At 61.3% G+C, this 114,583-nt stretch carries 105 protein-coding genes, 7 tRNA genes and 1 riboswitch (2 of these 113 running past the window's edge); of the genes, 31 read left to right on the top strand and 81 right to left on the bottom strand.

Going from position 1 to position 114,583, the window contains the following annotated elements:
• The 13 genes from rpoB to ATY78_RS27720 form a co-directional block, all read right to left on the bottom strand.
• Positions 1–2,243, bottom strand: the 5' portion of a protein-coding gene (gene rpoB / locus ATY78_RS27775; RefSeq protein WP_088685487.1) for a DNA-directed RNA polymerase subunit beta. It extends 1,897 nt beyond the left edge of the window; 2,243 of the gene's 4,140 nt are visible here — the first part of the coding sequence; its start codon is at positions 2,241–2,243; its stop codon lies off the left edge, out of view.
• Between the two features lie 261 nt (positions 2,244–2,504).
• Positions 2,505–2,888, bottom strand: a complete 384-nt coding sequence (gene rplL / locus ATY78_RS27770; protein ID WP_088685486.1) for a 50S ribosomal protein L7/L12 — start codon at positions 2,886–2,888, stop codon at positions 2,505–2,507.
• A gap of 56 nt (positions 2,889–2,944) precedes the next feature.
• Positions 2,945–3,463 (bottom strand): 50S ribosomal protein L10, encoded by a 519-nt coding sequence (gene rplJ / locus ATY78_RS27765; RefSeq protein ID WP_008521410.1) that lies wholly within the window; start codon positions 3,461–3,463, stop codon positions 2,945–2,947.
• Between the two features lie 331 nt (positions 3,464–3,794).
• Entirely contained in the window at positions 3,795–4,496 is a 702-nt protein-coding gene (rplA, locus tag ATY78_RS27760) for a 50S ribosomal protein L1 (protein WP_088685485.1), read from the bottom strand.
• A 4-nt stretch (positions 4,497–4,500) separates the two neighbouring features.
• Entirely contained in the window at positions 4,501–4,932 is a 432-nt protein-coding gene (gene rplK, locus ATY78_RS27755) for a 50S ribosomal protein L11 (protein ID WP_009985507.1), read from the bottom strand.
• 175 nt (positions 4,933–5,107) lie between these two features.
• Positions 5,108–5,638, bottom strand: a complete 531-nt coding sequence (gene nusG / locus ATY78_RS27750; RefSeq protein ID WP_004669067.1) for a transcription termination/antitermination protein NusG — start codon at positions 5,636–5,638, stop codon at positions 5,108–5,110.
• A gap of 17 nt (positions 5,639–5,655) precedes the next feature.
• A complete protein-coding gene (secE, locus tag ATY78_RS27745; RefSeq protein ID WP_088677314.1) occupies positions 5,656–5,856 on the bottom strand; it encodes a preprotein translocase subunit SecE in 201 nt (66 codons plus the stop codon).
• A 194-nt stretch (positions 5,857–6,050) separates the two neighbouring features.
• Positions 6,051–6,126, bottom strand: a tRNA-Trp gene (locus ATY78_RS27740).
• A gap of 168 nt (positions 6,127–6,294) precedes the next feature.
• A complete protein-coding gene (locus ATY78_RS27735; protein ID WP_088685484.1) occupies positions 6,295–7,188 on the bottom strand; it encodes an NAD(P)-dependent oxidoreductase in 894 nt (297 codons plus the stop codon).
• A 175-nt stretch (positions 7,189–7,363) separates the two neighbouring features.
• A complete protein-coding gene (locus ATY78_RS29030) occupies positions 7,364–7,498 on the bottom strand; it encodes a hypothetical protein (RefSeq protein WP_008521422.1) in 135 nt (44 codons plus the stop codon).
• Between the two features lie 203 nt (positions 7,499–7,701).
• Positions 7,702–8,877: an elongation factor Tu gene (tuf, locus tag ATY78_RS27730; protein ID WP_088685483.1), complete on the bottom strand. Its 1,176-nt coding sequence runs from the start codon at positions 8,875–8,877 to the stop codon at positions 7,702–7,704.
• Positions 8,878–9,156: 279 nt separating this feature from the next.
• Positions 9,157–9,230: transfer RNA gene (locus tag ATY78_RS27725), tRNA-Gly, on the bottom strand.
• A gap of 24 nt (positions 9,231–9,254) precedes the next feature.
• Positions 9,255–9,339: transfer RNA gene (locus ATY78_RS27720), tRNA-Tyr, on the bottom strand.
• 202 nt (positions 9,340–9,541) lie between these two features.
• On the opposite strand from ATY78_RS27720, the gene rlmB reads away from it, so the two are divergent.
• Together rlmB and ATY78_RS27710 are read left to right on the top strand one after the other, a co-directional pair.
• The gene (gene rlmB, locus ATY78_RS27715; protein ID WP_088685482.1) at positions 9,542–10,432 is read left to right on the top strand and encodes a 23S rRNA (guanosine(2251)-2'-O)-methyltransferase RlmB; all 891 of its coding nucleotides are present in this window, start codon (positions 9,542–9,544) and stop codon (positions 10,430–10,432) included.
• A 36-nt stretch (positions 10,433–10,468) separates the two neighbouring features.
• On the top strand, positions 10,469–11,161 hold the full coding sequence (locus tag ATY78_RS27710) for an AprI/Inh family metalloprotease inhibitor (protein WP_088685481.1): 693 nt from the start codon (positions 10,469–10,471) through the stop codon (positions 11,159–11,161).
• 6 nt (positions 11,162–11,167) lie between these two features.
• Here ATY78_RS27710 and ATY78_RS27705 read toward each other — a convergent pair whose 3' ends face one another.
• The gene (locus tag ATY78_RS27705; RefSeq protein WP_088685480.1) at positions 11,168–11,908 is read right to left on the bottom strand and encodes a hypothetical protein; all 741 of its coding nucleotides are present in this window, start codon (positions 11,906–11,908) and stop codon (positions 11,168–11,170) included.
• A gap of 209 nt (positions 11,909–12,117) precedes the next feature.
• Here ATY78_RS27705 and ATY78_RS28690 point away from each other — a divergent pair, with 209 nt between their 5' ends.
• Positions 12,118–12,276, top strand: a complete 159-nt coding sequence (locus tag ATY78_RS28690; RefSeq protein WP_190237542.1) for a hypothetical protein — start codon at positions 12,118–12,120, stop codon at positions 12,274–12,276.
• Between the two features lie 183 nt (positions 12,277–12,459).
• Here ATY78_RS28690 and ATY78_RS27700 read toward each other — a convergent pair whose 3' ends face one another.
• Positions 12,460–12,855 (bottom strand): hypothetical protein, encoded by a 396-nt coding sequence (locus ATY78_RS27700; protein WP_190237541.1) that lies wholly within the window; start codon positions 12,853–12,855, stop codon positions 12,460–12,462.
• Between the two features lie 45 nt (positions 12,856–12,900).
• A tRNA-Thr gene (locus ATY78_RS27695) sits at positions 12,901–12,976 on the bottom strand.
• A 211-nt stretch (positions 12,977–13,187) separates the two neighbouring features.
• On the opposite strand from ATY78_RS27695, the gene ATY78_RS27690 reads away from it, so the two are divergent.
• The 3 genes from ATY78_RS27690 to ATY78_RS27680 are packed head-to-tail and all read left to right on the top strand — an operon-like array spanning position 13,188 to position 15,527.
• The gene (locus tag ATY78_RS27690) at positions 13,188–13,961 is read left to right on the top strand and encodes an NAD kinase (protein WP_088685479.1); all 774 of its coding nucleotides are present in this window, start codon (positions 13,188–13,190) and stop codon (positions 13,959–13,961) included.
• 4 nt (positions 13,962–13,965) lie between these two features.
• Positions 13,966–14,475 carry a hypothetical protein gene (locus tag ATY78_RS27685; RefSeq protein WP_088685478.1) on the top strand — a complete coding sequence of 170 codons (510 nt, stop codon included), beginning with the start codon at positions 13,966–13,968 and terminating at the stop codon, positions 14,473–14,475.
• A 32-nt stretch (positions 14,476–14,507) separates the two neighbouring features.
• The gene (locus tag ATY78_RS27680) at positions 14,508–15,527 is read left to right on the top strand and encodes a dienelactone hydrolase (protein WP_088685529.1); all 1,020 of its coding nucleotides are present in this window, start codon (positions 14,508–14,510) and stop codon (positions 15,525–15,527) included.
• Between the two features lie 56 nt (positions 15,528–15,583).
• Here ATY78_RS27680 and prfB read toward each other — a convergent pair.
• From prfB to ATY78_RS27665, 3 genes are all read right to left on the bottom strand, one after another.
• Positions 15,584–16,715, bottom strand: a protein-coding gene (gene prfB / locus ATY78_RS27675) for a peptide chain release factor 2 (protein WP_141105684.1) whose coding sequence is annotated in 2 segments (ribosomal slippage) — positions 15,584–16,645 and positions 16,647–16,715 — 1,131 coding nt in all. Because the reading frame shifts where the segments join, the coding sequence is not laid out codon by codon here.
• 103 nt (positions 16,716–16,818) lie between these two features.
• Positions 16,819–19,278, bottom strand: a complete 2,460-nt coding sequence (locus ATY78_RS27670) for a penicillin-binding protein 1A (protein WP_088685476.1) — start codon at positions 19,276–19,278, stop codon at positions 16,819–16,821.
• Positions 19,279–19,638: 360 nt separating this feature from the next.
• The gene (locus ATY78_RS27665) at positions 19,639–20,898 is read right to left on the bottom strand and encodes an N-acetylmuramoyl-L-alanine amidase (protein WP_088685475.1); all 1,260 of its coding nucleotides are present in this window, start codon (positions 20,896–20,898) and stop codon (positions 19,639–19,641) included.
• Positions 20,899–21,522: 624 nt separating this feature from the next.
• Here ATY78_RS27665 and ATY78_RS27660 point away from each other — a divergent pair.
• Positions 21,523–24,399, top strand: a complete 2,877-nt coding sequence (locus tag ATY78_RS27660; protein WP_088685474.1) for a ribonuclease E/G — start codon at positions 21,523–21,525, stop codon at positions 24,397–24,399.
• A gap of 343 nt (positions 24,400–24,742) precedes the next feature.
• On the opposite strand, the gene ATY78_RS27655 is transcribed toward ATY78_RS27660, so the two are convergent.
• Positions 24,743–26,401: an acyl-CoA dehydrogenase family protein gene (locus tag ATY78_RS27655; RefSeq protein ID WP_088685473.1), complete on the bottom strand. Its 1,659-nt coding sequence runs from the start codon at positions 26,399–26,401 to the stop codon at positions 24,743–24,745.
• Positions 26,402–26,580: 179 nt separating this feature from the next.
• Here ATY78_RS27655 and ATY78_RS27650 point away from each other — a divergent pair, with 179 nt between their 5' ends.
• The 9 genes from ATY78_RS27650 to rpmG all read left to right on the top strand — a co-directional run bounded on the left by ATY78_RS27650 (position 26,581) and on the right by rpmG (position 38,241).
• Positions 26,581–27,537, top strand: a complete 957-nt coding sequence (locus tag ATY78_RS27650; RefSeq protein WP_088685472.1) for an aspartate carbamoyltransferase catalytic subunit — start codon at positions 26,581–26,583, stop codon at positions 27,535–27,537.
• Positions 27,534–28,823, top strand: a complete 1,290-nt coding sequence (locus tag ATY78_RS27645) for a dihydroorotase (protein ID WP_088685471.1) — start codon at positions 27,534–27,536, stop codon at positions 28,821–28,823. Before ATY78_RS27650 ends, ATY78_RS27645 begins: the two co-directional genes overlap by 4 nt.
• Positions 28,824–28,865: 42 nt before the next feature.
• Positions 28,866–29,486 carry a glycerol-3-phosphate 1-O-acyltransferase PlsY gene (gene plsY, locus ATY78_RS27640; protein ID WP_088685470.1) on the top strand — a complete coding sequence of 207 codons (621 nt, stop codon included), beginning with the start codon at positions 28,866–28,868 and terminating at the stop codon, positions 29,484–29,486.
• Positions 29,486–30,628 (top strand): DNA-processing protein DprA, encoded by a 1,143-nt coding sequence (gene dprA, locus ATY78_RS27635; protein ID WP_088685469.1) that lies wholly within the window; start codon positions 29,486–29,488, stop codon positions 30,626–30,628. Before plsY ends, dprA begins: the two co-directional genes overlap by 1 nt.
• A gap of 249 nt (positions 30,629–30,877) precedes the next feature.
• The gene (gene topA, locus ATY78_RS27630) at positions 30,878–33,547 is read left to right on the top strand and encodes a type I DNA topoisomerase (protein WP_088685468.1); all 2,670 of its coding nucleotides are present in this window, start codon (positions 30,878–30,880) and stop codon (positions 33,545–33,547) included.
• A 1-nt stretch (position 33,548) separates the two neighbouring features.
• A complete protein-coding gene (rnr, locus tag ATY78_RS27625) occupies positions 33,549–35,921 on the top strand; it encodes a ribonuclease R (protein WP_088685467.1) in 2,373 nt (790 codons plus the stop codon).
• A gap of 173 nt (positions 35,922–36,094) precedes the next feature.
• On the top strand, positions 36,095–36,547 hold the full coding sequence (locus tag ATY78_RS27620) for a DUF983 domain-containing protein (RefSeq protein WP_088685466.1): 453 nt from the start codon (positions 36,095–36,097) through the stop codon (positions 36,545–36,547).
• Positions 36,548–36,796: 249 nt separating this feature from the next.
• Positions 36,797–37,981, top strand: coding sequence for an MFS transporter (locus ATY78_RS27615; RefSeq protein ID WP_088685465.1), 1,185 nt, complete (start codon positions 36,797–36,799; stop codon positions 37,979–37,981).
• Positions 37,982–38,073: 92 nt separating this feature from the next.
• Positions 38,074–38,241, top strand: coding sequence for a 50S ribosomal protein L33 (gene rpmG / locus ATY78_RS27610; RefSeq protein WP_003587245.1), 168 nt, complete (start codon positions 38,074–38,076; stop codon positions 38,239–38,241).
• 747 nt (positions 38,242–38,988) lie between these two features.
• Here the strand turns inward: rpmG and ATY78_RS27605 are convergent.
• Both ATY78_RS27605 and ATY78_RS27600 read right to left on the bottom strand, forming a co-directional pair.
• Positions 38,989–40,362, bottom strand: coding sequence for a PleD family two-component system response regulator (locus tag ATY78_RS27605; protein WP_088685464.1), 1,374 nt, complete (start codon positions 40,360–40,362; stop codon positions 38,989–38,991).
• A gap of 18 nt (positions 40,363–40,380) precedes the next feature.
• Positions 40,381–40,752: a response regulator gene (locus ATY78_RS27600; RefSeq protein WP_003547430.1), complete on the bottom strand. Its 372-nt coding sequence runs from the start codon at positions 40,750–40,752 to the stop codon at positions 40,381–40,383.
• A 133-nt stretch (positions 40,753–40,885) separates the two neighbouring features.
• Here ATY78_RS27600 and ATY78_RS27595 point away from each other — a divergent pair, with 133 nt between their 5' ends.
• Together ATY78_RS27595 and ATY78_RS27590 are read left to right on the top strand one after the other, a co-directional pair.
• The gene (locus tag ATY78_RS27595) at positions 40,886–41,194 is read left to right on the top strand and encodes a DUF3572 domain-containing protein (RefSeq protein ID WP_088685463.1); all 309 of its coding nucleotides are present in this window, start codon (positions 40,886–40,888) and stop codon (positions 41,192–41,194) included.
• Between the two features lie 2 nt (positions 41,195–41,196).
• Positions 41,197–41,874, top strand: a complete 678-nt coding sequence (locus ATY78_RS27590; protein WP_088685462.1) for a hypothetical protein — start codon at positions 41,197–41,199, stop codon at positions 41,872–41,874.
• Here ATY78_RS27590 and ATY78_RS27585 read toward each other — a convergent pair.
• Positions 41,849–42,436 carry a GNAT family N-acetyltransferase gene (locus ATY78_RS27585; protein ID WP_088685461.1) on the bottom strand — a complete coding sequence of 196 codons (588 nt, stop codon included), beginning with the start codon at positions 42,434–42,436 and terminating at the stop codon, positions 41,849–41,851. The genes ATY78_RS27590 and ATY78_RS27585 overlap by 26 nt on opposite strands.
• A 75-nt stretch (positions 42,437–42,511) precedes the next feature.
• Between ATY78_RS27585 and ATY78_RS27580 the strand changes: the two genes are divergently transcribed.
• Entirely contained in the window at positions 42,512–43,801 is a 1,290-nt protein-coding gene (locus tag ATY78_RS27580) for a DNA polymerase IV (protein ID WP_088685528.1), read from the top strand.
• A 92-nt stretch (positions 43,802–43,893) separates the two neighbouring features.
• Positions 43,894–45,138: a L,D-transpeptidase family protein gene (locus tag ATY78_RS27575; protein WP_088685460.1), complete on the top strand. Its 1,245-nt coding sequence runs from the start codon at positions 43,894–43,896 to the stop codon at positions 45,136–45,138.
• Here ATY78_RS27575 and dnaE read toward each other — a convergent pair whose 3' ends face one another.
• Positions 45,139–48,636, bottom strand: coding sequence for a DNA polymerase III subunit alpha (dnaE, locus tag ATY78_RS27570; RefSeq protein WP_088685459.1), 3,498 nt, complete (start codon positions 48,634–48,636; stop codon positions 45,139–45,141).
• Between the two features lie 514 nt (positions 48,637–49,150).
• On the opposite strand from dnaE, the gene ATY78_RS27565 reads away from it, so the two are divergent.
• Positions 49,151–49,615: a DUF5680 domain-containing protein gene (locus ATY78_RS27565; protein ID WP_088685458.1), complete on the top strand. Its 465-nt coding sequence runs from the start codon at positions 49,151–49,153 to the stop codon at positions 49,613–49,615.
• Between the two features lie 15 nt (positions 49,616–49,630).
• Here ATY78_RS27565 and ATY78_RS27560 read toward each other — a convergent pair whose 3' ends face one another.
• The 26 genes from ATY78_RS27560 to ATY78_RS27435 all read right to left on the bottom strand — a co-directional run bounded on the left by ATY78_RS27560 (position 49,631) and on the right by ATY78_RS27435 (position 73,570).
• A complete protein-coding gene (locus ATY78_RS27560; protein ID WP_088685457.1) occupies positions 49,631–50,314 on the bottom strand; it encodes an ABC transporter ATP-binding protein in 684 nt (227 codons plus the stop codon).
• Positions 50,315–50,328: 14 nt separating this feature from the next.
• The gene (locus ATY78_RS27555) at positions 50,329–51,633 is read right to left on the bottom strand and encodes a lipoprotein-releasing ABC transporter permease subunit (protein WP_088685456.1); all 1,305 of its coding nucleotides are present in this window, start codon (positions 51,631–51,633) and stop codon (positions 50,329–50,331) included.
• 15 nt (positions 51,634–51,648) lie between these two features.
• Complete coding sequence (gene proS, locus ATY78_RS27550; protein WP_088685455.1) at positions 51,649–52,971, bottom strand: proline--tRNA ligase; 1,323 nt, start codon at positions 52,969–52,971, stop codon at positions 51,649–51,651.
• Positions 52,972–53,559: 588 nt separating this feature from the next.
• Positions 53,560–53,835, bottom strand: a complete 276-nt coding sequence (locus ATY78_RS27540; RefSeq protein ID WP_088685527.1) for a DUF1467 family protein — start codon at positions 53,833–53,835, stop codon at positions 53,560–53,562.
• A gap of 201 nt (positions 53,836–54,036) precedes the next feature.
• Positions 54,037–54,441 carry a methylmalonyl-CoA epimerase gene (gene mce / locus ATY78_RS27535; protein WP_088685454.1) on the bottom strand — a complete coding sequence of 135 codons (405 nt, stop codon included), beginning with the start codon at positions 54,439–54,441 and terminating at the stop codon, positions 54,037–54,039.
• 2 nt (positions 54,442–54,443) lie between these two features.
• Positions 54,444–56,114: a ribonuclease J gene (locus tag ATY78_RS27530; RefSeq protein ID WP_088685453.1), complete on the bottom strand. Its 1,671-nt coding sequence runs from the start codon at positions 56,112–56,114 to the stop codon at positions 54,444–54,446.
• Between the two features lie 16 nt (positions 56,115–56,130).
• A complete protein-coding gene (locus ATY78_RS27525; protein WP_088685452.1) occupies positions 56,131–56,895 on the bottom strand; it encodes a biotin--[acetyl-CoA-carboxylase] ligase in 765 nt (254 codons plus the stop codon).
• Positions 56,895–58,340, bottom strand: a complete 1,446-nt coding sequence (gene nuoN / locus ATY78_RS27520; protein ID WP_088685451.1) for an NADH-quinone oxidoreductase subunit NuoN — start codon at positions 58,338–58,340, stop codon at positions 56,895–56,897. Before nuoN ends, ATY78_RS27525 begins: the two co-directional genes overlap by 1 nt.
• A gap of 18 nt (positions 58,341–58,358) precedes the next feature.
• On the bottom strand, positions 58,359–59,870 hold the full coding sequence (locus tag ATY78_RS27515) for an NADH-quinone oxidoreductase subunit M (RefSeq protein ID WP_088685450.1): 1,512 nt from the start codon (positions 59,868–59,870) through the stop codon (positions 58,359–58,361).
• On the bottom strand, positions 59,870–61,867 hold the full coding sequence (gene nuoL / locus ATY78_RS27510; RefSeq protein ID WP_088685449.1) for an NADH-quinone oxidoreductase subunit L: 1,998 nt from the start codon (positions 61,865–61,867) through the stop codon (positions 59,870–59,872). The genes ATY78_RS27515 and nuoL overlap by 1 nt, the downstream gene beginning before the upstream one ends.
• A gap of 7 nt (positions 61,868–61,874) precedes the next feature.
• On the bottom strand, positions 61,875–62,183 hold the full coding sequence (gene nuoK, locus ATY78_RS27505; RefSeq protein WP_010066755.1) for an NADH-quinone oxidoreductase subunit NuoK: 309 nt from the start codon (positions 62,181–62,183) through the stop codon (positions 61,875–61,877).
• Between the two features lie 23 nt (positions 62,184–62,206).
• Complete coding sequence (locus tag ATY78_RS27500; RefSeq protein WP_088685448.1) at positions 62,207–62,821, bottom strand: NADH-quinone oxidoreductase subunit J; 615 nt, start codon at positions 62,819–62,821, stop codon at positions 62,207–62,209.
• Positions 62,822–62,965: 144 nt separating this feature from the next.
• Positions 62,966–63,457: an NADH-quinone oxidoreductase subunit NuoI gene (gene nuoI, locus ATY78_RS27495; RefSeq protein ID WP_017959943.1), complete on the bottom strand. Its 492-nt coding sequence runs from the start codon at positions 63,455–63,457 to the stop codon at positions 62,966–62,968.
• 40 nt (positions 63,458–63,497) lie between these two features.
• Positions 63,498–64,541, bottom strand: a complete 1,044-nt coding sequence (nuoH, locus tag ATY78_RS27490) for an NADH-quinone oxidoreductase subunit NuoH (RefSeq protein ID WP_085736875.1) — start codon at positions 64,539–64,541, stop codon at positions 63,498–63,500.
• A 12-nt stretch (positions 64,542–64,553) separates the two neighbouring features.
• Entirely contained in the window at positions 64,554–66,635 is a 2,082-nt protein-coding gene (gene nuoG, locus ATY78_RS27485) for an NADH-quinone oxidoreductase subunit NuoG (RefSeq protein ID WP_088685447.1), read from the bottom strand.
• Positions 66,616–66,858, bottom strand: a complete 243-nt coding sequence (locus tag ATY78_RS28370) for a hypothetical protein (RefSeq protein ID WP_141105683.1) — start codon at positions 66,856–66,858, stop codon at positions 66,616–66,618. Before ATY78_RS28370 ends, nuoG begins: the two co-directional genes overlap by 20 nt.
• 1 nt (position 66,859) lies before the next feature.
• Positions 66,860–67,528: a 5' DNA nuclease gene (locus ATY78_RS27480; RefSeq protein WP_088685446.1), complete on the bottom strand. Its 669-nt coding sequence runs from the start codon at positions 67,526–67,528 to the stop codon at positions 66,860–66,862.
• Positions 67,529–67,530: 2 nt separating this feature from the next.
• Complete coding sequence (gene nuoF, locus ATY78_RS27475; RefSeq protein WP_003558451.1) at positions 67,531–68,835, bottom strand: NADH-quinone oxidoreductase subunit NuoF; 1,305 nt, start codon at positions 68,833–68,835, stop codon at positions 67,531–67,533.
• Between the two features lie 10 nt (positions 68,836–68,845).
• Positions 68,846–70,012 (bottom strand): NADH-quinone oxidoreductase subunit E, encoded by a 1,167-nt coding sequence (locus tag ATY78_RS27470; RefSeq protein WP_088685445.1) that lies wholly within the window; start codon positions 70,010–70,012, stop codon positions 68,846–68,848.
• A gap of 16 nt (positions 70,013–70,028) precedes the next feature.
• Positions 70,029–70,301: a hypothetical protein gene (locus ATY78_RS27465; protein WP_088685444.1), complete on the bottom strand. Its 273-nt coding sequence runs from the start codon at positions 70,299–70,301 to the stop codon at positions 70,029–70,031.
• Positions 70,301–71,491 carry an NADH-quinone oxidoreductase subunit D gene (locus ATY78_RS27460; RefSeq protein ID WP_088685443.1) on the bottom strand — a complete coding sequence of 397 codons (1,191 nt, stop codon included), beginning with the start codon at positions 71,489–71,491 and terminating at the stop codon, positions 70,301–70,303. The genes ATY78_RS27465 and ATY78_RS27460 overlap by 1 nt, the downstream gene beginning before the upstream one ends.
• Positions 71,492–71,558: 67 nt before the next feature.
• Positions 71,559–72,161, bottom strand: a complete 603-nt coding sequence (locus ATY78_RS27455) for an NADH-quinone oxidoreductase subunit C (RefSeq protein ID WP_088685442.1) — start codon at positions 72,159–72,161, stop codon at positions 71,559–71,561.
• A gap of 18 nt (positions 72,162–72,179) precedes the next feature.
• Entirely contained in the window at positions 72,180–72,764 is a 585-nt protein-coding gene (locus tag ATY78_RS27450) for an NADH-quinone oxidoreductase subunit B (protein WP_008521904.1), read from the bottom strand.
• The gene (locus ATY78_RS27445) at positions 72,755–73,120 is read right to left on the bottom strand and encodes an NADH-quinone oxidoreductase subunit A (protein ID WP_008521906.1); all 366 of its coding nucleotides are present in this window, start codon (positions 73,118–73,120) and stop codon (positions 72,755–72,757) included. Before ATY78_RS27445 ends, ATY78_RS27450 begins: the two co-directional genes overlap by 10 nt.
• Before the next feature lie 246 nt (positions 73,121–73,366).
• Positions 73,367–73,443, bottom strand: a tRNA-Asp gene (locus ATY78_RS27440).
• Between the two features lie 50 nt (positions 73,444–73,493).
• Positions 73,494–73,570, bottom strand: a tRNA-Asp gene (locus ATY78_RS27435).
• Between the two features lie 415 nt (positions 73,571–73,985).
• Between ATY78_RS27435 and ATY78_RS27430 the strand changes: the two genes are divergently transcribed.
• Positions 73,986–74,061 (top strand) — tRNA-Val (locus ATY78_RS27430).
• Between the two features lie 196 nt (positions 74,062–74,257).
• Here ATY78_RS27430 and ATY78_RS27425 read toward each other — a convergent pair.
• From ATY78_RS27425 to ATY78_RS27415, 3 genes are all read right to left on the bottom strand, one after another.
• Positions 74,258–74,482 carry a hypothetical protein gene (locus ATY78_RS27425; RefSeq protein WP_088685441.1) on the bottom strand — a complete coding sequence of 75 codons (225 nt, stop codon included), beginning with the start codon at positions 74,480–74,482 and terminating at the stop codon, positions 74,258–74,260.
• A gap of 89 nt (positions 74,483–74,571) precedes the next feature.
• Positions 74,572–74,988 (bottom strand): hypothetical protein, encoded by a 417-nt coding sequence (locus tag ATY78_RS27420; RefSeq protein WP_245313643.1) that lies wholly within the window; start codon positions 74,986–74,988, stop codon positions 74,572–74,574.
• Between the two features lie 22 nt (positions 74,989–75,010).
• Positions 75,011–75,559, bottom strand: coding sequence for a hypothetical protein (locus ATY78_RS27415; protein WP_088685439.1), 549 nt, complete (start codon positions 75,557–75,559; stop codon positions 75,011–75,013).
• Positions 75,560–75,812: 253 nt separating this feature from the next.
• On the opposite strand from ATY78_RS27415, the gene ATY78_RS28685 reads away from it, so the two are divergent.
• From ATY78_RS28685 to ATY78_RS27400, 4 genes are all read left to right on the top strand, one after another.
• Positions 75,813–75,980 carry a hypothetical protein gene (locus ATY78_RS28685; protein WP_190237540.1) on the top strand — a complete coding sequence of 56 codons (168 nt, stop codon included), beginning with the start codon at positions 75,813–75,815 and terminating at the stop codon, positions 75,978–75,980.
• Positions 75,981–76,069: 89 nt separating this feature from the next.
• Positions 76,070–77,053, top strand: a complete 984-nt coding sequence (locus ATY78_RS27410; RefSeq protein ID WP_088685438.1) for a hypothetical protein — start codon at positions 76,070–76,072, stop codon at positions 77,051–77,053.
• Between the two features lie 23 nt (positions 77,054–77,076).
• A complete protein-coding gene (locus tag ATY78_RS27405) occupies positions 77,077–79,014 on the top strand; it encodes a flagellar biosynthesis protein FlhA (protein WP_088685437.1) in 1,938 nt (645 codons plus the stop codon).
• A 38-nt stretch (positions 79,015–79,052) separates the two neighbouring features.
• Positions 79,053–80,087, top strand: a complete 1,035-nt coding sequence (locus ATY78_RS27400; RefSeq protein WP_088685436.1) for a pectate lyase — start codon at positions 79,053–79,055, stop codon at positions 80,085–80,087.
• Between the two features lie 57 nt (positions 80,088–80,144).
• Here ATY78_RS27400 and ATY78_RS27395 read toward each other — a convergent pair whose 3' ends face one another.
• The 12 genes from ATY78_RS27395 to ATY78_RS27340 all read right to left on the bottom strand — a co-directional run bounded on the left by ATY78_RS27395 (position 80,145) and on the right by ATY78_RS27340 (position 90,711).
• Positions 80,145–80,942, bottom strand: a complete 798-nt coding sequence (locus tag ATY78_RS27395; RefSeq protein WP_088685435.1) for an EscU/YscU/HrcU family type III secretion system export apparatus switch protein — start codon at positions 80,940–80,942, stop codon at positions 80,145–80,147.
• Positions 80,935–81,738, bottom strand: coding sequence for a flagellar biosynthetic protein FliR (locus ATY78_RS27390; RefSeq protein WP_088685434.1), 804 nt, complete (start codon positions 81,736–81,738; stop codon positions 80,935–80,937). The genes ATY78_RS27395 and ATY78_RS27390 overlap by 8 nt, the downstream gene beginning before the upstream one ends.
• Before the next feature lie 10 nt (positions 81,739–81,748).
• Complete coding sequence (locus ATY78_RS27385; protein WP_088685433.1) at positions 81,749–82,018, bottom strand: flagellar biosynthetic protein FliQ; 270 nt, start codon at positions 82,016–82,018, stop codon at positions 81,749–81,751.
• Between the two features lie 62 nt (positions 82,019–82,080).
• Entirely contained in the window at positions 82,081–82,734 is a 654-nt protein-coding gene (sctR, locus tag ATY78_RS27380; protein ID WP_088685432.1) for a type III secretion system export apparatus subunit SctR, read from the bottom strand.
• Positions 82,734–83,753 carry a type III secretion system cytoplasmic ring protein SctQ gene (sctQ, locus tag ATY78_RS27375; RefSeq protein ID WP_088685431.1) on the bottom strand — a complete coding sequence of 340 codons (1,020 nt, stop codon included), beginning with the start codon at positions 83,751–83,753 and terminating at the stop codon, positions 82,734–82,736. The genes sctR and sctQ overlap by 1 nt, the downstream gene beginning before the upstream one ends.
• Positions 83,750–85,069 carry a FliI/YscN family ATPase gene (locus ATY78_RS27370; protein ID WP_088685430.1) on the bottom strand — a complete coding sequence of 440 codons (1,320 nt, stop codon included), beginning with the start codon at positions 85,067–85,069 and terminating at the stop codon, positions 83,750–83,752. The genes sctQ and ATY78_RS27370 overlap by 4 nt, the downstream gene beginning before the upstream one ends.
• A complete protein-coding gene (gene sctL, locus ATY78_RS27365) occupies positions 85,062–85,625 on the bottom strand; it encodes a type III secretion system stator protein SctL (RefSeq protein WP_088685429.1) in 564 nt (187 codons plus the stop codon). The genes ATY78_RS27370 and sctL overlap by 8 nt, the downstream gene beginning before the upstream one ends.
• Entirely contained in the window at positions 85,622–86,251 is a 630-nt protein-coding gene (locus ATY78_RS27360; RefSeq protein WP_088685428.1) for a hypothetical protein, read from the bottom strand. Before ATY78_RS27360 ends, sctL begins: the two co-directional genes overlap by 4 nt.
• Positions 86,252–86,253: 2 nt before the next feature.
• Entirely contained in the window at positions 86,254–87,084 is an 831-nt protein-coding gene (gene sctJ, locus ATY78_RS27355) for a type III secretion inner membrane ring lipoprotein SctJ (protein WP_088685427.1), read from the bottom strand.
• Positions 87,081–87,557, bottom strand: coding sequence for a hypothetical protein (locus ATY78_RS27350; RefSeq protein WP_088685426.1), 477 nt, complete (start codon positions 87,555–87,557; stop codon positions 87,081–87,083). The genes sctJ and ATY78_RS27350 overlap by 4 nt, the downstream gene beginning before the upstream one ends.
• Positions 87,558–87,608: 51 nt before the next feature.
• Entirely contained in the window at positions 87,609–87,866 is a 258-nt protein-coding gene (locus ATY78_RS27345; RefSeq protein WP_088685425.1) for a hypothetical protein, read from the bottom strand.
• Between the two features lie 304 nt (positions 87,867–88,170).
• The gene (locus ATY78_RS27340) at positions 88,171–90,711 is read right to left on the bottom strand and encodes a hypothetical protein (protein ID WP_245313642.1); all 2,541 of its coding nucleotides are present in this window, start codon (positions 90,709–90,711) and stop codon (positions 88,171–88,173) included.
• A 25-nt stretch (positions 90,712–90,736) separates the two neighbouring features.
• On the opposite strand from ATY78_RS27340, the gene ATY78_RS28945 reads away from it, so the two are divergent.
• Positions 90,737–91,183: a hypothetical protein gene (locus ATY78_RS28945; protein ID WP_245313641.1), complete on the top strand. Its 447-nt coding sequence runs from the start codon at positions 90,737–90,739 to the stop codon at positions 91,181–91,183.
• Positions 91,184–91,284: 101 nt separating this feature from the next.
• On the opposite strand, the gene ATY78_RS27335 is transcribed toward ATY78_RS28945, so the two are convergent.
• The 9 genes from ATY78_RS27335 to ATY78_RS27295 all read right to left on the bottom strand — a co-directional run bounded on the left by ATY78_RS27335 (position 91,285) and on the right by ATY78_RS27295 (position 103,565).
• Positions 91,285–93,879, bottom strand: coding sequence for a hypothetical protein (locus tag ATY78_RS27335; protein ID WP_088685423.1), 2,595 nt, complete (start codon positions 93,877–93,879; stop codon positions 91,285–91,287).
• A gap of 203 nt (positions 93,880–94,082) precedes the next feature.
• A complete protein-coding gene (locus ATY78_RS27330; protein ID WP_088685422.1) occupies positions 94,083–95,531 on the bottom strand; it encodes a M20 family metallopeptidase in 1,449 nt (482 codons plus the stop codon).
• Between the two features lie 124 nt (positions 95,532–95,655).
• Positions 95,656–97,197 carry an ABC transporter substrate-binding protein gene (locus ATY78_RS27325; RefSeq protein ID WP_088685421.1) on the bottom strand — a complete coding sequence of 514 codons (1,542 nt, stop codon included), beginning with the start codon at positions 97,195–97,197 and terminating at the stop codon, positions 95,656–95,658.
• A gap of 28 nt (positions 97,198–97,225) precedes the next feature.
• A complete protein-coding gene (locus ATY78_RS27320) occupies positions 97,226–98,089 on the bottom strand; it encodes a serine hydrolase (RefSeq protein WP_190237539.1) in 864 nt (287 codons plus the stop codon).
• A gap of 1 nt (position 98,090) precedes the next feature.
• A complete protein-coding gene (locus tag ATY78_RS27315; RefSeq protein ID WP_088685420.1) occupies positions 98,091–99,719 on the bottom strand; it encodes an ABC transporter ATP-binding protein in 1,629 nt (542 codons plus the stop codon).
• A complete protein-coding gene (locus tag ATY78_RS27310; RefSeq protein ID WP_088685419.1) occupies positions 99,716–100,534 on the bottom strand; it encodes an ABC transporter permease in 819 nt (272 codons plus the stop codon). Before ATY78_RS27310 ends, ATY78_RS27315 begins: the two co-directional genes overlap by 4 nt.
• Positions 100,531–101,475, bottom strand: coding sequence for an ABC transporter permease (locus tag ATY78_RS27305; protein WP_088685418.1), 945 nt, complete (start codon positions 101,473–101,475; stop codon positions 100,531–100,533). The genes ATY78_RS27310 and ATY78_RS27305 overlap by 4 nt, the downstream gene beginning before the upstream one ends.
• Positions 101,476–101,653: 178 nt before the next feature.
• Positions 101,654–102,559 (bottom strand): LysR family transcriptional regulator, encoded by a 906-nt coding sequence (locus ATY78_RS27300; RefSeq protein WP_088685417.1) that lies wholly within the window; start codon positions 102,557–102,559, stop codon positions 101,654–101,656.
• A 28-nt stretch (positions 102,560–102,587) separates the two neighbouring features.
• Positions 102,588–103,565, bottom strand: a complete 978-nt coding sequence (locus ATY78_RS27295; RefSeq protein WP_190237538.1) for a LysR family transcriptional regulator — start codon at positions 103,563–103,565, stop codon at positions 102,588–102,590.
• 40 nt (positions 103,566–103,605) lie between these two features.
• On the opposite strand from ATY78_RS27295, the gene ATY78_RS27290 reads away from it, so the two are divergent.
• The gene (locus tag ATY78_RS27290) at positions 103,606–104,991 is read left to right on the top strand and encodes an MmgE/PrpD family protein (protein WP_088685415.1); all 1,386 of its coding nucleotides are present in this window, start codon (positions 103,606–103,608) and stop codon (positions 104,989–104,991) included.
• Positions 104,992–105,368: 377 nt separating this feature from the next.
• A complete protein-coding gene (locus ATY78_RS29060; protein ID WP_088685414.1) occupies positions 105,369–105,581 on the top strand; it encodes a hypothetical protein in 213 nt (70 codons plus the stop codon).
• A 62-nt stretch (positions 105,582–105,643) separates the two neighbouring features.
• Here the strand turns inward: ATY78_RS29060 and ATY78_RS27280 are convergent, their stop codons facing one another.
• Entirely contained in the window at positions 105,644–106,192 is a 549-nt protein-coding gene (locus ATY78_RS27280) for a glutathione peroxidase (protein WP_088685525.1), read from the bottom strand.
• A 129-nt stretch (positions 106,193–106,321) separates the two neighbouring features.
• Positions 106,322–106,681: a hypothetical protein gene (locus ATY78_RS27275; protein ID WP_088685413.1), complete on the bottom strand. Its 360-nt coding sequence runs from the start codon at positions 106,679–106,681 to the stop codon at positions 106,322–106,324.
• 165 nt (positions 106,682–106,846) lie between these two features.
• On the opposite strand from ATY78_RS27275, the gene ATY78_RS27270 reads away from it, so the two are divergent.
• A complete protein-coding gene (locus tag ATY78_RS27270) occupies positions 106,847–107,452 on the top strand; it encodes a class I SAM-dependent methyltransferase (protein ID WP_088685412.1) in 606 nt (201 codons plus the stop codon).
• 5 nt (positions 107,453–107,457) lie between these two features.
• On the opposite strand, the gene ATY78_RS27265 is transcribed toward ATY78_RS27270, so the two are convergent.
• Positions 107,458–107,880 carry a cupin domain-containing protein gene (locus ATY78_RS27265; protein WP_190237545.1) on the bottom strand — a complete coding sequence of 141 codons (423 nt, stop codon included), beginning with the start codon at positions 107,878–107,880 and terminating at the stop codon, positions 107,458–107,460.
• Positions 107,881–108,004: 124 nt separating this feature from the next.
• Here ATY78_RS27265 and ATY78_RS27260 point away from each other — a divergent pair, with 124 nt between their 5' ends.
• Positions 108,005–108,991, top strand: coding sequence for an aldo/keto reductase (locus ATY78_RS27260; RefSeq protein ID WP_088685411.1), 987 nt, complete (start codon positions 108,005–108,007; stop codon positions 108,989–108,991).
• A 107-nt stretch (positions 108,992–109,098) separates the two neighbouring features.
• Here the strand turns inward: ATY78_RS27260 and ATY78_RS27255 are convergent, their stop codons facing one another.
• The 4 genes from ATY78_RS27255 to lon all read right to left on the bottom strand — a co-directional run.
• Positions 109,099–111,297 carry an esterase-like activity of phytase family protein gene (locus ATY78_RS27255; RefSeq protein ID WP_088685522.1) on the bottom strand — a complete coding sequence of 733 codons (2,199 nt, stop codon included), beginning with the start codon at positions 111,295–111,297 and terminating at the stop codon, positions 109,099–109,101.
• Positions 111,298–111,390: 93 nt separating this feature from the next.
• Positions 111,391–112,290 (bottom strand): DMT family transporter, encoded by a 900-nt coding sequence (locus ATY78_RS27250; protein ID WP_088685523.1) that lies wholly within the window; start codon positions 112,288–112,290, stop codon positions 111,391–111,393.
• A gap of 90 nt (positions 112,291–112,380) precedes the next feature.
• A riboswitch (FMN riboswitch) is annotated at positions 112,381–112,532 on the bottom strand.
• Positions 112,533–112,649: 117 nt separating this feature from the next.
• Complete coding sequence (gene hupB / locus ATY78_RS27245; protein WP_003558438.1) at positions 112,650–112,925, bottom strand: DNA-binding protein HupB; 276 nt, start codon at positions 112,923–112,925, stop codon at positions 112,650–112,652.
• Between the two features lie 206 nt (positions 112,926–113,131).
• Positions 113,132–114,583, bottom strand: the 3' portion of a protein-coding gene (gene lon / locus ATY78_RS27240) for an endopeptidase La (protein ID WP_088685410.1). Its footprint extends 966 nt past the window's final position; only the last 1,452 of its 2,418 coding nucleotides appear in the window; its start codon lies off the right edge, out of view; its stop codon occupies positions 113,132–113,134.

The raw sequence follows: 114,583 nt of genomic DNA, 5'->3' as shown, positions 1-114,583 counted from the left end.
TCCGTGGCACGGATAACGATACGCGTCGCGTCGACCTGGTCGACCACGCCGCCGCGGCGGGCGCCGATGGCGGCGCCGGAGTCACGGGCGACGACCGGCTCCATGCCGGTGCCGACGAACGGAGCTTCGGCGCGCAGCAGCGGCACGGCCTGACGCTGCATGTTCGAGCCCATGAGAGCGCGGTTGGCGTCGTCGTTTTCCAGGAACGGGATGAGCGCGGCTGCGACCGAAACGACCTGCTTCGGCGAAACGTCCATCAGGTTCATGCTGTCGCGGGGCGCAAGCATAACTTCACCGGCATGACGGCAGACGACGAATTCATCGACGAAGGAACCGTCGGGGTTCATCTCGGCGTTGGCCTGAGCGACATAGTACTTCGCCTCTTCCATGGCGGAGAGGTAGAGCACGTCGTTCGTCACCCTGCCGTCGACGATGCGGCGGTACGGGCTTTCGATGAAGCCGTACTTGTTGACGCGTGCGAAGGTCGCCAGCGAGTTGATGAGACCGATGTTCGGGCCTTCCGGCGTTTCGATCGGGCAAATACGGCCGTAGTGCGTCGGATGAACGTCGCGGACTTCGAAGCCGGCGCGCTCGCGGGTCAGACCGCCCGGGCCAAGAGCCGAGAGACGGCGCTTGTGGGTGATTTCCGAGAGCGGGTTCACCTGGTCCATGAACTGCGAGAGCTGCGAGGAACCGAAGAATTCGCGAACGGCAGCAGCAGCCGGCTTGGCGTTGATCAGGTCCTGCGGCATGACCGTGTCGATCTCGATCGAGGACATGCGTTCCTTGATCGCGCGCTCCATGCGGAGCAGGCCGAGACGGTACTGGTTCTCCATCAGCTCGCCGACCGAACGGACGCGGCGGTTGCCGAGGTTATCGATGTCGTCGATCTCGCCCTTGCCGTCGCGCAGTTCGACCAGCATCTTGACCACGGCCAGGATGTCGTCCTTGCGCAGGATGCGGACGGTGTCTTCGACCGTCAGGTCGAGACGCATGTTCATCTTCACGCGGCCGACGGCGGAGAGGTCGTAACGCTCCGCATCGAAGAACAGCGAGTTGAACATGGCTTCGGCCGATTCCATGGTCGGCGGTTCACCCGGACGCATGACGCGGTAGATGTCGAACAGAGCGTCCTGACGGTTCTCGTTCTTGTCAGCCGAAAGCGTGTTGCGGATGTAGGCGCCGACGTTGATGTGGTCGATGCCGAGAACCGGGATCTCGTCGAAACCGTTCGACAGGATGATGCCGAGCGTCTTCTCGTCGATTTCGTCGCCGGCTTCGAGATAGATTTCACCCGTCGAGTAATTGACGATGTCTTCGGCGAGATAGTTGCCGTAAAGGTCGTCGTCGCCGGCCTTCAGTGCCTTCAGGCCCTTGTCGGAGAGCTGGCGCAGCAGGCGCGGGGTCAGCTTCTTGCCGGCTTCCACGACGACTTCGCCGGTATCGGCGTCAACCATCTCGGTGATAGCCTTGGCGCCCTTCAGCGTTTCCGGCTTGAAGGGAATGCGCCAGCCTTCGCCGTCACGCTTGTAGAGCGACTTGGTGTAGAAGGTGTCGAGGATTTCCTCGCCGTCCATGCCGAGCGCCATCAAGAGCGACGTGACCGGAATCTTGCGGCGGCGGTCGATACGGGCGTAGACGATGTCCTTCGCGTCGAATTCGATATCGAGCCAGGAGCCGCGATAAGGAATGACGCGAGCAGCAAAGAGCAGCTTGCCGGAAGAATGGCTCTTGCCCTTGTCATGGTCGAAGAAGACGCCCGGCGAACGGTGCATCTGCGAGACGATGACGCGCTCGGTGCCGTTGACGATGAACGTACCGTTGTTCGTCATGAGCGGCATATCGCCCATGTAGACGGACTGTTCCTTGATGTCCTTGATCGACTTTGCGCCGGTATCCTCGTCGATATCGAACACGATGAGGCGCAGCGTCACCTTCAGCGGCGCGGCATAGGTCAGGTCGCGCTGACGGCATTCGTCGACGTCGAACTTCGGCGGCTCGAACTCATAGGATACGAATTCCAGCATGGAAGCGCCGGAGAAATCGGTGATCGGGAAAACCGACTTGAAGACGGCCTGAAGGCCCTCGTCGGGCCGGCCGCCTTTCGGCTCTTCAACCATCAGAAACTGGTCGTAGGACGCCTTCTGAACCTCGATGAGGTTCGGCATTTCCGCGACTTCGGGGATCTTACCAAAAAACTTGCGTACGCGCCTGCGACCGTTGAACGAAAGGGTCTGAGCCATCGTCGCTCCTTCAAAATCTTGCACCCGGGCCTGCAACGGACGGGAACCGATGGCCAGTCGATCCCGTCAATCAATGGGTCGTTCAATCTCGTCCGACTCCCGAAAACGCTCAGCTCGGATTGCTGTGCTGCCCTCGGCGCGAGACTATCCTTTTGAAGAACCCATTACCCAAAAGCCGTTTTGACGCGGCTTTTGGGTAATTCGTTCAGAAAAACGGCAAATGGGAGGCAGTAGATACCGCCTCCCAAGAGCAGTCGAAGATTACTTGACGTCGGCCTTGGCGCCGGCGTCTTCAAGCTTCTTCTTGATGTCGGCGGCTTCAGCCTTGGAAACGGCTTCCTTGACAGCCTTCGGAGCGCCTTCGACGAGGTCCTTGGCTTCCTTGAGGCCGAGGCCGGTAATGGCGCGGACTTCCTTGATGACGTTGATCTTGTTGGCGCCGGCATCCGTGAGGATGACGTCGAACTCGGTCTTTTCTTCTTCAGCCGGAGCAGCTGCACCGCCTGCTCCACCAGCAACGGCAGCAACAGCTACCGGAGCAGCGGCGGAAACGCCCCACTTTTCTTCGAGCAGCTTGGAAAGCTCAGCGGCTTCCAGGACGGTCAGCGAGGAGAGGTCTTCAACGATCTTTGCGAGATCAGCCATTTTCTAGTTCCTTTTGTTCGGTTCGAACTGTTGAGTATGTACAGCGAAAAACCGCCTTAAGCGGCTTCGTCCTTCTTGGCGTAGGCCGAGAACACGCGAGCAAGCTGACTTGCCGGTGCTGCAACAACGCCTGCAATGCGGGTAGCCGGAGTCTGGATCATGCCCAGCAGCTTCGCACGCAGTTCGTCCAGCGAAGGCAGGGTCGCGAGCGACTTGACACCTTCGGCGTTCAGCGTTGTCGTGCCCATGGCGCCGCCGAGAACCACGATCTTGTCGTTGGTCTTGGCGAAATCCATGACGACCTTCGGAGCGGTGATCGGATCATTGCTGTAAGCAATGAGGGTCTGACCCTTGAAGAGATTGGAAATCCCTTCCGCTTCCGTACCCTGAAGGGCAATTTTGGCCAGGCGGTTCTTCGCGACTTTGACGGTGCCGCCAGCAGCGCGCATCTTCGAACGAAAATCGTTCATCTGTGCGACTGTAGCACCAGCATAGTGGGCCACGACAACCGAGCCCGAAGCCTTGAAGACTTCGTTCAGTTCCGTGACGAATTCGCGCTTTTCCGCTCTTTCCACTGCCTATCTCCAGTTGGCGGGACCGTTTGAACGGACCCACCGGGTTGCCTTTTGCCCCCTGGGATCAAAAGAGATCCCAAGCGACGCTTGAGGATCCTGTCCCCTCGCGCTCCCGCGCCAATCAAGGCTAAAGAGGCACAAGGCATCCAAGGCTCGAACCGAGTTCCTAGAAGCGAACTTCATGCAATTCGGGTCTTACCCGTCTCATGCAGGCCAAGTGATTAAGGGAAAACCACCTGCAATCTCGGACAGGATTCCGGATTTCTCCGGAATATTCCGGCCCCTTGCGAGGCCGGAAATTCATTCACCGGGCCGAAGCCCGGCCATAAACTTATGCAGTCGGAGCTGCGGTGACCGAGCCGACTTCGATCTTGACGCCCGGGCCCATGGTCGAGGAAATCGCCACGCGCTTGACGTAGTTGCCCTTGGCGCCAGCCGGCTTCGCCTTGATGACGGCGTCGGCGAAGGCGCGGATGTTTTCTTCCAGAGCCTTGGCGTCGAAAGAGGCCTTGCCGATGCCGGCATGGACGATACCAGCCTTCTCGACGCGGAACTCGACGGCGCCGCCCTTGGAAGCCTTGACGGCTCCGGCGACATCCATGGTGACGGTGCCGACCTTCGGGTTCGGCATCATGCCGCGCGGGCCGAGAACCTTACCAAGACGGCCGACGAGCGGCATCATGTCGGGGGTGGCGATGCAGCGATCGAATTCGATCTTGCCGCCCTGGACGATTTCGACGAGATCTTCGGCGCCGACGACATCGGCACCGGCTGCCTTGGCTTCATCAGCCTTGGCACCGCGAGCGAAGACGGCGACGCGAACCGTACGGCCCGTGCCGTTCGGCAGGTTGACGACGCCGCGAACCATCTGGTCCGCATGACGCGGGTCAACGCCGAGGTTCATCGAGACTTCGATGGTTTCGTCGAACTTGGCGACAGCCCGTTCCTTGACCATGCCGATGGCGGTCGTCAGAGCGTAGAGCTTGGTCGGATCAACACCCTCGTTGATCTTCTGAGTGCGCTTGCCTGCCATGGTCTTAACCCACCACTTCCAGGCCCATGGCGCGGGCAGAGCCCTCGATCATCGCCATTGCACCTTCGATATCTGCTGCGTTCAGGTCCTTCATCTTGGCTTCGGCGATCGTCTTGATCTGAGCCTTGGTGAGGGTACCAGCCTTTGCGCCCTTGCCAGGCGTCTTGGAACCGGACGTAATCTTCGCTTCCTTCTTCAGCCAGTAGCTGACCGGCGGCTGCTTCATCGCGAAGGTGAAGGACTTGTCCTGGTAATAGGTGATGACGACCGGGATCGGCATACCCTTTTCCATTTCCTGCGTGGCGGCATTGAACGCCTTGCAGAATTCCATGATGTTAATGCCACGCTGACCAAGCGCCGGGCCGATCGGCGGGGACGGGTTTGCCGATCCTGCCTTAACCTGAAGCTTGAGCTGGCCTGCAACTTTCTTAGCCATATCTCTCTGCCTTTCATGAACGGCCGGTTGCCCGGCCCGTGATGCCGGATCACTCCGGCGGCTGCGGTTGCGTGGTGCGGATCATTGGGGTCCGGCTAAGACCCCTCACCTTCCACGCGGATGCGGACAAGGTCCGCGGGAAGCAGGCCGCGAAGGCCAGCTTCCAATTCTGCAATCAGACCTTCTCGACCTGAGCGTATTCCAGCTCGACCGGCGTTGCGCGGCCGAAGATCGACACTTCCACCTTCAGGCGCGAACGCTCTTCGTCCACATCCTGAACCGTGCCGTTGAACGAGGCGAAGGGGCCGTCGGAAACGCGGACCTGCTCGCCGATCTCGAAGGTAATGGATGCCTTCGGCCGCTCGACGCCTTCCTGAACCTGACCGAGAATGCGCTCGGCTTCATAATCCGGAATCGGAACGGGCTTATTATCGGAGCCAAGGAAGCCAGTCACCTTCGGCGTATTCTTGATCAGGTGATAGGCCTCATCCGTCAGATTGGCACGAACGAGAACATAACCCGGGAAAAACTTGCGCTCGCTGTCGACCTTGCGGCCGCGACGCACTTCCACCACCTTTTCGGTCGGCACGAGAATCTTCTCGAACAGATGCTCAAGCCCCTTCTGGCGAGCCTTGTTCTCGATGTCTTCAGCCACCTTCTTTTCAAAATTGGAATACGCGTGGACGATGTACCAACGTGCCGCCATTTTCATCTCCACCCGTATCAGTTGCCGATATTCAGCACGAAGCTGAGAGCCCAGCCGATCAACTGGTCAGCGGCAAAGAAAAACAGCGCGGCGAAAACCACCATCACGAGCACCATGACCGTCGAGATCATCGTCTCGCGGCGCGATGGCCATGTGACCTTGGACGTCTCGGAGCGAACCTGCTGCAGAAACGCGAATGGATTGGATTTGGATGCCATCGACTGCCCACGCAATTACGGCGCGTAAAGCTGAAACTATCAGCCCCACGCACCGCGTGTCTGTTGAACCCTAAATAAACACCGATTTCCGAATACACAAGAGGGAAACCGAAGTTTAACGAAATTAGTTGCCACCGATTATTCCCGCTTCGAAACGCTGCAAGCACGTCCGCGCTGTCCCGCATCAAGGAAAATGGCAGGGGCAGAGGGGCTCGAACCCCCGACCTGCGGTTTTGGAGACCGCCGCTCTACCAACTGAGCTATACCCCTTCATGCCTGTCATTCAGCGCCCGGGCCAAGGCCCGCAAATCGCTGCCGAAAAGCATGGCGACCCTTTAAGACGACGGCGCGGGATTGGCAAGCACGATTTTCGATTTTCAAAGCCATTCTCCTCATATGCGGAGAAATGGCTTTTTCAATCGCGCGGCCGGAAGCTGCTCAGACCTTCACGTATTTCCGCCAATCGTGCTCTTCCCTGAAGCCCAGCACCTCGCGGATCTTGCGGTTGGAAAGAAGCCCTTCATATTCGCCGATCTCGCGGGTGAAAGGCACATTCGGGAAGAATCGCTTCGCAAGTTCCTTCGATGGCGTATTGGCCGAGACGGTGTCGTTGGCCGCATTGAAGACCTGGTAACCGAGACCATCCTTCTCGATGCAGAGATGGCATATCTGGCCGAGGTCGCGGGCGTCGATATAACTCCAGGCGATGCGCTTGCGCATTTCGGGGTTGGCGAAATAGGTGGGGAACTTCTCGTATTCGTGCGGCTCGATGACGTTGCCGATGCGCAGCGCATAGATGTCGAAGCCCGACCGTTCGGCAAAGGCGCGCGCAGTCTTTTCGTTCACCACCTTGGAAAGACCGTAGGAATCCATCGGATTGACGTCGTAGTCCTCTTCCAGCGGGAACTGGTGGAAATCGCGATGCCCCTCGGCGAAGCAGACGCCGTAGGTCGTTTCGCTCGACGCGACGATGATCTTCCGGATGCCGAGCTTCACCGCCGCCTCGATGACATTGTACGTGCCCATCGTGTTGATGCGGAAGGTCTCGTTGTCAGGCTTGATCAGGATGCGCGGGATGGCGGCGAAATGCACGACGGCATCGAAGGGCTGAACGCCCCTGCCCGCGTCGAGATCGGGAAAATCGCGATGCATCGAGAGCGCGTTGAAGACCTGGCCGCTGTCGGTGATGTCGGCGATGAGGTTGGTGACGCCGGGGCTGTCCAGCGGCACGAGATCGAGGTTGTGAACCTCGTAACCGGCATTAATGAGCCACGGCACGGCATGGCGACCTGCCTTGCCCGAACCGCCTGTGAACAGGATACGTTTCTTCATTGGAATATCCTCCGCGTCATGAAGCCGGAGGCATGGTTAGACGCTTCCGCGCAAAGAGCAAGCGAGCGTCCTGCAAGGGGTTTCACCCCGCCTCGCCAGAAGCACCCTATCTGGGAGCACCTGGCCAATTATTGCCCTCTCACCGCAGCCCCCCTGCGATGAACTGGAAAGCGCGTCACTTGACGACGCTTACCTCATTGATCTGCACGCCGGCCGCCTGAACGACCTCTTGCGGAATTGCAGCGATGAAAAACATCGTGAAAACATACATCGCGAATATCGTCGCAACGAATGTGGCCTTTGGAATCATCCGGGCTCTCCTCTTTACAAGGAGGAGTCTGGACTAAAATGAGCCAATCACAACCGGTTTCTGAACGTGAGATGAACAAAATACTGTGACGGGCCAACTTAACGATATTTTTACAACACCTGTTAAACGAACCGGAAGGCATCAAAAACGAAAAACCCCGCTGTTTCCAGCGGGGTTTTCCTGATTGCGGATAACCTAAATGGTTACTCGACGATCGAAGCGACGATACCGGCGCCGACGGTGCGGCCGCCTTCGCGGATGGCGAAGCGCAGCTTTTCTTCCATCGCGATCGGAACGATCAGTTCGACGGCAACCGTGACGTTGTCGCCCGGCATAACCATTTCCGTGCCTTCCGGCAGCGTTACGATGCCGGTAACGTCCGTCGTGCGGAAGTAGAACTGCGGACGGTAGTTGGTGAAGAACGGCGTATGACGGCCGCCTTCTTCCTTCGTCAGGATGTAGGCTTCGGCCATGAACTTCTTGTGCGGCTTGACAGAGCCCGGCTTGCACAGGATCTGGCCACGCTCGACGCCGTCACGGTTCACACCGCGAACCAGCGCGCCGATGTTGTCGCCGGCCTGGCCCTGGTCGAGCAGCTTGCGGAACATTTCAACGCCGGTCACGGTCGTCTTCGACGTCGGGCGGATGCCGACGATCTCGACTTCTTCACCAACCTTGACAATGCCACGCTCGACGCGGCCGGTCACGACAGTGCCGCGGCCAGAGATCGAGAACACGTCTTCGATCGGCATCAGGAACGGCTGGTCAACCGGACGCTCAGGCGTCGGGATGTAGGCGTCGACCGCTGCCATCAGCTCGCGGATCGCGTCTTCGCCGATCTTCTTGTCCGAATCTTCGAGAGCGGCAAGAGCCGAACCCTTGACGACCGGAATGTCGTCGCCCGGGAAGTCGTAGGACGACAGAAGTTCGCGAACTTCAAGCTCGACGAGTTCGAGAAGCTCGGCGTCGTCAACCTGGTCGACCTTGTTCAGGAACACGACGATCGCCGGAACGCCGACCTGGCGGGCGAGCAGGATGTGTTCGCGCGTCTGCGGCATCGGGCCGTCAGCGGCCGAGCAAACCAGGATCGCGCCGTCCATCTGAGCTGCGCCGGTGATCATGTTCTTGACATAGTCGGCGTGGCCGGGGCAGTCGACGTGCGCGTAGTGGCGGTTCGGCGTCTCATACTCGACGTGCGCCGTCGAGATGGTGATGCCGCGCGCCTTCTCTTCCGGAGCCGCGTCGATCTGGTCGTACGCCTTGAACTCACCGAAGTACTTCGTGATCGCTGCCGTCAGAGACGTCTTGCCGTGGTCAACGTGGCCAATCGTGCCAATGTTGACGTGCGGCTTGTTGCGCTCAAACTTACTCTTTGCCATTTGAATGCTTCCTGTGAACGAAATGGTGGCCCCGGCGAACCGGTTTAGTGCCGCCGTTTAAGGCTTTCGGCGAAATTGCGCAAGACTTAATTGCAGACGCCATTCTTGGCGTGAGAGCGCATATGGGGGACAATTCGCCGCCTGCAAGGCGATTCGCCAAAGCCCCCTCGAAATTCGCTGAAATCCCAAGGAAAAATGAGTGGACCACGCGTTCTCGGCAGCGCAGGAGTATCCACGCATATGATGCGACGATCGTATGGACTGGCTTCAAAGGGAAACTGGAGCGGGTAGCGGGAATCGAACCCGCGTATTCAGCTTGGAAGGCTGCTGCTCTACCATTGAGCTATACCCGCGGGATGGTCAGATCCGATGACGAATGGTGGAGAGAGTTGGATTTGAACCAACGTAGGCTGAGCCAACGGATTTACAGTCCGTCCCCTTTAACCACTCGGGCATCTCTCCAGTTTTCGTCCGGATCTTGAAGACCAAGTTCGTCAGACTTCGAAGCATTGCCGCCCGTCGTCTGCGCCGCGTATATGACCGGAGCATTTCAGTCTGTCAACACGATGACTACGGAAAAAACACGAAAAATTTCATTCGCCGCCGAAAGCCGGCATATGAAAGAAGGCCTATGCGACGACGAGCGCCCTGGCTATAAAGCCGCATGAGCAAAGACAAGAAATCCGGCGGCAAGACCGTCACAGACCCATCCGCCAAGGATACGCACTACGCCAATCTTCGGCGAGCCCACCGCGACGCCAAGCGTGAGCGCGGCGAGATCCCGACGCCGCAGCCACAAAAGCGCAAGCGCGGCGCTGAAGACTGGAAGCCACCGGCCCTCGCCCCCGACCAGGTTCATCTCTATGGCCTGCATACGGTGCGCGCGGCGCTCGACAATCCCGAGCGCAAAAAGATCAAGCTGTTTACGACGCAGAATGCGCTCGCCCGGCTCGAAATCGATGTCGAGGCGCTCGGCATTCCCGTCGAGATCGTCTCACCGCAGGAGATCGACAAGGTCCTCGGCCCCGACGCGATCCATCAGGGCGTGATGCTGGAAACACGGCCGCTTCCGGTGCGCCGGCTGGAAGCGCTAAAGGACAGCCCTCTCCTGCTCGTCCTCGACCAGGTCACCGATCCGCACAATGTCGGCGCGATCATGCGCTCGGCCGTCGCCTTCAATGCCGGCGCGGTCATCACTACCCAGAGACATAGCCCGACCGAGTCCGGTGTGCTCGCCAAATCCGCCTCCGGCGCGCTGGAACTGATACCTTATATACAGATCACCAATCTCGCCGATGTGCTCGGTGAATTGCACAAGCTCGGCTTCTCCACCATCGGCCTCGATTCGGAAGGACCGGCGCCGCTCGAAGGCACCTTCTCCGGCGAGAAGGTGGCTCTGGTGCTCGGTTCCGAGGGCAAGGGGCTGCGGCAGAAGACGCGCGAGACCGTCGGTGCGCTTGCCCGCCTCGACATGCCCGGCGCGATCAAGTCGCTGAACGTCTCGAACGCAGCGGCGATCGCGCTTTACGCGGCGCGGCTATACTTGAAAGCATAAGCGGTCCAGAGGCGGACCGGACAAAGGGGAATTGTCATGATCCGTTTCGTTCTTCGGCTCGCGGCTTCGGCGGCGACGCTCCTTGTCTGTGGCGCGGCATGCGGACAGGAGATCGATCCCGATATTATCAAGGCGCAGGCGGGAACCTATCTCGTTGCCCCAGAGGATGGCGCAGCCGGATGCCGGATAACATTGGAAACCGACATGGCGATCAGCGGCCATTCGCTTTCCGGCCAGGATTCCTGCGCCAAGCCGTTGCCGGCGCTTGCCGAAGCCGCTGCCTGGAATTTCGACGGCAATGGCGGCCTCATCCTGATCGATGCGACGCGCAAGGTGCTCGCCCGCTTCGTCGAGAACGAGGGTTCGCCGATGAAGACGGAAGACGGCGCGCCGCTCCTGCTGCTCGCAGCGCCAGAGGGGATCAATCGCCTGCCAACCTTCAGCAACCTTGCCGGGATATGGACGATGCAGAGGCCGGACGGCGAAAAGCTCTGCATCGTCACCCTCAAGGACAATGCCCAGGCAGACGGCAACGCGCCGATGTCACCCTCCAGTGACTGCGCTGCGAATGTCGCCAGGCTGAAGCTCGCGGTCTGGCATATCGACGGTTTCGGTCTCACGCTGATGAGCCATGACGGCTCGTCGCTTGCCTTCGACATGCGTGCCGATGGCAATTTCGACAAGTCGAAGCAGGAGGGCGGCAAGCCGCTTTCGCTGGTGCGTCAGTAATCTCGATCAGCTCGGCGTCCAGCAGGCGGTCGCTCCGCCCGTCGGCCTGCGCGCGGTATCGCCTGCCACGTAGATCAGCTCGACCGGATAGACGATGACGCTCGGCAGCTTTTCGATTTCCTTGGCATAGTCGGGACTGCGCTTCATTTCCGCTTTGTAGGCGACGGCACAATCCGGCAGTTGCTCCGGCGACAGGCCGGTATCGGCGGCGATCGCTTTCGCGCAAACAGTCCCCTCCAGATAGAGAGAGCACGAAGCCGTGTAGACGCGGCGAAAATCGAGGGTCAGCTCTCCCTTGCCGCCCCTGATCGCGGCAAAATCATCGCCATCCAGAGAATCGTTCAGCAGCCGCTCACCCGTTGTCGCATCATAGACGACGAACGGCTGCCCGCCGTTCCACCCATCCGCCGCGCGGAAAAAGACGAAACCGCCGCTGGCGCCCATAAAGTAGCCGGCGGTGTCGTCCTCGACGACTCGTTCGCGCTCATCGGCACGCTCGCAAGGCGCGTCCGCAGCGAGCAGCGCCAGCTTTTCGGCGCCGACGTCACCGAGATCGACTTCCTTGACCATGAAGCCTGGATAACGGCTGCAACTGATCTTCGGCTTCGCACGGGGATTGAGCTCATCCTTCGGCAGCGCCACGACGTCCACTTTCACCGGCTTGTCGAAGAAGGCGGCATCTTCCGATGCGCTGGCAAGGGAAACGAATGCCGCCATGATGACCGATGTCGCAACAGCCCGCTTCATCACAGCTCCCCGCTTCCCCATGTTTCCGGTATCTGTGACATGTTTCGATCCGCCGCGACAGATGGAAATCAAGTGGCGGCTACGACCGCAGGGCGTTCGCTCTATACCGGGAAAATCCATTTTTGCCTTGGAAAGATGCTCCGGCGCACTATGATCGGGCGACGACCGATTGCAGCAACCGACCAGAGGCAAGGAGGAATATCCGCCCCATGGCCATTCGACCACTGATTTTCGGTGTCCTCTTCATCGCGGTCTTCGTCGGGATCATTCTGAGTATCATCTGGGTGGACACAACGCACCCCGTCCACCAGCCCGATCCCCTGTCGCCGACCGCACCCGGCCCCGCGACACCGGGAACAGTGCAATAGAACAGCTGTGAATGCGGGCGACGATCACGCGTTAATCCCGAAACAGAACGAGGATTGAACGCCTATCGCGAGGATGCCGCCTTCCGGTGCCGGCCAGACCGGCAATGGCGACAGGATCGAAGCGAGCGTCAACGAACCTCTCACTCATTAGAAAAATAGCCCGGACAAGCCGGGCTATCATCATCAGCTGCGGTAGAGCCAAAAGGGTATATCGCGATCGCGACGGTGCCACTCGCGGCGCTCTTGCCACCGCTCGGCACGCCACCGCCGCCATTGACGGCGATCATCGCGCCAGTCGGACCGGCGCCAATCGTCCTCATCACGCCACCCGCGCCCGTCACGATCGTCACGGTCGCGATCACGTCGCCAGCCATCACGAATTTGGACGATATCGCCTTGCGTCGTCGCCGCCGGCCGCTCGGCCGGCATGGCGGCGGCCGGTGCGACGGACGCAGCGCCCGCACCCACGGAAATGATTGCGGCGAGAAAGAGATGTGCAAGCTTCATGGCTGTTACCTCGTTGATGATGAGGCGAACATAAGCAGGCGCGGCTGAATCGCCGCTGAAGCGGTCCTTCACGCAAGGTTCATCAGATGAAAGGAAATGCGCATCCCGCGCAAAAGATGGTGCCCCCGCCAGGGTTCGAACCCGGGACCCCCTGATTACAAATCAGGTGCTCTACCAACTGAGCTACAAGGGCAACAGCTGCCCCAACTAGCAGATTCTGCGCTTCTGTAAAGAAAAATCCATCCCTGTGCGGCCGCCGCCCGCGCCAGGCGGAAGGTATCGCCGGACCATCTCACCTGTTGTCATTGACGATCGGTATCGGCCCAAAACAGCTCGCAATGCAAAAGCCCTTGTCGCACCAGCCCTTTATCCTTTAGCTAGAGCAGCTTCACAAAGGGCATTGCATGGGCCGGTCATTTCAGACGCTTTCCTTTATAGCCTCACCGACGATGGAGGCGCTCGCCGCGCGCGAAGAACTGATTCGCATCTATGGCGACGTACCGGCGGAGGAGGCCGACGTCATCGTGGCGCTCGGTGGTGACGGTTTCATGCTGCAGACGCTGCACAGTACCATGAACTCCGGCAAGCTGGTCTACGGCATGAATCGCGGCTCGGTCGGCTTCCTGATGAATGATTATCGCACCGACAGGCTTCAGGAGCGCATCTGCGCCGCCGTTGAAAATGCCTTTCGGCCGCTGAAAATGACGACGGCCAATGCCGACGGCACCAACACGACCGCGCTCGCCATCAACGAAGTCTATCTTTTCCGCCAATCCTATCAGGCCGCCAATCTGAGGGTCGTGGTGGATGGACGGGTGCGCCTGGAGGAACTGATCTGCGACGGGCTGATGGTGGCGACCCCCGCCGGATCGACGGCCTACAATCTTTCCGCCCATGGTCCGATCCTGCCGCTCGAGGCGCCGCTGCTCGCGATGACCCCGGTCAGCGCCTTCAGACCGCGGCGCTGGAGGGGTGCCCTGCTTCCAAACAAGGTGACCGTCGATATCGACGTTCTCGAGCCGATCAAGCGCCCGGTGAATGCGGTGGCCGACAATACCGAGGTCAAATCCGTGCTGCATGTCCGCATCGCCCAGTCGGAGCATATGACGGCGCGCATCCTTTCCGATCCCGACCGCTCGTGGTCCGACCGTATTCTCGCCGAGCAGTTCAAGGATTGAGACGATGGCAATGCGACGCCTCTTGATAACGACGGCTTTCCTGGTCGGGATGTCGGCTGCAGCCGCCCCCGCGCAGGATGCCATCCTGCCGGCTTCGGTGATTTTCGCGACCAGCACCGGCTACTGGGAGGACGACGGCAACTCGCCGGCTATCGAGCGGGCGCCGAGCGGCGGCGAGGCCATTGCCAAACCCGGGGAAAAAGGCGCACAGCGCCACGGCTATTACAAGCTCTTTGCCGTCCGCCAGCCGGACAAAACCTCCAAGATCTATCTGCAGCAGATTGCCCAGGCCGAGAGTGGCCCGGCGATCGTCTCGACCATCGAGCTGCAGGAATTCAGCGACCTGAAGCCTTACGTCACCGACATACGCCCTGAGAATTCGACCGGCATCATCAAGCAACCGGGGCTCTTCGCGACCATCTATCTCAAGACCGACCCTGCGGCAGAGCCGAACGGCTGGACGGTGATGATCGACGAATTCGGCGACATCACCGTGGAAAAGGCGACGAATTGAAGGGGAGCTCCTCCCGGAGAGACGGCCAACAAATGAAACTGGGATTTCGCGACGGCGTCCTCCACGACGAGACAAGGCCGAACTGGGACGCGGACGGCCCCAGACCCATCAGCTGGTCACTATGGTACCCCGCCGCCGACGAGGCGCAGGAAAGTGATTTCCCGGAGAGAAGCTGGTTCCAAAGGGCCGTGGTCACGCGCGACGCACCCATTCGCCCCGGAGCAAGACCCTACCCTCTCGTTCTTCTGTCGCATGGCACCGGCGGCTCGGCCGCCGGGCTGGAATGGCTGGGGCGACGCCTGGTCCATCGCGGATTTGCAGCGCTCGGCGTCAGTCATCACGGCAATACCGGCATCGAGCCCTACCGTGCCGAAGGTTTTGCCTGCCTTTGGGAGCGGGCGCCGGATCTGAGCTTTATGCTTGACCACAGTGGCGACTGGCTGGGTGATCTCTCGGGCCATATCGATATATCACGTGCGTTCGCGGCGGGATTTTCAGCTGGAGCGTACAGCGTAACGCTGCTGCTCGGGGCCATCGCCCAGTTCTCGCAGTTCGAACCGTCAAGGTTGAAGCCTGACGGCCCGCGCGGACCACGGGAATTCCCCGACCTTGCCGATCATATTCCGACATTGCTTCGCACCAGTGAGGTGTTTCGCGAATCATGGTCCCGCATGTCGAACTCCTACCGGGACGACAGAATCAAGGCGGCACTGGTCTGCGCGCCGGGTCGCTCCGTTCTCGGCTTCAGCGAGGAAAGTCTCAAAGCCATCGACGCACCCGCCCTTATTCTCGTCGGCGATGCCGACAGGGCGGCACCAGCCGAAGAATGTTCGTCATGGCTGCATGCACGGCTCCCGCACAGTGCTCTCAAAATCTTCGGCGGCGGCCTTGGACATTACGTCTTTCTCCCCAAAGGCACCGGTCTTGGCTTTGCCTTTGCGGCAGAGCTTTTCACCGATCCCCCGGGCATCGAGCGCGCAGCCATTCATGAGGAGGTCGCCGATCTGTCGGCAGCGTTGTTTCAGAGCGTCGACATCGGTGCGACGACATAGACCAAAAGAAAAGCCCCGTTTCCGGGGCTTTGTCGTCTCGATCCTATCGTAGCCTATCAGTCGACATCATCGACGACCGCGTCAGCGGCGCCGCTGATGCGGTGGGCGAGAGCGGCTTCCATGAACTCGTTCAGCTCGCCGTCGAGCACGTCGTCAGGCGCGGTGCTGGCAACGCCGGTGCGCAGGTCCTTGACCAGCTGGTAGGGCTGCAGCACGTAGGAGCGGATCTGATGGCCCCAGCCGATATCCGTCTTGGAGGCGGCTTCGGCGTTGGCGGCCTCTTCCCGCTTCTTCAGCTCGGCTTCGTACATGCGGGCACGCAGCATTTCCCAGGCTTTGGCGCGGTTCTTGTGCTGCGAGCGCTCCTGCTGGCAGGCCACGACGATGCCGGTCGGAATATGCGTGATACGCACGGCCGAGTCGGTCGTATTGACGTGCTGCCCGCCGGCGCCCGACGAACGATAGGTGTCGATACGGCAATCGCCTTCGTTGATCTCGATGTTGATCGAGTCGTCGACGACGGGATAGACCCAGATCGACGAGAACGACGTGTGGCGACGCGCATTGCTGTCGTAAGGCGAGATGCGCACGAGGCGATGCACGCCCGATTCGGTCTTGAGCCAGCCATAGGCGTTGTGGCCCTTGACGAGCAGGGTCGCGGACTTGATGCCCGCCTCTTCGCCATCGTGGACTTCCAGAAGCTCGACCTTGAAACGCTGGCGCTCGGCCCAGCGGGTGTACATGCGCAGAAGCATGTTCGCCCAGTCTTGGCTTTCCGTGCCGCCGGCGCCGGAATGGACTTCGAGATAGGTGTCGTTGCCGTCAGCCTCGCCGGAGAGCATCGCTTCCACCTGGCGGCGCGCAGCCTCGGCCTTCAACGCCTTCAGCGTATCCTCGGCCTCCTTGACGATGCCTTCGTCGCCCTCTTCCTCGCCGAGCCCGATCAGCTCGATATTATCGTTCAGCTGCTGTTCGAGCTGCCTGACGCCGGTGATGCCGTCATCGAGCTGCTGGCGCTCGCGCATCAGCTTCTGGGCTTCGGCAGCGTCGTTCCAGAGGTTCGGATCCTCTGCCTTGTTGTTCAACCAGTCCAGTCGTCTTACCGCCTGATCCCAGTCAAAGATGCCTCCTCAGCAGGGTGATAGCCTGCTTGGTTTCATCGACCACGTTTTCGATTTCCGCTCGCATTTTCCTGCTTCTCTGTAACGGTCTTCTTCAAGTGCTGGTGACATAGAGACGCCCGCCGCGGATGTAAAGGGCCGCGGCGGGCGTCCAAAAACTCAGACGAGGATTAGAAGAGGCCGGGCGTGCCGGTCTGGACGGCCTGATTGGCCTGCGGCGAGGTCTTCAGGATCTCTTCCGGCGCCATGGTGCTGTCCATGCCGATGACGGAGAAGCTGTCGGCCGGGCCGGTGCCAGGCTTGAAGGCCTCGATGATCGTGTTGGGGTCGCCGTCGACGGCGGCCATGCCGGTCTTGCGGTCGATCGGGATGAGGTTCATGCCTGATGGAATGACGAATTTGGATTCCGGCATGTCCTTGACCGCGGCCTGCATGAATTCGTTGAAGATCGGCGCGGAAAGACCGCCGCCGGTGCCGCCACGGCCGAGCGGAGCCGGCGTATCGAAGCCCATATAGAGGCCGGCGACCAGATCCGGCGTGAAGCCGACGAACCAAGCGTCCTTTTCGTCGTTGGTCGTGCCGGTCTTGCCGGCAACGTCGCGGCCGCCGAGATCGATCTTGCCTGCGGCTGTGCCGCGCTGGATGACGCCCTGCATCATCGAGGTGATCTGGTAGGCGGTCATCGGATCGAGAACGGTCTCGCGGTTGTCGACGACATTAGGCTCTTCCTGGTTCTGCCAGTCGCCGGCATTGCAGCCTTCGCACAGACGCTCTTCATGCTTGAAGATCGTCTTGCCGTAGCGATCCTGGATGCGGTCGATCAATGTCGGCTTGATCTGCTTGCCGCCATTGGCAAGGACCGAATAGGCCGAAACCATGCGCAGCACCGTCGTGTCGCCGGCGCCGAGCGACATGGAGAGGACCGGCAGCATGTGATCGTAGATGCCGAAGCGCTCGGCATATTCGGCAACGATGTTCATGCCGAGATCGTTGGCGAGGCGCACCGTCATCAGGTTGCGCGAATGCTCGATGCCCGAGCGCAGCGTCGAGGGGCCGCCGACTTCGCCGCCGTAATTTTCCGGTTTCCAGACCTGGCCGCCCGAGACGATCTCGATCGGCGCATCCATGATGACGGAGGCGGGCGTATAACCATTGTCCATCGCCGCGGCGTAGACGAAAGGCTTGAAGGAGGAGCCCGGCTGGCGCATCGCCTGGGTGGCGCGGTTGAATTCCGACTGGGCGTAGGAGAAGCCCCCGACCATGGCGAGCACGCGGCCGGTTTTCGGGTCCATGGCGACGAGACCGCCCTGCACCTTCGGCGGCTGACGCAGACGGTAGGAGGTCGACGCATCGTCGCCGAGCTTCTCGACATAGACGACGTCGCCGGGAGCGACGGCGCCCTCCGGCGATTTCGTGGTTTTGCGCGAGCCATCCGCCGAACGGAAGGCCCATTGCATATTCTTGGCGTCGATCGTGCCGCGCTGGCGGTCTGCGGCAACCTTGCCGCTTCCGTCCTTGGCCGGCTGCAGGCCGATGTCGACATTGTCGTCGGACACGGCGAGCACGACGGCGAGCCGCCATTCCGGCACGTCTGTCAGTGCGGGAATATCGGCAAGCGCTTTGCCCCAATCGCCGCTTGCGTCGATCTGCTTGACGGGCCCGTGGAAACCGCGGCGTTCGTCATAGGTCACGAGACCGTCCTGCAGCGCCTTGCGGGCGGCAAGCTGCATCTGCGGATCGAGCGAAGTGCGCACGGAAAGGCCGCCCTCATAGAGGACCTTCTCGCCATATTGATCGATCAGCTGGCGGCGCACGGCTTCGGCGAAATAATCCGAAGCGAAGAGCGAGGGACCGGTGCTGCGGGCGGTGACGCCAAGCGGCTGCTTCTTGGCCTCCTCGCCGTCGCTCTGGCTGACATAGCCGTTCTCGACCATGCGGTCGATCACCCAGTTACGGCGCTCGAGCGCTGCCTCGGGATGGCGGAAAGGATGGTAATTGGCCGGGCCTTTCGGCAGCGATGCCAGATAGGCCGCCTCGGCGACGGTCAACTCCGTGACCGACTTGTTGAAATAGGTGAGTGCCGCGCCGGCGATGCCATAGGAATTCAGGCCGAAGAAGATCTCGTTCAGGTAGAGCTCAAGGATCTTGTCCTTGCTGTAGGCCTGCTCGATACGGAAGGAGAGGATCGCTTCCTTGATCTTGCGGTCGATCGTCTGGTCGGAGCTCAAAAGGAAGTTCTTGGCCACCTGCTGCGTGATTGTGGAGGCGCCGACCGGGCGGCGGCCAGAACCGAAATTCTGCAGGTTGACGAGAATTGCGCGGCCGAGGCCGGTCAGGTCGACGCCCGGGTGGTTGTAGAAATTCTTGTCTTCTGCGGAGAGGAACGCGGCCTTCACGCGATCGGGAATGGCCTGGATCGGCAGGAAGAGACGCTTTTCCTTGGCGTATTCGGCCATCAGAGCGCCGTTGCCTGCGTGGACGCGGGTCGTGACCGGCGGCGCATAGCTGTTCAGAACGGCATAGTCCGGAAGATCCTTCGCGACATTGGCGAGATAGATGGCAATACCCGCCGCCGCGACCAGAAACAGGACGCAGGCCATTCCGAAGAAATATCCAAGAAGTCTAACCATATTTTCAGCTACCGGTCTCTTCGATCTTCAATCGGCGCGGACGCAACGATTGCACAGATCCAGGCAATTTGCACGTTGCGCGCGGCTTACTCCATGAGCGCTACCGCCACAAGCCGATTCCGCGCTTCAAGCTACGAAACATAAGCTGGAGTAACGGCGCGAATGTGAGCAAAATAGGGCTCCTTGCGCCGCATTCACCGGTATATCGGCGTTTCATCGGGAGTGTCACATCCAAGCAACGCCCCTCCCCTGCGCCGGAATGAAGCAGTTTGCTCGCAACTTGATTCAGCCAACACAGATTAGTCTTTGTTTTCAAACGTCTTGCCGCGCCAAAACCGCCGCGCATCCGGATGGCGGAAATCAGCCGCCATTCGCCACGACGGCGGTCCGGTATCGCTTGATTGCTTCGGTCAGGAGATCGGCGATCTTGCCGCGCCAGGTCTCGTCGAGAAGCAGCTTCTCATCCTCGGCATTCGACAGGAACCCGAGCTCGACGAGGATCGACGGCACGTCGGGGGCCTGTAGCACGCGGAAGCCTGCATGGCGGTGCGGATTGTTGATGGTGCCGACCTGATCCCTGAAGGAATTCAGCACGCTTTCGGCGAGCGAGATCGAAAAGGCCTGGGTTTCGCGCCGCGTCAGGTCGAGCAGGATGTCGGCGACCTCAGGCGGCTCGGCAACCGTCTCCTTGCCGGCGATCTGGTCGGAGAGGTTTTCGCGTTCGGCAAGGTCGGCGGCGAGCTTGTCTGAGGCTTTGTCGGAGATCGTATAGACGGTCGCGCCGCGGATATCCTTCTGCCTCAGCGTGTCGGCATGCAGCGAAATGAAGAGGCCGGCATGGTTCTGACGGGCGATCAGCACGCGCTGCGAAAGCGACAGGAACTCGTCATCCTCACGCGTCAGGAAAGCCTTGATGCCCGGCTCCTTGTTCAGCCGCTCGGTCAGAGCCTTGGCGAAAGCAAGCGTCACCTGCTTTTCCTCGGTCTTGGTGTCGACGCCGATCGCGCCGGTATCGATGCCGCCGTGACCGGCATCGACCGCAATGACGAAATCGCCGGGCGCGGCTTTCTCAGGCGCCGGAATGGCGCTCGTCGTCTGGGTCGCCTCGGCCCGATCGTCCCAGGATTGCGTCTTGACCAGCTCGGCAAAGGCCTGCTTGTCGATCATCTCGGCATCGAGCACGAGGCGATGGCCCTTGCCGGTCTCGTCGGCCTGCACCTTGGCGAGCGCCAGCTTCACCGGCCTTGCCGCCGTCAGCACGATGCGGGCGCTCTCCTCGTCCATCTTGCCGTAGCGGATATCCTTGAAGAGGCCGCGGGCGGCCAGATCCTTCGCCGGAAAGCCGAAAGCGGTCGCCGGCAGGTCGATGACGATACGTTCCGGATTGGCGATGTAGTGGACGGAAAAGCGCGGTTCGCGATCGAAATCGATGACGATGCGCGTTCTGGCGTCATCGCCGATGATACGCGCGCCATAGGCGAGCAGCGGATCCTTGGTTTCAGCGGAATCCGCCACCGCCGGCAGGAGACAGCAGGCGACGAGCGCCATCGTCAGAACCCGCCTTGCGAATGTCGATCGCCGCGCTGCGGATTTCGCCGCGATCCGAGCCCTCTTAAACAATAAACCGCCACATCCTATTTATATCGCGATGGACTAGGCACGGCCGGCCGGGATGCCCTCTAACGAAACACCTTTGCCGCCTGCCGAATCGCAACCGCTTGATCCCCAGCTTCTATGCGTTTCGAAATCCATCAATATTATGGCACATTTGGCTTTTCCCTTGCTATTGTGACAGAGAAAACATACAACGAATTTTAGGGTAGAAGTGCTGACGGGATAGAGTCGCCGCAAGGCTGCCAGCCAGATTTGGACCTGGCGCCACATCGGTCATCGTCCGCCGTCTCATGCGCTTCAACCCGAAAACTGGATCCTGATTTTCCGGCTTTTTGTCGGAACTTCATTGGTGGATCAGCCACCACGCTCTCAGGGAGCACCCTCATCGGACCCGAAACGGGTCTTCGTATTTGTCGATCACGCTTGGTTGTTGATGGTTTCGCAGCAGGTTTTATCTGAAGTTTACAGGCCCCGGACCGATACGGTTCCGGCTGCGGTCTGGCTGCTGCTCTCCCCTTCGCGTCAGGCGCGACTTTCATTATCCGGCGCGGCCACGGTGGACCGCATTCTTTCTGTTTCAACAGCAGTCGGGAATGCGCTCTCACGGCCACGCCGAGGAGCACAGCTTACATGGCAGACAAAATGCTTATCGATGCGTCTCACGAGGAAGAGACGCGCGTCGTTGTCGTTCGCGGGAACCGCATAGAAGAATTTGACTTCGAGTCACAGCACAAGAAGCAGATCCGCGGCAACATCTATCTTGCAAAGGTAACGAGGGTCGAACCCTCGCTGCAGGCCGCCTTCGTCGATTACGGCGGCAACCGGCACGGCTTCCTGGCCTTCGCCGAAATCCATCCCGATTATTACCAGATCCCCCTCGCCGACCGTCAGGCGCTGCTTCGCGCCGAGGCCGAGGAACATCGCCGCGACGAGGACGTCGAACACGTCGAAACCGCGCCGATGGTCGATCTTTCGACCCAGGACCAGCCGGATGTCGGCATCGTGCCCGCAGAGGCACCGGCTGCTGCCGTAACGGAAGAGGCCGCGGCGGAAGAGGTTGCCGTAACGGCAGAGGCAGCGGCATCGCCTGAAGCCGCCGAAGAAGCGCCGGCCAAGAAGGCAAGGCCGCGCCGGAGCCGCAAGAAGGTTGCCGAAACGACCGCGACCGAGGATGCCGTTCCCACAGACGTCGAAGCCGAAGGCGCTGCAAGCGTCGACAACGAGGATGACGGCTCGACCGGCGGCACGATGGCCGCGATGGTTGAAACCGATACGATCTCCGAGGACGTCGACACCAGCAAGCGTCGCCACGATGATGACGACGACGACGATGATCACGGTGAAGAGGAAGTCATCGAATCCGTCGGCGCCGAAGACGCGATGGAAGAAGTTCCGGACCGCGTGCAGCGCAAGCCGCGCAAGCAGTACCGCATCCAGGAAGTCATCAAGCGCCGCCAGATCCTGCTGGTGCAGGTCGCCAAGGAAGAGCGCGGCAACAAGGGTGCTGCTCTCACCACCTATCTCTCGCTCGCCGGCCGCTATTCCGTCCTGATGCCGAACACGGCGCGCGGCGGCGGCATTTCCCGCAAGATCACCAATCCGCAGGACCGCAAGCGGCTGAAAGAAATCGCCCGCATGCTCGAAGTGCCGCAGGGCATGGGCGTGATCCTGCGCACGGCTGGCGCCAACCGCACCAAGGTCGAGGTCAAGCGCGACTTCGAATATCTGATGCGCCTGTGGGAGAACGTCCGCACGCTGACGCTCGCTTCCACCGCTCCCTGCCTCGTCTACGAGGAAGGCTCGCTCATCAAGCGCTCGATCCGCGACCTCTACAACAAGGATATCGGCGAGATCATCGTTGCCGGCGAAGAAGGCTATCGTGAAGCGAAAGACTTCATGAAGATGCTGATGCCGAGCCACGCCAAGGTGGTCCAGCCCTATCGCGACATCCATCCGATCTTCTCGCGCTCCGGCATCGAGGCCCAACTCGACCGCATGCTGCAGCCGCAGGTGACGCTGCGTTCCGGCGGCTACCTGATCATGAACCAGACGGAAGCGCTGGTTTCGATCGACGTCAACTCCGGCCGCTCGACGCGCGAACACTCGATCGAGGACACAGCTCTCCAGACGAACCTCGAAGCCGCGGAAGAAATCGCCCGCCAGCTTCGCCTGCGCGACCTTGCCGGCCTGATCGTCATCGACTTCATCGACATGGAAGAGAAGCGCAACAACCGCGCCGTCGAGAAGAAGCTGAAGGAATGCCTGAAGAACGACCGCGCCCGCATCCAGGTCGGCCGGATCTCGCATTTCGGCCTGCTCGAAATGTCACGCCAGCGCATCCGCGCTTCCGTTCTCGAATCGACCACCCAGGTCTGCTCGCATTGCGGCGGCACCGGCCACGTCCGTTCGCAGTCCTCCGTCGCCCTGCATGTGCTGCGCGGCATCGAGGAATATCTGCTCAAGAACACGACGCACAACATCACCGTGCGCACCACGCCCGACATCGCTCTCTACCTGCTCAACCACAAGCGCCAGACGATCGTCGATTACGAAGCCCGCTTCGGCGTCGCGATCATCATCGACGCGGACGGTTCGGTCGGTGCGCAGCACTTCGCGATCGATCGCGGCGAAGCCGTGGAAAACCCGGTCAAGATCGAAAGCCTCTTCAACTTCGCAGCCATTCCCGAGGATGACGACGACGATATCGTCATCGAGGCGGATGAGGACGAAGACGAAGAACTCGAGGAAAAGCCGGCCGCTGCCGAACGCGCCGCGACGGCACGCTCGGAAGGCGAAGGTGACGGCAACCGCAAGCGCAAGCGCCGCAGGCGCCGTCGCGGCCGCAACGGCAATGCCGAGCAGCCGGCTTCGGCTGCGGGCGAAGCCGGCGACGAAGAGGAAGATGGCGAGGACGAAGGCGGCGAAGGCGATGAAAACGCCACCGCCACGACCGAGGCCCGTGCCGAGAGCGAAGAATCGCAGCGCCGTAAGCGCCGCCGTCGCGGCAAGCGCGGCGGTCGCCGCAATCGCGCCGAGGATGGCTCCGAGCTGACGGCCGATGAAGCCGGCGAAAGCAATGGCAGCGACGAGGACGAAGACGACAGCGCTTCGGATGACGTCGCTCCCGCTGAAGCCGCAATCGTCGAGACGGTTGCCGAACAGGCCAGCGAGAGCCAAGCTGTGACGGCTGCCGTCGAGGACGTGGCTGTCGTCGCCGAAGAGGTGAAGCCTGCCCGTGGCCGCGGCCGCCGCAAGCCCGCCGCAACGCCGGTCGAAGAACCGGTAGCGGAAGCGGCGCCCGCCGCCGAAGCCGAACCGGAGGTAGTCGAAGCCTCCGCCGATCTCGCCGCACCCGTCCAGGAAGAGGCAAAGCCGGTTCGCGCCAACCGCGAATCCAACATCTCCTCCTCCGAGCCGACGGTGAAATCCACCCGCAGCGAAGCCGCCGAAAGCGATGACGGCAAGCCGAAGAAAGCCGGCTGGTGGCAGCGCCGCGGCTTCTTCTGAAAGCTGATTTTCGGACGTAAATGATAGATCCGGCCGCGGCGACGCGGCCGGATTTTTGTTTATGGCCAGGGTATCGTTATTGGTCGATCATCCAGCGTTTTTCGCACGTCTGAAACGATGTGCAGAAGGGGACATGCCGCGACCTCGCGATTCCCTCTTCTCCCCGGCGGGGAGAAGGTGCCCGTAGGGCGGATGAGGGGGCCTCGCGGCACAGCATTGATTGCCCTGCCCGCTCAGCATAACAATAACAAATGTTCTGCCGTGTGGCCCCCTCATCCGACCCTGCGGGCCACCTTCTCCCCGCTGGGGAGAAGAGGGTTGTGGCAGCCTCTCCCGCGTGCGATCAGGCCGCCGGCGGATAGAGCAGATCGACGATGTAGCTGGCGTCGAAGCGGGAATCGAGCATGCCGTAGGTGGAGCGCCAGCCGCCGGCAAGGCGTGTCTCGATGAAGGCATCGGCGATGCGTCCTGCTCCGAGCCGATAGAGTTCCGCCGCGCCGGCGGCAAGCGCCAGCTGCTCGACGAGCAGGCGTGCCGCACCCTCGTCCTGTTCGCAGAGCGCGATTGCGGCGCGCAGCACGTCGATCGTCTTCTTGCCGGCGGGACCGAGATCGCGGGCGAGGCCAGCAAAAACCGTCTCGAACAGATCCTTGCCGCGGTTGAGCACGCGCAGCACATCCAGCGCCATGACGTTGCCGGAACCTTCCCAGATGGCGTTGACGGGCGCCTCGCGGTAATGGCGGGCGATCGGGCGCTCCTCGATGTAACCGTTGCCGCCGATGCATTCCATCGCCTCGTAGATCAGCGCCGGGGCGATCTTGCAGCACCAGTATTTGGCGACCGGCGTCATGACGCGGGCATAGGCCGCTTGTTCGGCGTTGCCGCGCGCCTTGTCGAAAGCATCGGCAAGGCGGAAGGACAGCGCGGTGGCGGCAGCGACATCGAGCGCCATATCGGCGAGCACGCGCGTCATGATCGGCTGGTTGACGAGCATCTTGCCAAAGACGCTGCGGCCGCGCGTGTGGTGCACGGCCTCGGCGAGCGAGGCGCGCATCATGCCTGAGGAGGCCAGCGCGCAGTCGAGCCGCGTCAGCGTCACCATGTCGAGGATGGTGCGGATGCCGGCATCCGGGCCGCCGAGCAGGAAGCCGAAAGTATCTGAGAACTCCACCTCGGAAGAGGCATTGGAGCGGTTGCCGACCTTGTCCTTCAGCCGCTGGAACTGAAGGCCGTTGGCGGAGCCATCCTCCAGAAGGCGCGGCACCAGGAAGCAGCCCATGCCCTCCTTGGTCTGCGCCAGCATGATGAAGGCATCGCTCATCGGAGCGGACATGAACCACTTGTGGCCGGACAGCCGGTATATGCCTTCGCTGACCTTTTCGGCCGCGCTCCGGTTGGCCCTGACATCCGTGCCGCCCTGCTTTTCCGTCATGCCCATACCGATGGTGACGGCAGACTTCTGCATGGCCGGCTTGTTCGACGAATCATATTTGCGCGAGAGGATCTTCGGCGCCCAGTCCTTCTGTACGGCGGGAGACGCCGAAAGCGCGGCAACGGAGGCGCTCGTCATCGTCAGCGGGCAGAGATGGCCGGATTCCAGCTGCGCCATCAGATAGAAGCGCGCGGCGCGAACCTTGTGCGCCTCATCCTTGGCTTCGGTATCGGCCTGCGGGTCCCAGACGGAGGAATGCAGGCCGACCGACATCGAGCGGCGCATCAGCGCGTGCCAGGCGGGATGGAATTCGACCACGTCGAGTCGCTCGCCGCGCGGGCCATGGGTGCGCAGCTGCGGCGCGCCCTGGTTAGCCATGCGCGCCAGCTCCTGCGCCTCCGGCGAGGTGACGTAGCGGCCGATATTTTCCAGGTCTTCGCGGATGCCACGCGGCAAAGCAGCCGTCAGATCGACGATCAGCGGATCGGACCGATAGGCATTGATGCCGGACCACAGGCTCGGCTGGTTGAGTTCTGCGAGTTTGTCGTCAGTCCGGTTGGCGGAGGTCATTATTCGCTTCTAGTGCAAGAGCCCGGCAAAAGGAAACCGGAAGTTATGATTCGCGTCATCCTGCTCTATCGGAATTCAGGCGAAAATGCATGGGGACATAAGCCTTTGCCCACAGCGCATGCTTGCCCCGGCGGGCCGCACTCTTTATAGACCCGCCAGAGACAGCAAGAGGCAGGGTCATGGTCTTTTTCCCCCACCGCCACCTCATCGGCATCAAGGGCCTCACCGAGCAGGATATCACCTATCTTCTCGACAAGGCCGACGAAGCCGTCAAGATCAGCCGCCAGCGAGAGAAGAAGACGTCGACGCTGCGCGGACTGACGCAGATCAACCTCTTCTTCGAGGCATCGACCCGCACGCAGGCTTCCTTCGAGCTTGCCGGCAAACGGCTCGGCGCCGACGTCATGAACATGTCGGTCGGCAATTCCTCCGTGAAGAAAGGCGAAACGCTGATCGATACGGCGATGACGCTGAATGCGATGCGCCCCGATGTGCTGGTGATCCGCCATTCGAGCGCGGGAGCGGCCGCCCTTCTCGCCCAAAAGGTCTCCTGCTCAGTCGTCAATGCCGGTGACGGACAGCACGAACATCCGACCCAGGCGCTGCTCGACGCGCTGACGATCCGCCGCGCCAAGGGCAAGCTTTCACGCATCATCGTAGCAATCTGCGGCGACGTGCTGCATTCGCGCGTGGCGCGCTCCAATATCCTGCTGCTGAACGCCATGGGCGCGCGCGTCCGTGTCGTCGCACCCGCCACCCTCCTGCCCGCCGGCATCGCGGATATGGGCGTCGAGGTCTTCCACTCGATGAAGGAAGGGTTGAAGGACGCCGATGTGGTGATGATGCTGCGGCTGCAGCGCGAGCGCATGTCCGGCGCCTTCGTGCCTTCGGTGCGCGAATACTATCACTTCTACGGGCTGGATGCCGAAACGCTGAAGGCGGCAAAGGAAGATGCGCTGGTCATGCATCCCGGCCCGATGAACCGCGGCGTCGAGATCGCCTCCGAGGTGGCAGACGGCCCGCAGAGCGTGATCGCCGAACAGGTGGAGATGGGGGTCGCGGTGCGCATGGCGGTCATGGAGACGCTGCTCGTCTCGCAGAACCAGGGTCCCCGAACCGATGGAATGATGGCATGAGCAACCCGATCGTCCTCAAGAATGTCCGCATCGTCGATCCCTCGCGCAATCTCGACGAGGTGGGCACGATCATCGCCGAAAACGGCGTGATCCTTGCCGCCGGTCACGATGCCCAGAACCAGGGCGCGCCGGAAGGCGCCGTCATCCGCGACTGCACCGGCCTCGTTGCCACGCCCGGCCTCGTCGACGCGCGCGTCCATATCGGCGAACCCGGCGGCGAGCACCGCGAGACCATCGCCTCGGCGAGCCGGGCGGCGGCGGCCGGCGGCGTCACTTCGATCATCATGATGCCGGATACCGATCCGGTCATCGACGACATCGCGCTGGTCGAATTCGTCAAGAAGACGGCGCGGGATACCGCCGCCGTCAACGTCTATCCGGCAGCCGCGATCACCAAGGGCCTTGCCGGCGAGGAGATGACGGAGATCGGCCTTTTGATGCAGGCGGGCGCCGTCGCCTTCACCGATGCCCACTCAAGCGTTCACAACACGCAGGTGCTGCGCCGGATCATGACCTATGCGCGCGAATTCGGCGCCGTCATCTCCTGCGAAACCCGCGACAAATATCTCGGCGTCAACGGCGTCATGCACGAAGGGCTTTTCGCCAGCTGGCTCGGACTGTCAGGCATTCCAAAGGAGGCCGAGCTCATTCCGCTCGAACGTGATCTCAGGATCGCGCAGCTGACGCGCGGCCGTTATCACGCCGCGATGATCTCCGTGCCGGAATCGGTCGAAGCGATCGAACGTGCCCGCAGCCGCGGCGCCAAGGTGACCGCAGGCGTTTCGATCAACAATCTGGCGCTCAACGAAAACGACATCGGCGAATACCGCACCTTCTTCAAGCTCTACCCGCCGCTGCGCCCGGAAGACGACCGGGTGGCGATGGCCGAGGCCGTTGCGAGCGGCGCGATCGACATCATCGTCTCCTCGCACGATCCGCAGGACGTCGATACGAAGCGCCTGCCTTTCGGCGAGGCGGCGGACGGCGCAGTCGGCCTCGAAACCATGCTGGCGGCCGCCCTCAGGCTTCACCATGGCGGCCAGGTAAGCCTGATGCGCCTGATCGATGCCATGTCCACCCGCCCGGCTCAGATTTTCGGCCTCAATGCAGGCACGCTGAAGCCTGGCGCGCCGGCCGATATCACGCTCATCGATCTCGATGAGCCTTGGCTTGTCGCCAAAGACATGCTTCTCTCCCGTTCGAAGAATACGCCGTTCGAGGATGCGCGCTTCAGCGGGCGGGCAATCGCGACATACGTCTCGGGAAAGCTCGTGCACGCACTTTAAGAGACGGTTGGGACGATAAGCCACGGAGGGCTGAGGGGACATATGCTATCCAATCTCATGTCATGGCAGATCACATTGCCGATCGCGCTTGCCGCCGCCGTCATCGGCTATCTCTTCGGCTCCATTCCTTTCGGCCTGATCCTCACCCGCGCCGCCGGCCTCGGTGATGTGCGCAGCATTGGCTCCGGCAATATCGGCGCGACCAACGTGCTCCGAACCGGAAACCGCAAGCTGGCCGCCGCGACGCTGCTGCTCGATGCGCTCAAAGCATCGGCCGCGGCCTGGGTCGTCGGTTATTTCTTCGGTGAGGAGGCTGCGATCATCGCCGGTTTCTTCGCCTTCATCGGCCACCTCTTCCCGGTCTGGATCGGCTTCAAGGGCGGCAAGGGTGTAGCCACCTATATCGGCACCCTGCTCGGCATCGCGCCGATCATGGTCGTGCTCTTCGCCGTCATCTGGCTGACGATCGCCTTCACCACACGCTACTCCTCTCTGTCGGCGCTGGTCGCCATGCTCGTCATCCCGATCGCACTGTGGATCCTCGGCAACGAAAAGGTCGCGGCTGTCATGGCGATCATGACGCTGATCTCCTATTGGAAGCACAAAGCGAATATTTCCCGCCTGATGAGCGGGACGGAAAGCAAGATCGGGGCGAAGGGATAATGGATGCGCTGAGCACGGCGCCAAAGGGCGTTGTACTGACCGAACGACAGCGAATTGCTTGGCTGCGCCTCATCCGTTCCGACAATATCGGCCCTGCGACCTTTCGTGACCTCGTCAATCATTTCGGCTCGGCCGAGGCAGCGCTTGCGGCGCTGCCGGAGCTTTCGGCGCGCGGCGGCGCCACGCGCGCGGTCCGCATTGCCAGCGAGGCCGAGGCGCATCGCGAGCTCGAAGCCGCGCATCGCTTCGGCGCCCGCTTCGTCGGCATCGGCGAACCTGATTATCCGCAAGCGTTGAAGCAGATCGATGGCGCACCACCGCTTCTAGCCGTCAAAGGCGCGCTTGCCGCCGCCAAACGGCCAGCCGTCGGCATCGTCGGCTCCCGCAATGCCTCGATTGCCGGCGCCAAATTCGCAGCGATGGTGGCGCGCGACTGCGGCCGGGCCGGCTATACCGTCGTCTCCGGGCTTGCGCGCGGCATCGACACGGCGGCGCATCGGGCCAGTCTCGAAACAGGCACGATCGCAGCGCTCGCCGGCGGTCTCGACCAGCCCTACCCGCCGGAAAATGTCGGTCTGCTCGATGAGATAACCGGCGGAAACGGCCTCGCGGTGAGCGAGATGCCATTCGGCTGGGAGCCGCGTGCCCGCGACTTCCCGCGCCGCAACCGGCTGATCGCCGGTATCGCGCTCGGCCTCGTGGTCGTCGAAGCGGCAGAACGTTCGGGATCGCTGATCACCGCGCGGCTTGCCGGCGAATTCGGCCGGCTGGTGTTTGCCGTGCCGGGCTCACCGCTCGATCCGCGCTGTCATGGCACCAACGGGTTGCTGAAAGACGGCGCTTCGATCGTTACCGCACCCGCAGATGTCATCGAGTCCCTGGCGCCGGTTGCGCAATTCGATCTCTTCCCATCCTCGATGGCAGAGGAACCGGCGCGTGACGACAAGGCCATGATCGTACCGCCGGGCGATTCCGAGCGGGCGCGGATCATCGATGCGCTCGGACCGACACCGGTCGAGATCGACGACGTCATCCGCCATACCGGCCTTTCCGCATCCGCCGTCTATCTCATCCTTCTGGAACTCGACATATCAGGCAGGCTGCACCGGCATCAGGGTGGCCTCGTCTCCCTTTCCGACTGAGCCCTGCGCGTTTTGAACGAGCGGCTTTGAGAGCTGCAGAAACCGCGTGTTGAAATCGACCTGAAAGCAATTACAAGGTGCATTCGACATGCGATCCCTCTTCGATTGCACCGTACGCAAGAAGTAAAATTGTAGCAAACCCCTTGACCGCAACGATTTCCCTGTCCATGTCGGAGAGCCGGTATCCATGTTGCGCTGAGTGTTGCGCTGGCTTCCACGCCGGCGTGGCTGTTTTTTTAGAGAATCATCATGAATGTTGTAGTGGTGGAATCGCCTGCCAAGGCCAAGACGATCAACAAGTATCTGGGTTCCGGATACAAAGTGCTCGCCTCTTTCGGCCATGTGCGCGATCTGCCTGCCAAGGATGGCTCAGTTCTTCCCGATCAGGATTTCGAAATGCTCTGGGAGGTCGATGGCGCCTCCGCCAAGCGGATGAAGGACATTGCTGACGCAGTGAAATCCTCCGACGGCCTTTTCCTCGCGACCGACCCGGATCGCGAAGGTGAAGCGATTTCCTGGCACGTCCTCGACATGCTGAACAAGAAGCGCGTGCTGAACGGCAAGTCGGTCAAGCGCGTCGTCTTCAACGCGATCACCAAGAAGGCCGTGCTCGACGCGATGGCCGATCCGCGCGATATCGACGTGCCGCTGGTCGACGCCTATCTCGCGCGCCGCGCACTCGACTATCTCGTCGGTTTCAATCTTTCGCCGGTCCTGTGGCGCAAGCTGCCCGGCGCGCGTTCGGCCGGCCGCGTCCAATCGGTCGCGCTTCGCCTGGTCTGCGACCGCGAATCCGAGATCGAGCGCTTCATTTCGGAAGAATACTGGAATCTCTCGGCGCTTCTGAAGACGCCGCGCGGCGACGAGTTCGAGGCAAGGCTGGTCTCGGCGCACGGCAAGCGGCTGCCGCCACGTGCGATCGGCAACGGCGAGGATGCCGGCCGCCTGAAGGCTTTGCTCGAAGGGGCAAGCTATGCCGTCGACACGGTCGAGGCGAAGCCGGTCAAGCGCAATCCGGGACCGCCCTTTACGACTTCGACACTGCAGCAGGCAGCCTCCTCGAATCTCGGCTTCTCCGCCTCGCGCACCATGCAGATCGCCCAGAAGCTCTATGAAGGCGTCGATATCGGCGGCGAGACGGTCGGCCTCATCACCTATATGCGAACCGACGGCGTGCAGATGGCGCCTGAGGCGATCGACGCGGCGCGGCGCGCGATCCTCGACCAGTTCGGCGAACGCTACCTGCCTGAAAAGGCACGCTTCTACTCGACCAAAGCGAAGAATGCCCAGGAGGCGCACGAGGCGATCCGACCGACCGATTTCTACCGCTCTCCTGACCGGGTGCGCAAATTCCTCGACGCCGACCAGATCCGGCTTTACGAGCTGATCTGGAAGCGCGGCATCGCCAGCCAGATGGCGTCGGCCGAGATCGAGCGCACCACGGCTGAGATCACTGCCGACAACAAGGGCGAGAAGGCCGGCCTGCGCGCCGTCGGTTCGGTCATCCGCTTCGACGGTTTCATCGCCGCCTATACCGACCAGAAGGAAGACGGCGAGCAGAGTGACGACGGCGACGAAGATGGCCGCCTGCCGGAGATCAATGCACGCGAGACGCTCGCCAAGCAGAAGATCAATTCGACCCAGCATTTCACCGAGCCGCCGCCGCGCTATTCGGAAGCCTCGCTGATCAAGAAGATGGAAGAGCTCGGCATCGGCCGTCCCTCCACCTATGCTGCGACGCTCGCAACACTGCGCGACCGCGACTATGTGACGATCGACAAGCGCAAGCTGATTCCGCAGGCCAAGGGCCGGCTGGTGACCGCCTTCCTCGAGAGCTTCTTCACCAAATATGTCGAATATGACTTCACTGCCGACCTCGAGGAAAAGCTCGACCGGATTTCCGCAGGCGAGCTGAACTGGAAGCAGGTGCTGCGCGACTTCTGGAAGGATTTCTTCGCGCAGATCGAAGACACCAAGGAACTGCGCGTCACCAACGTGCTCGATTCGCTGAACGAGGCGCTGGCGCCGCTCGTCTTCCCGAAACGGGAGGATGGCGGTGATCCCCGGATCTGCCAGGTCTGCGGCACCGGCAACCTGTCGCTGAAACTCGGCAGATACGGGGCTTTCGTCGGCTGCTCGAACTATCCCGAGTGCAACTACACCCGCCAGCTCTCTTCCGAAAACGGCGGAGAAGCGGAAGGTGTCGCGCTCAACGAACCGAAGAACCTCGGCACCGATCCGACGACCGGCGAGGAACTGACGCTGCGTTCCGGCCGCTTCGGCCCTTATATCCAGCGCGGAGACGGCAAGGAGGCCAAACGTGCTTCACTGCCGAAAGGCTGGAAGCCCGAAGACATCGACTACGAGAAGGCGATGGCTTTGATTTCGCTGCCGCGCGATATCGGCAAACATCCCGAAACCGGCAAGATGATCTCCTCGGGCATCGGCCGCTACGGGCCATTCCTCCTGCATGACGGTTCCTATGCCAATCTGGAAACCGTCGAGGACGTTTTCTCCGTCGGCCTCAACCGCGCCGTGACCGTCATCGCCGAGAAGGCGAACAAGGCGCCAGGCCGCGGTGCGCGCGGCACGCCGGCAGCGCTGAAGACGCTCGGTGATCATCCCGATGGCGGCGCCATTACCGTTCGCGACGGCAAATACGGCCCTTATGTCAATTGGGGCAAGGTCAACGCGACCCTGCCGAAGGGCAAGGATCCGCAGGCGATCACCGTCGAGGAGGCGCTTGCGCTGATCACGGAAAAGGCCGGCAAGGCCCCCGCTGGCAAAACATCGGCAGGCAAGACGGCCAAGGCGAAAGCCAAGCCGAAGGCGGCGGCCGCCGAAGCCAAGACCACCAAGACGGCGGCCAAGCCGAAGACAACGAAGGCGAAAGCGCCCGCAAAATCGAAAAAGAGCTGACGTGAGCAGAATACCGCGCGACAGAACGAACCCTGCGGGCAAGCGCCCCGGCAAGATCGGCCGCGCCGGCAAGGATGCTCCCGCCGTCGAGCCGCTGAACATCGTCCACGGCGCGCTTCCTTCGCGCGAAGTGATCCTGCGCTTCATCGCCGATCATCCGCAGAAGGCTTCGAAGCGCGAACTCGCCAAGGCTTTCGGGCTGAAAGGCGACAGCCGCGTCGAACTCAAGCATATGCTGCAGGAGCTCGAGCAGGAAGGCATGCTGCAGAAGAACCGCAAGTCGCTGATCCGACCCGGTGCCCTTCCGCCCGTCACCGTTCTCGACATCACCACGCGCGATAAGGACGGCGACCTGATCGGCCGGCCGGCGGAATGGCCGGAGGAGCAGGGTGTGGCGCCTGCCGTCGCCATCCGCCAGCAATCGCCGGCAGGCCGCCCGGGCAAGGGCAAGGCGCCCGTCGCCGGCCTCGGCGACCGTATTCTGGCGAAGATCTTCCCGGCCGTCGATCGCGGCGGGCCGGCCTATACGGCGCGTATCATCAAGGTGATCGACAGACGTCGCGGCGCCTCGATGGGCGTCTTCCGCGCCACGCCTGGCGGCGGCGGACGGCTGCTGCCGATCGAGCGGCGCGGCGAGGAGATGGTGATCGATCCCGACTATACCGGCGGCGCCAAGGACGGTGACCTGGTCGAGATCGAAATCGCCCGCCTCGGCCGCTTCGGCCTGCCGCGCGCCAAGGTTCTCTCCGTCGTCGGTTCGGTCGGCTCGGAAAAGGCGATCTCGATGATCGCCATCCATGCGCACGGCATCCCGCATGTCTTCCCGCCAGCCGTCATGGCGGAGGCGGAGGATGCAAAGCCGGCGACGATGTCGCATCGCGAGGATTGGCGCGACGTGCCGCTGATCACCATCGATCCGGCCGACGCCAAGGACCATGACGATGCCGTCTACGCCGAGCTCGACCCCTCGCCCGATAATCCCGGCGGCGTCATCGTCACCGTCGCGATCGCCGATGTCTCCTGGTATGTCCGCCCCAAGTCGCCGCTCGACCGCGAAGCGCTGAAGCGCGGCAACTCGGTCTATTTCCCGGATCGGGTCGTGCCGATGCTGCCGGAGCGCATCTCCAACGATCTCTGCTCGCTGAAGGAAGGCGTCGATCGCCCGGCGCTTGCCGTGCGCATGAGCTTCTCAGGAGAGGGCCGCAAGATCGGCCATACCTTCCATCGCATCATGATGAAGAGTGCTGCCAAGCTTTCCTACCAGCAGGCGCAGGCGGCAATCGACGGAAATCCGGACGACAAGACCGGGCCGATGCTCGAGCCGATCCTGAAGCCGCTCTGGCACGCCTATGGGGTGATGAAGCGCGGACGCGACCGGCGCCAGCCGCTGGAACTCGACATGCCCGAGCGCAAGATCCTGCTGAAATCAGACGGTACCGTCGACCGGGTCTTCGTTCCGCCGCGGCTCGATGCGCACAAGCTGATCGAAGAGATGATGATCCAGGCGAACGTCTGTGCCGCCGAGACGCTGGAAAAGAAGCGCCAGCCGCTGGTCTACCGCATCCATGACGGCCCGACGCTCGCCAAGCAGGAAGTGCTGCGCGAATTCCTGGCCACGCTCGGCATTTCGCTCGCCAAGGGCGGCAACATGCGCGCCAACAGCTTCAACGGCATCCTGGCCAAGGCCGAAGGCACCGCCCACCAGACGATGGTCAATGAGATGGTGCTGCGCTCGCAGAGCCAGGCGATCTACAGCCCTGAGAATATTGGCCACTTCGGCCTCAACCTGATGAAGTACGCCCACTTCACCTCGCCGATCCGCCGCTACGCCGATCTGATCGTGCATCGCGCGCTCGTCGGCTCGCTCGGCTTCGGCGAAGGCGGCATCACGCCCGACGAAGAAGCCACCCTCGACGATATCGCCGCTGAAATCTCGACCTTCGAGCGCCGCGCCATGGCGGCGGAGCGCGAGACCATCGACCGGCTGATCGCCCACCATCTCAGCACCCGCGTCGGCGAGGAATTTTCCGGCCGCGTCTCCGGGGTTACGAAATCGGGCCTCTTTATTGTTTTGCCGGACTATGGCGCGGACGGTTTCGTCCCTATATCTACGCTCGGCACCGATTATTTCATCTATGACGAGGCGCATCAGGCGCTCTCGGGTGAAAAGACGGGGCTCGGCTATCGCCTCGGCGACAGCGTCACCGTGAAGCTTGCCGAAGCAATTCCGCTTGCCGGCGCGCTGCGTTTCGAAATGCTGAGCGAAGGGCGCGAGATGCCGACGGCGGTGCGCTCCTTCCACAAGGCCGGCCGCCGCGACAGGGGCCAGGTTCGCAAGAAACCGGGAACGCGGCCGCCGCGCGGGCGCCGCTAGAGCATGTCGCGCAAAAGTGTGCGGCGGTTTTGCGATAACGACATGCGTCAAAACAAAGAACTAAAGCGCGAGGAGCGAATCTGAAAGATCGCGACGCGCTTTAGGCCGTTGTGCCGAAGCAGCAATAGTCCGCGTCCGGAACTCCATGCTTTTGGCCTGAAAGGAAAGATGCGATGAGCACACCGACCGACCCGGTCGTCCGCTACGGAGATGCGCCGGAAGTCGAGCGTCCGCTCGGGCGTTCCGTCATGCGCGGGCTGATGAACCGCTGCCCGGCCTGCGGCAGCGGCAAACTCTTTCGCGCCTTTCTGAAGCCCGTCGACCATTGCGCCGCCTGCGGCGAGGCGATGCATCACCACCGCTCGGACGACCTGCCGCCCTATATCGTCATCCTCGTCCTCGGCCACGTCGTAGTCGGCGGCTATATGCTGACCGACATGACTTTCATACTGCCGGTATGGGTCCATCTTGCCATCTGGGCGCCGATCACCGTCATCACTGCGCTTGCCTCGATCCAGCCGATCAAGGGCGGCGTCATCGGTCTGCAATGGGCGCTGCGCATGCACGGCTTCGGCGGAGAGAGCGACAGTCCCGATGATTACGACCTTCCCCGCCGGCCGGATTGAGCGCCTTCACCTTCCAGACATATTTAGCGTGTAGTGCCAGCCCTCCACCGACCACCACCGACACGCGGGAGTCAACGATCCTCACCGACTTGACATGGTAAGCTTTTCTTGTCTGAACAGGCTTTACATTCCGCAGATCACATCGGAAATACTGCGAAACGCTGCTCGTCACCTGGATTTGGCACGTCTGTGCCTTTCTATGTGCGGTGAGAGGTCGATTCGCTCGCGTAGCTTTCTAAGGATGGATAAATGTCTCAGCCGAGAAACGGCACACCAGGCGATCTCGAAGAAATCCATTGGCCTTCTCTGGTGGCAGCCATCTCGTCCATTTCAGCCGTCGGCATAGCAATCGGCCTCGGACTCCCGCTTCTCAGCATCATCCTCGAAAAACGCGGCATCTCGTCCACACTGATTGGGCTCAACACGGCGATGGCCGGGATCGCGGCGATGGCAGCGGCCCCCGTTACGACCAAGCTCGCCCATAAATACGGCGTTGCCCCGACGATGCTCTGGGCCGTGCTGATCTCGGCGCTGAGCGCGCTCGGTTTCTACTACGCCCAGGATTTCTGGATGTGGTTTCCGCTGCGTTTCGCCTTCCATGGCGCGACGACGACACTGTTCATCCTTTCCGAATTCTGGATCAACGCCGCCTCGCCGCCTTCCAAACGCGGCTTCGTGCTCGGCATCTACGCGACGGTGCTTTCCCTCGGCTTTGCAGCCGGGCCGCTGCTCTTTTCGCTGCTCGGCAGCGATGGCATCTTTCCCTTCCTGATCGGCGCCGGCGCCATCCTGCTTGCCGCCATTCCGATCTTCATCGCCCGCGACGAAAGCCCGATACTCGAGGAAAAGCCGGAGCTGCATTTCATGCGCTACGTTTTCCTGGTGCCGACGGCAACGGCGGCCGTCTTCATCTTCGGCGCGGTCGAAGCGGGCGGGCTGTCGCTTTTCCCGGTCTTTGCCGTGCGCGCCCATTTCACCGAATCGCAGGCAGCCCTGCTGCTCACCATGATGGGCGTCGGCAACGTCATCTTCCAGATCCCGCTCGGCCTCCTCTCAGACCGCATCGGCGACAAGCGGCCGCTTCTGGCCGGCATGGCGCTGATGGGTTTCATCGGCTCGATGATGTTGCCGGTACTGATCGACAACTGGCTGCTGATGGCCGGGCTCCTGCTCTTCTGGGGCGGCTGTGTCTCCGGCCTCTATACGGTCGGCCTCAGCCATCTCGGCTCGCGGCTGACGGGCTCCGATCTTGCGGCGGCCAATGCCGCATTCGTCTTCTGTTATGCGATGGGAACCGTGGCCGGGCCGCAAGCGATCGGCGCGGCGATCGATGTCGCAGGAAATAACGGTTTTGCCTGGGCAATCGCCGCCTTCTTCGGCTTCTACGCGCTACTTTCCGGCATCAGATTGATGTTCATTCGAAAACGGACTTGACTTTTCGGGCGGGATTCGTAGTTTCGCGCCAGAATTTGCCGTGGAGCCCATCCGGCTTCCACGGCTTTCATTTTCTTAAAGGCAGGACGACCATGGCCAAGGCTACAACAATCAAGATCAAGCTGCTGTCGACAGCCGACACCGGTTTCTTCTACGTCACGACGAAGAACAGCCGTACGATGACGGACAAGATGACGAAGACGAAGTACGACCCGATTGCTAAGAAGCACGTCGAGTTCAAGGAAACCAAGATCAAGTAATCGCTTGATATCTGGGATTTCGAAAAAGCGCGCGCCCACGGGTTGCGCGTTTTTTATTGCCGGAATCGGCCCTCTTTGAGAGATGACAGCGCAAACAGAAAAACGCCGCCCTTCCATCTTCGGGAAGTGACGGCGTTTTCTTGAAAGGGGGTCGGCCAGCATGCAAAACGGCACGAGGAACCGTTATAGCTTGCCTACTAGCCGACCGACCCCACGACCCAGGAGATGCGGCGGACCTGAGCATCATGGGGTATCGACAACTCCTCTACGGGAGCGCTTCTCTTATGAGCCGATAATTTGCGCAAAAATGAAAGAAAATCAACAAATTCTTAATGGTAAAAAATCTGAGTCTGATTCTATGGTTAAAAGTCCAGTTTTGGAACATACAAAGAATCGCCGGCTCTGCTTGATTTCAGAGCGTAACATCCGGGCACCCGAAGAAATTCGATAATATAACCTAATAACTTACGCCTCCCCTCCCCTTACGTGAGGTGACGCCTCGGCGCTCTATTTAGCCTTGTTGGCACCCACTACTTTTTATAGTTTCCAATTCATCACGCGCCACGGCCTGGCTATCTCAAGACTATCCCGCGCCAGCACATCACAGCAACGCGGCTTGTCCATTTTTGGGCTATTAAGTTGCAAAATTTTCGCCTGGCCTTTGCCGGGCCGGGATTAAAAATCGGTAACAATCTGCTTACCGCAGTGGATAACCTGCGAAGGACGCTGCGGACGGCAAATGATTCGTCAAGCGGCTGCGGCGACGACGCGGTTGCGGCCCGTGTTCTTGGCCTCGTAAAGGGCCAGATCCGCCTGCTTCATCAACTGGTCGGGGGTCAATACGGCAGCGATACGGGAAGAAATACCGAAGGAAGCGGTGACGTTCAGCGCCTGACCGGAGTGTTTCAGCAGGAAGGGAGCGCTTTCGACCGCCGCACGCAGGCGCTCGGCGACGGCGGCCGCAATTTCCGGCGAGGTGTCGGGCATCACGACGACGAATTCTTCCCCACCATAGCGGCAGGCGAGATCGGCGCCACGGATGGTCGAGCGAACGCGGTTTGCGAATTCCCGCAGCACTTCGTCACCGCCATCATGGCCGTAGGTGTCGTTCACCTGCTTGAAGCGGTCGATATCGGTGATCAGCACCGAAAGCGGCCGGCCCCGTGCCATCGAACGGTTGAAGAGCACGTTCAGATGATTGTCGAGATAGCGCCTGTTGTAGAGACCGGTCAGCGGATCGGTCACGGCAAGCTCGATCGTCTGCTTGACGCTGTTGCGCAGACGGTCGTTGTAGCGCTTGCGGCGGATCTGCGTCAGGCTGCGGGCAACCAGCTCATTGGGATCGACCGGGCGGATGATGTAGTCGTTGACGCCGAGATCGAGCGCGCGGACGACCATCTCGTCGGCGCCCTGCTCGGTGATGATCAGGATCGGCAGGAAGCGCGTGCGCTCCAACGAACGCAGCTGCGAGCAGAGGCGGAGCGGATCGTAATCGTCGAAGTTGGCGTTGACGATGACGAGATCGAACGCATTTTCGGCCGCTTCGAAGAGGGCTGCCTGCGGATCGGAAAGAGCAAGTACATCCGCCACGGGCTTCAGCGCCTTGACGATGCGCTCCTGCGAATTGGCGCGGCCGTCGACGAGGAGCACCTGACCGGCCTCGTCGGCACGGCCCTCGCCTGCCCGCATCAGGTCGTCCATTCCTATCGTCTGGGCGGTATCGGCGCGGATGCGCAGCTCGTCGCTCAAGGTTTTCAGCCGAAGCAGGCTCTTCACCCGCGAGATTAGCTGCAGGTCGTTGACCGGCTTGGTCAGGAAATCGTCGGCGCCGGCCTTCAGTCCGCGCACACGATCGGCCGGCTGGTCGAGCGCGGTGACCATGACGACGGGAATATGCGCGGTCCTCTGGCTGGCCTTCAGCCGTTCGCAGACTTCGAAACCGTCGATGCCGGGCATCATGATGTCGAGCAGGATCAGGTCGACCTGGTTGCGCTCGCAGATCGCCAGCGCCTCGTAGCCATCGGCTGCCGTCATCACGTCGAAATATTCCGCAAGCAGCCGCGCTTCGAGCAGCTTCACGTTGGCCGGAATATCGTCAACCACCAGTATTCGCGCAGTCATAACGGTCTTTCCGATGCGTCAGGCATCGCCCAGATAGGTCTTGATCGTCTCGATGAATTTCGGAACCGAGATCGGCTTGGAAACATAGGCCTCGCAGCCACCCTGGCGGATCCGCTCCTCGTCGCCCTTCATCGCGAAAGCCGTGACGGCGATCACGGGAATCACATGCAGCTCGTCGTCTTCCTTCAGCCATTTGGTGACTTCGAGGCCTGAGACCTCGGGAAGCTGGATATCCATGAGGATGAGGTCGGGGCGATGTTTGCGCGCCAGATCGAGCGCCTCCATGCCGTTTCTCGTCTGAATCGTGGTATAACCGGACGCCTCGATCAGGTCGCGAAAGAGCTTCATGTTGAGCTCGTTATCTTCTACAATCATTACCTGTTTGGGCATGACAAGCTGTCCCTACGTCCGTTCGCGCAGTCGTTCGTCCCATGAGAAATGCACATGCGGACGAATAGCTCCGTGAAACCGATAGCGCACGCTAGCGGTATTTGGTTGAAGAAAAGGTAACTTACCCCTCGAAATGCAAAGCAACTTCAAGACTTCGAAACAACAGGCCGCCGACCCGCACGAGACGGCGATCGCCGTGCTCGGCTGGCTTGCCGACGATCCCGACATGTTCGGCCGCTTCCTCGCGCTCACCGGTGTGTCGCCCGCCCAGGTGCGCAGCGCCGTCAACGACCCTGCGTTTCTCGCCGGCTTGATGGATTTCCTGATGGGCCACGAACCGACGGCGATGGCTTTCTGCACGGCGAGCGGCATCAGCCCCGAGGTGGTAACCGCCGCCTGGCGGCATTTTTCCTCGCCCGGTCTCGATTCCGGAGAATACTGACCGTGACTGGCGTAACGGAACTCGACATCTCGCACATCCGCCTCGGCGAACGGCCGCTGATCGTCTGCGACGTCGACGATGTCGTGCTGCAGTTCATCGGCCCCTTCCAGCTTTTCCTTCAAAGCCAGGGTCTTGAGTTCCTGCCGCGCTCGTTCCGGCTTCACGGCAACATCGTCTCGAAGGCAGATGGGGTGGAGGTCGAGGAGCAACAGGTCAGCCGGCTGATCGACGCATTTTTCGAAGCGCAGGAGCACTGGCAGACCCCGCTCGACCGCGTCGTCGAGACGCTCGGCCAGCTTTCGGAAGTGGCCGATATCCTTTTTCTGACGGCGATGCAGCCGCGGTTCCAGGATCAACGCCGCCGTCTGCTTGACAGGACGGGTCTTCTCTTTCCGCTGCTTGCCAGCGAACAGCCCAAAGGGCCGATCGTTCACGCATTGCATGCCAGCCGCTCCCTTCCTGTCGTCTTCATCGATGATATGGCGCGCAATCTGCATTCCGTCAGGGATCACGTCGCCGATTGCCTGCTCATTCACCTGATGCCGGACTCGCCTGTCCATCGTTTCGCGCCGGCAGCGGCCGAGGACATCACCCGGGCCACCGACTGGGCTGATGTGGCCGAACTCATCGAGGCACATTTCCTTTCCGGCACGGTCAATCGCGCAGCTCCAGCCGCATGAGCGGACGGCCATCCTTTCGCCTTGCCACCGTCTCGAAGCCGGCGGCATCGAAAATCGCCGTCGAGCCGATGCAGAGCGTCACGGATTTCGACTGTTTCACATGATCGATCGGACAGGCTTCGAGAAGCCGCGCGCCGTGGCGCCGGGCATGATCGATCGCGCCGGCGAGCAGGCGGTGGCTTAATCCCCTGCCGCGCAGTTTCGGCAGTAGGAAGAAGCAACTGACGGCCCAGACGGATGGATCATGCGCATCGCCCTCCTCCAGCGGCCGCGAGACCGTGCGCGGCGAATTGAACTGCGGTACGTCGGAACGCGGCCCCACCTGCACCCAGGCGGCCGGCGCACCATCGGCGTAACAGAGAACTCCCGGCGGCGGACCCGACTCGATCCGTTCCCGCATATGCGTCTTACGCTCCTCGGCCGACATTTCCGTCCTCACCGCATGCGGCAGGCGCAGCGCGACGCACCAGCAATTGCAGAATGCGCCCTGCGGGCCGAAGAGGATTTCGAAATCATCCCAACGTTCCCGCGTCACCGGCTCAAAACGAAGTTCGTTATCCAAAGGCAAAGCTCAGCCCTCTCTTGTGACTCGGAAGCTTAAGGCGTAGTGTCGCCGCGTTCAACCTTTGTTCTCACCATGACGCCCGCGCCCGACAAGACACCCGGCTTCTGTCGCGACTGCCTTGCCGAGCAGAAGGGCGAGACGCGCCGCTGTATTTCCTGCGGCAGCCCCCGCCTCGTGCGACATCGCGAACTCTACGCGTTGACGCTCGCACATATCGATTGCGATGCCTTCTACGCAGCCATCGAAAAACGCGACAATCCGGAGCTTGCCGACAAGCCGGTCATCATCGGCGGCGGCAAACGCGGCGTCGTCTCCACCGCCTGCTATATCGCCCGTATCCATGGCGTGCGTTCGGCCATGCCGATGTTCAAGGCGCTGGAGGCATGCCCTGCGGCGGTCGTCATCCGCCCGGACATGGAGAAATATGTCCGGGTCGGGCGCCAGGTGCGAGCGCTGATGCAGGATCTGACGCCGCTGGTGCAGCCGCTGTCGATCGACGAAGCCTTTCTGGAGCTTGGCGGCACGGAGAGGCTGCATCACGATCCACCGGCGCGCACGCTCGCCAAATTCGCGCGCCGCATCGAAAAGGAAATCGGCATTACCGTTTCGGTCGGGCTTTCCTACTGCAAATTTCTCGCCAAGGTCGCTTCGGACCTGCAGAAACCACGCGGCTTTTCCGTCATCGGCCGCGAGGAAGCGGTGGAATTCCTGGCGCCGCGTCCCGTCACCACGATCTGGGGCGTCGGCAAGGCCTTTGCGGCGACGCTGGAGGCGGACGGCATCCGCACGATCGGCCAGTTGCAGCAGATGGAGGAGAACGACCTGATGCGCCGCTATGGCAGCATCGGCCAGCGGCTCGCCCGGCTGTCGCGCGGCATCGACGACCGTGAGGTGCATCTCAACGATGCGGCAAAGAGCGTTTCGGCCGAGACGACCTTCTTCGACGACATCTCGCGCCATGACGACCTGGTCCCGATCCTGCGCAACCTTTCCGAAAAGGTCTCCTGGCGACTGAAGAAAAGCGATATCGCCGGCCAGACCGTGGTTCTCAAGCTGAAGAGCGCCGACTTCAAGTTACGCACCCGCAATCGCAAGCTCGAAGATCCGACCCAGCTTGCCGACAGGATCTTCCGCATCGGGCTTGAGCTTCTCGAAAAGGAAACGGACGGCACGAAATTCCGGCTGCTCGGCATCGGCGTTACCGATCTCGGCGACGCCGCCCGCGCAGATCCCCCCGATCTCATCGACCGGCAATCGGGCCGGCGGGCGGCTGCCGAAGCGGCGATGGACAAGCTGCGGGACAAGTTCGGCAAGAACACGGTCGAGACCGGCTATACCTTCGGCAGCAAGCGCGATCACTAAACCGTGAGGCGAGCTCACGCTCCCGGCTTTAAAATCTTCCTTAAACTTCGTCCCATAATGTGCCGGACCAGTATTGCGTATGGTTGGGTATCATGTTCTCGCGTCTCGTCTTCGGCCTCGGCTTGCTGTCGGCCACCGCACTCGTGCACCCTGCTCTTGCCGCGGATGTGCGCACGCTGCAGATCTTCGTCTCGAAGAACAAGCAGTCGCTCGCGGTCTATGATGGCACCGAGGTCGTCGCGACCTCGAAGGTCTCGACCGGCAAGGACGGCCACACGACGCCGAGCGGCATCTTTTCAGTGCTCGAAAAGCAGAAATACCACGAATCCAATCTCTATTCGAACGCGCCGATGCCTTTCATGCAGCGGCTGACATGGTCCGGCATTGCGCTGCACGAATCCAATTCGGTGCCGCGCTATCCGGCATCGCATGGCTGCGTGCGCATGCCCGGCGCCTTCGCCAAGATGCTCTACGGAATGACCGAGGCCGGCATCCCCGTCATCATCAGCGATGGCGAATTGGCGCCGCAGCCGATCGACCATCCCAATCTTTTCCGTCCGGACGCGCCGGCGGCAATGCCGCTGCTTTCGGATGTCGAACTGCGGCCCTCCATACCGCACAGCCGCGAGGCACCGGTACAGGTGGCGATGAACGACACGGCTGCAATGCCGATGCCGGTCGCAGCCCCGGAAGCCGAGCCGCCGTCCGAGCCGATCAGCATGCTCATCACACGCCGGACGCTGCGCGAGACGGTGATCGACATCCAGGCCCTTCTCAACCAGCTCGGCTTTTCCGCCGGCGACCCGGACGGGCTGCTCGGCCCGACGACCGTGGAGGCGATCAGGGCTTTCAAGACGCTGCGGCCAGCGGAATTTGCCCGCGACAGGAGCCTGATCTCCGATACACTGCTCAAATCGGTCTATGCGGCGGCCGGCAAGGGTGAACCGCCAAACGGCGTCATCATGGTGCGGCGGGCCTTCAAGCCGATCTTCGAAGCGCCGGTGACGATCGCCGATCCGGGCCTGGCGCTCGGCACGCATTTCCTGACGCTGCATGCGATCGATGAAACGGCCGGCACGGCCGACTGGCTCGGCGTGACGCTTGCGAACAATCTCTCCCGCGAGACGATGAAGCGGCTCGGCATCACCAATCAGGAAAGCTCGATCCTCGCGGGCAAACCGATTGCCCGGTCACTCAGCCGCATTGTGATTCCGGAGGAGACCCGCCGCAAGATCGATGCGTTGATCGCCCCCGGCTCGACCCTGACGATCTCCGATACCGGCGTCGGCCCGGAGACCGGGGAAGGCACGGATTTCATCACGATCACCCGTGGGTAATCAGACGAGCTCGACGTCGATGACGCCTGGGGCGGCGCGAAGAGCGGCGGCGATCTCAGGCGTGATGCGGTATTTCTCCGGCAGCGCCACTTCCACCTCGCGTTTGCCCTCTTCCTTGATGACGATGAAGGAAACGAGGCCGTCGCCCTTGGCGTTGAGATGGCCGGCCACCATTTTCAGCGGCCCGGAATCTCTGACATAGACGCGCAACGCCTTCTGCATCTGCAGTGACTTTTCCTCCAGCGACTGGATCGTCTGGATGCGCAAACCGATACCCTCCGGCCGCTCCTCCCCGGTCGCGGTCAGCAGGAAGGATTTTCCGGACTCGAGCACGTCGCGATACTGGTTCAGCATCTCCGAAAACAGCACCGCCTCGAACTGGCCCGAGGAATCGGAAAAGACGATGATGCCCATCTTGTTGCCGGTGCGGGTCTTGCGCTCCTGCTTCGAGATGACGGTGCCGGCAAGGCGCGCATTGGCGGCGCCCTGTTTGATCGCCTGAGAAAACTCGGCAAAGGTCTGCACGCGCATCTTCTGCAGGATGTTGCTGTAGGAATCGAGCGGGTGGGCGGTGAGATAGAAGCCCAGAACCTGGAATTCCTTGAGCAGCCGCTCCGAAGCCAGCCAGGGCGAATAGGGCGGCAAGGAGATCTTCTCCGGGCCCGAGTTGAGTGCGCTGCCAAAAATGTCCGACTGGCCGCTCAGCTTGTTTTCCTGGGCGCGCTGGGCATAACCGAGAATGCGGTCGAGGCCGGCGGCCAACTGGGCGCGGTCGGTGCCGAAACAATCGAAGGCGCCGGCATAGATCAGGCTTTCGAGCACGCGGCGGTTCACCTGGCGCGGATCGATGCGCAGGCAGAAATCCTCGATGCTGGCAAAAGGCTTGTCGCCGCGCACCTCGACGATGTGGTCGACGGCGGATTCGCCGACGCCTTTGAGGGCGGCCAGCGCGTAATAGATGCGATTGTCGCCGGTCTCGAAATGACGGAAGGAGGTCTGCACCGAGGGCGCGATCACCTCGATGCCGAGACGCTTGGCGTCCTGACGGAAATCATTGACCTTTTCCGTGTTGGACATATCGAGCGTCATCGAGGCGGCGAGGAATTCGACCGGATAATGCGCCTTCATGTAGGCCGTCTGGTAGGAGACGATCGCGTAAGCGGCGGCGTGCGACTTGTTGAAGCCGTAGTTTGCGAACTTCGCCAAAAGTTCGAAGATGTTGTCGGCCTGCGGCTTCGATACGCCATTCTTGACGGCGCCGACGACGAAGCGTTCGCGCTGCTGGTCCATCTCCGCCTTGATCTTCTTACCCATGGCGCGGCGCAGAAGATCGGCTTCGCCAAGCGAGTAGCCCGACAGGACCTGGGCGATCTGCATCACCTGTTCCTGGTAGACGATGACGCCCTGCGTTTCCTTGAGCAGATGGTCGATCATCGGATGGATCGATTCCAGCTCCTCATCGCCGTGCTTGCGGGCATTGTAGGTCGGGATATTCTCCATCGGGCCGGGACGGTAAAGCGCCACCAGCGCGATGATGTCCTCGATGCAGTCCGGCTTCATGCCGATCAGCGCCTTGCGCATGCCGGCACTTTCCACCTGGAACACACCGACTGTCTCGCCGCGTGACAGCATCTCGTAGGTCAGTTTGTCGTCGAGAGGAATGGCGGCGAGATCGACATTGATGCCGCGCTTGGCAACGAAATCGACGGCGACCTTCAATACCGTCAGCGTCTTCAGGCCGAGGAAGTCGAATTTGACGAGGCCGGCCTGCTCCACCCACTTCATGTTGAACTGGGTGACAGGCATGTCGGAGCGCGGATCGCGATACATCGGCACCAGCTTGGAAAGCGGCCGGTCGCCGATGACGATGCCGGCGGCATGCGTCGAGGCGTGGCGATAAAGCCCCTCGATCTTCTGGGCGATATCGAGCAGGCGCGCGACCACCGGCTCTTTCGCCGCCTCCTCCTGCAGCTTCGGCTCCTCCTCGATCGCCTTGGAGAGCGGCGTCGGATTGGCCGGATTGTTCGGCACGAGTTTGCAGATCTTGTCGACCTGGCCGTAGGGCATTTCCAGCACGCGGCCGACATCGCGAAGGGCGGCGCGCGCCTGCAGCGAACCGAAGGTGATGATCTGCGCCACCTGCTCACGGCCATACTTGGCCTGAACGTAGCGGATCACCTCTTCGCGGCGATCCTGGCAGAAGTCGATATCGAAGTCCGGCATCGAGACGCGTTCCGGATTGAGGAAGCGTTCGAAGAGCAGCGAGAAACGCAACGGATCGACGTCGGTGATCGTCAGCGCATAAGCGACCAGCGAGCCCGCGCCGGACCCACGGCCCGGACCGACCGGAATATCATGCTGCTTGGCCCATTTGATGAAGTCGGAAACGATCAGGAAGTAGCCGGGAAAGCGCATACGCTCGATGACGCTGAGCTCGAATTCCAGCCGCTCGCGATAATCCTTTTCTTCGTAGCCCGGCGACATGCCGAGCGTGGCAAGCCGCATATCGAGCCCCTCGACCGCCTGGCGGCGCAATTCGCCGGCCTCGGCGCGCTCGGCCTCCTCGGCATCGTCGGTGGCACCGGTGAAGCGCGGCAGGATCGGCTTTCGCGTCTTCAGCACGAAGGAGCAGCGCCTGGCGATCTCGATCGTATTCTCCAGCGCTTCCGGCAGGTCGGCAAAAAGCTTGGCCATCTCGGCGCGGCTTTTCAGATAATGATCCGGGGTCAAGCGAAAGCGGCTGTCATCGGAAACGATGGCGTTGTGCGCAACCGCCATCAGCGCATCATGGGCGTCGTAGTCGTCGCGCGCAGGGAAGAAGGCCTCGTTGGTCGCAACCAGCGGCAGGTCATGGGCATAGGCCAGCCCAACGATTTTTTGTTCGTGCCGCTTGTCGTAGGTGCCGTGCCGCTGCAGCTCGACATAGAGCCTGTCGCCGAAGAGGCGTTTCAGCGCGAGCAACCGGACTTCCGCCTGGGCGGGATGGCCGTCCTTGAGCGCCGCATCGACCGGCCCGGTCAGGGCGCCGGTCAGAGCGATCAGCCCTTCGGTCCCTGCCTCCTCCAGCCAAGAGGCCCTGATATGGATGGCCTGATTGCCCTCGCCGCCGAGATAGGCGCGGCTGACGAGATCGACGAGGCGTTCGTAACCGGCGTCCGTAGCGGCGAGAAGAACGATCGACGGCAGCTTGATCAGCGCCTGCTGGCCGCCGCGCTTTTCCGTTTCCAGCCCGTCTTCCATGTCAATCGAGACCTGGCAGCCGATGATCGGCTGCAGGCCCTCGTCCATCGCCTTCTGAGAGAATTCCAGCGCGATGAACAGATTGTTGGTATCGGTGATGGCGATCGCCGGCTGGCTATCGCCGGTCGCCTTGTAAAGGATCTTCTTCAGAGGCAGCGCGCCCTCGAGAAGCGAATAGGCGGAGTGGACCCTTAGGTGGATGAAGCCCGGCGTGCCGCCGGTCGCCTCACCCGTTGAACCCTTTGCCGTCTCCGCCATGATATGCCTTCCCAATCACCCGAATGAATCGGACGCATTGTCGGCATTGAGGGCGATGATGTCCAGAAGAAGTCCCGCGTCCGAACCGCATGACTGCCATGCGATCCCCTGAAAACTTTAGATCGCGATGACGATAAGCGAGAAGCTGGCAACGAACATTGCGATGGAGGTGAATGCTGCGATATCACGGATCATGTCAGTCATTTGGCTCTCCTTTACTCGTTATGTTTTTAATTTGTTCCATATATGTTCGCATGTCAACAGGAATCTTTTCCTCCGTACTTGCGTTTGAAAAATGCCCGTCGCGTGCTGCGAATCGCGCGCGGCCTCGATGCCGGCGTTGAATATACCCGGCAACCGGCTTGGCATTCCCAACCCGAGACGGATCGGCGCGGATCATCCAATGTCGGACGCGTTTGCCCAAAGGAACAAAGCGCCGCTCGCCATTTTGTTCTTCTTATGTTCTCACTGTCCTGCTATATCAATTCAGATGAGTCAGGGGAGGATGATGATAATGCTCGATACCGCGATGCTGAACGGCTTCATTGTCGAGGCCAAGGCCGCGACCTATGTCGGGGGTGGTGTGCCTCGCCTGCCCTGCCGGCCGGGTGCTCACGATATCGGCTATTTCAGCGGCGACTGGCGCTATCTCGACAGTTATTTCGGCGGCACGGATTTCGCCGGACAGGAGGTGGTGTGGTTTGCCGATGAACCCGTCTGGGCGATGAATTATTTCGGCTGCGTCATCGCGCCCGATCTCATCGACGGCAGTGCGGCCGGAACGGTGATCAAGGCGGCGCTCTCGGCAATGTATCGGGAAGGCCGGTTTCTTGGCGGAATGGAATTCGATCATCCGCTCGGCCGTTATATCGACCGCAGCGAAGGCGGCTGCGACCGGTTCAACGGCCATGAATGCATCATGGTCGGCGGCCGCAAGGCCTATGCGCTCGACTATCGCGGCGGGCTGGTCATCCCCTGATCGCTGGCCGATGCGCTAGAAGTCGACGATCTTGCCGTCCGAAATCGTCACGCGCCGGTCCATGCGACGGGCGAGTTCGTGATTGTGGGTGGCGATGAGGGCGGCGAGGCCGGATTGGCGCACCAGCGCCTCCAGCGCGTCGAAGACGTAAGCTGCCGTTTCCGGGTCGAGATTGCCGGTCGGCTCGTCGGCCAGAAGCAAGCTCGGCGCATTGGCGACGGCCCGGGCGATCGCGACGCGCTGCTGTTCGCCGCCGGAAAGTTCGCCGGGGCGATGGGCGCCACGATGGCCGATGCGCATGTAATCGAGAAGCTGGCCGGCCCGCTCGCCGGCTTCCTTCCAGGACAGCCCGGCGATCAGCTGCGGCATCATGATGTTTTCGAGCGCCGAAAATTCCGGCAGGAGATGGTGGAACTGGTAGACGAAGCCGATCTCGCTGCGGCGGATCGCGGTACGCTTCTCGTCGGAAAGGCCGTCGCAGGCGTGGCCATTGATGGTGACTTCACCGCCGTCGGGATGTTCGAGCAGACCCGCGACATGCAGCAGCGTCGATTTGCCGGTGCCGGAGGGAGCAACGAGCGCGACCATCTCGCCTTTCGACAGCGAGAAATCCGCGCCTTTCAGAATGGCGAGCAGCGTATCGCCCTGCCCGTAATGGCGCTCGACGCCGGTAAGCTTGAGAACGACGTTGCGTTTCATGAAGGCGGCATTCCTTATTCGTAGCGCAGGGCCTGCACCGGATCGAGCCTGGAGGCGCGCCAGGCCGGGAAGATGGTCGCGATGAAGGAGAGGCTGAGCGCCATGACGACCACCGAGATCGTTTCGCTGATATCCATCTCGGCCGGCAGCTGGCTGAGGAAATAGACCTGCGGATTGAAGATTACGGTGCCGGAGATCCAGGAAAAGAACTGGCGGATGGATTCGATGTTGACGCAGACGAGAACGCCGAGCAGCACGCCCGCAAGCGTGCCGACGATGCCGATCGCCGCCCCGGTCATGAAGAAGATGCGCATGATCGCGCCGGCGCTGGCGCCCATGGTGCGCAGGATGGCGATATCGCTGCCCTTGTCCTTCACCAGCATGATGAGGCCGGAAATGATGTTCAGCGCCGCGACAAGCACGATCAGCGTCAGGATCATGAACATGACGTTGCGTTCGACCTGGAGCGCCGAGAAGAAAGTCTGGTTGCGCTGGCGCCAATCGGTAATGGCGATCTGGCGGCCGGCCGCTTCTTCCACCTTGGGCCTCAGATTGTCGATATCGTCGGGGTTGTCGACGAAGAGCTCGATCGACTGCACCAGCCCTTCGGCATTGAAGTAAAGCTGCGCCTCCTCGAGCGGCATGAAGATGATCGAGGAATCATATTCCGACATGCCGATCTCGAAGAGGCCGGAGATCTTGTAGGACTTAACGCGCGGGCTGACGCCCATCGGCGTAATGTCACCATCCGGCGACGTCAGCGTAATCAGGTCACCGACGCGCAGACCGAGCTGATCGGCCATGCGGGTGCCGATCAACACGCCTTCACCGGAGGCATAGCCCACCATGTCGCCCGATTTGATGTTTTCGGAAATCGTCTTGAGCTTGGTCAGATCGTCGGCGCGGGCTCCGCGCACCAGCGCGCCGGTGCTGCCGCCGGCCTGGGCGGAGGCGAGCACCTGGCCTTCCACCAAAGGCAGCGCCATCTTGACGCCGGGCACGGCGGCGAACCTGCCGGCAAGGTCGGCATAGTCGGTGAAAGGCCCGTCGACCGGCTGCACGATCATATGACCGTTGATGCCGAGGATGCGCGAGACGAGCTCGGTGCGGAAGCCATTCATGACGGCCATGACGATGATGAGCGTCGCCACGCCGAGCATGATGCCGACGAAGGAGAAGCCGGCGATCACCGATATGAAGGCCTCCTTGCGGCGGGCGCGCAGATAGCGCCACGCCACGAGGCGTTCGAAGGTGGAAAATGGCTTGCCAGCCGGACCCAAGCCGGATTTGGAACTCCGGTCCACTGCTGCCTCTGCCATTTCGCCTCCGTTTCCTTAAGCCACGAACCTGTTGATCGCCGCTTCGATGGTCATCGTTTCGCGCGCGCCGGTCTTGCGGTCCTTCACCTCGACTTCACCGTTTGCGACCGCACGCGGGCCGGCGATGATCTGGAAAGGCACCCCGATCAGGTCGGCGGTCGCGAATTTCGTGCCGGCCCGGTCGTCGGTATCGTCATAGAGCACGTCCTTGCCGGCCTTGCTCAGCGCGGCATAGATCAGCTCGCAGGTATCGTCGCAGGCCTGATCGCCCGCCTTCATGTTGATCACGACGACATCGAAGGGCGCGACCGATGCCGGCCAGATGATTCCGTTGTCATCATGCGATGCTTCGATGATGGCGGGAACAAGGCGTGTGGGGCCGATGCCGTAAGAACCCATGTGAACGAAGTGTTCCTTGCCGTCAGGCCCCTGCACTTTCGCGCCCATCGGCTCGGAATATTTCGTGCCGAAATAGAAGATGTGGCCGACTTCGATGCCGCGTGCCGAAAGACGCTCGCCTTCGGGAACGGCGTTGAAGGCCGCCTCGTCGTGCATTTCCGAGGTCGCCGCATAAAGCGAGGTCCACTTGTCGAAGATCGCCTTCAGGCCTTCGACGCTGTCGAAATCGGTGTTTTCGCCGGGGATATCGAAACCGACGAAGTCCTTGTGGCAGAAGACTTCGGATTCGCCGGTATCGGCGAGGATGATGAATTCATGGCTCAGATTGCCGCCGATCGGGCCGGTATCGGCGCGCATTGGAATGGCGCGCAGGCCAAGCCGATCGAAGGTTCTGAGGTATGCGGCGAACATCTTGTTGTAGGAATGCTCCGCCCCTTCGCGGGTCAGATCGAAGGAATAGGCGTCCTTCATCATGAATTCGCGCGAGCGCATGGTGCCGAAGCGCGGCCGGATCTCGTCACGGAACTTCAGCTGGATGTGATAGAGATTGAGCGGCAGGTCCTTATAGGACTTGACGGAGGAGCGGAAAATATCCGTCACCATCTCCTCGTTGGTGGGGCCGTAGAGCATCGGCCGGTCCTGGCGGTCCTTGATGCGCAGCATTTCCTTGCCGTAAGCATCATAGCGGCCGCTTTCCTGCCAGAGCTCGGCCGACTGCAGGGTCGGCATGGAAAGCTCGATGGCGCCGGCGCGGTTCTGCTCGTCGCGGATAATATTGTTGACCTTGTCGAGAACCTTCTTACCCAACGGCAGCCAGGAATAGATGCCCTGCGACTGCTGGCGGATCATGCCGGCGCGCAGCATGAGCCGATGGGAGACGATTTCTGCCTCCTTGGGGTTTTCCTTGAGAATGGGCATGAAGAAGCGGGACAGACGCATGGCGGATTCCGGACCAGTTGAGATCCCGCGGAGAAGCGGAATCGAAGACAATTGTTAATGTCGGGAGCGTTCATAGCCGCTTCGCGGCAGGAAGGAAACCCGCAACGGACGCTGGCAGCCTCCCCGAGGCGCATGTTCGCACCCGCAAAATGGAAGGACGTGAAAAAGCGCGTATTTATAAGGGTTTGAACGAAAATCTTGTCAACAGAAAAATTTTGCTAGAGTGTAGCAAAAATGCAAAAAAAGGTAATGACAAAGCCCAATGTTTGAGCTAGCTTTAGCTCACAAAACAGGCAAGGAGGTTAATTCTTGCCATTTCGCGGTCAAGTCTTGGGAGGATCAGATCTTAGGCGCGCTCGTCGCAGCCCCGGCAACGGTTACAGATCACGCGATACTTAAAACAAGGCTTTTAGCCTTGTTTTTTTTTGGTTTTCCGCCTTCCACAGCTCCAAAAATCCGGCCATCCCTCATAGGGGATATGGCCTCATTCTGTTACGGAAGCTCTTTGCCGTAACAATATGACACTGGTATGACGGTATACCGTCTCTCGAATTTACATCTGCTCAAACTTTGAGCAAAAGCTACTTCTTAGTAGAAGCTCGGCCCCAATTGTGGAAGGGCATCGAAGCCCCAGCCGAAATAGGTGTCGGAGACATACCAGGCGCCGTAGATCATTGCAGAAATCAGCGTCGTCAGGGAAAAGACGAAGCCGGCGCGAAATCGGGTGGGCGCGCTCGGAACGGTGCCAAGCACCACGTCATTATCCTCGGCCTGGGTGCGCAGGCCGATCGGCAGGACGGCGAAAAGCGTCATCCACCAGATGATGAAATAGACGGCAAATCCCTGGAGAAAAATCTGGAGCATCATCATTCCCGTTAAGCCGCATCGGCGGCGAAGCATTCCGTTCTCACGTGGCGGAAATGCTCCATCTCTTCTTTCAGCCGGTCCTTGGAAAACGCAGCGCGGTTTCGACGGATTGTCTGGAGCGCCCTTATACGGCGAAACGGCGACCAACTCAAAGAGAACGACACCTTTGGCCGTCTTTAGGTCACTCTGCCGCAGCGCTCAGACCTGTTCGAGTTCGATCAGCGTGCCGAAGAAATCCTTGGGGTGCAAAAAAAGGACCGGCTTGCCGTGCGCGCCGGTCTTCGGCTTGATATCGCCGAGCACCCTTGCGCCGGCTTCGATCAGCCGATCACGGGCGAGAAGAATATCCTCCACCTCGTAGCAGATGTGGTGCATGCCGCCCGACGGGTTCTTTTCGAGAAAGGCCGCGATCGGCGAGTTCTGCCCAAGCGGCTGCAGCAATTCGACCTTGGTGTTCGGCAGTTCGACGAAGACGACGGTAACGCCGTGCTCCGGCAAGGCCTGCGGCTGTGATACCGCAGCCCCCAGCGTATCGCGATAGCTGGCCGCCGCTGCGGCGAGATCGGGAACGGCGATGGCGATATGGTTCACCCGGCCGAGCATGATCAGACCTTGGTGACGAAGGCGGTGACGAGAGGCTTCTTGCCCCAGGCATGGTTCGCGGCGGCGCGAACGGCGCGGCGCACGGCTTCCTGCAGCATGTCGATATCCTTGCGGCGGGCACGCGGAATGCTCTCGATGGCGCCGATCGCCGCGTCGTAGAGCGTATCTTCCATCTCCTCGCCCTCGTCGTCATAGACCGGCAAGCCGATCGAAACGAGATCGGGATCGCCGATGATGTCGTAGCGGGCGTCGAGCACGATGTTGACCGCGACATGGCCGACATAGGAGAGCTTCTTGCGCTCGCCGATGCCCATCTCGTCGAAATCGCCGATCAGCATGCCGTCCTTGTAGATGCGGCCATGCGGCGCCTCGCCGATCACCTCCACAGGCCCGGGCGCCAACCGCAGAATATCGCCGTTGCGCACGCGCGGCACGATCGCAATGCCGGATTGTTCGGCAAGTTCCTTATGCGCCGTCAGATGCGTCGCCTCACCATGCACGGGAACCACGATCTTCGGCCGTGTCCACTCGTACATCCTCTGCAATTCGTTACGGCGCGGATGGCCGGAAACATGGACCAGCGCCTCGGTATCGGTGATGATGTGCACGCCCTGCTCGACAAGGCCGTTCTTGATGTCCTGGATCGCCTTCTCATTGCCGGGAATGGCGCGCGAGGAGAAGACGACGATATCGCCTGCCGCAAATGCCACATTGCGCATCTCGTCACGGGAAAGCTTCGCAAGCGCCGCCCGCGCCTCGCCCTGGCTGCCGGTCAGGATGACGACCACCTTGTCGCGCGGGATATAGCCGTATTCCTCCTCGGAGATGAAGGGCTTCACGCCTTCCATCAAGCCGATATCCTGCGCGACGTCGACGACGCGCTTCAGCGAGCTGCCGAGCAACAGCACTTCGCGGCCGGCTGCCTCGGCAGCCTCGGCGACAGTGCGGATGCGCCCGACATTCGACGAGAAGGTGGTGATCGCCACCCGGCCCTCGGCATCCTCGATGATCTTGCGCAGGCTTTCCGAAACATCCTTCTCCGAGGGCGAAACACCGTCACGCAGCGCATTGGTGGAATCGCACATCAAGGCCAGCACTCCCTCGTCGCCAAGCTGGCGGAAGCGCGTCTCATCGGTCAGCGGCCCGAGCGAAGGCTCGTGGTCGATCTTCCAGTCGCCGGTATGGATGACATTGCCGGCCGGCGTGCGGATCATCAGCGACATCGGCTCGGGGATCGAATGGTTGACGGCCACACCTTCGATGCTGAAGGGGCCGACATTGATCGTATCGCCTGCCTTGAACGGCGTCACCGGCACTTCGCCGATCGTAGCCTTCTCAAAATTGCGCTTGGCTTCGAGCAGGCCCGAGGTAAAGGCCGAGGCAAAGACCGGTACATTGAGGCCGGGCCAGAGATCGGCAAGCGCCCCGTAATGGTCTTCGTGCGCATGGGTGATGATGATCGCCTTGAGGTTCTTGCGCTCGCTGGCGAGGAAGCGGATATCGGGCAGCACGAGGTCGACGCCCGGCAGGTCAGGTCCGGGAAAAGTGACGCCGCAATCGACCATGATCCACTGGCGATGCTCGGGCGGGCCGTAGCCATAAAGAGCGAGATTCATGCCGATCTCGCCAACGCCGCCTAAAGGCAGGAACACCAGTTCATCCTGTTTCGCCATAATTTTCGTTTTTCCGCTATCCAAAAAACACATCACCGGCGGCAATGGACATCATCCTGCCAGCGCCGGTATCGAGCATCAACAAGCCATTATCATCAATCCCGGCGAATTGTCCGGAAATCGACCGGTCCGGTAAATTGACCGTGATCTTTTCGCCGACGCCGCAGGCGATGGCGCGCCAAAGCTCCGTAATCGCGCCGATGCCGCGTCCCTCATCCCATATATCGAGCACATCGGCCATCGCGGCGAAGAGGTGGGCGAAGAGTTCCTCCGGCGAAGCCGCACTCCCCTGCTCGCGCAGGCAGGTGACGGGATAGAGCGGATTATCGGGCATCACCGAGACATTGACGCCGATGCCGACGATCAGCGCATAACGCCCATCCGGCAGTCCCTCGCCTTCGACGAGGATGCCGCAGGTCTTCTTCCGACCGATGAGAATATCGTTCGGCCATTTGACCTCGAGCGGCTCGGCGCCGGGTGGCAGCACCTGGCGGATCGCCTGGTGTACGGCGACGGCGACTGCCAGCGGCAAAGAGCCGAGGCGCTCCATCGGCGCCGGATCGATGAGAAGAAGAGAGGCGTAGAGATTGCCGGGTTCGGAAACCCAAAGCCTGCCCCGGCGGCCGCGGCCGCCGGTTTGCCTGCCGGCGGTTATCCAGAGGTTTCCGCCATCGCCCGCCCGAGCCCGGGCGAGGCATTCGCTGTTGGTGGACGATGTTTCCGACAGAGCCTCATGCCTGATATCGCCGAGCGATATCCGGCGCCGTCCGTCGGAGGCCATCAGAAGAGCGTCGCGGCGGCAAGCTCTGCCGCGCCGCCGATCGGGCCGCCGATGAGAACATAGGCGGTGACGAAGAGGCCGGAGAGACCGAAGACCAGGCGCAACGCGCCGGAGACACGCGCGAATTCGCCGGTGGCCTCATCGAACCACATCAGCTTGATGACGCGCAGGTAGTAATAGGCGCCGACGACCGAGGCGAGAACGCCGATGATGGCGAGCGCATAGAGCTTTGCCTCGATCGCGGCGACGAAGACGAAATACTTCGCGAAGAAGCCGGCAAGCGGCGGGATGCCGGCAAGCGAGAACATCAGCGCCGTCAGCACCACGGCCATGAACGGGTTCGTGGTAGACAGGCCGGCGAGATCGTTGACATTCTCGACCATCGTGCCGTCCTTGCGGCGCATCGACATGATGATCGCAAAGGTACCGAGCGTCATGATCATGTAGATGACCATGTAAAGCATGACGCCGGAGACACCGGTCTGGTTGCCGGCGGCAAGACCGACAAGCGCATAGCCCATATGGCCGATCGAGGAATAAGCCATCAGTCGCTTGATGTTCTTCTGGCCGATCGCGGCAAAGGAGCCGAGCAGCATCGAGGCGATCGAGATGAAGACGACGACCTGCTGCCAGTCCGCCAGCACCGGCTGGAAGGCGGTGATGACAATGCGGGTCATCATCGCCATGGCAGCGACCTTGGGAGCTGCCGCGAAGAAAGCGGTGACCGGGGTCGGCGCACCTTCGTAAACATCAGGCGTCCACATGTGGAAGGGAACGGCCGAAATCTTGAAAGCGATGCCGGCGAGAATGAAGACCAGGCCGAAGACGAGGCCGAGCGAACGCGCGCCCTCGACGGAAAGCGCCTGGGCGATTTCGGAGAAGTGGGTGTGGCCGGTGAAGCCATAGACCAGCGACATGCCATAGAGCAGCATGCCCGAGGACAGTGCACCGAGGACGAAATATTTCAGGCCGGCTTCGGTCGACTTCAGGCTGTCGCGGTTGATGGCAGCGACGACGTAGAGCGCCAGCGACTGGAGTTCCAGCGCGAGATAGAGCGAGATCAGGTCGTTGGCCGAAATCATCAGCAGGATGCCGAGGGTCGCGAGCACCAAGAGAACCGGGAACTCGAATTTGTCGAGCTGGTTTTCGCGTGCGTGACCGATCGTCATGAACAGGGCGACCAGCGAACCGATCAGCGCCACCAGTTTCATGAAGCGCGAGAAGCCATCGGCCATGTAGACGCCGCCGAAGGCAAGGCCTTCCGCCGGCACGAAGAGCAGCCACAGGCCGGAAGCCAGGAACAGGACGATGGCAAGGCCGGTGACGACGGGGCCCGACCGCTCGCCCGAGAAGACGCCGACCATCAACAGGACAAGGGCGCCGACCGCGAGGATGAGCTCCGGCGCGGAAAGATGCAGACTGAGGAGAATTGTTTCAGCGGTCATGTCCGATAAGTCCCGTCATCATTTCATAGACAGCGCAACATTCTGCGCTGCGTGCACGGCGGCCGTGTAGTTGTTGACCAGCAGATCCACCGAGGCGGCCGTCGCATCGAAGACCGGAGCCGGGTAAACGCCGAAGAAGATGGTCAGTGCGACCAGCGGATAGAGGATCAGCTGCTCACGCGGCGAAAGATCGAGCAATGCCTTCAGCTTTTCCTTCTCCAGCGCGCCGAAGATCACCCGGCGATAGAGCCAGAGCGCGTAGGCGGCCGAGAGGATGACGCCGGTGGCAGCAAAGAGCGCAACCCAGGTATTGACCCGGAAGACGCCGATCAGCGTGAGGAATTCGCCGATGAAGCCCGACGTGCCGGGAAGCCCGACATTGGCCATGGTGAAGACCATCATCGCCACGGCATATTTCGGCATGTTGTTGACGAGGCCGCCATAGGCGTTGATCTCGCGGGTGTGGGTGCGGTCGTAGACGACGCCGACGCAGAGGAAGAGCGCGCCGGAGACAATGCCGTGCGACAGCATCTGGAAGATCGAGCCCTGAACGCCCTGCATGTTGGCGGCGAAAATGCCCATGGTCACATAGCCCATGTGCGCCACCGAGGAATAGGCGATCAGCTTCTTGATGTCGTCCTGCATCATCGCCACCAGGGAGGTGTAGATGATGGCGATGACGGACAAGGCGAAGACGAACGGCGCGAAATAATCGGAGGCAACGGGGAACATGCCGAGCGAGAAGCGGATGAGACCGTAGCCGCCGAGCTTCAGCAACACGCCGGCCAGGATCACTGAGCCTGCCGTCGGCGCCTGAACGTGGGCATCCGGAAGCCAGGTATGGACCGGCCACATCGGCATCTTCACCGCGAAGGAGGCGAAGAAGGCGAGCCACAACCAGGTCTGCATCGCCGGCGGGAACTTGTAGGCGAGCAGCGCGGTGATGTCGGTCGTGCCGGCCTGCCAGTACATCGCCATGATGGCGAGCAGCATCAGCACCGAGCCGAGCAGAGTGTAGAGGAAGAACTTGTAGCTCGCGTAGACGCGGTCCTTGCCGCCCCAGACGCCGATGATCAGGAACATCGGAATGAGGCCCGCCTCGAAGAAGACGTAGAAGAGCACGATATCGAGCGAGACGAAGACGCCGATCATCATCGTTTCGAGGATGAGGAAGGCGATCATGTATTCCTTCAGGCGCTTCTCGATCGAGAGCCAGCTCGCCAGCACGCAGAAGGGCATGAGGAAGGTCGAGAGGATGACGAACAGCATCGAGATGCCGTCGACGCCGACATGGTAGCCGATGCCGGTGCCGAGCCAATTGTGCTTCTCGATCATCTGGAAGCCCGGATTGGCATTGTCGAAGCTGGTCCAGATGAAAAGCGAGACGACGAAGGTAAAGACCGTCGTGATCAGCGAGATCCACAGCACGTTCTTGCGGCCGCTTTCACTCTCGCCGTTCATCAGCAACAGGAGCACGACACCGACGAGCGGCAGGAAGGTGACCGTTGAAAGAATAGGCCAATCGGTCATCAGAAGGAACTCCCGAGCATCATCCAGGTAACGAGCGCCGCAATGCCGATCAGCATGGCGAAGGCGTAGTGATAGAGGTAACCGGTCTGCAGGCGGACCACGCGGTCGGTGACGGCGACGACGCGGGCGGCCACGCCGTTCGGGCCGTACGTATCGATGACGCCCACATCACCCTTCTTCCACAGGAAGCGGCCGAGAGCTCGCGCGGTACGGACGAAGAGGAAGTCGTAAAGTTCGTCGAAGTACCACTTGTTCAGCAGGAACTGATAGAGCACGCGATGCTGCTGCGCGAGGATGCGCGGCGTCTGCGGCGAGCGGATATACATGTACCAGGCAATGACGAAGCCGAGCACCATGGAAATGAAGGGGCTCAGAGCCACGAGCGCCGGAACGTGGTGGAACTCTTCGACGAGCTCGTTCTCGGCACCGGTGAAGAGAGCGCCCTTCCAGAACTCCGCGTATTCCTCGCCGTAGAAGCGGCCTTCGAACAGGAAGCCGGCCACGATCGCGCCGATGGCGAGGATGTAGAGCGGAACCAGCATGACCTGGGGCGACTCGTGAACGTGATGCATGACCTCGTGCGAAGCGCGCGGCTTGCCGAAGAAGGTCATGAAGATCAGGCGCCAGGAATAGAAGCTCGTGAACAGAGCCGCGATGACCAGCAGCGAGAAGGCAAAGCCCGCAACCGGCGAGTGCGATGCATAGGTCGCCTCGATGATCACGTCCTTGGAGAAGAAGCCGGCAAAACCGATCGGCGTGAAGGGAATGCCGACGCCGGTGATCGCCAGCGTGCCGATGATCATCATCCAGAAAGTCACCTTGATGTGCGGCCGCAGGCCACCCATGTAGCGCATGTCCTGCTCGCCATCGACAGCGTGGATGACCGAGCCGGCGCAAAGGAAGAGCAGCGCCTTGAAGAAGGCATGCGTGAAGAGATGGAAGATCGCCGCGCCATAGGCCCCTACCCCGAGCGCCACGAACATGTAGCCGAGCTGCGAGCAGGTGGAATAGGCGATGACACGCTTGATGTCGTTCTGCACGAGGCCGACGGTTGCCGCGAAGAAGGCGGTGATCGCGCCGATCACGGTGACGACCGTAAGCGCATCGTGCGACAGTTCGAAGAGCGGCGACATGCGGGCAACGAGGAAGACGCCGGCAGTAACCATCGTAGCCGCATGGATGAGAGCCGAGACCGGGGTCGGGCCTTCCATGGCGTCAGGCAGCCAGGTGTGGAGCAGGAACTGCGCCGACTTGCCCATCGCACCCATGAAGAGCAGCAGGCAGATGCCGGTCAGCGCATGCGCCTTGTCGAGCTGCATGCCGAAGAGATTGAGGATCGCTTCGCCGGCCTCGCCGCCTTCATGCGGGGCGAAGTTCGAAGCATTGGCGAAGATCGTGTCGAGATTGATCGAGCCGAACAGCACGAAGACGCCGGCAATGCCGAGCACAAAGCCGAAGTCGCCGACGCGGTTGACGATGAAGGCCTTCATCGCCGCAGCCGTCGCCGACGGCTTCTTGAACCAGAAGCCGATCAGCAGATAGGAGGCGAGACCGACGCCTTCCCAGCCGAAGAACATCTGGGCAAGGTTGTCCGAAGTCACCAGCATCAGCATGGCGAAGGTGAAGAGCGAGAGATAGGCAAAGAAGCGCGGGCGATGCGGATCGGTGTGCATGTAGCCGATCGAATAGACATGCACCAGCGTCGAGACCGTATTGACGACGATCAGCATGACTGACGTGAGCGTATCCACGCGCAGCGACCAGGAGACGTCGATGCCGCCGGACTGGATCCAGCGCAGCACCTCGACCTTGATCGGGCCGCCTTCGAGATGGCCCATGCCGACGTTGAAGAAGACGACCCAGGACAGGATGGCGGCGATGATCATCAGGCCGCTGGTGACATATTCCGAAGCCTTGGCGCCGATCGCGCGGCCGAAAAGGCCGGCGATGATCGCACCGATCAAGGGAAGAAAGACGATAGCCTTATAGAGGAACATGAGCCACTCAGCCCTTCATCATATTGACGTCTTCGACCGCGATCGAGCCGCGGTTGCGGTAGAAGACAACGAGAATTGCAAGACCGATCGCCGCTTCGGCAGCCGCCACCGTCAGGATGAACAGCGCGAAGACCTGGCCGACGATGTCGTTCAGGAAGTGAGAGAAGGCGACCATGTTGATGTTGACGGCAAGCAGGATCAGTTCGACCGACATCAGGATGACGATGACGTTCTTGCGGTTCAGGAAGATGCCGAAGACGCCGAGCGTGAAGAGGATGGCGCTGACCGTCAGGTAGTGGGAAAGTCCGATGACCATGTTCTTTGTTCCTTGACCTGCCTTTAGACGCCCTGCCCGGGCTTGACCGACACCACCTCGACGGCGGTGGCGGGCGTGCGGGCAACCTGCCTGGAGATATTCTGCCGCTTGATGTTGGTGCGGTGCCTCAGCGTCAGAACGATCGCGCCGATCATCGCCACCAGCAGCACCAGGCCGGCAATCTGGAAGAAATAGACGTAGTTGGTGTAAAGCACGTCGCCGAGAGCGGCCGTATTGGTGCGTTCGGCAAGGGCCGGGATCGGCATGGCAACTGATTTGGCGATCTCGGGCGAGATGACGCTGCCGCCGATGACGACGATCAGTTCAGCCGCGAGGATGATCCCTATCAGCGCACCGATCGGCGCATATTCGAGAACGCCGGCGCGAAGCTCGGTGAAATCGATGTCGAGCATCATCACCACGAAGAGGAAGAGAACCGCGACGGCGCCGACATAGACGACGAGCAGGATCATCGCCAGGAATTCGGCGCCGGCCAGCAGGAAGAGGCCGGCCGCATTGAAGAACACCAGGATCAGGAACAGAACCGAGTGAACCGGGTTCTTCGCCCAGATGACCATGAACGCCGACGCTATCGCGACAAAGGCGAAAAGATAGAAAAATAGAGCCTGCAGACCCATGTTGGTGCCTTTTTCATCTTCCCCCGGGCAGCCGGGAGTTTCCCTGCCCGATAGAGCTTTCCGCGGCGCTGGCCGGCAAAGCTCCTGTGCATATTGACCGCGACGAAAGCGCCTTGGCGCCATCGCGGCATTTCAAAATCTCAATCAGCGGTACGGCGAGTCGATCGCGATGTTGCGCGCGATTTCGCGCTCCCACCGGTCTCCGTTATCCAGAAGCCGCGCCTTGTCGAAATAGAGCTCTTCGCGTGTTTCCGTCGCAAATTCGAAATTCGGCCCTTCGACGATCGCGTCGACCGGGCAGGCTTCCTGGCAGAAGCCGCAATAGATGCACTTCACCATGTCGATGTCGTAGCGCACCGTGCGGCGCGTGCCGTCGTTGCGGCGCGGGCCGGCCTCGATGGTGATCGCCTGGGCAGGACAGATCGCCTCGCAGAGCTTGCAGGCGATGCAGCGTTCCTCGCCGTTCGGATAACGGCGCAGCGCATGCTCGCCGCGGAAGCGCGGAGAAACCGGGCCCTTTTCGAAGGGATAGTTGATCGTCGCCTTCTGGCGGAAGAAATAGCGCATCGACAGAAAGAAGGCGCCGACGAATTCCTTGAGAAACAGCGAGTTGATGGAGCCGGACAAGCTTGCCATCTTCAACCTCCAATTTTGCCGGAAACGAGAGCGGACATGATCAAGCCCATCCCATCAGTTTCAGCACGAATGCAACGATGATGACCATGGCGAGCGACAGCGGCAGGAAGACCTTCCAGCCGAGGCGCATGAGCTGGTCGTAGCGGTAACGGGGAACGAAAGCCTTGACCATCGCGAACATGAAGAACACGAAGCAGGCCTTCAGCATGAACCAGATGATGCCGGGGACCCAGTTGAGGATCCAGATATCGACCGGGGGCAGCCAGCCGCCAAGGAAGAGGATCGTCGTCAGCGAGCACATCAGGCAGACGGCCGCATATTCGCCGAGCATGAACATCATGTATGGCGAGGAGCCGTATTCGACCATGAAGCCGGCGACGAGTTCCGATTCGGCTTCCGGAAGGTCGAAAGGCGGACGGTTCGTCTCGGCGAGCGCCGAAATGAAGAAGATGATGAACATCGGGAACAGCGACAGCCAGTGCCAGTCGAGGAACGACGCCGGCAGGCCGAGCATGGTGCCGAGGCCCGTGTGCTGCGCATTGACGATATCCGTCAGGTTCAGCGAGCCGACGCAAAGAAGCACGGTGACGATGACGAAGCCGATCGAGACTTCATAGGAAACCATCTGTGCTGCCGAGCGCAGCGCGCCGAGGAACGGATACTTCGAGTTCGAAGCCCAGCCGCCCATGATGATACCGTAGACCTCGAGCGAGGAAATCGCGAAGATATAGAGAATGCCGACATTGATGTTGGCAATCACCCATCCGTCTGCAAGCGGCACCACCGCCCAGGTCGACAGCGCCAGAAGCACCGTAACCAGCGGAGCCAGCAAGAAGACCGCCTTGTTGGCGCCGGCCGGGATGATCGGCTCCTTGAAGACGAACTTCAGGAGGTCGGCGAAGGACTGGAACAGGCCGAAGGGACCGACGACGTTCGGTCCCCGGCGCAGCTGCACGGCAGCCCAGATCTTGCGGTCCGCGAGCAGCACGTAGGCGATGAAGACGAGCAGGCAGACCAGAAGCAGCAGCGACTGACCGATCATGATGATCGCCGGCCAGACATAGGTCGAAAAGAAAGAATCCATAGTCCCCTGCCCTTACTCTGCCGCGACTTTGAAGTTGTTGCGGGCCAATGCCGAGCACTCGGCCATGACAGCCGAGGCACGCGCTATCGGGTTCGTCAAATAGAAGTCTTTGACCGGCGACGCAAACCCTGACTTGTTCATCTTGCCGGCTTTTTTCGCGACTGCGGCAATTTGGGCGCTATCGGTTTCGGCGATCTCGTCGATGGCGGCAAAATGCGGGAAAGCGGCATAGAGGCGGCCACGCAGTTCATTGAGCGAATCGAAGGGAAGCTTCTTGCCGAGCACGTCCGAAAGAGCGCGGATGATCGCCCAGTCCTCGCGGGCATCGCCCGGCGCGAAGCCTGCGCGGTTGCCCATCTGGACGCGGCCTTCGGTGTTGACCCAGGTGCCGGATTTTTCGGTATAGGCCGCAGCCGGCAGGATGACGTCGGCGTGATGCGCGCCGTTATCGCCATGCGAGCCGATATAGACGGTGAGCTTGGCCTTCTTGGCGGTGAAGTCGAGTTCATCAGCGCCGAGCAGGAAGAGCACGTCCATCGAAGTCAGCATCTCGGCCGCATTGACGCCCTTGGCACCCGGCACGAAGCCGAGGTCGAGGCCGCCGACGCGCGATGCAGCGGTGTGGAGGACGGCGAAGCCGTTCCAGCCTTCGACGACCGCGCCGACCGAACCCGCGAGCTTGGCAGCGCTGGCGAGAACGCCTGCACCGTCACTGCGCGACAGCGCACCCTGGCCGATGATGATCATCGGCTTTGCGGCATTCTTCAGAACATCAGCGAAGGCATGGCCGCCATCGACGAGATCCTTCAGCGTGTCGGGACCGGCGCCGAGGTAGTCATAGCTGTAGCGCAGTTCGCCCGGCTCGCCGATCACGCCGATGGGGAACTTGCCGCGGCGCCAGCGCTTGCGGATACGGGCGTTGAGGATCGCCGCTTCGAAGCGCGGATTGGCGCCGATGATCAGCAGCGCGTCGGCCTGGTCGATGCCCGCGATGGTCGGGTTGAAGAGGTAGCTTGCGCGGCCGAGCGACGGATCGAGTGCCGTCCCATCCTGGCGACAGTCGAGATTGTCAGATCCCAGCGACTTGACCAGTTGGGCGAGCGCATACATTTCCTCGACGGAAGCGAGATCGCCAGCGATCGCGCCGATCTTCTCGCCTGAGGTGGCGCTGACAGCAGCCTTGATGGCGCCGAAGGCCTCGGCCCACGTGGCGGGCTGCAGGCGGCCGTCGCTGCGGACATAGGGCCGGTCGAGGCGCTGGGTCTTCAGTCCGTCCCAGATGAAGCGGCTCTTGTCGGAGATCCACTCTTCGTTGATGGCTTCGTTGACGCGCGGCAGGATGCGCATGACTTCGCGGCCACGGGTATCGACACGGATTGCCGAACCGACGGCATCCATGACGTCGATCGATTCGGTCTTGTTCAATTCCCAGGGGCGCGCCGTGAAGGCGAAGGGCTTGGAGGTGAGCGCGCCGACCGGGCAAAGGTCGACGACGTTGCCCTGCAGTTCGGAGGTCATTGCCTGTTCGAGATAGGTGGTGATTTCAGCATCTTCACCGCGGCCGATCAGGCCGAGTTCGGAGATGCCGGCGACTTCGGTAGTGAAGCGAACGCAGCGCGTGCAGTGAATGCAGCGGTTCATGACCGTCTTGACGAGCGGTCCGATATACTTGTCCTCGACGGCGCGCTTGTCTTCCTGATAGCGCGAGGTGTCGATGCCGAAGGCCATCGCCTGGTCCTGCAGGTCGCATTCGCCGCCCTGGTCACAGATCGGGCAATCGAGCGGATGGTTGATCAGCAGGAACTCCATCACGCCTTCGCGGGCCTTCTTGACCATCGGCGTGTTGGTGAAGACCTCGGGCAGTTCGCCGTTCGGGCCGCCGCGGATGTCGCGCACGCTCATGGCGCAGGAGGCCTGCGGCTTCGGCGGGCCGCCCTTCACTTCGACAAGGCACATGCGGCAATTGCCGGCGACCGACAGGCGCTCGTGGAAGCAGAAGCGCGGAACCTCGGCGCCGGCGTCTTCGCACGCCTGCAACAGCGTGAAATGATCCGGAACTTCGATCTCGTTGCCGTCAATCTTCAGTTTTGCCATCGTCGCTCAGTCCTGTTTCCCGTTTGCCTGAAGACGGCAAACAAACCTGTTTTTGCAACACCATCATTGCCAAGCCGGAGCTTTCGTCCTGCCGGCAGCTGATGTCGCCCAAATTCTCTGTCGCGCATTCCAGACCCGGAACCCGCATCGGCATCTGCAGCTTGAGGCCCCCGCCCGTCCGCCGATCTGCCCGTTTTTCCGGCCGATTGATCCGGCCGGACATTTCATTTCTTCCTGCGGCCCCGCCCTGCCAGAATTTTCGCCTGGCCGGACCAGTCGTCGCGCCCGATACGGCCGTTGAAGCCGAGCTCGGCGTCCAGCCGGGCAACCTCTTCGTCGGTCCAGGCGGCAATCTCGGCGAAGCTGCGAATGCCCCTGGCGTTCAGCACCTGCTCCAACTTCGGGCCGATGCCGGCGATCAGCTTCAGGTCGTCGGCCTTCCCAGTCCGCGCAACCGGCTTTGCCTTCACAGCCGCCTTCGGCTGGCTCGCAGGCACCGGTTCGCTGGCCGGCGTGACCACCGTCAGTTTCGGCCTTGCCTTCTTCTCGACCAGCGGCTTGGCGAAAGCCTTGGCCGCCGGGCGGATATTTTCCGGCCGGATATCGACACCGGGCGCCGGCTCTTCCGGCGGGGTGTCATCGAGAGCGGCGGCAAGCTTGCCTGTCGTTTCCAAGGCGCTCTGGAAAGCCCCGAAAAAGGCGCCGGCCATCTGCGTCGAGAAACCGAAGCCGATCGCGGTTGCGGCGGCAAAGGCTGCGGCGGGATGGGCCATCAGGGGATGCACCGGCATTGCCCGCGCATTTTCCAGCACCTCGGCGGCAAGACGGCCGAAGCCGGCCGCAAATTCGGCAGCCTCTTCCTTCTTCCTGCTGTCGGATGCCTTGTCCGCCATGATTATTCAGCCGCCTCCAGAACCGCGCCGTGATCGAGCGCGCTTGCCGTATACTGGTCGATGCGCTTTTCGATCTCCGGACGGAAGTTACGGATCAGACCCTGCACCGGCCATGCGGCGGCATCGCCGAGCGCGCAGATGGTGTGGCCTTCGATCTGCTTCGTCACCTGGAACAGCATGTCGATTTCGCGCTTCTGGGCATTACCCTTGGCCATGCGCTCCATCACGCGCCACATCCAGCCCGTGCCTTCGCGGCATGGCGTGCACTGGCCGCAGCTCTCATGCTTGAAGAAGGCGGAGATGCGGGCGATCGCCTTGATGACGTCGGTGGACTTGTCCATGACGATCGCGGCGGCTGTGCCGAAGGAGGAGCCGACGCCGCGCAGGCCGTCGAAATCCATCGGGCAGTCGATGATGTCCTTGGCCGGAACGATCGGGCAGGATGCGCCGCCCGGAATGACGGCGAGCAAATTGTCCCAGCCGCCGCGAATGCCGCCGGCATGGCGATCGACCAGTTCGCGGAAGGTGATGCCCATTTCCTCTTCGACCGTGCACGGCTTGTTGACGTGACCGGAGAGCATGAACAGCTTGGTGCCGACATTGTTCGGGCGGCCGATGGCCGAAAACCAGCCGGCGCCGCGGCGCAGGATCGTCGGGGCAACGGCGATCGATTCGACGTTGTTGACGGTCGTCGGGCAGCCGTAGAGGCCCATATTGGCCGGGAACGGCGGCTTCAGACGCGGCTGGCCCTTCTTGCCTTCCAGGCTTTCGAGCAGCGCGGTTTCCTCACCGCAGATATAGGCGCCGGCGCCGTGATGGACGAAGATGTCCATGTCCCAGCCGAGCTTGTTGTTCTTGCCGAGCAAGCCGTAATCATAACATTCGTCGATTGCCGCCTGCAGGGCTTCGCGTTCGCGGATATATTCGCCCCGCACATAGATGTAAGCCGCGTTGGCGCCCATGGCGAAGCTCGCGACGACGCAGCCTTCGATCAGCGTATGCGGATCGTGGCGCATGATGTCACGGTCCTTGCAGGTGCCGGGCTCCGATTCGTCGGCATTGACGACGAGGTAATGCGGGCGTCCGTCGCTTTCCTTCGGCATGAAGGACCATTTGAGGCCAGTGGGGAAGCCGGCGCCGCCGCGGCCGCGAAGGCCCGACGCTTTCATCTCGTTGATGATCCAGTCACGGCCCTTTTCGAGGATCTGCTTGGTGCCGTCCCAGTGGCCGCGGCTCATCGCGCCCTTCAGGGATTTGTCCTTGAGGCCGTAGATGTTGGTAAAGATGCGGTCTTTATCTTGTAACATGCTTCACCTCTTACCGCGGCTTCTTGCCGAAGACCTTGATATATTCCGCTTCGCCGCCCTTGGCGAGCGCCTTGGCCTGCTTGACCCAGTCGTCGCGCTCGATGCGGCCGCGGAAGTTCAGGTAGCCGTCGACCCATTCGCGTTCGGCCTTTTTCCAGCCTGCGACCTGCGCGAAGGTGAAGATGCCGATTTCGTTCAACGTCGCCTCGATCTTCGGACCGACGCCGGAGATCATCTTCAGATCGTCAGGCGCGGCGGGCTTTTCGATGCCGGACGGACGGTTCTTGTCGGTCAGGCTGGGCTTTGCCGCCGGGGCAGCCTCGGCCTTGACGGCAGGCTGCGGCGCCGGTTCGGCAGCGGCCGCTCCGGAAACCGGCTGCTCCTCGACAGCCTTGGCGTTTTTCGCAGCCGCCTTCGGCGCCGTTGCCGGCGTCTTCAGCGCGGCATTGGTCTCCGCATCCGTGCTCTTCGGACGGGCGGCCTCGGAGGGCGGAACCGGAGCGGCGTCGACCGGTGCCGAGATGGTTTCGGCATCGGCCTTCTTGGCGCGCGCCCTTGCCTTCGGCTCTTCCGTCGTCAGCGAGGTCGGACCGCCTTCAGGCGCGGAAAATATCCGATCGATCTGAGTGCCGGGCTTGATGCTGGCGCCGTTGCCGGCGGCAAAGGTGTCGATGATCTCTTCCAGGCGCTCCGGGGTCAGATCCTCGTAGGTATCCTTGCCGATCATCACCATCGGGGCGTTGACGCAGGCCCCGAGACATTCGACCTCTTCCCAGGACAGCGTGCCTTCGGCATTGCGCTCGAAGGGATGGGCATGGATCTTGCTCTTGCAGACCGACATCAGCGCTTCCGAGCCGCGCAGCATGCAGGGCGTTGTGCCGCAAACCTGGACATGGGCGCGCGTGCCGACAGGATGCAGCTGGAACTGCGTATAGAAGGTCGCGACCTCTAGCACTCTGATATAGGCCATATCGAGCATATCGGCGATCTTTTCGATCGCCGCGCGCGTGACCCAGCCATCCTGCTCCTGCGCCCGCATCAACAGCGGGATGACCGCCGATTGCTGGCGGCCGGCGGGGTATTTCTGGATCGTCTTGTCCGCCCAGACCGCATTTTCATCGCTGAAAGCGAATGCGGCAGGCTGAAATTGATCTTCGGCTAATCGACGAACGGACATTCTTCCTCACGCCTTGTCAGTTTAGGGTTCCACACCGCGAAGCGGTCAAAGACTGCATTTCGCAGGCATAGGCCGACTGGTCTTTCTGCATAAACACTACGAATTTGCTGCCATTCGGAATGGCAGCCTTGATCTGATAGCCCTTGGACAAAAGCTCGCCCATGGACGATTGCGCAGCCGGCGGCGTCACTTCCTTATGGCCCAGCGGTACGCCGAGGGTATCGGCCTCCTGAGCGGAAAGCCCGGATGCCGAAAGGAAAATTGCGACGACGAGCGGCAGACGCTGCATCAACGGTCCACCTCACCGAAAACGATGTCGAGCGAACCGAGAACGGCTGCGACGTCGGCAAGCTGGTGGCCGCGGCACATGAAGTCCATCGCCTGCAGATGGGCATAACCTGGGGCGCGAATCTTGCAGCGGTACGGCTTGTTGGTGCCGTCGGAGACGAGATAGACGCCGAACTCGCCCTTCGGCGCCTCGACGGCGGCATAAACCTCGCCGGCCGGCACGTGATAGCCTTCGGTATAGAGCTTGAAGTGGTGGATCAGCGCTTCCATCGAACGCTTCATTTCTCCACGCTTCGGCGGCACGACCTTGCCATCGATCGACGAGAAAGGACCGGTCTTGGCATCTGAGAGCAGGCGGTTGACGCACTGCTTCATGATGCGGACCGATTCGCGCATCTCGATCATGCGGATCAGGTAGCGGTCGTAATTATCGCCGTTCTTACCGATCGGAATGTCGAATTCGAGATCGGAATAGCATTCGTAAGGCTGGGCGCGACGCAGGTCCCAGGCAGCGCCCGAACCGCGCACCATGACGCCGGAGAAGCCCCAGGCCCAGCAATCCTCCAGCGAGACGACACCGATATCGACGTTGCGCTGCTTGAAGATGCGGTTGCCGGTGAGCAGATCGTCGATGTCGTCGAGCGCCTTCAGGAACGGATCGCACCAGTCGCCGATGTCCTGCACAAGCTTTTCCGGCAGGTCCTGGTGGACACCGCCCGGACGGACATAGGCGGCGTGCATGCGTGAGCCGCTGGCGCGCTCGTAGAACACCATCAGCTTTTCACGCTCTTCGAAGCCCCAGAGCGGCGGCGTCAGCGCGCCGACGTCCATGGCCTGCGTCGTGACGTTCAAGAGATGCGAGAGGATGCGGCCGATTTCGGAATAGAGAACGCGGATCAGCTGGCCGCGGATCGGGATCTCGATGCCGAGCAGCTTTTCCACAGCCAGCGCATAGGCATGCTCCTGGTTCATCGGCGCGACATAGTCGAGGCGATCGAAATAGGGCACGGCCTGAAGATAGGTCTTGGTCTCGATCAACTTTTCGGTGCCGCGGTGCAACAGGCCGATATGCGGATCGACACGCTCCACAATTTCGCCGTCAAGCTCCAGGACAAGACGAAGAACGCCGTGCGCCGCCGGATGCTGCGGTCCGAAATTGATGTTGAAGTTGCGGACGTTATGTTCTGTCATTTGCAACGCGCTCCGCTATTGCAGGCATGAGCCAGTGGGCAATAGGCAATAGTGTATTCTTCAGATCCTACTGCTTCGCCTTCTCATCGCCCGGGAGCACATATTCAGTGCCTTCCCACGGCGACATGAAGTCGAAGTTGCGGAATTCCTGTTTCAGTTCCACCGGCTCGTAAACGACGCGCTTTGCCGCATCGTCGTAACGAACCTCGACGAAACCGGTCGTCGGAAAGTCCTTGCGCAGCGGGTGGCCTTCGAAACCGTAGTCGGTCAGGATGCGGCGCAGATCCGGATGGCCGGTGAAGAGCACCCCGTACATGTCCCAGGTCTCGCGCTCGAACCAGTCGGCGCCGGGATAGACGGCGCAGGCGGAGGGAACCGGCGTATCCTCGTCGGTCGCGACCTTGACGCGGATGCGCAGGTTCTTCTTCGGCGACAGCAGATGATAGACGACGTCGAAACGCAGCTCGCGCTGCGGCCAGTCGACGCCGCAAATGTCGATCAGGTTGACGAAACCGCATTTGGCATCGTCACGCAGGAAGGTCAGCAGCGCGATCAGGTTTTCACCCGTCGCCGTCAGCGTCAGCTCGCCATACTTCATCTGCGAAGCGGCAATCAAATTGCCGCGCGCTTCGCCAAGGTAGGACGCAAGCTCAGTCAGGGCTTCACTCATATGCCTAGTCCTTAACCCTTAGCGTTCGATCGTGCCGGTGCGGCGGATCTTCTTCTGCAGCAGAAGCACGCCGTAAAGCAGTGCCTCCGCCGTGGGGGGACAGCCCGGCACGTAGATGTCGATCGGCACGACGCGGTCGCAGCCGCGAACGACCGAATAGGAATAGTGATAGTAACCGCCGCCATTGGCGCAGGAGCCCATCGAGATGACATAACGCGGCTCGGGCATCTGGTCGTAGACCTTGCGCAGCGCCGGCGCCATCTTGTTGGTCAGTGTGCCGGCGACGATCATCACGTCGGACTGGCGCGGCGAGGCACGCGGCGCAAAACCGAAGCGCTCGACGTCATAACGAGGCATCGACAGCTGCATCATTTCGACGGCGCAGCAGGCAAGACCGAAGGTCATCCACATCAGCGAGCCGGTACGGGCCCAATTGATCAGCTCGTCGGTCGAGGTGACGAGAAAACCCTTGTCGGCGAGTTCGTTGTTGATCTCACCGAAGAAGGCGTCGTTGCTGCCGATCGGCTTGCCTGTGGATGGATCGATGATCCCCTTCGGCTGCTGGGCAACAAGCGGCTGATTGCTCACAGGGGTCACTCCCATTCCAGGGCTCCCTTCTTCCATTCATAAATAAAGCCGATGGTCAGCACGAGAAGGAAGACCATCATGGACCAGAAGCCGAACCAGCCGATGGCGCCGAAGGAAACGGCCCAAGGGAAAAGGAAGGCGACTTCGAGGTCGAAGATGATGAAGAGGATCGACACGAGGTAGAAGCGGATGTCGAACTTCATGCGGGCGTCATCGAACGCGTTGAAGCCGCATTCGTAAGCCGAAAGCTTTTCCGAATCGGGCGCTTTGAAAGCCACGGCGAACGGCGCGATGAGCAGCGCCAGGCCAATGACAAGCGCGATACCGATGAAGATGGCGATCGGAATATAGGAACTGAGCAGTTCAGTCATCATGTTCATCCCTGCTTGCCGGCGGCGCCAGGAGGCGCATATGGGCAAATGCCCGGCAAGCGAACGTGCGTTGCAACAAGCCGTGGTTAGCGCAGCCGAAGCCCCGGCGCAAGACTTTATACAGAGGCAATTCGACGAGTGCGCGCGGACATTATCAAGCAGATGCAACGATGTCGCGACAAATCCGCGCAAGCGGCTTGAACCTGCATGGCTGACCACTGGAAACTGCATGGCTTTGAGAAGAAATGGCGCGAGTGACGGGGCTCGAACCCGCGACCTCCGGCGTGACAGGCCGGCACTCTAACCGACTGAGCTACACCCGCGCATAACGGACGGAAGAACCGGATGGCGGCGGATGTCGCCGGCTTGGAAATGGCGCGAGTGACGGGGCTCGAACCCGCGACCTCCGGCGTGACAGGCCGGCACTCTAACCGACTGAGCTACACCCGCACTTCATTTTCAAGCAATCCGGATGCCTTCGCACCCTCACCAAAACGGCTGCCCGTTTCGATGAGCGGCTAACTACGGGGTTCGCCTTTTAGTGTCAAGCAGGTTTGGAGACAAAACCATGACAGCCGTTGAATTGTTTCGTCAAAGCTCCTGCAGAAAGGATGAAAAGCCGGCAATTCCAATCTCCGCAGCCGTACCGAAGCATGGTCGAAGCCGGCGCCGCCGGCAAAACGCATATGTCGGCCGCCACCCCCTCCCCTTTATCCACAGCCCCGCCTCGCCAGACCGGCACGGCGAGAGACATGATCACCGCCAAAAAAATCAAAAAATCTTCACAAACACTCTTGCGGTTTTGCCGCGATCCGCATAGATCACGGCCACCAACGCGGCAGGCCGATCCGGCTTCGCCAGCGATGGGCGATTAGCTCAGTTGGTAGAGCGCCTCGTTTACACCGAGGATGTCGGGAGTTCGAGTCTCTCATCGCCCACCATTCCCTTACAAACCAAGCCGTGTAGCTTCGAATTTGCTCAGTGAGCCATTCAAGTGAGACATTGGCCCGCACAATCCCACTTATATTCTGAAGTCACGCAACGGCGTTTTCCATCCGCGCTGGCCCCTCCCCGTGAAATTCATCCACAGAAACCAGCATTCGACATCAAGGTAACGAATCGGGCACCCCACTCTCCCTAACAAAAGCCGACGATGAATTGCTGCTCCGCTTCATCGATAAGTATGGCCTCGACATCGCCAAGGGAACGGACCAGTACGACAAGCTGGAACGAGATATGAAACGGAGCTATCGGCGCTTCTTGAAGATGTGCTGGCCTATGATTCGGCTGTGGCGGATTTCGATCTTGATCAGCCAACCTCATCCACTGCCCATCGCTCAGTTCATACTGCTTAAACGCCATGCCGGACTTCCGTGCTCAACACGGTGTCTTATGAATCAGCGATTGATTTGGGAAACCTGAATGTCGATCCGACCTGGATATTGGTAATTTCAGTCGAACCTCGATGCGCGCGCCAGCTTTTCCGCGGCTTCGATGGAAATTTCGGTGCGCAAGGCCGCCTTCTCCGCACAGGAAAAATCGGCAGCGGCCTGTTCTGCCCGCTCCTGAGCGGCAAGCCGGTCGAGTTTGCGTTTTTCCAGCACCGCGCCGGCATCGGCCTCATACTCACGCAATAAGGATTGATGCATGACGGCGTCCTGAAGCCGTGCAGCGGGAATAATGCCGTTCTTGCGCAATTCGTCGATAACGGGGTTGCCTGCGGCTCGGCTCGCGGCGATGTCGAGTTCTGTGGAGGCCCTCGCCTCCTCCTCCCTTGCCCGTTCGGCGTCCGCGCGCGCCTCGGAGAGGCTGCGGGAAAGATTGTCAGCCCGCAGATTGCGTATTTCCAGCAACTGCTTGAGAGACATCAGTGCCTTCATCGCTGCCCTCTCAGGCGCCGTCGTTCGTCGTCAGGATTTCCAGCTGGCCGCCCTTGATGATTTTGATGCTGTCGGCCTGCTGCCGGCTCAGTACATCTTCGACGGCCTTGACGAACACGGCCGGGCCGCGCACGAGCACCAATCCGCTGGCCGCATCTTCACGCAAGGCATCGTCGGGCAGGAGCGGGAACAGCGCGCGTATGGCATTTTGCTCGGCCTTCCAGCTGCGGCCGCCGCGATCGAGGACGACGGTGGAGACCTCCTGTTTCGGCGCGATGATAATGCGGCTGCCGTCATAGGCGACGAATAGATTGCTGGCATCGCCAAGCTTCACGAATGCCTTCGCCCCGTTTTCCTGGACGGACCAGTGCTCGACCTTGCCGGTCAGCGTTCCGACGGTAGTGACCGGGATGCCCGACATGAAGGAAAGCGTCTGAACGACATCGCTGAGTGGCAGCGATACGACATCCAGGCGCACCTCTCGCTCACTTGCTCCAGCCGATAGAGGAAAAGCCGCCAACAGTCCGATAGCGGCAGTGTAAACAAAACGCGCAAACATCTGAGTTTACCCCTCGGTCCGGACGCTCCGTCAGCAACATGATCGAGCGAAGGCACGGAATACGAAATCGAGATCATTAATAATTATCTGATCTACTATTACAGATCGCCAAGATCCAGGGAACACGGCTCATATCCATTTCGCGCATTCATTGTACGTATTGCGCATTAATAACTTTTTAACATAAGCTATTGAAACCCATCTTGAATTCTGCAACGTTCTGGCCGCCAAAACCATGCAAGGAGTTCAAGACATGGCTACCAGCACCAGCACTTCTACACTCGATGCGGGCATCGGCTCCGCAATCTCCGCCTTCAAGGCGGCTCAGAACGAAGCAACCGCGCAGAGCCTGCAGGTTGCAACCGAGATCACCAAGATCAACGGCGTTGCCAACGCCATCAAGAAAATCGGTCCGGGCTGATTGAACGCAATGGCGAGACGGGTTCGCCCGTCTCGCTTTCCCCGCTCTCGAAGACAATAGAAGCCGCTCGACGGACGGTTCGGGAACAGATGGCTATCGATTTAGATCTCTCCTCGCCGACATTCAAAGGCGCCGCCGGCAACGCGGACGCCGATAGCAGTGTATCCGGCGGTCTTGCACCGGCCATACGCATTACGCGCGCCGGGCGAAGCTCCATTCTGCCGTTGACGACGGAGCGACAATTGGTCGGCGGCAGCGCCGATTGCGACCTGATCATCCTCGGCGACAAGCCGGAACCCGCCTTGGCCATATGTCTGCAGCGCTCGCGCGACTCCTATACGGTGTCGTTGATCGCGCTGCGGGACGGCCTGACGGTCGATCGCCGTTCCATTCAGCGCGATCAGACGATTACCCTCGGGAAAAACCAGACCATCTCCTTTGACGGCACGACATGCCGGCTCGAAGGTCTTGGCGCCGGGCGCGCGCGCTTCGCGCCGCGCCGGATCGCCGCTGCCGGCCTTCTCGCGCTCGCGGCAATACTTTTGTTGACCGGCCTTTACGACAGCGACGCGCCGGCGCAACAGGTGCCGCTCGTAAAGGCTCAAACGGCCCCCGAACCGGCGCCGTCATCGGCTGCGATCGCCGCCGAGATCCGCCAGGCCGTTCGCATGGCGCAGCTTTCTCCCGATTTGAGCGTCGTCGCCATCGCCGACGAAATTCGCATCGGTGAGGGATCGCCGCCTCTCAGCCTGCCCGACAAAACCAAGCTGCGCGGCATCATCGCGTCGATGAGCCGCCGCAGTTCCGTCGCCATCGTCGATCTCACTGCCCTTTCCTCCGGCCTCGACGGCTTCGTCGCCGCGGCCGGTTATACGCCCGTCAGGTTCATCATCGGCTCCGACGGCCACCGCTATGAGGAGGGCGATGTCGTCCCGAGCGGCTGGCGGATAAAGGAGATCCGCAACGACCAGATGGTCGTTTCCCGCGACAGTGAGGACGATACGGTCAATTTTGCCTCCGCCGGGAATGCCCAGCCCAAGCTGGCCGAAATTTCCAGCAGCGAACAAGATTAGGCAATGGCGTCGAAAGCCGGATCATGAAGGTAAGGTCATCCGCCATCGCCATGCTTGCGCAGCGCACGGACATGCTGCTCGCGGTGTTTTTCGCCTCCGTCGTCACGATGATGGTGCTGCCGCTTCCGACAATCGTTCTGGACGTGCTGATCGCCTTCAATCTTTCCTTCGCCTTCGTGGTGCTGATCACCACGACCTATCTGAAAAGCGTCCTCGAAATCTCGACTTTTCCGGCCGTCATCCTGATCGGCACGCTCTTCCGATTGGCCCTGACGATTTCCTCCACCCGGCTCGTGCTGGCGGACGGCGATGCCGGCGAGATCATCATGGCCTTCGGCGACTTCGTCGTTTCGGGAAACGTCGTCGTCGGCCTGATCATTTTTCTGATCGTGGCGCTGGTGCAGTTCATCGTGGTGACGAAGGGCGCGGAGCGCATCGCCGAAGTCGGCGCGCGTTTCACGCTCGACGCCATGCCGGGCAAGCAGTTGGCCATCGACAGCGACCTGCGCAACGGCCATATCAGCACGGAAGTCGCGCAGAAGCGCCGGGCACGCCTCGAACAGGAGAGCCAGTTCTTCGGGGCGATGGACGGCGCGATGCGGTTCGTCAAGGGCGATGCCGTCGCCGGACTGGTGATCGTCGCCGTCAATCTCATCGGCGGCCTGGCGATCGGCATTTTCCAGAAGGGCCTGAGCTTTGCCGAAGCCGCCCACCTCTACACGCTGCTGTCGATCGGCGACGGCCTGGTCTCGCAGATCCCGTCCATTTTGATGGCTGTCGCCGCCGGCATCGTCGTGACCCGTGTTTCCGACGACGGCAACGACAGCCTGGGCAGCGATATCGGCCGCGAACTCTTCCGCGAACCGCGCGCTTTGGCGATTGCCGCCGCCCTGACGATATGCGCCGGCTTCGTGCCGGGATTTCCCACAGGCGTGCTCGGCGTGATCGGCGTGTGCCTGGCGGGCCTTGCCTTCGTGGTTCATCGCCGGCGCACGGGCCAGCCCGCAACCGGATCGGCGAATGCGGTGGAAAGCGCCAATTCCTATCCGCTCGACAGGACGAAATATGGCGATCCCGTCGTCGCGACAGTCTCCGTGGAAACGCTGGCGCGGCTTGAAACGATGAGCCTCGGCGAAATGCTGGACGGGCGTATCCGCATGGCGGCGCGCGCCGTCGGCGTCTCCGTGACGGTGCCGACGTTCAACGCCGATCCCCGCATGGCCGAGGATCTCATTCATCTCCAGGTAGAAAACGTACCGGCCGGCCTCATCAAATGCGGCCCGGAACGAACGGCCGAACAGATCGCCGACGATATCGTGCGCATCGTGCGCCGCCATATCGGCGCGCTTTTCAGCGTCGACGACGCCGCGCAATGGCTTGGCAGCCTCGAACCGCGTCTCGGCAAACTGGCGATTGATGTCGCCACCCAGGTCCCGCTGATGCTGACGGTCGCGGTCGTCCGACGGCTTCTGGATTCCGGCGTGACGCTGTCCCAGCCGCGCGGACTTCTGGAAGTGATGCTGCATGCCGGCACCGATCACGAGCCGGACGCCCTGGCCGAAATGGCGCGCGCGGCACTGGTCAAGCAGATTGCCTTCGGGCTTCTCGACCGGCGCGGATTGCTGCCGGCACTGGTGCTTCCCGCCGAATGGGACCATTTCGTCCGATCCTATGGAGAGGTGGGCCGAACGGCTGATAAGATCGAGATCGGCGAAAAATTGCGCCTTCTCGCCGAAGAAACCAGAGCTGCCTTGGCCGACGCCAATGAACGCGGGCTCGACCCAGTCATTGTCATGCCAGGCGAGCTTCGTCTTCCCACTCAGATGCTGATGATCCACCACAACTGCCGCATTCCGGTGCTGGCGGCGGAGGAAATCGACAGGGATATCACGATCGACACGGTTGGAGAGGTCGGGCAAATCCGGAACGCTGCCGGATCAAGACAAAGGTCGAGCGCATAAACACTTGAAGTAGAAGAGACCAGCAGGGGATGAATGCAATGTATGGCGTAGATGGACAAAAGCCCATAGACTTCGACAGAATCTCCCGTTTCGACGTTGAGTCCGATTGCCACGGCAGCGGTAATAAGATCGACACGGGCTCGCACCGCACCCAGAACACGGATTTCACCACCAGCCGAATCCGCAAGGTCTCACCCTTCGAAGATCTCTCCGGCAACCCGCCGATGCTGACCTCCTATGTGCCGACGTCGCGGGGAACGTCGGAAAGCGGCATGGATTCCGATTTCAAGGATGTGCTGCGCAAGCTCATCAACTGGCAGCCCGACTCTGAGAAGCCTGACAACGGGATGACCGATCCGGTCACACCCTTCAAGGTGAGCGAAACGCCCGAGATCGAGACGGTTTCGCCCGGCTCTTCCGACACCAAGAAGGTCGATCCATCCGACGAGAAGCAGACCACGGTTTTGCAGACCACGACGGAAAAGTCCGGCCTCTCGAAGGAAGGCGACGTCATCGTCGTCAACGAGCCGATCGTCGTGGATGGGGGCGTGTTCGACGGCAAGGGCGCGACCTATACGGCCTCTTCCAAGCTCGGCGATGGCGGCCAGTCCGAAACCCAATCGCCGCTGTTCATTCTCAAGAACGGCGCGACGCTTAGGAATGTCGATCTCGGCGAGAACGGCGCCGACGGCATTCATGTCTATGGCGGCGCGACACTCGAAAACGTCAATTGGCAGAATGTCGGCGAGGATGCGCTGACGGTAAAAAGTGCGGGCGACGTAAGCATTATCGGCGGCTCTGCCAAGGGTGCGACCGACAAGATCTTCCAGATCAATGCCGACACGACGTTCTATCTGAAGGATTTCGTCGCTGACGGCTTCACCACGCTCGTGCGCACCAATGGCGGCAAGCAGATCGATGCCGACGTCACCATCGATGGCGGCTCGTTCTCCAACGGCAGCAACGTCTTCCGCACCGACAGCTCGCTTGCCAGCGTAAAGTTCCTGTCCGATATCACGCTGGACAACGTGAAGAACTGGACGCGTGTGGGTGACAACCAATCGGGCGTCTGAGACGTCCACCGGAACGACAAAGTGAAGATCGAGCGGGCGCCTCAAGCTCCCGCTTTTTCATTTTTGGTCTGGCCCTTGCCTGCGCGGCGGGCTGCTGCGCATTTCCGCGCCGATCTGTCTGCGCGCCGATTTCAGCTTCGGATCGCCCTGAGTATCCTTGTATTCCCGCCGGGCCTCAGTCTTGGTCATGCGATGCTCATGCTTGAACAGCGCACGTGAAATGCGGATGTCGAAAAACGCCGCCGCCACCATGATGCCGGCGGCAATGACCAGGATCGAGCCGAGAAGATGGGCTGCCGTGGAGAGCGAACACGCCTCCCCGCAAAGGGGCGCCCAGAAGGTGGCATTGAGGAAATAGAGGATCGCGCCGCCGCCGGCAGCGGCGAGCAAGACAAATTTGACGAGCCCCTTGATGAACTCGGCGATGCTCGCGAGCGAAAAAAGCCTCTTGATGCCGTCGAACGGATTGAGCCGGGTGAAATCGAAGCTCATATGCTTGAAAGATACGGGAAACCCCTGCGCGTCGAGGATCGAGACCACGATGGTCGTAGCAAGCCCCATCGCCAGCGGCAGCCAGATGAGATCGAGCAGCGCCACGCCGGTTTCGCTCAAGCCGACGGTGACGGCGTCGGAGAGGTCTGTTCGGGCGGAGGATTGCAGGGCGGAATCGAAACTGCGGGCGAAATCCGCGAGGATGCCCTGCAATCCCCAGGTGACATAGACCGCGATGGCGAGGACGGAGATCGCTACGGGGATTTCCTTCGAGCGCGGAACCTGCCCCTCGCGCCGGAGACGATCGAGCTTCACCCGGCTCGGCGGCAGGGTTTTCTCCTCGGTATCGTCATTTTTAGCCATGCGTCACCTCCAGCATGGCTTTCACTTCGTTGAAGCCATCGACCCAGAGATCGTGGAAATAGCTGGAGATGAAGGCCGTGTAGATGACGAGGATGACCATGACCGCGAAGTTCTTGATGGCGGGCAGGCTGTCGTTCAGCGGGAACTGTTTGGACGACCGGCCGACGAAGGCCAGCGACAATTCGAGCGCGCAGGTGACGATCATGAACGGGGCGGCGAGCAATCCGGCCGCCTTGAAGAGCCGGCCGAAAACACCGAGGATCATGTCGAGCGGGTCGTCGGGCATGGCGGGCATCAGCTTGAAGAGCGGCCAGAGTTCGAAGGATTTGTAGAAAATAGCAATGAGATCGATCATTCCGCCGGCGCTGACGAAAATTACCAGAGCGATCGACATCATCAGCGAACCGAGCGGTGCGGTTTCCAGCGCGTTGATCTGGTCGAAGAGATTGGCGGCATTGGCGCCGCGATAGACATCGGTCATGTCGCCCGCTGCCTGGGCCGCCCAGAAGGGAATGCCGAGCCCCATGCCGATGAGCGCCCCGAAGCAGAGTTCCTTGATCGCAAGACCGGCAAGATCGAACCAGGACGTATCGCCGAGCGCCAGCACCGAATAGGCGAAGGCGACGGAGGGCGCCGAAAGGCCGATCGCCAGCCCGAAACGCAGGATGCCGACGATGCTGAACAGCGAGAAGATCGGGAAGATCAGCAGGATACCGAGCGCGCGGGCGGCTCCCAGCATCGCCGCGGCAGGTGCCGCGACCTCGATGCCGACGAGCGGAAGATGATCCGGCCCCATCCGCCTCGCCTCACTGAACCATGGTCGGGAAATCGTTGAGGATATGAATGGAATGTTCGATCAGCGGCGTCGCCAGCACTCGGCCGAACAGCAGCAGGGCGATGGAGATCACGAAAATCTTGACGATCTGCGCGATGGTCTGTTCCTGGATCTGTGTGGCGGCCTGGAAAATGGCGATGACGAGCCCGAGAATTGCCGCCAGGCCCAGAATGGGACCGGCCAAGGCGAAGGTCGCCATGACTGACATGCCGATTTCGGCGGCGACCTGATCCTCACCCATGACAAGCCTTTCCGCTGGAAACGGCTGGCGCCCGAATTGGTGCTTGCGTGAAGGCGGGATGTTTACTGCGCATAGGACAGCACCAGACCTTCCAGCAATCGCCGCCAGCCGTCGATCGAGACGAAGAGCAGCAGCTTGAGCGGTGTGGAAACGACAGTCGGCGACATCATCTGCATGCCGAGCGCCACGAGAATGGCGGAGACGGCGAAATCGATCATCAGGAAGGGTAGATAGATCAGGAACCCGATTTCAAATGCCCGCGTCAGTTCCGAAACGAGGAAGCTCGGCGTCAGCACGGTAATATCGTCGGAGGCGATGGGCGTTGCCGGCGCGTTCGCCCAGATCTTCTGCGATGCCTGCACGAAGAAGTCCCGGACCTCGGCGTCGGAGAATTTCAGCATGAAATCCTTGAGCGGAGCCGCCACCTTGACCATGCCGTCCGCCATGCCGCCGATCGTGCCGAAATCGCCGCTATGGGCCAGCAGCAATTGCCAGCTGCTTTGCAATACCGGGTTCATCACGAATGCGGAGAGCACGATGGCGATGGCGAAAACCAGCAGGTTCGGCGGCGTCTGCTGGATGCCGATCGCATTGCGCACGATCAGCAGGACGACCGAAATCTTGGTGAAGGATGTCGCGATCACGGCAATGACGGGCAGCATCGAGATCGCCGCCATCGCCACGAGGCTCTGGGCAAGGGGAAAGGTCTGTTCCATCAGTCGTGCAGCACTGTCACGCGAACGGCGCTCAATCCATCCACGGAGATGATTTCACCCCGCCCGATGACGCGGCCCTGGGCGATGATGTCGACGGCGTCGGTCATCGGCCGGTCGAGCGTGAAGACATAACCTTCGCCGATCGTCTCGAGCGTGCGAAGCGGAAGCTCCATCCGTCCGGCATCGAAGACGAGCTTGATCGGGATGCTGTCGACAGGCGACGGACGCGGCTCGCCCTGCAATTCCTGATCGACGGTTTCATTCGTCATGAAATGCCTCATTGGTCCGGTTGGCGTCGACAGAAGCGGCTCCGAGAGCACCGCGCCCTTGTCCGATCGCATGCAGGTTGCAAGGTAACGTTCCCCGGTGATCGCGATGACGGTCTCTGTCGCCGCCCCGTCGATGACGATGCCGTCACCCAGTCGCAGGGATTTGATCTCACCGACCGACAGCACGGCATAACCGCACCGGATACTGACTGTCGTCGTCAGGGAATCGAGGGTGCGGCGCGGCAGGCGGCTCGCCCAGCCGACCAGCCCACCAAGAAAAGCCTCGTCGAAGCGGCCGCTCAAGGGCAGGCTCATGCCGTTCCAGCCCACTTCGAAGCCGAAATTGCCGTTGAAATCCGGCTCCGGCTCGGTGCCGATCCGCAGCAGCGAAAGGCCGATGCCGATCTTGTTCTCGATCGCCTCGAAGGCCTCGGCAAATTGATGTTCGACTACCGCCGCCTTTTCATGCGGCGACAGTTTTTCCCAGAGCAGCAGCGGTTCCAGCCTTTCAGCCACCAACCGCAACGCTCCAGCCGAAGCGACCAGCGTCTGCTCCCACTCACCGATACGGCAGAGAACAGCGACCGGATCGGCGATCCGTCTTGCCGCGATATCGGGGGATAACGGGCGAATGGAAAGCGCCTGCTCACGGACCGGAATGTGCCAGGCGGCGCGCATCGTCGTGACGGATCGGGAAAAGAAGCCCTCGGCCGTCGACGACCGGGACCCAACGGGCGCGACGATATTCATCGGACGAGCTCCTCGAGCGCTTCGACGATCGCGCCGAACGGCTGCGGCTTGCCTTGGCCGTCAAACAGGAAGCGCCTGATAAGCCCGTGTTTGGCGACGGCCTCGTCAACGGCCGCATCCCGCCCTTGGCGATATTCGCCGACGCGGATCAGCAATTCCACCTCGTCATAGAGGGCAAGCAGCGAGCGCAGCCTGTCGGCGGCCTGGCGATGGCTCTCGCTGACCACTGCGCTCATCGTCCGGCTTCGGCTGGCCAGCACGTCGATCGCCGGAAAATTGCCTGCTCTGGCAATCTTGTCCGAGAGCACGATATGGCCATCCAGCAGCGATCTGGTTTCCTCGGCGATCGGATCGTCCTGTTCCTCGCCCTCGACGAGAACCGTATAGAACGCCGTCATCGTGCCGTTTGCGCTGTTTCCGGCGCGCTCGAAGATCTGCGGCAGGACCGCGAATACGGAGGGTGGAAAACCGCGCCGCACCGGCGGTTCGCCTGCGGCGAGCCCCACTTCGCGCAAGGCGCGCGCCATGCGGGTGACGCTGTCGATGACGAGCAGCACATGTTTTCCCTGCTCGCGAAAATACTCGGCAATCGCCGTTGCCGTCATCACCGCCTTGAAGCGCTCCAGCGCCGGGCGATCCGATGTCGCGACCACCAGCGCCACGTTCGACGGAACACCTTCCGGCATGTTGCCGGCAACGAATTCACCGACCTCGCGTCCGCGTTCGCCCACCAGGGCGCAGACGATCACATCGGCCTTGCTGTTGGCGACGATCTCAGACACCAGCGTCGACTTGCCGGCGCCAGGTGCGCCGAAAATACCGATGCGCTGGCCCTGACCGCAGGTCAGCAGTCCGTCCAGGGCGGCAATTCCCGAGGTAAACGGCTGCCGGATGGGGCGGCGTGACAAGGGATCGACCGGCTGGCCATAAAGCGGCTGCAGGAAGCGCGCATCGTCGCCGGCAGGGTTGGCGGAAGGACGCAGGAGATTGCCATGCGCGTCGACGATTGCGCCGAGCAGGAAATTGCCGACGGAGACCGCCGGTTCCCGGCCGGTCGGGACGATTTCAGTGCGCTGGGAGATACCGCGGGTTTCGCCGTGAAGCGAAAGAAGCGCCATCTCGCCGTCGATACCGACGACGTCGCCAAGGCCGATGCGGCCCCTGCCCGGCTCATGCAGCTCACAAAGCTCGCCGATCCGAACCGAAGGAATGACCGCCCGCACCAGCAGGCCCGAAACACTTTTCACCCGGCCGCTCTGCCGCCGCACTTCCGCCCGTTCGAGCGTCCGTTCCATCCGAAGCAATGCGTCAGCCATGAACGAGGGCCTCGATCACGGTGGCGAGCTGGTCTTTCAGGCCGATCTGGCTTCGTCCCGCCGATGTCTCTAGGACGATCTCACCTGACGACATCAGCGGATCCGTTTCGATAGTGATGCGATGGTCGATATCCGCAATCGCCCGGGCCATCATGGCGGCGTCCTCGGGGGCGACGTGCAGGGCGACCTCCTCGGCCTCGGCAGTCTGAGAGATGGCATGACGAACCAATCTCCTCGTGCGCTCGTCGGCCTCCATCGATCCGAGGATCAACCCGACCGATTTCAGAACCACGGCCTCAATCCAGCCGTTGAGATTGGAAATCTCCTGTTCGGCTTTTCCGAGAGAGGCGGCAAGCCGTGCAGCGGCATCACGAACGCCCTGTTCGAACCCATCGCGGTAGCCGTTTTGGGCGGCCTGCTCGCTCGCGGCTGCAAGTGTCGCCTGGGATTGGGCGGCATCCCGGCGGGCAGCCTCCAGAATTTGTGCCGCCTCCCTGATCTGGCCGAAATTTTCAGCCGGAATGATGCGGTCGTGGCGTGCAAATTCCGAGCTCATCGTCCGGCGCCTTCCTGTATGGAGGCGACTTCATCGACAGCGGCCGCCGCCAAAGCGAGCGCCGGGCTCTTCAAGAGGGAAGCGGAACCGTTTTCCGCCATGTCGCGCCAGCCCGCCGACCGCCAGGCCGGGGAGATCCGGTATTCGTCGGCCAGCAGCGCCAGCATGGACCAGCCATCGGCCTCGACGATACGGCTTGCCTCCTGGCTCAAGAGATCGAGCGGCGGCGTTGCCGCGGAAAGATTGATGTGGCCGAGAGCGAATGCGACCGCTTCCTCGCCGTAAACAGCCCTGAGGTTCGCAAGGGTCGGGCGATCGACCGCGGGGCAGAAGGCTGCGAGATGATAGGCGAGGCCCGCCGAGAGTGCCGCCTTTGCGCGTTCGCCAGCGGTCATGGCAATCAGGCGGCGGGCGTCGTCGGGAAACGTGGCGGGATCGCCATGGGCTTCCGCGATCTCGGTAAAAAGCCGCCGATGCAGCCGAGGCGAGAGAGACGTCCCACCCGCAAGCAGCGGCCCGATCGCACCCCATCGCGCGGCCGTCGGGATATCCGCGGAGAGCAAGGCTGACTTGCGGAGCTTTGCCGCATTCGAGATCGCCTCGCCGTCGAAACGCGGCGTGCGCATGCTCAGCGCTCCTTCCGCTGCGGCAATAACAGCAGCAGGCATGCGCCGATGGCGAGGATGATTGCGCCGATCACGGCCAGATTGGGACCCTTGAACGCCGAGAGGGCGCTTTGCACCATCGAGAGCGGCGCTGCGGCGGGTGCCGGCGTCGCGGTTGGCTCCGGCGCGGTCGCTGCCGCCGCCGTTGGAGCCGACGGCGCGCCGACCTCCGACCAGGGGCTGACCACCACCGAGACATCCTCATAGGAGAGGTCGCGGATGCTGTTGACCAGAACGGATCGGCTTTTCATGTCGATCTCGTTAAGATTGGCGCCGGGGCGATATTGCAGCACGGCCGCAGCCCGTGCCTTCTCCTTGATGAGCCCGCGGCCATTCTCTTCCGGCAGCACCACATGCACGCGTGCCGAAGCAACACCGTCGAGCCCCGAAAGCGTTTCTGAGAGCTGCTGCTCGATGGCATAGCTCATCCGCGCCTTCTGCTCATAAGGCGTCACGAGGAAGCCGTTGCCGGGAAAAAGCTCGGCGACATTTCCGAACGACTGGCGCGGCAGGCCGGCGCCGGCGAGCAATTCTATCGCCCGGGCATGGTCGGCGGAATTGGCGGTGATCGCATATGTCCCGCCCTTTTCGCTCTTCATCGTGACAGCGATCCCCGCACGTTCGAGCAGGACCTGGGCATCCAGCGCATCGCGCTGGTCGAGCCCCGTCAACACGTCCTGGCTGCAGGCGGCAAGGAAGAGGCAGAGGGCAAGCAGGGCCGTCTTTGGAAGGACCTTGCGTGCAGACGAAGAGAGCAATGATCTCGAATGGGCCGATGCGATCATGACGTTCACTGGCCCTGGGTCAGTCGTTTCGAAGACGACATCACGGACTGAGTGAGCGACGACAGCAGCGTCGTACCGGTCGCGAATTGCTGTGATTTCTCCAGCCGGTCGATCGAGGTGGCGATGTCTTCGATCTTCGGCCCGCTGTGAGTTTTATCAGTCGCAAACCGCACGAGCGGCGTCTCCGGCTGGCCGTTTCCGCCCACCGGCATGAAGAATGCCGACAGCCGGTCGAGAATGCTGGAGGGCCTCGTATTGCCTTCCGGCGAGTAGGACGGGGGAACGGCGTCCGATTCAGGCGCGATCTTGCGGCTCTGGGTATTCGGAATGGATGCGAGCTCGGCTGGCTTGAAGCCGGTGAAATCCGTCGGCTGGAGGCCGATCCGCTCCGCCACGATCTCCGAAGTCTTCAGGACATTGCCTGTCGATACGCCATCGACGGGCGGCGTGAAGGCGCGGCCGGAAAGTTCTTCTCCACTCATTGCAATTCCTCAACTCGGTACACGTCAACTGCAAGCGATGAACGGAAAACGCTACTCGTCGCTGCCTTCGTCGATCGCCTCCTTGGCGAAATTGAAAAGCGAGTTGTTCAGCATCAGGGTGTTGGAAATCATGCCTGGCAGAAAGGCGTCGACAGCGGCGGAGAGAATTTCGCTCTCGCTGTTGGGATCGACCTTTTTCGTCGTGCTGCCGGTGGTGCCCGTGGAATCCGTCTTATTGGTCGTCAGCTCCACGGAGACAGGGTTCGCAGGCGCCAGGTTCAGGTCGGAATTCACTGCATCTACGGCCATATGAGCACTTCCATCAAGGAGTTATCAAAATGAATGCATGTTTTGATATGGATAAAAAAACGGATGGTCAATTGTATAAACTTAACCGATGGTTAATTTTTAGAATTAACGATCTTCCTAGGTAAATTTGCTTCCTATTATATTATAATGCAATGTTTCTTGTCCACAAAACGCAGCGAATATCCAGATTGCGCATAAAATTTATACTTTAAATTATTGCAAGATAATATTCACAGTCCCGCCGGCAATGAGCCGGCCGGGCCTGTGAATATTCAGATATCGGGCGCCATGAAATCGCTCGGGATCAGCCCACCGCCGTACCGCGCCGCTTCTCGACGTCGGCGGTGATCGCATCCCAATTCTCAGGCGTAAGCTCGCGCTGTTCCGGTTCGCGGGGCGCGGGGTTCATGCCGCCCTTGGCGCCGACGATCGGACCTGTTTTGGCATAGATGCCGACGGTGTCGTTGACCGTGCGCTTGAGCATGTCGTTCACCATGTCGGTCTGCTTGTGGAAGGCTTTTTCCTGCTTGATGCTCTGGTAGATGGTATAACCCGACCAGGCCGCCCAGGACACCGCGCCGGCGACCGCGAAGGCGAACGAGAAGCCGCCGGAGACGAGCGCTACCGTTGCGCCCGTGCGCCCGAGGAAAGTGGAATTCACCAGCATGTTGGCAACGCCGGCCAGGCCCTCGATCGCGCCGATCGTGTCGGCCGCAGTCCCGATCCCCATGAAAATCAGATCGACCGGATCGCCCTTGCCGCTCGTAAGCCCCTGCAGGAACTGGTAATATTCGACCGGCAGCCAGGCAACGCCGGCAACGGCGCCGATCGTCGTCCCGGTATTCTTGAAGAAGGCGGAAAGCACGCTGCGTTGCGCCCGCGCCAGTTCGTCGGAAACGCCGACGAGCGAGCCGATCCCATCCAGCAGCGAGAAATTCGAAGCCTTGATCGCCGAACCGAGCGCGCTGCCCATGTGAGCCAGCGCGCCAAGGGCATGCAGAACCACGACGCCGATGCTGTCCCAGGTCGGGCTGGTCATGTTGAGGCCGGCATAGATGGAACGGGAGGCCGTCAGCACCGACATCACGCCGGAGGATAGCGCCGCCTTGTATTTGACCGGATCGACCCCTGCCGGCGTGGAGGTGGCGGTTTTGTCGATCAGTTTGCCGAGTTCGGCCTTGATGGTCTCGACGCTGCCGCCCGGACGCATCGTCGCCCAGAGGGCGGTGAAGATCGTCGTGAAATTGGTCTTGTACTGCGCCATGGCTTCGGCGTTGCCCTTGAATAGGGTTTCCGCCAGCGCATCCAGGCTCGGGGCGATGATCTTTTTGATCGCCTCCTCGGCGGTCTTGCCGTCGACGATGATCGGATCAATCACATCCGTGCCCGGCATCAGCGTCTTCATCAGCCCCGACATGGAAAGCCCCATGCCCTTGAGGCTGGATATCAGATATTCACTGTCGATATAGGGCAGGTCGAGAGCCTGGATGGTCTTGCTCCAGCCATTGTCCTTGGTGCCGAACATGCGCTCGGCGATCCAGGCATCGCCGCCGCTGCCGATGAAGAAACGGCTGTCGGAACCGCCGGTCGCCGCGATCCCCTTGCCTGCCAGGCCGGTGGCGACCATGATCGCCGCCATGACGTCGTTGAACGAATAGCTGGCGAGATTGCTGGAGGGCAGCGGCGAGACGTTCTTGTTCCATTCGGGATTGGCCGGCAACTTCGAGACCAGGCTGGCGCCCATGACGAGGCCTTCGAGAGCCGTCTGCACCGCATGGCGGTAGCCCCAGACTTCCTTGCCGCCCGGTGCCGCCAACCGCGATGTCAGGCGCTCCAGATTGCCGGCGAGGTCGCCGATCCCGATTTCTCCGGCGCCGATCTTGTCGAGCAGCGGGCCGAGAAGCGCCTTGACGTCGGCCTTGAACTGATCGCGGACCTCGGCGCTGTCTCCCCCATAAAACTGGTTGGCCATCGCCTGGATCGTTGGATTGAACAGGTGGGTGATATTGTTGGGCACCGTGCTGCCGAACTCGGAAGCAGCAACCTTCTTCAAACCATCGAGGTCGATCTTGAGATCGGCAAACAGGCTGCCGCCGCGCCCGAGCAGTTGGTCGGAATCCACCACCGGCAGGATGGAGCCCAGCCCCTTCAACTCCCGCTCGGTCTTGTCGCCTGCAAGTCCCATCCGGATCAGGCCATCGAGCGCCGTCGTCGGATCGGAGATCGTCGGCAGCACGTTCTTGTCGAAGAATTCGGCATAGGTCTTGTCGGCGATCGCCGAGCGCTGCTTCACGAAATCGTCGGGAAGCACCATGGAATAAAAGCCGAGCGCGGCATTATATTCCTTGAGAATGGTGGTGACGTCCTTGCCGGCTTTCAGGCCGTCGTTCAGCAGGCCACCATTGACGATATCGTGCTCGAAGGCATCTTCGACCTTCTGGCGCAGGTCCTTCATCTTCTCATCGCGCGCGATCGTATCGTTGATGATGTCGGCAGGATCCTTGTTCGTATCGGCCGGCGCGACGCGATAACCGGAGAAGATCAGCTTGAAGGCCTTCAGCGCCTTCTCCGTCATCAGCGAGTTGACATCGGGGTCCGAGCCGAGGATGGCGATCGACTTGTCGAGATCCTTGATAATCTCCTGGTCGTTATAGATGCCGCGCTGGTTGTCGCCGAGGCTGTCCTTGTATTTGCCGAAGGTCGCCTTGGTCTGAAGCAGATCGAGATACATGATCAGCTTCTGCTCGGCGGTATAGTTCTGAGGGTTTTTGACGACGTCGATGCTTTCGAAGGACTTGTCCTTGTCCTTCAGCCCTTCCATGAAGCCCTGGTTGATTTCGTTCATGAAATCGGAATTGAACAGGAGATCGATGACGGACTGGATCGGTGCGGTAGGGCTGGAATCGCCGTTCGACGTACCGGCGAGCGAAACGAACTTCGGGCTGGACGTCTGTCCCGATGTGGACGAGAAAATCGTCAGGCCTGCCGTCGTCGTCCCATCAGAGGCAAAAGGCGATGTTTTCTTGACCGTGGTGCTCGTGGTCTTGCCCTGGCTTGCGGAGTTTTCGGATTTCGAACTGGAATCGGCATTTAACCGGAGAAAAGAAACCGTATCGTTGTCCGAGGATGCTGGTGCGATCGATGACATGCGTTCCCTTTGTTTTCTTTTCCGCTTTTTGCGGATGAGGTCGTTTACCCGATATTCACCATATGAACGGTCTTTGAAAAATAATTCAAGTCTGGGATGCAAAGATCGACCAACCCCTACCGGTTTCGTGCGCAAATTGGACAGCTTGAGGAAATTGCGGGAGCGGTGACGCGGCTGCTCCGGCGCGCTTCACGTGCCTTGAACGATCGGCAACGGAGAGATTTGCGGGGGAAGGACGGCGATCGCCTCGACGAGCGAGGCCGCGATGCGTCACCAGATGAACGATGGATCCGGCCGGAATTCGAGATGCACGGACTCGCCCATGTACCGCTCCAGCTTCTCGTTCAGCTGCTTTTCCATCTTGTCGAGCTTCTTCACGCCATTGGCCATATCCCAGAGGCCGAGCGCCAGCCCGACGCCTGAGGCAATGAGGCCGGTGACCAGTCCGGCCGCGGCAAGGCCGGCTTTGGCGGCATTGCTGAAGATGGTCACCACTTCGGGCGCCACGGTTCCGAGCCCCGAGAAGGCGCGGGACATGGCATTGGTCAGATAGAGCATCGCCTCGGAGAAGCCGATGAGCGCATTGCCAGTGCCGGCAATCCCGCCGATGATTTCGAGGGCGCCCTTGGCGCGGTCGCCGGCCTTCATCGACCGCGACGCCGAGTAGAAGCCGAGGCCCGCCATGGCGAGGCCGCCGGCCGCGCCGAGGATCTTGCCCGCCGCTTCCATCGTCTTGGGCGAGAAGCTCATGGAGATACCCCTGCCCCAACTGCCCGGCTCATTGCCGAAGGCGCTGAACGGCTTGCCGGCAACGTCGAGGTTCTTGCCGAGCCCCTCCATCGTCATGCCGACGATCTGTGTGGCCGAGCCGACCGCAGCCGCGATATCGGCCAGCGTCCACTTGCCGCCCACGCCGAGGCCGCGCGCCACCAGCACGCTCGACATGCTGAGCATCTGGACGGCATGGACGAGGCCGGCTTTATACACCTCGGCATCGATGCCGGCGGGTGTCCGGGTCTGGCGCGGCAGATCGAGCGAATCCTTGAAGGAGGCGAGTGCGTCGTCGAGCTTCATGCCGCCGCGCACCATGCGCAGCACACCGTCGACGTCGCGGGCTATGTCCTGCGCGAGGTTCTGTTTCAGTGTCTCGCCGCCGTCCGCCGGGCCGTTCTTGCTGATGAAATCCTCTGCGAACTTGTTTGCCAGCTGGCTGATGGCGTCATTCGTCGCACCGGGCACGAAGGCATCATCCGGCCCCGACAGCAACGGCTGGAGATCGACGCCCTGGCCGTCGCCGATATAGTGTTCCTTGACGATGTTGGCGAAGGTGACGTTCGCGGCGCCGAGATGCGCATCGATATAGTCTTGAGGCAGGAGATCGACGAGCGTGTTGAGCTCGGAATAATAATCCTTCAGGGCGTCTTCGAAGCTCTTGCCGGCGCCGAGCGCCCGGTCGATCGCCTTGCCGCCGCCGATATCGATCAGATAGGCGTCTTCGATGTTGGTGAGCAGATCGGAATTCTCCGGGCGCTGCAGATATTCCTTCATACCGCTCGCGAAGATGTCCGAGAGATGCTGCTGCGTCGCAGGATCGGCCGTCAGCTTTTCGATCCGTGCGTCGAGGTCCTTGCCGACACGCTCGCCATCCGGAACGCTGTCGCCATATTGGTTCATATAGCCGTTGAACTGCTGCTTGATCTCGATGAGATCGTAGAGCAGCGTCGCCTTCTGCTCGGGCGTCAACCGGTCGAGGTGGTCCATATTGTCGGGCGCGACGAAATCCCGGTTTACGTTCTTCACGGCCTCGCCGAGAATGCCGTACTTGAGTTCGTCGAGCTTCTTCAGCGTCGGCTCATAGGCGGTCGACGGAGCGTAGCCGCGCAGCACCTTGCTTTCCAGGACGTCGTTGTCGTCGATCGGCCGCTCGACGACCGGCGCGATGGCATCCGAGCCCGATATGACAAGTCCCATCTTCTTGAGGCTCGATGTCAGATATTCGCTGTCGATATAAGGCAGGTCGAGCGCCTGGATGGTCTTGCTCCAGCCATTGTCCTTGGTGCCGAACATGCGCTCGGCGATCCAGGCGTCGCCGCCGCTGCCGATGAAGAAACGACTGTCGGAACCGCCGGTCGCCGCGATCCCCTTGCCGGCCAGGCCGGTGGCGACCATGATCGCCGCCATGACGTCGTTGAACGAATAGCTGGCGAGATTGCTGGAGGGCAGCGGCGAGACGTTCTTGTCCCATTCGGGATTGGCCGGCAACTTCGAGACCAGGCTGGCGCCCATGACGAGGCCTTCGAGAGCCGTCTGCACCGCATGACGGTAGCCCCAGACTTCCTTGCCGCCCGGAGCCGCCAACCGCGATGTCAGGCGCTCCAGATTGCCGGCGAGGTCGCCGATCCCGATTTCTCCCGCGCCGATCTTGTCGAGCAGCGGGCCGAGAAGCGCCTTGACGTCGGCCTTGAACTGATCGCGGACCTCGGCGCTGTCTCCCCCATAAAACTGGTTGGCCATCGCCTGGATCGTCGGATTGAACAGGTGAGTGATATTGTTGGGCACCGTGCTGCCGAACTCGGAAGCAGCAACCTTCTTCAAACCATCGAGGTCGATCTTGAGATCGGCGCCCGGACCGGTTTCGGTCGTGCTTGCCTTTGCATCGACCAGTATCGCGCTTTTGGTCGGCGTAGACCCGACGAAGCCCAGCCGCGCGGCGGAGATGTCGATCGCCTGCCCGTCGCCGGCCGGAGCGATCTTGCGTATTTCGCTGGCGTCGAGGGTTTTCGCCGATGCCGGACGATGGGTCACGTCTTCGGAGCCAAGGTTCAGTACGATGGCCTCAGATCCGTTGCCAACTCGTTCCAACATCTCGTTACTCCCAATCGATGGCTGCATTCAGCGAAAAGCTGAAAGCCTCGTTAGGTCAGAAGTTTTTCAGTTATATGACAAGCGGGGGCGCCGGTCGCCAGCCTTCATCGATGTTTACACGAACGAGCTCGCCTGTTTTGCCATCGACTCGCCTCGGCAACGGAAACAGCTTGGCGGCACTCAAGCGCAATCGTTTCACCGCATTACCGGCTATGAACCGATCCGGGCATCACATGGTCGGGTATCGGGCAGATATACGCCTGCCCTTCGGTCTTGTCTGCCCATTCGGCCTTGGCCGCGGCCAGAAGTTCGGGTGTCGTCATCAGCGAGAGCCCGGTTGTCGCAAGCGCCTTTGCAGCATGCGCCATAGCCTTGTGAGCGGCTGCGCTCTTTCCCTGGGCGACGACCTGCCAGGTGTGAGGGCTGGTGCCGATCGCCCAGGCCGGCGTCCAGCATTGCGCCGTCGGCGTCACCCAACTGACGTCACCGACGTCTGTTGAACCCGCACGGAAATGCGAATGGCCCTCGAACTCACGCAGGCCGAGATGCAGTGGTGTCGATCCGTCAATCTTCGCGTTGGAAAAGACATCGCCCTTGATCTGATAAAGCCGGATGCTGCTCCTGATCGCTTCGTCGGTAAAGGTTTGCTGGATCGACCTGGCAAAGGCAAGATCCGCCTCGTCGAAGGCGATCGGCCCGAGCGCCGTCATATTTGCGTGCATGGCGGTTTCGAGTGTGATGTTCGGCAAGAGATTGGTCGAAGCCGTGTCGAAGACGATCTCCACCTCCGTTTCCGTCATCATGGCGGCGCCGCGCGCCACTTTCTCGACGCGTTCGGCAAGGTCGAGCGCCTGCTTCATTTCCGGAGCGCGGATCAGATACAACACCTCGGCGCTTGCCTGGACGACGTTTGCCGCCTTACCGCCTGTATCGGTGATCGCATAATGCACGCGGCAGTCCTGCGGCATGTGCTCACGCAGGAAATTGACGCCGACATTCATCAACTCCACCGCATCGAGCGCCGACCGGCCGAGATGGGCGGCGTTCGCCGCATGCGCGGCGATACCCTTGAAACGGTAGTAATATTCGATGACCGCAAGATTGTTGGTCGAGCGCACCCCATTGAACGGCGCCGGATGCCAGGTCAGCGCCGTATCGACGTCGTCGAATAGACCGGCACGCACCATGAAGGTCTTGCCGGAGCCGCCCTCTTCACCAGGGCAGCCATAATAGCGGACGGTCCCCTGTAGATTGTTGGCCTTCATGTATCGGGCGAGCGCAATGGCTGCCATCAGCGATCCGACGCCGAGCAGATTATGACCGCAGCCATGTCCGGCGGCGCCGTCGACCAGAGCCTTGTGCGCGGCAGCGTCCGCGACCTGACTCATTGCGGCCAGCGCATCGAATTCGCCCAGAAAGGCGATGACCGGTTTGCCGGAACCGAAGTCGCCGACGAAAGCCGTCTCCATGCCCGCCATGCCGCGCCGAAGGGAGAAGCCGTTGTCCTCGAGCGTCTTGGCCAGCAGTTCCGACGAGCGTTTCTCCTCGAACTTCAGCTCGGCGAAATCCCAGATGCCGTCGCTCAGCATCGCGAATTCCGGCTTCATCGCTTCGATCGTTGCGGCAATCGATTGCACTGCATCGTGGTTCATCGCTCGTCCTCGTATTGTGCCGGCGCCATTCGGGCGCAGGAAGCCGTTCGCCGCCAGGGCGCCGTACTTTCCGCAGGAATTGAGTTGCCCGCGCCGCCGTCCGCCGGCGGCGCGGGTCAGGACTTCAGTCGACCGACACTTCCCAGAGACGGGCGTTCGATTGCCAGACCGGCTGGCCTTTCAGCTTTTTCGTGGCGCCCCAGACATCGACCATGTCGTAGAGGAAGATGCCGGGCATCTCCTTCAGCATCAGTTCGTGGAACTCGTCGAAGATCTTCTGCCGCTTCATCTGATCGGCCTCGACATAGGCAGCCTTCATCAGCTCGATCGCCTTCGGATCATCCCACATCAGCGAAGCGTTCTTGTCCTTGTCGCCAACATAGAAGGAATACATCAGGGCCGGATCGAGACGCGGCGCGACCGATTGCGAGATGATCTGATAGTTGCCCGACCGGCGGCGATCGACCTGGGTAGCGTAGTCGAGGACCTCGATCTGTACGTTGAGACCGGCCTGCTGCAGCATCGCCTGGGCCATCACAGCGGCCGGGAAGCTCGGCACGTTGCCGCGCTTGTTGGCGATGATCGAGATCGGCTCGCCCTTGTAACCTGCCGCGGCAAGCTCTTTTTTCGCAGCCTCCAGATCATAAGGCGGACGCTGCTTCTGGGTCGCGTCGAAATAGACGGAATCCTGCGACACCATCGACCCGTTCGCTTGGCCGGTTCCGTTGGATGCGGCGGCCACCAGCTCGTCGAGATCGAGCGCCATCGCCATGGCGCGGCGAATATGCGGATTGCCGAGCACCTTGTCGCGTGTCTGGATGTAGAACAGGTTCTTGCCGTTGTTGCGTGCGATGATGAGCTGCATATTCGGGTTCGACTTGAACTCCGGAATGAGATCAGGCGAGAGTTCGGCCGTGTCGAGCACGCCCGATTCCAGGCCGGCCTTTACGGTCGATGGATCGGGGATGATCATGAACTTGATGCCGTCGGCGAGCGGCCGTTTGGAACCGACCATGCCGTCAGGTTTGCCGTCATTGGCCGGCGAAACGTAATCGGCGAATTTCTTGAGGTGGATATACTCGCCCTTCTTCCATTCGTCCCACATGAACGGGCCGGTGCCGATCGGCTTGGTGAAGCTGCCATCCGCCGCAAGCGACTCAGGCGAGATCATGCCGGTATAGCCGCATTCCGGACGCGACATCAGCCCGAGGAAAACGGCCGAGGGTTTTTCGAGTTTGATTTCGACAGTCGATGCGTCGACTGCTTCCACCCCGGTCACATGCGCCGCACCGCCTTCGGCGAAGTCCGACAGGCAGGCCCATTTCGTCTCGGGCTTCAGATACCGTGTCCAATTCCACACCACGTCGTCTGCGGTGAGCGGCTTGCCGTTGTGGAATTTGACGTCGGTCCGAAGCCTGAACGTGTAAGTCAGCCCGTCCGCAGAGGTATCGACGCTCTTGGCGATCAGCGGCTTCACTTCACCGCTGTTGTTATAGCCGACAAGCCCTTCGACGATGTGCAGGATCACGCCATCGGTATTGCCGTCACGGTTGACGCCCGGATTGGCGCTGCGCAGATCGGAACTTTGCGCAATCGTGATGTCGCGTGCAGCGGCGCCACCAGCAAGCACCAGCAGGGCGACGCCTGCGAGAAGAAATCTTTTCATTGCTCTACCCTCTTTCTGTTGTTGATCATTATTGGAAAAAGCCGTCCCAGCAGGCGCGCGAAAGCCGGCCGATCGTCTCCAATGACATTGTGTAACCGGGGGTACCGTCCGGCATGACCTGCGGAACCTCGTCGGTATAGGCGGAGATGATGTAGAAGGGCGTGCCGTCGCGGTAGACGATGCCGGCGTTCATGCGGCCGCGCTTGCCGGTCCCGCCCTTGTGCGCCACCACTGTGCCGAACGGCAGGCGCGAGGGGATGGCATAACGCAGGATCTGGTTCTTCAATGTCTGCAACGCATAGGCGCTGAGTTCGGCCGAAGTGCCGAGCCGTTCCTGCACGGCAGGCGACGTCTGCGCATCGAGGATCATCTGCAGAAGCATGGTCTGGTCGCGCGCCGTGGTCGTCGTTACCGACTTCAGCGCGTGATCAGGCGAGAGCGCGAGCGGCGGGATGAGGAAACGGTGATGGGTGCCGGCAAGGCCGATCGACTTGCAGTAACCGTCGACCTCCTCCAGCGTCAGCCGCTCGAACACCATTTTGGTGCAGACATTGTCGCTGAGCACCATCATGCCGGTGATCGCGTCGCGCAAGGAGATCACGATCCCAGGCGTCAGGTAACGGAACATGCCGCTCGCCACTTCCTCGGCGAGGCGGACCTCATAAGTGATCGGCTCGTTCAGATCGAGCCGCCCTTCATGCACGGCCTTCAGCGCCGCCATCATGATCGAGGTCTTGCGGGTGCTGGCCGAAGGAGTTTCCTCATCGGCGCCGCGTTCGATGGTCTCGCCGGTCTTCAGATTGCGAACCGAAAATCGTGTCACGAAGGGCTGGGCGTTACAGATTTCCGCCAGCCGTTCGGCGATCGCGTGGGAATTCGAAAGCGTTTCCACGTTACGTCTCCAGGCGCCATTTGAGAGTGACGCCGCCCTTGTCGTTCTGATCGAGGGCGGGAATGGCCGAGAGAAGCCGGCGCGTATAGGCTTCCTTCGGATAATCGAAAACCGTGTCGCGGTCTCCTTCCTCGATGATCCTGCCGTCTTGCATGACGACGACACGATCGGCGACCTGCTCGACGACGCCGAGATCATGGCTGATGAACAGGCAGGAAAAGCCGTGCCGCTTCTGCAATTCGGAGAAGAGCTCGAGCACCTGAGCCCTGACGGTGACGTCGAGCGCTGAGACCGGTTCATCGGCAATGAGAAAACGGGGGCGCCGCGCCACTGCCCGGGCAATCGCCACGCGCTGCCGCTGGCCGCCGGAAAGCTCGTGCGGGTAGCGATCGGCATAGGCCGCGCTCAGGCCGACTTCGTCGAGCGTCTCCAGCGCACGCTTGCGCTTGGCCGCGGCGTCGAGACCGGGGGCCAGCCGCAGCGCCTCCTCGACCAGGGACAGGATCGTCATACGCGGATCGAGAGAGGAGTACGGATCCTGGAAGACCATCTGGCAATCGAGCCGGAAGCTCTTCCAGTCTTCATCGCGCGACTGCCCGCGAAACTGGATCTGACCGCTGCTTTCCCTAACGAGACCCGCGATCGTACGCCCGAATGTCGTCTTGCCCGAACCGGAGCCGCCGACAAGCGCAACAACTTCGCCTTCGTGGATATCGATGCTGACGCCGTGCAGGGCACGCTTCGGCTTGCCCTTCTTGAGCAGCGACTTGCGACCGGGATAGTCGACCACGACATTGCGCGCCGACACCATCGGCGCCCTGTTCGCATCGATCGCCCGCGCCGTACTCCGAAACGGCAGGGAAGACAGGAGCTTTCTGGTATAGGGATGCCGAGGCGCATCGAGCAAATCTTCCGTCCGCCCCTGCTCGACGATCGCGCCCTTTTCCATCACCACGATGCGGCTGGTATAGCGCGCCACCATCGGCAGGTCGTGGCTGATCAGCAGGACCGCAGTACCCTCGGCGCGCGTCAGGTCCACCATCAGTTCCATGACGTCGCGCTGGATCACGGCATCGAGCGCGGTCGTGGGTTCGTCGGCGATCAGCAGCGCCGGCTTCAAGAGCATGACCGAGGCAAGCATGATGCGCTGGCGCATGCCGCCGGAAAACTCATGCGGATAGGCGGTCAGCGCCCCATCCGGATCGCGGATCCCGACGCGGCGCAGCATGTCGAGAATGCGCTCGCGGCGTTCCTCCGCCGCAAGCTTCGTATGGAGGATCAGGCCTTCCTCCAGCTGCCTGCCGATGGTCATCGACGGGTTGAGCGAGGTCATCGGCTCCTGAAACACCACGCCGATCTCGGCTCCGCGCAGGCGGCGAAGCTCGCGATCCGGCATAGACATGACGTCCCTGCCCTTGTAGGCGACCGATCCGCCGGTAACGCGGATCGCAGGCGGCAAAAGCGAGATCAGCGCGCGGGTCGCCAATGTCTTGCCGGAACCGCTTTCGCCCACGATGCCGAAGATCTCGCCGGCTGCGATGTCGAAGCTGATGTCCTTGACTACCTTGTGGCCGGTTCCTGCAACTTCGAGCGAGAGGTTGCGAACGCTGAGCATAGTATCCGTCGTCATTTCAGGCCCCTCATGCGCGGGTCGAGCTTGTCGCGAAGCGCATCGCCCAGAAGATTGATGCCGAGCAGCGTCAGCGCGATGCAGAGGCCGGGGAAAAGACCGAGCCAGACGGCCTGCTGGATCAGCGGACGGCCGGCGGCAAGCATGTTGCCCCAGGTCGGCGCCGGCGGCGGCACGCCGAGCCCGAGAAAGGAGAGAGCACTTTCCGACAGGATGGCCCAGCCGAACATCGACGTCGCAAGGACGGTGATCGGCGCAACGCAATTCGGCAGGATGTGGCGGAACATCGTGTAGAGTTCACCATTGCCCATCACGCGCGAGGCTTCGATGAATTCGCGTTCACGCAGCGACAGAACCGTGCCGCGTACGACACGGGCCATCGATGGCGTATAGGCAATGCCGAGCGCGAAGATGATGCCATACTGGTTGGCGCCGAAGACCGCGAGCAGGCCAAGGGCGAGAAGCATGCCCGGAAAGGCAAGAAGCGCATTGTTGATCGCCATGATCACGCCATCCACCCAGCCGCGCGCGTAACCGCTGGTAAGGCCGATCATCGTGCCGCATAGCGTGGCGAAACACACGGTCAGGAAGCCGATCCAGACACTCGCCCGGGCGCCGACCATCAGCCGGCTCAAAACGTCGCGTCCGAACTCATCCGTTCCGAGCAGATGCTCAGCGCTCGGGGCAGCGAGCCTTGCCGTGAAGGAGAGCTTCATCGGATCGAAGGGCGTCCAGAAGATGCCGGTCGCGGCGGTGATCAGAAGGATGGCGATCAGGATGCCGCCGACCAGTCCGTTGAGAGTGAACGTCTTCATTCGGCAACCACCCGGGGATCGAACAGGGGATAGAGCAGATCGACCACGAGATTGACCAGCACATAGGAAAGGGAAACGAAGAGCAGACAGCCCTGGATGACCGGATAGTCGCGAGCGAATATGCTGTCTACCATCAGCCGGCCGAGACCGGGGATCGTGAACACCGTCTCGATAACGGCAATACCGCCGAGCAGATTGCCGAGGATCAGACCGATCATCGTCCAGGTCGGACCAAAGGCGTTCTTGAAGGTGTGACGCCACAGGACGGCACTTTCAGACAGTCCCTTGGCGCGTGCGTGGGTGATATAATCGAGACGCAGGACCTCGAGCGTGGAGGCGCGCGCCATGCGGATCAGCACACCCATTTCGTGAATGACCAGCGTCATGACAGGCAGGGCCAGATAGAGCAGGCCGCCAACCAGATTGTCTCCGATCGACACATAGCCGAGGACCGGCAGCCAGCCGAGCGTCAGCCCGAAAAACAGCAGGAGCAGCAGCCCCAGCCAGAATGTGGGGATCGACAGCAGGATCGTTGCACCACCGACGAGCGCCAGATCCGTCAGGCTATTTTGCCGCCATGCGGCGATCACGCCCGCCGGCACGGCAATGAGGCTCGCCAGGAGCACGGCGATGACGACGATCTCGGCGCTGATAAGAAAACGCGACGCTACCAGCGGCAAGACCGCCTCCCCGTTCACGATCGACTTTCCGAAGTCGCCATGCAGGGCATTGTCGGTCCAGATGAGAAATTGCTGCGGCAGCGACCGGTCGAGACCGAGCTCGATGCGCATGGCGGCGATCTGATCGGGCTGCGCCATGTCGCCCAGCATCAGGGCGGCCGGATCGCCCGGAATGAAACGGATCAGTGCAAAAACCGTCACGGAGACGAGCACGATCGTCGGAAGCGCCATCACCAGACGGCTTAGGATGAATCTCAGCATTGTTTCCCCACGATCGGCAGCCGCTTTTCTGTCGGCCGCCATCGATTTCGTTGGGTCAAACTATGAGGGATTGACGAAAGTGGCGCAATATTATGCGTAATCGTCATATGTTTATGCAGAGTCGGAGGAAAGGCCGACATCGATCAGAATGTTTACTCATGCCTCTAATGACATGAAATCAATCTGTTTTCTGCGAAAACTCGATCTGTTTCGTCAATGCGTTGCTCAATCCCTGTGCCGCGATCGACAGCGGAACGCCGGCCGCTCGTGCCAAGCCGAATTCCTGCTTGGCCGTCGGGATGAACGGCCGTTGGATCACAGGCAGATGGCGATAGAGGTTTGCGTAAAAGCTGCTGATGATCGTGACACCCAGGCCATGCGCAACGTAAGCGCAGGCAGAACTGTTGGTATGTGTCTCGATCTTGACCATCTGCGTGACGCCGGCGCGCTTGAACTCCTGATCCAGCGCCATCCGATTCGGCCGCTGCCGCCCGATGAGGACGAGCGGTACGTTGCGCAGGTTCTTGATGGTGATCTCGCTCAGCTCCGCCAGCGGATGATCCCTAGGGATGACGCAGACGCTCTCCCCCTTCGCCACCCGATCGATCTCGATGCCCGATCCCGTCTCCCCCTCCATGCGCAGGAAGCCGATGTCGATGACACGCTCCTCAACCAGCTTGCTGATCGCCGTGGTCGTTTCGAAGAATGTCTCGATCCGCACGCCCGGAAATTCGCGCACATAGTCGAGAAGCATCGCAGGCGCAAAATTCTCCCACATGCTGCTCGGCAATCCGATCCGCACGATCTCCGGTCCCGATGCCCCCTTGCGCAGATCCTCCGCATGACCAGTCATCCGATCGACGGCGAGAAGGACGTTTTCGGCATCGCGGGCAAGGACGATCGCCTCGGGCGTTGCGATCAGCCGGCCCTTGTCACGCACGAACAGCGTGATCGAAAGATCCTTTTCCAGTTGCTGCAGGATGCGGCTTACACCGGACTGGCTGAGCCCCATGGCCTTGGCGGCGGCTATGGTCGATCCGGTCGCGAGCAATGTACGCAGCACTTCGAGCTGTTTGATATTCATGAAATGGCACCTCGTCGGGCAGGGTCGGTCATTGCGGCCAGTCGGCGATCGATTGCAGGAATAATCCCGCAACCTTTGGAAGCGGATTCCTTTCGCTGCTGACGAGACCGTAGGTCACCGGCAGGTCCGGCTTCAGAGGGATTAGATGGAGCGGCTGGCCGGCATATTCACGCGCGATGAGGTCTCCGACCAGGGCTATGCCGAGGCCTTCGGCGGCAAGCGCACAGGCGCTTGCAACGGAATGCGCCTCCAGAAGCGGGCGTTGCCGCAGCCCGTGCTGATAGAACAGTGCCTCCAACTGATGCCTGACGGGCCTCTCGCGATTGAGGACGATCAGATCTTGTCCCTTCAGGTCGCCGATCGAAAGCGACGAGCGTCCGGCCAAAGCGTGGCCCTCGTGAAGCGCGCAGGTCACATGTGACGGTATGATCCGCTCCTGCCTGAGGCCGGGCGTCGTCAGCGGCAAACGCGTGAAACCGATATCGGCTTCTCCGTCAACAACCATGCGTTCGATGGCAAGATAGCTTCCGGATGCCACCTCGATACGCACCGGGCCGTTGGCGGCCAGGAATGTGCGCAGCATCTTGGGCACGCGCGTCGATGAGAGACTGGCCGGGAACGCAAGCCGCAGCATGATCTCGCGCGAGCGACCGCTCTCAAGCTCCGCCGCCGCAGTTTTCAAGGCGCGCAATCGGTCGGAAATGGCACGGATTTCCGGGCCGAGCTGCAGCCCTTCGCGGGTCGGCTGAAGCCGGTTCTTTTCCCGTTCGAAGAGCCGAACCCCGAGATAGTCCTCCAACTGCTGCAACAGGCGGCTGGCGTTCGATTGCGATATCCCGAGCTCGGCGGCGGCGGCAATCGTCGAGCCGGTCGCGGCGATAGCGTCATAGGCCTCGATATGTTTCAAGCTGATCGCCGCACTCGCGTCGCGTGCCATTCTATCTCCGATATCGATAGCCCTACCCGTAAACCGCATAAGATTGCGGGCTTGCAGAAAGTTGAACATTTTCCGGGAAGGAACCAAACTCACGGAAAGACTTTCGTCAATGGCCACCATTCTCCAGAAGATCGCGGAACAGGTTCTGTCCCGAACCACGTTCTCAAGCCTCGCCATGGACAGGGCAAGGGATGCCGCGGTCGACACCATCGGCTGTATGATCGCCGGCAGGAACGATGAAAGCGTCGCCACGCTCACCCGCGCCTTCGACCGGGAAATCGCCCAAGGCGGCGAGGCGCGCCTCGTGACCGGCGGCTCCGCCTCGGCCCCGCTTGCAGCGCTCATCAACGCAACGGCGGCTCACGCACTCGATTTCGATGACAATTTTCATCCGGCGCGGGCGCACGCTTCCGCAGTGCTGGTGCCTGCATTGTTGGCGGTTCTCACGAGCGGCGCGGTCACGAGTGGAAGACGTTTTCTCGAATCCTATTTGGCCGGGCTGGAAGCACAGGCAGCCGTCGGCTTTGGCGTCAATCCCTCTCACTACAACAGGGGTTGGCACGCGACCGCGACAGTTGGCAGCATCGGAGCGGCGGCCGGCGTGGCACGGCTTCTCGGAGCCGACAAAGAGGTCACGGCCGCGGCCATGAGCCTCGCGACCAGCTTCGCCTGCGGCCCGAAAGGACAATTCGGCACGACCGCCAAGCCGCTTCACGCGGGCATCGCCGCGCGCAATGCGGTGGATGCGGCGCGCATGGCGCTTGCCGGCATGAGCGGGCGGCTTGATATTCTCGAGCGGCGGCAAGGCTTCCTCGATCTTTTCGGGGGTGACGAAGCCCACGGCTGGGAAGGCCTGACATTCGACGAGACCCATATCATCGAGGGCCGTGGGCTGGTGACCAAGCGCCATCCCTGCTGCGCCTCGACCCATCGCGCGATCGACGCGCTTCTGGATCTGAAGCAGCAGCATGCGCTTGCGGCCGATGATATCGTCAGGATCGAGACCAAAGTCGGCATATCCGCTGCCCGCAACCTCGCCTATCCCACCCCCGCCGACGAGATGCAGGCCCGCTTCTCGATGCAATATTGCCTGGCGACGGCCTTCCTGAAAGGTTCCCTCAGCCTTTCGGACTTTACGCGACGGGAGATCCAGCGGCCGGAAATCCGGGAGTTTATGCCGCGCATCGAAATGCAGTCTTATTCGCCCGAAGAAGAAAAAGGCGTAGAGCGCCTGCCGCACATCGTCACCGTCACGACGCGGAACGGCCGCATCTACAGCAAGTCCCGCCTCCACGCCAAAGGCTCGATCGAAGCGCCGATGAGTGAGCGAGAACGCGAAGTTAAGTTCATGGATTGTTTGCGCTGGGCAAACAGGCACGCTTCCGAAGCCGCTTTTCAACGGCTTGGCGCCCTGGCGGAGTTTGAAACATTGTCTCGCGACAATGCATTCTGGAGCCTGATTTCAGACGGCCCACATCCCCGGCCTGGCCCATGAGACCCGGCTGCGGTCTGCCAACCTGGCCGAGCTATATGGCGGATAGAGCAAGAACCGGACTCGTTGCCGTCGCGGCACCATCAGACGCATCGGCGCGGGTTTTTTCGTCACCGCCTGTCGCTTATCGCACGAATTCTCGACCGCTGCCGGGCGGCCCGAATCGGAACGGCAGCCGACAGGACGTCCTGGCGCAGCAGGCACACGCCCGGCCGTTTCCGATACGGCGCACCGCATGAAAGCCAGCTCCACCAAAACGGACTACTCCGGCCGCCGGGCCACCTCCTATTGGGCGAATGGATGAGGGCAGGCAAAAGTGGGAGAATTCGCCGCCCGGAAAGTCTCCATGCTTGGAGACTTATGACGCCTGGAGGTGTGCCATGAGGGCTCTCAGCTCCACATTGACGCTGTGCATTGCTATCGCGCTTTGCGCGCCGCATGCCACATATGTCAGCCTGCCCGGATATGCATTCAAGACGAAACCGAACTGTCAGCGCCACGTACCGAAGACAAGATTTGACGAAAGATGCGATTGGCCGAGACTGGGCTTCAAGGACTTCACGCCCCCGCTTGTGACCGTGCTCGGGATCTGAAGATCCTGTTCAGCCTCTTTGCAAATCACCGCAGTCCAGACGCGCTTGGCAGCCCGAGGCGTTCATCCCTTCGCCAGTTCTTTATCCACTGCGGAAACCAGCCGCGAATCATCCGCCGTCACATCAGGCGCGAAGCGGGCGGCGATTTTGCCGTCGCGGCCGATCAGGAATTTTTCGAAGTTCCAGAGGATGTCGTCCTCGTCGCCGCCTGATATGCCGTGGGCTTTCAGGCGTTCGCGCATCGGGCCGTCGCCTGTCGTCGCGACACCCGACTTGGTCAATTGCCGGTAAAGCGGGTGCTGGGCCTCGCCCTTGACGGAGATTTTCGAGAAGATCGGGAATTTGACGTCATAGGTGAGAGTGCAGAAGTCGAGGATCTCGGCGTCGGTGCCGGGCTCCTGGCCCTTGAAGTCGTTGGCGGGAAAAGCGGCGATGACGAAGCCGCGCTCGCGCTTTTCCTCATAGAGTTTCTCAAGCCCCTCATATTGCGGCGTCAGCCCGCATTTGGAGGCGACGTTGACGATCAGGAGCACCCTGCCCTTGTATTCGTTGAGCGTGGTTTCACGACCATCCACTGTCTTGACAGGGATATCCAGCACATTGCCCGTCACGGGAGCCTCCATTTCGAAAGAACATTTTCGCCGAGCTTAACGATATCGCCGCCGTTGTCATCAGCGTCGGGATCAACTCGGCTTCAGGATAAAGCCGGTGCGGCTTCCGGCCGCACCGGGCCTGAAAGCTCAGGCGGGGGATGTTTCCCTCACATCGTCGAGCAGGAAGTGCACGACGATATAATCGGTCTTGTAGTGGCGGCCGCTCTCCGACACGGCGTCGACGCTGCCGCCGTCCTTCGGATGCCAGGCGTGGTAGTGAGGGTTGGTGGTGATCAGGGTGATGGCCTTGCCTGCGAAACTTTCCTCGCCAAGGCGGAAGCGCATCTCGGCGAGCGGCCAGATCCGCTCGTAATCCTCCATGGTGATGCGCGCCTTCAGCGCTTTGCGGCGCAACGGCGCTTCGCCGGCCTCGGCGGGTAATTCCAGCATCACCTCCTCGGCTCCGCTGATAATGGCGTTGAATTCTTCAGGCCACATGCGTCTCATGAAATCGCTCCTCCCGAGGCTCTTCCGTCAGTCCACAGGTGAAACTTAGCGGTTTACACGAAAGAAGCAAATTCCTGTCATGCGGTTGTCATCCGCACTGGCCGCTCCTACGTTCCCCTCGAACCGCATCAGGGCCGTCAGCCGCCCGCAATTCCGAGATCAGAGATGAAAACACGTGAAGAAAGGCAGGCGCTGCGGGCGAGCATGCCGCGCACGGCACTCAGCGCCCGTCATATGGAAAACGCCCGGCTGCTGCCGGATCGCGGCGAACTGCTCTATCGTATCCCGAACGGCGGCATCGGCGTCGAGGTGGGAGCGGCCTTCGGCGAATATACGGCGGAGATTCTGGAAAAGAACCGCCCGGCGCAGCTCTATCTCATCGATCCCTGGTCGATGGATCGCTACAGTTCCGGCCTCGATTCGATCCATACGCAGTTCGGGGCCGAGATCGAGGCCGGCCGGCTGCATCTGATGCAGGGCACGTCGCTCGAAAAACTCGCCGAATTCGAGGATGATTTCCTCGACTGGGCCTATATCGACACCGACCACTCGTTCGAGCTCACATGGCAGGAGCTGCTGCTTTGCGAGAGGAAGGTGAAGCGGACGGGGCGCATCGCCGGCCATGATTTCTGCACCGGCAACACGGTCAAGCCGATCGTCTACGGCGTCGTCGAGGCGGTCACCAAGTTCTGCAAGGATTACGGCTGGCAATTCGAGTTTCTGACGGTCGAATCACATGCGCATTTTTCCTATTGCCTGAAGCGCCTCTGATCAGCTTACGCCTTGCCGGAATATTGCTCGTCGCTGACCTGTTCCATCCAGTCGGCCACGCGGCCATCCAGCGCTTCCTGGATGGCGATATGCGTCATTGCCGTGTCCGGGCCGGCGCCGTGCCAGTGTTTTTCGCCGGGCGCGAACCAGATCGTGTCGCCGGCGCGAATCTCCTGGATTTCGCCACCCCAGCTCTGGGCGAGGCCCCTGCCCGATGTGACGATCAGCGTCTGGCCGAGCGGATGGGTGTGCCAGGCCGTGCGGGCGCCGGGTTCGAAGGTAACGGAGGTTGCCCTCACCCGCGCCGGCGCCGGCGCCTCCATCAACGGGTCCTGGCGAACGGCCCCGGTGAAATAGTCGGCCGGCGGTTTTATCGAAGGGCTGGAGCCGACGGGTTTGATCTCCATGATCTTTCCTTTTCCATCCAATAGAGTTGAAGCCTCGTCTTCCGACGATATTTCATCGAGGCGAGCGATCAAGGCCGGATCGGCAATTGCCGCACCGTCGCCCGGCTGATAGGCCAGCATCTTTCATAACCTGAGGAGATTTTTCATGAAACACCATGCTTTCGGCCGCATGCCTTTCACCGTCACCAATGTCGGCTTCGGCGCCTGGCAGATCGGCGGCTCCTGGGGCGATATCAGCGAGGCGGACGGGCGCGCCGCACTGAATGCAGCGCTCGATGCCGGCATGACGTTCATCGACACGGCGGATGTCTATGGCGACGGCCGCTCGGAAAAGATCATCGCTGATGTCTTGAAGACACGCGGCGGCGAACGCCCGATGGTCGCGACCAAAGCGGGCCGCCGCCTCAATCCGCATGTGGCGGAGGGCTATACCAAGGCCAATCTCGAAGGCTTCATCGACCGCAGCCTCAAAAACCTCGCCGTCAACAGCCTCGACCTCGTACAGTTGCACTGCCCGCCGCGCGAGGTGCTTTACCAGCCTGAAGTCTTCGAAGGCCTGAACGAGTTGCAGAAGGCCGGCAAGATCAAGGGTTACGGCGTCAGCGTCGAAAAGGTCGAGGATGGGCTGAAGGCGATCGAATATCCCGGCGTCGTCAGCATCCAGATCATCTACAACATCTTCCGCCAGCGCCCCGACCATCTGTTCTTTCAGGAAGCACGCCGCAAGAATGTGGCGATCATCGCCCGCGTGCCGCTCGCAAGCGGCCTTCTCTCCGGCAAGATCACCCGGGATACACATTTCGCCAGCGACGACCACCGCAATTTCAACCGCCATGGCGAGGCCTTCGATGTCGGCGAGACCTTTGCCGGCGTGCCTTTCGAGGTTGGCCTGCAGGCGGTCGAGGACGTGCGCAAGCTGGTGCCGGCCGGCGCCACCATGGCCGCCTTCGCGCTGCGCTGGATCCTGATGAGCGATGCCGTCACCGTGGTCATCCCCGGCGCCCGCAACGCCGAGCAGGCCAAGGCCAACGCGGCCGCTGCCGACCTCGCGCCGCTCTCGGCCGATGTCATGGCGGCAACGCGGGAGATCTACGAGCGGCTGATCGCGCCGCATGTGCATCAGCGCTGGTAGGACTGGAGGTTCGTAAGTACTGCCGCGAGACGAGAGCAGCCCCTCATCCGCCTGCTGGCACCTTCTCCCCGTTTTTACGGGGAGAGGGCTAGCGTGAGGGGCAGCTTCTAGTTCGTCGCGCTCAGCTCGACCGGGAAGAACAAAGTCTCGCCGGAAGAATCGCTGACGCCGTCATTGTCGGTGACGGCGTAGGGCTTGCCCGATGCGTCGAAGGTGAAGCCTTCGAGTTTGTCCAGCACATAGCCGTTGGTCGCGCTCTTGAGTTCGCCGAGGAAGTCGTGCGCTTCGGTCTTCTTGACGACTGGAAGTTCACCGCCGAGCTTGGCGGGCTTCAGCTCCGAAATCGCCACCTTGTAGAGCTTCTTCAGCTTGGCGGCGTCGCCGACGAGGTTGTCGCGCTCGATGATGTAGACGCTGTCGCCCTGGGCCGAAATCTCGGACAGGCCGACCCAGCCGCTTTCCGTCTTGTCGAGCGGATAGCGCACGGCGCCCCATTCCTTCTTCTTCGGATTGTAGGAGACGAGCTTGACGAAGCCCTTTTCGTCGTCGTTCCACTCACGCTGGACCGCCATCCAGAGTGTGGCGTCGTCGCCGGTGCCGATAATGGTCACGCCTTCGAAGCCGTAGCGGATTTCGTTGGCGGCGAGTTCCTTCGGCAGAGCGATTTCAGCCTTGATGTCGCCCTTGGCATTGACGTTGTAGAGGGCGTGCGGGACGAGACGTTCGCTGTAGCCTTCCGAGGCAAGCCAGAAGGAGCCATCGGCGGCCGCCGCGATGCCTTCGATGTCGAGCTTCTGGGCCGGAGAGCCGTCACGCTTGACGACCAGGGCGTCGGTGATGACGGCCGGCTTCTTGGTGGCGTCGATCGTGTAGATCGTCGACTGCGAACCGAGAACGCTGTCGCTGACGGCGTAGAGCATGCCCGGCTTGCCCGGAACGGCGGCGAGGCCCGAAAGAGCGGCGAAGCCGATCGGATTGCCGTCCTTTTCGGCCGAGACGATCTGCGGATAGGCCTTCTCGCCTTCCGCGCGCTCATAGATCATGACATGCGAGCGCGTTCCGCCATCCTTGCCGAGGTCGAGTTCATTGGCGGTGGCAAGGAGGTTGCGCTGGGGAACAGCGACCGCACCTTCCGGCGAAATGCCCGACGGCAGCAGCTGAACGAGCTCGGGATCGGCGCCGGTATCCTTGTAGACGCCGACGACGGAGGCGCGCTCGGCGAGCAGGAAGAAATATTGCTCATCGCCGAACTTGGCGGCTTCGAGGCCTTCCGGCTCGACGCCCTTCGATCCCGAGCGGCTTTCCGGATAGTGGCCGATATGGGCAACGGCGCGCTCGAAGGATGCGCCCGATTCGTAGAGAACCTTGCCCGTCTTGTCGAAGATGGTGAAGCCGCGTGACCCGCCCTGGTAATCGCCTTCATTGGCAACGACGAGGCGGTTGTCGTCCAGCCACTTCACGGCGTCAGGTTCGCGCGGCACCCCCTTGGATTCGCCTGAGAATTTCAGGGCGCCGTCCCGCTTCGTGTCGATGCCGGTGAGATCGACGCTGCCGGCGGTGAAATGCGTCTTCACCTGAGCCGTGTTGGCGTCGATGATGACGATCTCGTTGTTCTCCTGCAGCGTCAGGGCAATTTCGTTCAGGCCGTTGAAGGCGACGAATTCCGGCTCCGGATCTTCAGGGGCGACACCGGCAAGCCCGGTCAGCGCCACGTGCTTGATGGTGCCGCAATCGACGGCGCCGTTCTTGACCTGGAAGACGACGAGGTCGCCGGCCGGCATCTGCGGGATCTTGCCGTCATTGACCTCTTCGTCACGCTCGTTTTCGATCGCGATGGTCCCGAGCGTCTTGTCCTTGTTGAGGGCGATCGAATCCGGCTGGCCGCCGAGATCGCAGGTGTTCTCGATCTTTTTCGTCGCCATGTCGACGATCGCGAGGCGACCCGAAGGCTTGGCCTTGCTTTCGGAGGTGTTGACGGCGACGAGTGCCTTGCCGGCGCTCGAGGTGACTGATGTCGGCTCGCCGTCCATCATCAGCGCGCCGCCGGCTTTCGGGGCCTTGGCGTCGGTGATGTCGATGAAGCCGATCGCACCGAGCGGACTGTCGCTATAGATCAGCGTGTTGCCGTCATCGGTCGCGGTGATGATTTCGGCGGATGTCGGCGAAAGCTTGTCCTTTTCGGCCGGCAGGTTCTGAGCGACCGGGAAGGAAGCGATGCGGTTGAAAACCGGCTCGGCCGCGGCCGGGAAGGCAACGGATGCGAGAAGCACGGCAGCGAGCGCCGCCTTGCGCGATGAAATTGTCATGAAATCCCCCAATGTCGAAAGATCGAACAGAGGGGTTTTGCGGGACTGCCATGACACAGACATGACAGCCCGCGAGATTTCAGAGGGTTCGCGTCAGGCCGGCTGCTTTTCCCGGCGCATCTCGTTCCTCATGATGAAGAGCGACGCGGAAAGAATGAGCGCGGCGCCCAGCCACAGATAGCCGGCCGGCGCATAGCCGAAGAACAGCCAGCCGGCGAGCACGTTCAGCGGCAGCTTGAGATCATCGAACGGCTGCACATAGGCGGCGTCGGCGCTGGCATAGGCAAGGGTCAGCAGATATTGCGCCACGACCGTGAGCAGGCCTGCGAGAAGGAAGAGCGCGAGTGTCGTGCCCGTCGGCACCGCGAAGTCGGCCGCAAGCGCCAGGCCGCCGTTGATCGGCGTCAGCAGCACCAACAGCCAGACGGTGATCGTTTCCGGTCTCTCGATGCCGGTCAGGCTCTTGGTGATCAGCGACGAGGCGCCCCAGAGCAGCGCCGAGAGGACAGGCAGCAGTGCTGCCCAGGTGAAACCATCAGACCATGGCTGGAGGATGATCATCGCGCCGGCAAAACCGACACCGGTCGCCGCCCAGCGGGCGGGGCCGACACGTTCGCCGAGGAACAGGCGGGCGCCAAGGATGATGAAGAAGGGCGAGGTCATGACGAGCGCGATCGCCTGCCAGATCGGCACCGAGGCAAGACCTAAAACCCAAGCCTCGACGCCGAGCGCGGCAAAGAAGACGCGCACGACATGCCGCCAGGGATAGTCCGTCCGCATGGCCGAAAGGCCTGCCTTGCGCAGGAAGGGCAAGGAGAAAAGAAAGGCAAAGGCATATTGCCAGAAGGCTGCGGATGCCGGCGGAAAGGCGAGCTTCATGGTCAGCCATTGGGTGACGACGTTGAGGAGCGAGAAGGCCACGCCTCCAAGCACCATGAAAGCTGCGCCGGCAAAGGCGCGGGAACGCGGGAGTGCAAGGGAATTCTGATTCATGTCTTCCATCCAAAACAGGGACCAAACATAAATCAGGACGCATGAGGCGACGGCACGCAGGCCGGCAGTCCCCTGCCCGCACGCGGCCATGCTCATTCTCTTTCATCCGGACTATACCGTCGGCTCCGGAATCACACCGGATCTGCTGACCCCTCCCCGGCCGAAGCTTCGGAAGGCGCTCGCGGGCTCGGGCCGCAGCCCTTACCGCCGGTGGGGACTTTCACCCCGCCCTGAGAACAGCTCCGTTCGTAGAACAAAGTGCGGGATGCGGCAAGCGGCAAAACAAAAGGGGTCCGGCAATGCCGAACCCCTCGAAATCCTGCTCAGCCGTTCTCGTTTACGACTGGCGGACGATCAAATCAGCCGTTGACGGCGTCCTTCAGGCCCTTGCCGGGCGTGAACTTCGGCACGTTGCGGGCCGGAATGTCGACTTCAGCGCCGGTCGACGGGTTGCGGCCCTTCGTTGCAGCGCGATGAGAAACGGTGAAGCTGCCGAAACCAGCGAGGCGGATGTCGCCCTTGTTCTTGAGTTCGGCCTGGACAACGTCGAAAACCGCGTCAACAGCGGAAGCTGCGTCAGACTTCGTCAGTCCTGCCTTTTCGGCCACTGCGGACACGAGTTCATTCTTGTTCATGTTTCCACCCCTTTCTAAATGGTATGAAACGACTCAAATCTAAGCTAGGCGCAGAATAGGTTTCATCAGGCCCGCCGGAAACCCAAAAGCCCTGCAAATCAAGGAAAAGCAAGCGTCTCCATGACGTTTTCACAAAAAAGGCTGGCGTTTCCGCCAGCCTTTTTGCGTGTTTTGCTCCAATGGGGCATAAATGTGGCAAGTGCCACTCAATGCGCTATGGCTGCGCCCGTATCGTCGAGACCTTCGACCGACGTGATGACAGGCGTTTCCACCGTGCCGTCCCACTCGATCGGCTCCGGCCGCCGGATCAGCGCATGCTTGATCACCTCGCCCATGCGGGATACCGGGATGATCTCCATGCTGTTCTTCACGTTGTCCGGAATCTCCGCCAGATCCTTGGCGTTTTCCTCCGGAATCAGCACCTTCTTGATGCCGCCGCGAAGCGCTGCAAGCAGCTTTTCCTTGAGACCGCCGATCGGCAGAACACGGCCGCGAAGGGTGATTTCACCGGTCATGGCCACATGCTTGTTGACCGGGATGCCGGTCATGATCGAGACGATGGCGGTCGCCATGGCGACGCCGGCCGAGGGGCCATCCTTCGGCGTTGCGCCTTCCGGCACATGCACGTGGATGTCGTTCTTTTCGAACATCGGCGGCTCGATGCCGAAATCGACGGCGCGCGAGCGGACATAGGAGGCCGCTGCCGAGATCGATTCCTTCATCACATCCTTCAGATTGCCGGTGACCGTCATGCGGCCCTTGCCCGGCATCATCACGCCTTCGATGGTCAGCAACTCGCCGCCGACTTCCGTCCAGGCAAGACCGGTGACGACGCCGACCTGGTCCTCGCCCTCGGCTTCGCCATGGCGGAAGCGCGGGACGCCCAGATAATCGGCGATGTTTGCGGCCGTCACGTGAACGGACTTCGTCTTGCCCTTGATGATCTCGGTGACCGCCTTGCGGGCGAGCTTCATCAGTTCGCGTTCGAAGCTGCGGACACCGGCCTCGCGGGTGTACTGCTGGCTGATCGCCATCAGGGCGTCGTCGCTGACCGAGAATTCTTCCGGCTGCAACGCGTGTTCCTTGATGGCCTTCGGCAGCAGGTGCCGCTTGGCGATCTCACGCTTTTCATCTTCGGTGTAGCCGGCGATACGGATGATTTCCATGCGGTCCATCAGGGGCGCCGGGATGTTCAGCGTATTCGCCGTCGTGATGAACATCACGTCCGACAGGTCGTATTCGACTTCCAGGTAGTGGTCCATGAAGGTCGAGTTCTGAGCCGGGTCAAGCACTTCGAGCAGGGCCGACGACGGATCGCCGCGGAAATCCATGCCCATCTTGTCGATTTCGTCGAGCAGGAACAGCGGGTTGGACTTCTTCGCCTTCTTCATCGACTGGATGACCTTGCCGGGCATCGAGCCGATATAGGTGCGGCGGTGACCGCGGATTTCGGCTTCGTCGCGAACGCCGCCGAGCGCCATGCGGACATACTCACGGCCGGTCGCCTTGGCGATCGACTGGGCGAGCGAGGTCTTGCCGACGCCCGGAGGGCCGACGAGGCACAGGATCGGGCCCTTGATCTTGGTGGCCCGGGCCTGCACGGCGAGATATTCGACGATGCGTTCCTTGACCTTGTCGAGGCCGAAGTGATCGGCTTC

The sequence above is a fragment of the Rhizobium sp. R635 genome (genome assembly GCF_002211285.1).
Taxonomy (GTDB): Bacteria; Pseudomonadota; Alphaproteobacteria; order Rhizobiales; family Rhizobiaceae; genus Rhizobium.
Note: the sequence above shows the minus strand (reverse complement) of the source record. Positions and strands in the feature narration are given on the sequence as shown.

Excerpts from the sequence above, each read along its gene's own strand:
- ATY78_RS27390 (WP_088685434.1), bottom strand. The coding sequence starts at position 81,738 with ATGGGGCCGGATCATCTTCCGCTCGTCGGCATCGAGGTCGCGGCACCT.
- nuoK (WP_010066755.1), bottom strand. The coding sequence starts at position 62,183 with ATGGTCATCGGACTTTCCCACTACCTGACGGTCAGCGCCATCCTCTTC.
- ATY78_RS27305 (WP_088685418.1), bottom strand. The coding sequence starts at position 101,475 with ATGCTGAGATTCATCCTAAGCCGTCTGGTGATGGCGCTTCCGACGATC.
- rplL (WP_088685486.1), bottom strand. The coding sequence starts at position 2,888 with ATGGCTGATCTCGCAAAGATCGTTGAAGACCTCTCCTCGCTGACCGTC.
- ATY78_RS27600 (WP_003547430.1), bottom strand. The coding sequence starts at position 40,752 with ATGCCCAAACAGGTAATGATTGTAGAAGATAACGAGCTCAACATGAAG.
- ATY78_RS27595 (WP_088685463.1), top strand. The coding sequence starts at position 40,886 with ATGCAAAGCAACTTCAAGACTTCGAAACAACAGGCCGCCGACCCGCAC.
- ATY78_RS27425 (WP_088685441.1), bottom strand. The coding sequence starts at position 74,482 with ATGGCGTTTAAGCAGTATGAACTGAGCGATGGGCAGTGGATGAGGTTG.
- secE (WP_088677314.1), bottom strand. The coding sequence starts at position 5,856 with ATGGCATCCAAATCCAATCCATTCGCGTTTCTGCAGCAGGTTCGCTCC.
- ATY78_RS27500 (WP_088685448.1), bottom strand. The coding sequence starts at position 62,821 with ATGGGTCTGCAGGCTCTATTTTTCTATCTTTTCGCCTTTGTCGCGATA.
- nuoH (WP_085736875.1), bottom strand. The coding sequence starts at position 64,541 with ATGGATTCTTTCTTTTCGACCTATGTCTGGCCGGCGATCATCATGATC.
- ATY78_RS27480 (WP_088685446.1), bottom strand. The coding sequence starts at position 67,528 with ATGGCGGACAAGGCATCCGACAGCAGGAAGAAGGAAGAGGCTGCCGAA.
- ATY78_RS27470 (WP_088685445.1), bottom strand. The coding sequence starts at position 70,012 with ATGTCCGTTCGTCGATTAGCCGAAGATCAATTTCAGCCTGCCGCATTC.
- ATY78_RS27530 (WP_088685453.1), bottom strand. The coding sequence starts at position 56,114 with ATGGCGAAACAGGATGAACTGGTGTTCCTGCCTTTAGGCGGCGTTGGC.
- ATY78_RS27450 (WP_008521904.1), bottom strand. The coding sequence starts at position 72,764 with ATGGGAGTGACCCCTGTGAGCAATCAGCCGCTTGTTGCCCAGCAGCCG.
- ATY78_RS27690 (WP_088685479.1), top strand. The coding sequence starts at position 13,188 with ATGGGCCGGTCATTTCAGACGCTTTCCTTTATAGCCTCACCGACGATG.
- ATY78_RS27605 (WP_088685464.1), bottom strand. The coding sequence starts at position 40,362 with ATGACTGCGCGAATACTGGTGGTTGACGATATTCCGGCCAACGTGAAG.
- ATY78_RS27455 (WP_088685442.1), bottom strand. The coding sequence starts at position 72,161 with ATGAGTGAAGCCCTGACTGAGCTTGCGTCCTACCTTGGCGAAGCGCGC.
- nuoF (WP_003558451.1), bottom strand. The coding sequence starts at position 68,835 with ATGTTACAAGATAAAGACCGCATCTTTACCAACATCTACGGCCTCAAG.
- ATY78_RS27405 (WP_088685437.1), top strand. The coding sequence starts at position 77,077 with ATGAAGGTAAGGTCATCCGCCATCGCCATGCTTGCGCAGCGCACGGAC.
- ATY78_RS27705 (WP_088685480.1), bottom strand. The coding sequence starts at position 11,908 with ATGAAGCGGGCTGTTGCGACATCGGTCATCATGGCGGCATTCGTTTCC.
- ATY78_RS27255 (WP_088685522.1), bottom strand. The coding sequence starts at position 111,297 with ATGACAATTTCATCGCGCAAGGCGGCGCTCGCTGCCGTGCTTCTCGCA.
- ATY78_RS27650 (WP_088685472.1), top strand. The coding sequence starts at position 26,581 with ATGGTCTTTTTCCCCCACCGCCACCTCATCGGCATCAAGGGCCTCACC.
- ATY78_RS27415 (WP_088685439.1), bottom strand. The coding sequence starts at position 75,559 with ATGTTTGCGCGTTTTGTTTACACTGCCGCTATCGGACTGTTGGCGGCT.
- ATY78_RS27275 (WP_088685413.1), bottom strand. The coding sequence starts at position 106,681 with ATGAGACGCATGTGGCCTGAAGAATTCAACGCCATTATCAGCGGAGCC.
- ATY78_RS27350 (WP_088685426.1), bottom strand. The coding sequence starts at position 87,557 with ATGAGTGGAGAAGAACTTTCCGGCCGCGCCTTCACGCCGCCCGTCGAT.
- ATY78_RS27410 (WP_088685438.1), top strand. The coding sequence starts at position 76,070 with ATGGCTATCGATTTAGATCTCTCCTCGCCGACATTCAAAGGCGCCGCC.
- ATY78_RS27660 (WP_088685474.1), top strand. The coding sequence starts at position 21,523 with ATGGCAGACAAAATGCTTATCGATGCGTCTCACGAGGAAGAGACGCGC.
- dprA (WP_088685469.1), top strand. The coding sequence starts at position 29,486 with ATGGATGCGCTGAGCACGGCGCCAAAGGGCGTTGTACTGACCGAACGA.
- sctL (WP_088685429.1), bottom strand. The coding sequence starts at position 85,625 with ATGAGCTCGGAATTTGCACGCCACGACCGCATCATTCCGGCTGAAAAT.
- nuoG (WP_088685447.1), bottom strand. The coding sequence starts at position 66,635 with ATGGCAAAACTGAAGATTGACGGCAACGAGATCGAAGTTCCGGATCAT.
- ATY78_RS27420 (WP_245313643.1), bottom strand. The coding sequence starts at position 74,988 with ATGTCTCTCAAGCAGTTGCTGGAAATACGCAATCTGCGGGCTGACAAT.
- ATY78_RS27525 (WP_088685452.1), bottom strand. The coding sequence starts at position 56,895 with ATGGCCTCCGACGGACGGCGCCGGATATCGCTCGGCGATATCAGGCAT.
- ATY78_RS27400 (WP_088685436.1), top strand. The coding sequence starts at position 79,053 with ATGTATGGCGTAGATGGACAAAAGCCCATAGACTTCGACAGAATCTCC.
- mce (WP_088685454.1), bottom strand. The coding sequence starts at position 54,441 with ATGCTCGGCCGGGTGAACCATATCGCCATCGCCGTTCCCGATCTCGCC.
- ATY78_RS27250 (WP_088685523.1), bottom strand. The coding sequence starts at position 112,290 with ATGAATCAGAATTCCCTTGCACTCCCGCGTTCCCGCGCCTTTGCCGGC.
- ATY78_RS27335 (WP_088685423.1), bottom strand. The coding sequence starts at position 93,879 with ATGTTGGAACGAGTTGGCAACGGATCTGAGGCCATCGTACTGAACCTT.
- sctQ (WP_088685431.1), bottom strand. The coding sequence starts at position 83,753 with ATGAATATCGTCGCGCCCGTTGGGTCCCGGTCGTCGACGGCCGAGGGC.
- ATY78_RS27310 (WP_088685419.1), bottom strand. The coding sequence starts at position 100,534 with ATGAAGACGTTCACTCTCAACGGACTGGTCGGCGGCATCCTGATCGCC.
- ATY78_RS27360 (WP_088685428.1), bottom strand. The coding sequence starts at position 86,251 with ATGCGCACGCCGCGTTTCGACGGCGAGGCGATCTCGAATGCGGCAAAG.
- ATY78_RS27340 (WP_245313642.1), bottom strand. The coding sequence starts at position 90,711 with ATGAACGAAATCAACCAGGGCTTCATGGAAGGGCTGAAGGACAAGGAC.
- plsY (WP_088685470.1), top strand. The coding sequence starts at position 28,866 with ATGCTATCCAATCTCATGTCATGGCAGATCACATTGCCGATCGCGCTT.
- ATY78_RS27465 (WP_088685444.1), bottom strand. The coding sequence starts at position 70,301 with ATGCAGCGTCTGCCGCTCGTCGTCGCAATTTTCCTTTCGGCATCCGGG.
- rlmB (WP_088685482.1), top strand. The coding sequence starts at position 9,542 with ATGAGCAAAGACAAGAAATCCGGCGGCAAGACCGTCACAGACCCATCC.
- ATY78_RS28370 (WP_141105683.1), bottom strand. The coding sequence starts at position 66,858 with ATGTCCGGCCGGATCAATCGGCCGGAAAAACGGGCAGATCGGCGGACG.
- ATY78_RS27295 (WP_190237538.1), bottom strand. The coding sequence starts at position 103,565 with ATGTTCAACTTTCTGCAAGCCCGCAATCTTATGCGGTTTACGGGTAGG.
- dnaE (WP_088685459.1), bottom strand. The coding sequence starts at position 48,636 with ATGGCGGAGACGGCAAAGGGTTCAACGGGTGAGGCGACCGGCGGCACG.
- proS (WP_088685455.1), bottom strand. The coding sequence starts at position 52,971 with ATGCGTCTGTCCCGCTTCTTCATGCCCATTCTCAAGGAAAACCCCAAG.
- ATY78_RS27685 (WP_088685478.1), top strand. The coding sequence starts at position 13,966 with ATGGCAATGCGACGCCTCTTGATAACGACGGCTTTCCTGGTCGGGATG.
- ATY78_RS27325 (WP_088685421.1), bottom strand. The coding sequence starts at position 97,197 with ATGAAAAGATTTCTTCTCGCAGGCGTCGCCCTGCTGGTGCTTGCTGGT.
- ATY78_RS28945 (WP_245313641.1), top strand. The coding sequence starts at position 90,737 with ATGACGGACTGGATCGGTGCGGTAGGGCTGGAATCGCCGTTCGACGTA.
- ATY78_RS28690 (WP_190237542.1), top strand. The coding sequence starts at position 12,118 with ATGGCCATTCGACCACTGATTTTCGGTGTCCTCTTCATCGCGGTCTTC.
- nuoL (WP_088685449.1), bottom strand. The coding sequence starts at position 61,867 with ATGTTCCTCTATAAGGCTATCGTCTTTCTTCCCTTGATCGGTGCGATC.
- ATY78_RS27680 (WP_088685529.1), top strand. The coding sequence starts at position 14,508 with ATGAAACTGGGATTTCGCGACGGCGTCCTCCACGACGAGACAAGGCCG.
- nuoN (WP_088685451.1), bottom strand. The coding sequence starts at position 58,340 with ATGACCGCTGAAACAATTCTCCTCAGTCTGCATCTTTCCGCGCCGGAG.
- sctR (WP_088685432.1), bottom strand. The coding sequence starts at position 82,734 with ATGGAACAGACCTTTCCCCTTGCCCAGAGCCTCGTGGCGATGGCGGCG.
- ATY78_RS27270 (WP_088685412.1), top strand. The coding sequence starts at position 106,847 with ATGAAAACACGTGAAGAAAGGCAGGCGCTGCGGGCGAGCATGCCGCGC.
- ATY78_RS27555 (WP_088685456.1), bottom strand. The coding sequence starts at position 51,633 with ATGGCAGAGGCAGCAGTGGACCGGAGTTCCAAATCCGGCTTGGGTCCG.
- ATY78_RS27445 (WP_008521906.1), bottom strand. The coding sequence starts at position 73,120 with ATGACTGAACTGCTCAGTTCCTATATTCCGATCGCCATCTTCATCGGT.
- nusG (WP_004669067.1), bottom strand. The coding sequence starts at position 5,638 with ATGGCGGCACGTTGGTACATCGTCCACGCGTATTCCAATTTTGAAAAG.
- ATY78_RS27290 (WP_088685415.1), top strand. The coding sequence starts at position 103,606 with ATGGCCACCATTCTCCAGAAGATCGCGGAACAGGTTCTGTCCCGAACC.
- rpmG (WP_003587245.1), top strand. The coding sequence starts at position 38,074 with ATGGCCAAGGCTACAACAATCAAGATCAAGCTGCTGTCGACAGCCGAC.
- rplA (WP_088685485.1), bottom strand. The coding sequence starts at position 4,496 with ATGGCAGGCAAGCGCACTCAGAAGATCAACGAGGGTGTTGATCCGACC.
- ATY78_RS27300 (WP_088685417.1), bottom strand. The coding sequence starts at position 102,559 with ATGAATATCAAACAGCTCGAAGTGCTGCGTACATTGCTCGCGACCGGA.
- ATY78_RS27575 (WP_088685460.1), top strand. The coding sequence starts at position 43,894 with ATGTTCTCGCGTCTCGTCTTCGGCCTCGGCTTGCTGTCGGCCACCGCA.
- ATY78_RS27385 (WP_088685433.1), bottom strand. The coding sequence starts at position 82,018 with ATGGGTGAGGATCAGGTCGCCGCCGAAATCGGCATGTCAGTCATGGCG.
- ATY78_RS27620 (WP_088685466.1), top strand. The coding sequence starts at position 36,095 with ATGAGCACACCGACCGACCCGGTCGTCCGCTACGGAGATGCGCCGGAA.
- ATY78_RS27540 (WP_088685527.1), bottom strand. The coding sequence starts at position 53,835 with ATGCTCCAGATTTTTCTCCAGGGATTTGCCGTCTATTTCATCATCTGG.
- ATY78_RS27395 (WP_088685435.1), bottom strand. The coding sequence starts at position 80,942 with ATGGCTAAAAATGACGATACCGAGGAGAAAACCCTGCCGCCGAGCCGG.
- ATY78_RS27260 (WP_088685411.1), top strand. The coding sequence starts at position 108,005 with ATGAAACACCATGCTTTCGGCCGCATGCCTTTCACCGTCACCAATGTC.
- ATY78_RS27330 (WP_088685422.1), bottom strand. The coding sequence starts at position 95,531 with ATGAACCACGATGCAGTGCAATCGATTGCCGCAACGATCGAAGCGATG.
- nuoI (WP_017959943.1), bottom strand. The coding sequence starts at position 63,457 with ATGGCAAGCTTGTCCGGCTCCATCAACTCGCTGTTTCTCAAGGAATTC.
- ATY78_RS27460 (WP_088685443.1), bottom strand. The coding sequence starts at position 71,491 with ATGACAGAACATAACGTCCGCAACTTCAACATCAATTTCGGACCGCAG.
- ATY78_RS27515 (WP_088685450.1), bottom strand. The coding sequence starts at position 59,870 with ATGACCGATTGGCCTATTCTTTCAACGGTCACCTTCCTGCCGCTCGTC.
- ATY78_RS27370 (WP_088685430.1), bottom strand. The coding sequence starts at position 85,069 with ATGGCTGACGCATTGCTTCGGATGGAACGGACGCTCGAACGGGCGGAA.
- ATY78_RS27710 (WP_088685481.1), top strand. The coding sequence starts at position 10,469 with ATGATCCGTTTCGTTCTTCGGCTCGCGGCTTCGGCGGCGACGCTCCTT.
- ATY78_RS27655 (WP_088685473.1), bottom strand. The coding sequence starts at position 26,401 with ATGACCTCCGCCAACCGGACTGACGACAAACTCGCAGAACTCAACCAG.
- ATY78_RS27315 (WP_088685420.1), bottom strand. The coding sequence starts at position 99,719 with ATGACGACGGATACTATGCTCAGCGTTCGCAACCTCTCGCTCGAAGTT.
- ATY78_RS29030 (WP_008521422.1), bottom strand. The coding sequence starts at position 7,498 with ATGATTCCAAAGGCCACATTCGTTGCGACGATATTCGCGATGTATGTT.
- ATY78_RS27565 (WP_088685458.1), top strand. The coding sequence starts at position 49,151 with ATGCTCGATACCGCGATGCTGAACGGCTTCATTGTCGAGGCCAAGGCC.
- ATY78_RS27560 (WP_088685457.1), bottom strand. The coding sequence starts at position 50,314 with ATGAAACGCAACGTCGTTCTCAAGCTTACCGGCGTCGAGCGCCATTAC.
- rplK (WP_009985507.1), bottom strand. The coding sequence starts at position 4,932 with ATGGCTAAGAAAGTTGCAGGCCAGCTCAAGCTTCAGGTTAAGGCAGGA.
- tuf (WP_088685483.1), bottom strand. The coding sequence starts at position 8,877 with ATGGCAAAGAGTAAGTTTGAGCGCAACAAGCCGCACGTCAACATTGGC.
- ATY78_RS27735 (WP_088685484.1), bottom strand. The coding sequence starts at position 7,188 with ATGAAGAAACGTATCCTGTTCACAGGCGGTTCGGGCAAGGCAGGTCGC.
- ATY78_RS27615 (WP_088685465.1), top strand. The coding sequence starts at position 36,797 with ATGTCTCAGCCGAGAAACGGCACACCAGGCGATCTCGAAGAAATCCAT.
- hupB (WP_003558438.1), bottom strand. The coding sequence starts at position 112,925 with ATGAACAAGAATGAACTCGTGTCCGCAGTGGCCGAAAAGGCAGGACTG.
- ATY78_RS29060 (WP_088685414.1), top strand. The coding sequence starts at position 105,369 with ATGAGGGCTCTCAGCTCCACATTGACGCTGTGCATTGCTATCGCGCTT.
- ATY78_RS27345 (WP_088685425.1), bottom strand. The coding sequence starts at position 87,866 with ATGGCCGTAGATGCAGTGAATTCCGACCTGAACCTGGCGCCTGCGAAC.
- ATY78_RS27645 (WP_088685471.1), top strand. The coding sequence starts at position 27,534 with ATGAGCAACCCGATCGTCCTCAAGAATGTCCGCATCGTCGATCCCTCG.
- topA (WP_088685468.1), top strand. The coding sequence starts at position 30,878 with ATGAATGTTGTAGTGGTGGAATCGCCTGCCAAGGCCAAGACGATCAAC.
- ATY78_RS27670 (WP_088685476.1), bottom strand. The coding sequence starts at position 19,278 with ATGGTTAGACTTCTTGGATATTTCTTCGGAATGGCCTGCGTCCTGTTT.
- ATY78_RS28685 (WP_190237540.1), top strand. The coding sequence starts at position 75,813 with ATGGCTACCAGCACCAGCACTTCTACACTCGATGCGGGCATCGGCTCC.
- ATY78_RS27580 (WP_088685528.1), top strand. The coding sequence starts at position 42,512 with ATGACGCCCGCGCCCGACAAGACACCCGGCTTCTGTCGCGACTGCCTT.